109 protein-coding genes and 1 pseudogene (1 of these 110 running past the window's edge) are annotated in these 115,343 nt (G+C 50.9%); 62 read left to right on the top strand and 48 right to left on the bottom strand.

Annotated elements, in window-relative coordinates; translation table 11 throughout:
* The 12 genes from ABD949_RS22390 to ABD949_RS22445 all read right to left on the bottom strand — a co-directional run.
* The coding region (locus tag ABD949_RS22390; RefSeq protein ID WP_345247217.1) for a hypothetical protein at positions 1 to 279 on the bottom strand (279 nt) is incomplete at its 3' end.
* 215 nt (positions 280 to 494) lie between these two features.
* The gene (locus ABD949_RS22395) at positions 495 to 1,151 is read right to left on the bottom strand and encodes a hypothetical protein (protein ID WP_345247219.1); all 657 of its coding nucleotides are present in this window, start codon (positions 1,149 to 1,151) and stop codon (positions 495 to 497) included.
* 72 nt (positions 1,152 to 1,223) lie between these two features.
* Entirely contained in the window at positions 1,224 to 1,424 is a 201-nt protein-coding gene (locus tag ABD949_RS22400; RefSeq protein ID WP_345247221.1) for a hypothetical protein, read from the bottom strand.
* 466 nt (positions 1,425 to 1,890) lie between these two features.
* Positions 1,891 to 2,142 (bottom strand): hypothetical protein, encoded by a 252-nt coding sequence (locus ABD949_RS22405; protein WP_345247223.1) that lies wholly within the window; start codon positions 2,140 to 2,142, stop codon positions 1,891 to 1,893.
* Between the two features lie 78 nt (positions 2,143 to 2,220).
* The gene (locus ABD949_RS22410) at positions 2,221 to 2,499 is read right to left on the bottom strand and encodes a hypothetical protein (RefSeq protein ID WP_345247225.1); all 279 of its coding nucleotides are present in this window, start codon (positions 2,497 to 2,499) and stop codon (positions 2,221 to 2,223) included.
* A 17-nt stretch (positions 2,500 to 2,516) separates the two neighbouring features.
* Entirely contained in the window at positions 2,517 to 3,122 is a 606-nt protein-coding gene (locus ABD949_RS22415) for a hypothetical protein (RefSeq protein ID WP_345247227.1), read from the bottom strand.
* Positions 3,122 to 4,885 carry a toprim domain-containing protein gene (locus ABD949_RS22420; RefSeq protein WP_345247229.1) on the bottom strand — a complete coding sequence of 588 codons (1,764 nt, stop codon included), beginning with the start codon at positions 4,883 to 4,885 and terminating at the stop codon, positions 3,122 to 3,124. Before ABD949_RS22420 ends, ABD949_RS22415 begins: the two co-directional genes overlap by 1 nt.
* 3 nt (positions 4,886 to 4,888) lie before the next feature.
* Positions 4,889 to 5,812 carry a DUF3945 domain-containing protein gene (locus tag ABD949_RS22425; protein WP_345247231.1) on the bottom strand — a complete coding sequence of 308 codons (924 nt, stop codon included), beginning with the start codon at positions 5,810 to 5,812 and terminating at the stop codon, positions 4,889 to 4,891.
* Between the two features lie 182 nt (positions 5,813 to 5,994).
* On the bottom strand, positions 5,995 to 6,444 hold the full coding sequence (locus tag ABD949_RS22430; RefSeq protein WP_345247232.1) for a hypothetical protein: 450 nt from the start codon (positions 6,442 to 6,444) through the stop codon (positions 5,995 to 5,997).
* A 20-nt stretch (positions 6,445 to 6,464) separates the two neighbouring features.
* A complete protein-coding gene (locus tag ABD949_RS22435; protein WP_345247234.1) occupies positions 6,465 to 8,456 on the bottom strand; it encodes a YWFCY domain-containing protein in 1,992 nt (663 codons plus the stop codon).
* The gene (locus ABD949_RS22440) at positions 8,453 to 9,733 is read right to left on the bottom strand and encodes a relaxase/mobilization nuclease domain-containing protein (RefSeq protein WP_345247235.1); all 1,281 of its coding nucleotides are present in this window, start codon (positions 9,731 to 9,733) and stop codon (positions 8,453 to 8,455) included. Before ABD949_RS22440 ends, ABD949_RS22435 begins: the two co-directional genes overlap by 4 nt.
* Complete coding sequence (locus ABD949_RS22445; RefSeq protein ID WP_345247236.1) at positions 9,705 to 10,163, bottom strand: plasmid mobilization protein; 459 nt, start codon at positions 10,161 to 10,163, stop codon at positions 9,705 to 9,707. Before ABD949_RS22445 ends, ABD949_RS22440 begins: the two co-directional genes overlap by 29 nt.
* A 605-nt stretch (positions 10,164 to 10,768) precedes the next feature.
* Between ABD949_RS22445 and ABD949_RS22450 the strand changes: the two genes are divergently transcribed.
* The 22 genes from ABD949_RS22450 (at position 10,769) to ABD949_RS22555 (ending at position 32,505) form a co-directional block, all read left to right on the top strand.
* Positions 10,769 to 11,524, top strand: a complete 756-nt coding sequence (locus tag ABD949_RS22450) for a ParA family protein (protein ID WP_345247237.1) — start codon at positions 10,769 to 10,771, stop codon at positions 11,522 to 11,524.
* A complete protein-coding gene (locus ABD949_RS22455) occupies positions 11,505 to 11,966 on the top strand; it encodes a hypothetical protein (protein WP_345247238.1) in 462 nt (153 codons plus the stop codon). Before ABD949_RS22450 ends, ABD949_RS22455 begins: the two co-directional genes overlap by 20 nt.
* 1 nt (position 11,967) lies before the next feature.
* Positions 11,968 to 12,591 carry a hypothetical protein gene (locus ABD949_RS22460; RefSeq protein ID WP_345247239.1) on the top strand — a complete coding sequence of 208 codons (624 nt, stop codon included), beginning with the start codon at positions 11,968 to 11,970 and terminating at the stop codon, positions 12,589 to 12,591.
* 11 nt (positions 12,592 to 12,602) lie between these two features.
* On the top strand, positions 12,603 to 13,136 hold the full coding sequence (locus tag ABD949_RS22465; RefSeq protein WP_345247240.1) for a hypothetical protein: 534 nt from the start codon (positions 12,603 to 12,605) through the stop codon (positions 13,134 to 13,136).
* A 226-nt stretch (positions 13,137 to 13,362) separates the two neighbouring features.
* On the top strand, positions 13,363 to 13,698 hold the full coding sequence (locus ABD949_RS22470) for a DUF4134 family protein (protein WP_345247241.1): 336 nt from the start codon (positions 13,363 to 13,365) through the stop codon (positions 13,696 to 13,698).
* Positions 13,699 to 13,701: 3 nt separating this feature from the next.
* Positions 13,702 to 14,064: a DUF4133 domain-containing protein gene (locus ABD949_RS22475; RefSeq protein WP_345247242.1), complete on the top strand. Its 363-nt coding sequence runs from the start codon at positions 13,702 to 13,704 to the stop codon at positions 14,062 to 14,064.
* The gene (locus ABD949_RS22480; RefSeq protein ID WP_345247243.1) at positions 14,006 to 16,510 is read left to right on the top strand and encodes a TraG family conjugative transposon ATPase; all 2,505 of its coding nucleotides are present in this window, start codon (positions 14,006 to 14,008) and stop codon (positions 16,508 to 16,510) included. The genes ABD949_RS22475 and ABD949_RS22480 overlap by 59 nt, the downstream gene beginning before the upstream one ends.
* A gap of 25 nt (positions 16,511 to 16,535) precedes the next feature.
* The gene (locus tag ABD949_RS22485; RefSeq protein ID WP_345247244.1) at positions 16,536 to 17,666 is read left to right on the top strand and encodes a TraJ family protein; all 1,131 of its coding nucleotides are present in this window, start codon (positions 16,536 to 16,538) and stop codon (positions 17,664 to 17,666) included.
* A complete protein-coding gene (traK, locus tag ABD949_RS22490) occupies positions 17,663 to 18,310 on the top strand; it encodes a conjugative transposon protein TraK (protein WP_345247245.1) in 648 nt (215 codons plus the stop codon). The genes ABD949_RS22485 and traK overlap by 4 nt, the downstream gene beginning before the upstream one ends.
* Positions 18,307 to 18,612, top strand: coding sequence for a hypothetical protein (locus ABD949_RS22495; RefSeq protein WP_345247246.1), 306 nt, complete (start codon positions 18,307 to 18,309; stop codon positions 18,610 to 18,612). Before traK ends, ABD949_RS22495 begins: the two co-directional genes overlap by 4 nt.
* A gap of 1 nt (position 18,613) precedes the next feature.
* Positions 18,614 to 19,858 carry a conjugative transposon protein TraM gene (gene traM, locus ABD949_RS22500; RefSeq protein ID WP_345247247.1) on the top strand — a complete coding sequence of 415 codons (1,245 nt, stop codon included), beginning with the start codon at positions 18,614 to 18,616 and terminating at the stop codon, positions 19,856 to 19,858.
* Complete coding sequence (traN, locus tag ABD949_RS22505; protein WP_345247248.1) at positions 19,855 to 20,718, top strand: conjugative transposon protein TraN; 864 nt, start codon at positions 19,855 to 19,857, stop codon at positions 20,716 to 20,718. The genes traM and traN overlap by 4 nt, the downstream gene beginning before the upstream one ends.
* A complete protein-coding gene (locus ABD949_RS22510; RefSeq protein WP_345247249.1) occupies positions 20,715 to 21,311 on the top strand; it encodes a conjugal transfer protein TraO in 597 nt (198 codons plus the stop codon). The genes traN and ABD949_RS22510 overlap by 4 nt, the downstream gene beginning before the upstream one ends.
* Positions 21,308 to 21,715, top strand: a complete 408-nt coding sequence (locus ABD949_RS22515) for a hypothetical protein (protein ID WP_345247250.1) — start codon at positions 21,308 to 21,310, stop codon at positions 21,713 to 21,715. Before ABD949_RS22510 ends, ABD949_RS22515 begins: the two co-directional genes overlap by 4 nt.
* A 16-nt stretch (positions 21,716 to 21,731) precedes the next feature.
* A complete protein-coding gene (locus tag ABD949_RS22520) occupies positions 21,732 to 22,727 on the top strand; it encodes a hypothetical protein (protein ID WP_345247251.1) in 996 nt (331 codons plus the stop codon).
* A gap of 55 nt (positions 22,728 to 22,782) precedes the next feature.
* Positions 22,783 to 23,415 carry a hypothetical protein gene (locus ABD949_RS22525; protein ID WP_345247252.1) on the top strand — a complete coding sequence of 211 codons (633 nt, stop codon included), beginning with the start codon at positions 22,783 to 22,785 and terminating at the stop codon, positions 23,413 to 23,415.
* A 212-nt stretch (positions 23,416 to 23,627) separates the two neighbouring features.
* Positions 23,628 to 24,785 (top strand): replication initiation protein, encoded by a 1,158-nt coding sequence (locus ABD949_RS22530; RefSeq protein WP_345247253.1) that lies wholly within the window; start codon positions 23,628 to 23,630, stop codon positions 24,783 to 24,785.
* Between the two features lie 818 nt (positions 24,786 to 25,603).
* On the top strand, positions 25,604 to 26,368 hold the full coding sequence (locus ABD949_RS22535) for a hypothetical protein (RefSeq protein WP_345247254.1): 765 nt from the start codon (positions 25,604 to 25,606) through the stop codon (positions 26,366 to 26,368).
* 181 nt (positions 26,369 to 26,549) lie between these two features.
* Complete coding sequence (locus ABD949_RS22540; RefSeq protein WP_345247255.1) at positions 26,550 to 27,212, top strand: hypothetical protein; 663 nt, start codon at positions 26,550 to 26,552, stop codon at positions 27,210 to 27,212.
* A gap of 142 nt (positions 27,213 to 27,354) precedes the next feature.
* A complete protein-coding gene (locus ABD949_RS22545; RefSeq protein ID WP_345247257.1) occupies positions 27,355 to 28,122 on the top strand; it encodes a hypothetical protein in 768 nt (255 codons plus the stop codon).
* Between the two features lie 848 nt (positions 28,123 to 28,970).
* Positions 28,971 to 30,959 carry an FG-GAP-like repeat-containing protein gene (locus tag ABD949_RS22550; RefSeq protein ID WP_345247259.1) on the top strand — a complete coding sequence of 663 codons (1,989 nt, stop codon included), beginning with the start codon at positions 28,971 to 28,973 and terminating at the stop codon, positions 30,957 to 30,959.
* Between the two features lie 1,315 nt (positions 30,960 to 32,274).
* Positions 32,275 to 32,505 (top strand): hypothetical protein, encoded by a 231-nt coding sequence (locus ABD949_RS22555; protein ID WP_345247261.1) that lies wholly within the window; start codon positions 32,275 to 32,277, stop codon positions 32,503 to 32,505.
* 55 nt (positions 32,506 to 32,560) lie between these two features.
* Here ABD949_RS22555 and ABD949_RS22560 read toward each other — a convergent pair whose 3' ends face one another.
* The 12 genes from ABD949_RS22560 to ABD949_RS22610 form a co-directional block, all read right to left on the bottom strand.
* Positions 32,561 to 32,797 (bottom strand): hypothetical protein, encoded by a 237-nt coding sequence (locus tag ABD949_RS22560; protein ID WP_345247263.1) that lies wholly within the window; start codon positions 32,795 to 32,797, stop codon positions 32,561 to 32,563.
* A 97-nt stretch (positions 32,798 to 32,894) separates the two neighbouring features.
* The gene (locus ABD949_RS30855; protein WP_425576795.1) at positions 32,895 to 33,224 is read right to left on the bottom strand and encodes a ubiquitination-like system serine protease family protein; all 330 of its coding nucleotides are present in this window, start codon (positions 33,222 to 33,224) and stop codon (positions 32,895 to 32,897) included.
* Entirely contained in the window at positions 33,221 to 34,627 is a 1,407-nt protein-coding gene (locus ABD949_RS22565) for a HesA/MoeB/ThiF family protein (protein WP_345247264.1), read from the bottom strand. Before ABD949_RS22565 ends, ABD949_RS30855 begins: the two co-directional genes overlap by 4 nt.
* On the bottom strand, positions 34,611 to 35,378 hold the full coding sequence (locus ABD949_RS22570; RefSeq protein WP_345247265.1) for a multiubiquitin domain-containing protein: 768 nt from the start codon (positions 35,376 to 35,378) through the stop codon (positions 34,611 to 34,613). The genes ABD949_RS22565 and ABD949_RS22570 overlap by 17 nt, the downstream gene beginning before the upstream one ends.
* Before the next feature lie 365 nt (positions 35,379 to 35,743).
* Positions 35,744 to 36,958, bottom strand: a complete 1,215-nt coding sequence (locus ABD949_RS22575) for a hypothetical protein (RefSeq protein ID WP_345247266.1) — start codon at positions 36,956 to 36,958, stop codon at positions 35,744 to 35,746.
* Between the two features lie 3 nt (positions 36,959 to 36,961).
* A complete protein-coding gene (locus ABD949_RS22580) occupies positions 36,962 to 37,384 on the bottom strand; it encodes a hypothetical protein (RefSeq protein ID WP_345247268.1) in 423 nt (140 codons plus the stop codon).
* A gap of 11 nt (positions 37,385 to 37,395) precedes the next feature.
* On the bottom strand, positions 37,396 to 39,771 hold the full coding sequence (locus ABD949_RS22585; protein ID WP_345247269.1) for an argonaute/piwi family protein: 2,376 nt from the start codon (positions 39,769 to 39,771) through the stop codon (positions 37,396 to 37,398).
* Positions 39,716 to 40,717, bottom strand: coding sequence for a PD-(D/E)XK nuclease family protein (locus ABD949_RS22590; protein WP_345247270.1), 1,002 nt, complete (start codon positions 40,715 to 40,717; stop codon positions 39,716 to 39,718). The genes ABD949_RS22585 and ABD949_RS22590 overlap by 56 nt, the downstream gene beginning before the upstream one ends.
* Positions 40,718 to 40,727: 10 nt before the next feature.
* Complete coding sequence (locus tag ABD949_RS22595; protein WP_345247272.1) at positions 40,728 to 41,309, bottom strand: hypothetical protein; 582 nt, start codon at positions 41,307 to 41,309, stop codon at positions 40,728 to 40,730.
* Positions 41,306 to 41,971: an RNA polymerase sigma factor gene (locus ABD949_RS22600; RefSeq protein ID WP_345247273.1), complete on the bottom strand. Its 666-nt coding sequence runs from the start codon at positions 41,969 to 41,971 to the stop codon at positions 41,306 to 41,308. Before ABD949_RS22600 ends, ABD949_RS22595 begins: the two co-directional genes overlap by 4 nt.
* 300 nt (positions 41,972 to 42,271) lie before the next feature.
* Positions 42,272 to 43,201: an RloB family protein gene (locus tag ABD949_RS22605; protein ID WP_345247368.1), complete on the bottom strand. Its 930-nt coding sequence runs from the start codon at positions 43,199 to 43,201 to the stop codon at positions 42,272 to 42,274.
* Positions 43,194 to 44,498, bottom strand: coding sequence for an AAA family ATPase (locus ABD949_RS22610; RefSeq protein ID WP_345247275.1), 1,305 nt, complete (start codon positions 44,496 to 44,498; stop codon positions 43,194 to 43,196). Before ABD949_RS22610 ends, ABD949_RS22605 begins: the two co-directional genes overlap by 8 nt.
* 846 nt (positions 44,499 to 45,344) lie before the next feature.
* Here ABD949_RS22610 and ABD949_RS22615 point away from each other — a divergent pair.
* From ABD949_RS22615 to ABD949_RS22635, 5 genes are all read left to right on the top strand, one after another.
* Positions 45,345 to 46,010: a recombinase family protein gene (locus tag ABD949_RS22615; RefSeq protein WP_345247276.1), complete on the top strand. Its 666-nt coding sequence runs from the start codon at positions 45,345 to 45,347 to the stop codon at positions 46,008 to 46,010.
* A gap of 361 nt (positions 46,011 to 46,371) precedes the next feature.
* Positions 46,372 to 46,731, top strand: coding sequence for a metal-sensitive transcriptional regulator (locus ABD949_RS22620; protein ID WP_345247278.1), 360 nt, complete (start codon positions 46,372 to 46,374; stop codon positions 46,729 to 46,731).
* A 118-nt stretch (positions 46,732 to 46,849) separates the two neighbouring features.
* Complete coding sequence (locus ABD949_RS22625) at positions 46,850 to 49,225, top strand: heavy metal translocating P-type ATPase (protein ID WP_345247280.1); 2,376 nt, start codon at positions 46,850 to 46,852, stop codon at positions 49,223 to 49,225.
* Positions 49,226 to 49,468: 243 nt separating this feature from the next.
* Positions 49,469 to 49,666: a heavy-metal-associated domain-containing protein gene (locus ABD949_RS22630; RefSeq protein ID WP_486348248.1), complete on the top strand. Its 198-nt coding sequence runs from the start codon at positions 49,469 to 49,471 to the stop codon at positions 49,664 to 49,666.
* The gene (locus ABD949_RS22635; protein WP_345247282.1) at positions 49,666 to 50,364 is read left to right on the top strand and encodes a cytochrome c biogenesis CcdA family protein; all 699 of its coding nucleotides are present in this window, start codon (positions 49,666 to 49,668) and stop codon (positions 50,362 to 50,364) included. Before ABD949_RS22630 ends, ABD949_RS22635 begins: the two co-directional genes overlap by 1 nt.
* A 40-nt stretch (positions 50,365 to 50,404) precedes the next feature.
* On the opposite strand, the gene ABD949_RS22640 is transcribed toward ABD949_RS22635, so the two are convergent.
* The 6 genes and pseudogenes from ABD949_RS22640 to ABD949_RS22665 form a co-directional block, all read right to left on the bottom strand.
* Positions 50,405 to 50,956 (bottom strand): hypothetical protein, encoded by a 552-nt coding sequence (locus ABD949_RS22640; protein WP_345247284.1) that lies wholly within the window; start codon positions 50,954 to 50,956, stop codon positions 50,405 to 50,407.
* Positions 50,957 to 50,974: 18 nt separating this feature from the next.
* Positions 50,975 to 51,778: a metallophosphoesterase family protein gene (locus tag ABD949_RS22645; RefSeq protein ID WP_345247286.1), complete on the bottom strand. Its 804-nt coding sequence runs from the start codon at positions 51,776 to 51,778 to the stop codon at positions 50,975 to 50,977.
* Positions 51,775 to 52,833: pseudogene (arsB, locus tag ABD949_RS22650) on the bottom strand (ACR3 family arsenite efflux transporter). Before arsB ends, ABD949_RS22645 begins: the two are co-directional and overlap by 4 nt.
* On the bottom strand, positions 52,826 to 53,347 hold the full coding sequence (locus tag ABD949_RS22655) for an arsenate reductase ArsC (RefSeq protein WP_345247287.1): 522 nt from the start codon (positions 53,345 to 53,347) through the stop codon (positions 52,826 to 52,828). Before ABD949_RS22655 ends, arsB begins: the two are co-directional and overlap by 8 nt.
* Before the next feature lie 13 nt (positions 53,348 to 53,360).
* On the bottom strand, positions 53,361 to 54,236 hold the full coding sequence (locus ABD949_RS22660) for an arsenite methyltransferase (RefSeq protein WP_345247288.1): 876 nt from the start codon (positions 54,234 to 54,236) through the stop codon (positions 53,361 to 53,363).
* Between the two features lie 61 nt (positions 54,237 to 54,297).
* The gene (locus tag ABD949_RS22665) at positions 54,298 to 54,627 is read right to left on the bottom strand and encodes an ArsR/SmtB family transcription factor (protein WP_345247289.1); all 330 of its coding nucleotides are present in this window, start codon (positions 54,625 to 54,627) and stop codon (positions 54,298 to 54,300) included.
* A 135-nt stretch (positions 54,628 to 54,762) separates the two neighbouring features.
* Between ABD949_RS22665 and ABD949_RS30860 the strand changes: the two genes are divergently transcribed.
* From ABD949_RS30860 to ABD949_RS22675, 3 genes are all read left to right on the top strand, one after another.
* Positions 54,763 to 55,080 carry a DUF6660 family protein gene (locus ABD949_RS30860; protein ID WP_425576796.1) on the top strand — a complete coding sequence of 106 codons (318 nt, stop codon included), beginning with the start codon at positions 54,763 to 54,765 and terminating at the stop codon, positions 55,078 to 55,080.
* A 72-nt stretch (positions 55,081 to 55,152) separates the two neighbouring features.
* Positions 55,153 to 57,375: a TonB-dependent receptor gene (locus tag ABD949_RS22670; RefSeq protein ID WP_345247290.1), complete on the top strand. Its 2,223-nt coding sequence runs from the start codon at positions 55,153 to 55,155 to the stop codon at positions 57,373 to 57,375.
* Positions 57,376 to 57,393: 18 nt separating this feature from the next.
* Complete coding sequence (locus ABD949_RS22675) at positions 57,394 to 57,540, top strand: hypothetical protein (RefSeq protein ID WP_345247291.1); 147 nt, start codon at positions 57,394 to 57,396, stop codon at positions 57,538 to 57,540.
* Positions 57,541 to 57,862: 322 nt separating this feature from the next.
* Here ABD949_RS22675 and ABD949_RS22680 read toward each other — a convergent pair whose 3' ends face one another.
* Together ABD949_RS22680 and ABD949_RS22685 are read right to left on the bottom strand one after the other, a co-directional pair.
* The gene (locus tag ABD949_RS22680) at positions 57,863 to 58,510 is read right to left on the bottom strand and encodes a hypothetical protein (RefSeq protein ID WP_345247292.1); all 648 of its coding nucleotides are present in this window, start codon (positions 58,508 to 58,510) and stop codon (positions 57,863 to 57,865) included.
* 315 nt (positions 58,511 to 58,825) lie between these two features.
* Entirely contained in the window at positions 58,826 to 59,053 is a 228-nt protein-coding gene (locus ABD949_RS22685) for a hypothetical protein (RefSeq protein ID WP_345247293.1), read from the bottom strand.
* A gap of 198 nt (positions 59,054 to 59,251) precedes the next feature.
* Between ABD949_RS22685 and ABD949_RS22690 the strand changes: the two genes are divergently transcribed.
* The 5 genes from ABD949_RS22690 (at position 59,252) to ABD949_RS22710 (ending at position 66,068) form a co-directional block, all read left to right on the top strand.
* A complete protein-coding gene (locus ABD949_RS22690) occupies positions 59,252 to 60,487 on the top strand; it encodes a di-heme oxidoredictase family protein (RefSeq protein WP_345247295.1) in 1,236 nt (411 codons plus the stop codon).
* Between the two features lie 24 nt (positions 60,488 to 60,511).
* Positions 60,512 to 60,976 carry a QcrA and Rieske domain-containing protein gene (locus tag ABD949_RS22695; protein ID WP_345247297.1) on the top strand — a complete coding sequence of 155 codons (465 nt, stop codon included), beginning with the start codon at positions 60,512 to 60,514 and terminating at the stop codon, positions 60,974 to 60,976.
* Between the two features lie 2 nt (positions 60,977 to 60,978).
* Positions 60,979 to 62,202, top strand: coding sequence for a hypothetical protein (locus tag ABD949_RS22700; protein WP_345247298.1), 1,224 nt, complete (start codon positions 60,979 to 60,981; stop codon positions 62,200 to 62,202).
* A gap of 49 nt (positions 62,203 to 62,251) precedes the next feature.
* On the top strand, positions 62,252 to 62,914 hold the full coding sequence (locus ABD949_RS22705; protein WP_345247299.1) for a hypothetical protein: 663 nt from the start codon (positions 62,252 to 62,254) through the stop codon (positions 62,912 to 62,914).
* A 685-nt stretch (positions 62,915 to 63,599) separates the two neighbouring features.
* Positions 63,600 to 66,068, top strand: a complete 2,469-nt coding sequence (locus tag ABD949_RS22710) for a TonB-dependent receptor domain-containing protein (protein WP_345247300.1) — start codon at positions 63,600 to 63,602, stop codon at positions 66,066 to 66,068.
* Positions 66,069 to 66,185: 117 nt separating this feature from the next.
* Here the strand turns inward: ABD949_RS22710 and ABD949_RS22715 are convergent, their stop codons facing one another.
* The 9 genes from ABD949_RS22715 to ABD949_RS30900 all read right to left on the bottom strand — a co-directional run bounded on the left by ABD949_RS22715 (position 66,186) and on the right by ABD949_RS30900 (position 79,510).
* The gene (locus ABD949_RS22715; protein WP_345247302.1) at positions 66,186 to 66,653 is read right to left on the bottom strand and encodes a hypothetical protein; all 468 of its coding nucleotides are present in this window, start codon (positions 66,651 to 66,653) and stop codon (positions 66,186 to 66,188) included.
* Positions 66,654 to 66,686: 33 nt separating this feature from the next.
* Positions 66,687 to 67,268, bottom strand: coding sequence for a methyltransferase family protein (locus tag ABD949_RS22720; protein ID WP_345247303.1), 582 nt, complete (start codon positions 67,266 to 67,268; stop codon positions 66,687 to 66,689).
* 55 nt (positions 67,269 to 67,323) lie between these two features.
* A complete protein-coding gene (locus ABD949_RS22725; RefSeq protein ID WP_345247304.1) occupies positions 67,324 to 69,330 on the bottom strand; it encodes a heavy metal translocating P-type ATPase in 2,007 nt (668 codons plus the stop codon).
* A gap of 6 nt (positions 69,331 to 69,336) precedes the next feature.
* A complete protein-coding gene (locus tag ABD949_RS22730; protein WP_345247305.1) occupies positions 69,337 to 69,972 on the bottom strand; it encodes a hypothetical protein in 636 nt (211 codons plus the stop codon).
* Between the two features lie 80 nt (positions 69,973 to 70,052).
* Positions 70,053 to 71,417 (bottom strand): efflux RND transporter periplasmic adaptor subunit, encoded by a 1,365-nt coding sequence (locus tag ABD949_RS22735; RefSeq protein ID WP_345247306.1) that lies wholly within the window; start codon positions 71,415 to 71,417, stop codon positions 70,053 to 70,055.
* A 20-nt stretch (positions 71,418 to 71,437) separates the two neighbouring features.
* On the bottom strand, positions 71,438 to 75,865 hold the full coding sequence (locus ABD949_RS22740; RefSeq protein WP_345247307.1) for a CusA/CzcA family heavy metal efflux RND transporter: 4,428 nt from the start codon (positions 75,863 to 75,865) through the stop codon (positions 71,438 to 71,440).
* 92 nt (positions 75,866 to 75,957) lie between these two features.
* Entirely contained in the window at positions 75,958 to 76,284 is a 327-nt protein-coding gene (locus ABD949_RS22745; protein WP_345247308.1) for a DUF6660 family protein, read from the bottom strand.
* A 143-nt stretch (positions 76,285 to 76,427) separates the two neighbouring features.
* Positions 76,428 to 78,578: a heavy metal translocating P-type ATPase gene (locus ABD949_RS22750; RefSeq protein WP_425576798.1), complete on the bottom strand. Its 2,151-nt coding sequence runs from the start codon at positions 78,576 to 78,578 to the stop codon at positions 76,428 to 76,430.
* Between the two features lie 587 nt (positions 78,579 to 79,165).
* Positions 79,166 to 79,510, bottom strand: a complete 345-nt coding sequence (locus ABD949_RS30900) for a four-helix bundle copper-binding protein (RefSeq protein ID WP_486348249.1) — start codon at positions 79,508 to 79,510, stop codon at positions 79,166 to 79,168.
* Between the two features lie 163 nt (positions 79,511 to 79,673).
* On the opposite strand from ABD949_RS30900, the gene ABD949_RS22760 reads away from it, so the two are divergent.
* From ABD949_RS22760 to ABD949_RS22850, 19 genes are all read left to right on the top strand, one after another.
* Positions 79,674 to 80,129 (top strand): HYC_CC_PP family protein, encoded by a 456-nt coding sequence (locus ABD949_RS22760; RefSeq protein WP_345247310.1) that lies wholly within the window; start codon positions 79,674 to 79,676, stop codon positions 80,127 to 80,129.
* Between the two features lie 161 nt (positions 80,130 to 80,290).
* The gene (locus tag ABD949_RS22765) at positions 80,291 to 81,361 is read left to right on the top strand and encodes a YncE family protein (protein ID WP_345247311.1); all 1,071 of its coding nucleotides are present in this window, start codon (positions 80,291 to 80,293) and stop codon (positions 81,359 to 81,361) included.
* Positions 81,362 to 81,372: 11 nt separating this feature from the next.
* On the top strand, positions 81,373 to 82,239 hold the full coding sequence (locus tag ABD949_RS22770) for a DUF2911 domain-containing protein (protein WP_345247312.1): 867 nt from the start codon (positions 81,373 to 81,375) through the stop codon (positions 82,237 to 82,239).
* Between the two features lie 3 nt (positions 82,240 to 82,242).
* Positions 82,243 to 82,896 carry a class I SAM-dependent methyltransferase gene (locus ABD949_RS22775; RefSeq protein WP_345247313.1) on the top strand — a complete coding sequence of 218 codons (654 nt, stop codon included), beginning with the start codon at positions 82,243 to 82,245 and terminating at the stop codon, positions 82,894 to 82,896.
* Complete coding sequence (locus ABD949_RS22780; RefSeq protein ID WP_345247314.1) at positions 82,893 to 83,600, top strand: DUF2231 domain-containing protein; 708 nt, start codon at positions 82,893 to 82,895, stop codon at positions 83,598 to 83,600. The genes ABD949_RS22775 and ABD949_RS22780 overlap by 4 nt, the downstream gene beginning before the upstream one ends.
* Positions 83,601 to 83,606: 6 nt before the next feature.
* Positions 83,607 to 84,389: a hypothetical protein gene (locus ABD949_RS22785; RefSeq protein ID WP_345247315.1), complete on the top strand. Its 783-nt coding sequence runs from the start codon at positions 83,607 to 83,609 to the stop codon at positions 84,387 to 84,389.
* Positions 84,386 to 85,873, top strand: a complete 1,488-nt coding sequence (locus tag ABD949_RS22790; RefSeq protein ID WP_345247316.1) for a multicopper oxidase family protein — start codon at positions 84,386 to 84,388, stop codon at positions 85,871 to 85,873. Before ABD949_RS22785 ends, ABD949_RS22790 begins: the two co-directional genes overlap by 4 nt.
* A gap of 55 nt (positions 85,874 to 85,928) precedes the next feature.
* Positions 85,929 to 86,405 carry a DUF3347 domain-containing protein gene (locus ABD949_RS22795; RefSeq protein WP_345247317.1) on the top strand — a complete coding sequence of 159 codons (477 nt, stop codon included), beginning with the start codon at positions 85,929 to 85,931 and terminating at the stop codon, positions 86,403 to 86,405.
* Between the two features lie 43 nt (positions 86,406 to 86,448).
* Complete coding sequence (locus ABD949_RS22800; RefSeq protein ID WP_345247319.1) at positions 86,449 to 87,015, top strand: AraC family transcriptional regulator; 567 nt, start codon at positions 86,449 to 86,451, stop codon at positions 87,013 to 87,015.
* A gap of 369 nt (positions 87,016 to 87,384) precedes the next feature.
* Positions 87,385 to 87,582, top strand: coding sequence for a hypothetical protein (locus tag ABD949_RS22805; RefSeq protein WP_345247320.1), 198 nt, complete (start codon positions 87,385 to 87,387; stop codon positions 87,580 to 87,582).
* 84 nt (positions 87,583 to 87,666) lie between these two features.
* Positions 87,667 to 88,020, top strand: a complete 354-nt coding sequence (locus ABD949_RS22810) for a helix-turn-helix domain-containing protein (RefSeq protein WP_345247321.1) — start codon at positions 87,667 to 87,669, stop codon at positions 88,018 to 88,020.
* Positions 88,021 to 88,262: 242 nt separating this feature from the next.
* Positions 88,263 to 88,946 (top strand): phosphatidylserine decarboxylase family protein, encoded by a 684-nt coding sequence (locus ABD949_RS22815; RefSeq protein ID WP_345247374.1) that lies wholly within the window; start codon positions 88,263 to 88,265, stop codon positions 88,944 to 88,946.
* 140 nt (positions 88,947 to 89,086) lie between these two features.
* The gene (locus tag ABD949_RS22820) at positions 89,087 to 89,314 is read left to right on the top strand and encodes a heavy-metal-associated domain-containing protein (protein WP_345247322.1); all 228 of its coding nucleotides are present in this window, start codon (positions 89,087 to 89,089) and stop codon (positions 89,312 to 89,314) included.
* 369 nt (positions 89,315 to 89,683) lie between these two features.
* Entirely contained in the window at positions 89,684 to 89,923 is a 240-nt protein-coding gene (locus ABD949_RS22825; RefSeq protein ID WP_345247324.1) for a hypothetical protein, read from the top strand.
* Positions 89,924 to 90,049: 126 nt separating this feature from the next.
* Entirely contained in the window at positions 90,050 to 91,435 is a 1,386-nt protein-coding gene (locus ABD949_RS22830) for an efflux RND transporter permease subunit (RefSeq protein WP_345247325.1), read from the top strand.
* Positions 91,436 to 91,468: 33 nt separating this feature from the next.
* Complete coding sequence (locus ABD949_RS22835) at positions 91,469 to 93,412, top strand: efflux RND transporter permease subunit (protein ID WP_345247326.1); 1,944 nt, start codon at positions 91,469 to 91,471, stop codon at positions 93,410 to 93,412.
* Entirely contained in the window at positions 93,363 to 94,781 is a 1,419-nt protein-coding gene (locus tag ABD949_RS22840; RefSeq protein WP_345247327.1) for a TolC family protein, read from the top strand. Before ABD949_RS22835 ends, ABD949_RS22840 begins: the two co-directional genes overlap by 50 nt.
* Positions 94,759 to 96,186 carry a heavy metal-binding domain-containing protein gene (locus ABD949_RS22845; RefSeq protein ID WP_345247328.1) on the top strand — a complete coding sequence of 476 codons (1,428 nt, stop codon included), beginning with the start codon at positions 94,759 to 94,761 and terminating at the stop codon, positions 96,184 to 96,186. The genes ABD949_RS22840 and ABD949_RS22845 overlap by 23 nt, the downstream gene beginning before the upstream one ends.
* The gene (locus ABD949_RS22850) at positions 96,183 to 97,976 is read left to right on the top strand and encodes an efflux RND transporter periplasmic adaptor subunit (protein ID WP_345247330.1); all 1,794 of its coding nucleotides are present in this window, start codon (positions 96,183 to 96,185) and stop codon (positions 97,974 to 97,976) included. Before ABD949_RS22845 ends, ABD949_RS22850 begins: the two co-directional genes overlap by 4 nt.
* Before the next feature lie 167 nt (positions 97,977 to 98,143).
* Here the strand turns inward: ABD949_RS22850 and ABD949_RS22855 are convergent, their stop codons facing one another.
* The gene (locus ABD949_RS22855) at positions 98,144 to 98,878 is read right to left on the bottom strand and encodes a DUF6503 family protein (protein ID WP_345247331.1); all 735 of its coding nucleotides are present in this window, start codon (positions 98,876 to 98,878) and stop codon (positions 98,144 to 98,146) included.
* 428 nt (positions 98,879 to 99,306) lie between these two features.
* Between ABD949_RS22855 and ABD949_RS22860 the strand changes: the two genes are divergently transcribed.
* The 4 genes from ABD949_RS22860 (at position 99,307) to ABD949_RS22875 (ending at position 105,430) form a co-directional block, all read left to right on the top strand.
* Entirely contained in the window at positions 99,307 to 99,909 is a 603-nt protein-coding gene (locus ABD949_RS22860; protein ID WP_345247333.1) for an AraC family transcriptional regulator, read from the top strand.
* Positions 99,910 to 100,081: 172 nt separating this feature from the next.
* On the top strand, positions 100,082 to 102,277 hold the full coding sequence (locus tag ABD949_RS22865) for a heavy metal translocating P-type ATPase (protein WP_486348250.1): 2,196 nt from the start codon (positions 100,082 to 100,084) through the stop codon (positions 102,275 to 102,277).
* 95 nt (positions 102,278 to 102,372) lie between these two features.
* Complete coding sequence (locus tag ABD949_RS22870; protein WP_345247335.1) at positions 102,373 to 105,081, top strand: multicopper oxidase domain-containing protein; 2,709 nt, start codon at positions 102,373 to 102,375, stop codon at positions 105,079 to 105,081.
* 58 nt (positions 105,082 to 105,139) lie between these two features.
* Positions 105,140 to 105,430, top strand: coding sequence for a heavy metal-binding domain-containing protein (locus tag ABD949_RS22875; protein WP_345247336.1), 291 nt, complete (start codon positions 105,140 to 105,142; stop codon positions 105,428 to 105,430).
* A gap of 67 nt (positions 105,431 to 105,497) precedes the next feature.
* On the opposite strand, the gene ABD949_RS22880 is transcribed toward ABD949_RS22875, so the two are convergent.
* A complete protein-coding gene (locus tag ABD949_RS22880) occupies positions 105,498 to 106,109 on the bottom strand; it encodes a DUF305 domain-containing protein (RefSeq protein ID WP_345247337.1) in 612 nt (203 codons plus the stop codon).
* A gap of 449 nt (positions 106,110 to 106,558) precedes the next feature.
* On the opposite strand from ABD949_RS22880, the gene ABD949_RS22885 reads away from it, so the two are divergent.
* Entirely contained in the window at positions 106,559 to 106,852 is a 294-nt protein-coding gene (locus ABD949_RS22885) for a DUF6122 family protein (protein WP_345247338.1), read from the top strand.
* Between the two features lie 61 nt (positions 106,853 to 106,913).
* Here the strand turns inward: ABD949_RS22885 and ABD949_RS22890 are convergent, their stop codons facing one another.
* Positions 106,914 to 107,963 carry a sialidase family protein gene (locus ABD949_RS22890; RefSeq protein WP_345247339.1) on the bottom strand — a complete coding sequence of 350 codons (1,050 nt, stop codon included), beginning with the start codon at positions 107,961 to 107,963 and terminating at the stop codon, positions 106,914 to 106,916.
* Between the two features lie 520 nt (positions 107,964 to 108,483).
* Here ABD949_RS22890 and ABD949_RS22895 point away from each other — a divergent pair.
* From ABD949_RS22895 to ABD949_RS22905, 3 genes are read left to right on the top strand one after another with little or no spacing between them, the layout of a single operon-like run.
* Positions 108,484 to 108,927 carry a 5-fold beta-flower protein gene (locus ABD949_RS22895; RefSeq protein WP_345247340.1) on the top strand — a complete coding sequence of 148 codons (444 nt, stop codon included), beginning with the start codon at positions 108,484 to 108,486 and terminating at the stop codon, positions 108,925 to 108,927.
* Positions 108,924 to 109,313 carry a hypothetical protein gene (locus ABD949_RS22900; protein ID WP_345247341.1) on the top strand — a complete coding sequence of 130 codons (390 nt, stop codon included), beginning with the start codon at positions 108,924 to 108,926 and terminating at the stop codon, positions 109,311 to 109,313. Before ABD949_RS22895 ends, ABD949_RS22900 begins: the two co-directional genes overlap by 4 nt.
* 22 nt (positions 109,314 to 109,335) lie before the next feature.
* A complete protein-coding gene (locus tag ABD949_RS22905; RefSeq protein WP_345247342.1) occupies positions 109,336 to 109,950 on the top strand; it encodes a hypothetical protein in 615 nt (204 codons plus the stop codon).
* A 208-nt stretch (positions 109,951 to 110,158) separates the two neighbouring features.
* On the opposite strand, the gene ABD949_RS22910 is transcribed toward ABD949_RS22905, so the two are convergent.
* The 4 genes in view from ABD949_RS22910 to ABD949_RS22925 are tightly spaced (at most 2 nt apart) and all read right to left on the bottom strand, a layout consistent with a single transcriptional unit that may run on beyond the window.
* Positions 110,159 to 111,286 carry an efflux RND transporter periplasmic adaptor subunit gene (locus tag ABD949_RS22910; RefSeq protein WP_345247343.1) on the bottom strand — a complete coding sequence of 376 codons (1,128 nt, stop codon included), beginning with the start codon at positions 111,284 to 111,286 and terminating at the stop codon, positions 110,159 to 110,161.
* A gap of 2 nt (positions 111,287 to 111,288) precedes the next feature.
* A complete protein-coding gene (locus tag ABD949_RS22915) occupies positions 111,289 to 112,572 on the bottom strand; it encodes a permuted SH3 domain-containing protein (protein WP_345247344.1) in 1,284 nt (427 codons plus the stop codon).
* Positions 112,553 to 113,836, bottom strand: coding sequence for a TolC family protein (locus tag ABD949_RS22920; RefSeq protein WP_345247345.1), 1,284 nt, complete (start codon positions 113,834 to 113,836; stop codon positions 112,553 to 112,555). Before ABD949_RS22920 ends, ABD949_RS22915 begins: the two co-directional genes overlap by 20 nt.
* On the bottom strand, positions 113,833 to 115,343 hold the 3' portion of the coding sequence (locus tag ABD949_RS22925) for an efflux RND transporter permease subunit (protein WP_345247347.1). It continues 418 nt past the right edge of the window; only the last 1,511 of its 1,929 coding nucleotides appear in the window; the start codon falls outside the window, past its right edge — the gene reads right to left on this strand; its stop codon occupies positions 113,833 to 113,835. The genes ABD949_RS22920 and ABD949_RS22925 overlap by 4 nt, the downstream gene beginning before the upstream one ends.

The following is a 115,343-nucleotide window of genomic DNA, read 5'->3' on the forward strand; positions in this document are numbered from 1 at the left end:
TTTCCGGCAGACCGGACAGAGTAGACGGGCCTTCTTGCGATTCTTCAGCTTGCGTTCAAGGTCTTTGCCTCCTGCCCATTCGCGCACAATGTCAAAGGCAATCCCCAGTGATACAGCATGAGCCAGCAACTTGGCTCCGCGCTGCTTGCGGTGGTAGTACAGACGGGCTTCCACATTAGCCGCCCAACCGATGTAGTGCTGAGCGTGACCCGCTACGGGTGTTTCGAGGTGAATCAGATAAACCGTGCCTTCCATGTCTTCCACCGCCTTGATTAACAATAGAAAGATACGGCTATTTTACAATAAAAGCAAGATTTATGGAAATAAATGTAAATAGATGGAAAATAATGTAAGATAAGGGCAGGTTCTTTATCCCCTTTTCCACCCAATCATTTACCTTTGGGCTGTTGGGCTTTGGAAACGCCAATCAGCCTACATGCTTATTAACAAAGCAGAAGGCAGCCCAAATCGGGCTGCCTTCTCTCATTTGGTGCTTACTCATCCGCTACCGGCCCTTCCGGTAAAGCGGCTGGTGGTTCGGGCAATCCTTCCCCGTTCGCATAGGGATGGTAGTAATTATGGGCGGTGGTGATGTTGGCTATGTCGCTTAAGGTTTCCTGCCGAAAAATAGGCGTTTCCTGCGCGAACTGCTTTAGCTCACCAGTCGTCTCCACGTCCGCCATTTTGTAGCTGAAGGTGGCAATGTAATACACGCCCTTCGGCTGGACTTTGGTGTTCTCCTTCTTCTCCGCCACGGCGGTAATGACCACATCAGCCAGCGTCAGATCGTCATAGAACAGGGGTTCAATCAGCCGGAAAATGTTGTCCACCGAGAAGCCATGAAACAGCACTGCTGATACGGCTCCCTTCTCGTCAATGAAGAACAACTCGGCCCAGTTCTTCACGCCCATGTTCAGAATGTTGTCCGTGAAGATGCGCCAGGCAATAGGCTGGAAGGTGAGCGAGCGGCCCAGCTTCTCGGTGCCGTTGATGTTGAATACGCCTTCCTTGGCATCGAAGCGGTACTGCCGGGGATGCCCTTCGAGGTATTTGTACTTGTTCACAATCTGGCCGGTTACCTCATGAATTTTCTGGTACGGCTTCAGGGTGTTTGCGGTTGTTTCCGCTGCGGACGTGTTGGGCTTTGCCATAAAGAATAAAAATTTGGAAGGGGGATTAAGAAAACGGCCCGGTCTATGCCCGCCGGGCCATCGGGCAACTGGTTACCGGTAGGACTCTAAGACCTGTTCAATCATCTCGTCGTACATCTCCTGTGAGATAGCGTTAGCGGGAAGCTCCACGCCGTTCAGTCGCACCGTCGTAATCTCAACCTCCGGCCCGTAACCGGGGTAATCGTAGTCGGCTGGTTCGCCGGGAGTGTAGTTGTACTCAAAGTCAAAGGGTACTTCTTTTTCCAGTGTCATCGCTCTAACATGCTTGATTAACACTATTAATTTACCCCTTTTTTACAGAAAAAGCAATAAAAAAAGAACTAAAAACGTAAAGTATCGGAGAGTTTTTTGGTAAAACAGCCCCTCCTTTATCCCCTTTCCAACTAAATTTTCTCTGTCTGAATGGATAGGCCGAATCCGCAAAGGTGACGGATTCGTTACCGTTAGCCGGCCCGCGTTAAAACACAAAACCCCGCCTGGCTACGAGCGGGGTTGTTCAGTCAGAAAGGATGCTGTTTTGTTCAGCGGCCCGCCGAAGCGGACGATCCCGGATGCCTCATCGCGTTACGCACCAGGTACCCACATGTTAGTACCACCCGCGCTGGTGGCCAGCATCATTACCGTATTAGCCGAAGGCCTTTCTGGCTGCGTGTGGGCAAATGTATAGATTCACGTCAAAACCTTTACATATCCAGCCGACGTGTAAAGAATCTTGACATCATAAGCCTGACCTTCTGGCCACTTCTACGGACTCCATAAACCGGGATAACTTTACGATGTAGCGCTGAATAACTACCTGCTCTTTGGCCTCAAATCCGGTCTGGGTTTCGATCTGAAACCGAATCTTGTATTCATAATCGGGCAAGACTTCGAGAACTTCCGCTAAGAAGAAGTCCTTCCGTTTGACATCATTGAATACGCAGTACTGGCCCTTCACCAGCCGCAGCCGGTCGCTTGTGTTGCTTTCCATTTGGTTTATTATTGTTTCAGCTTGGCTTTTAGTCTCAGCAGCGGCTGCCGCAGCAGGACTCCCGCGCAGCGTCATTGGTTAGTCTTCCAATTTAAAGGGGGCGGGATCGGGCTTAGGGCGAGGTGTTTGCAGAATTTGCCGGCGGTTGTTAAACTCTTTCCGGTCTACCACGTAGAGCTGGCACACGGCCGGATACTTCTGCCGGTATTCATTCACCTTTTTCCATGCCAATTTAAAAGTCCTGAATTCCTGGGGCTCTTCAGGGCTCTGGTCCGCCATCTTAATCAACTTGCCACTTCCCTTAGCAAAAAAGAACTCTATGCCTCCACCGTCTTCGAGGTTGATTACGTAAATCATAGCCTTGCGGGATTGGGTTACTGTTTCTTTTTGGTCTTTGGCTGCGGAGGATTCTGGAGTAATTGCCGGCGCTTTTCGAACTCTTTACGCTCGACGGCAAACAACTTACAGCTGGCTGGATAGGTAGCCGACAGTTCGTCTATGATTTTATCGACACGCTTGTTGGTCTTCAAAACTTTTGGCTCCTCCTCACTGGGCTGGTCAAAGGGAACCATGTTGCCCAATTCGCTGAGGTAATAATCGCGGCCGATGCCATCTTCCAGGGTAATCACATATGCCATAGGTGTTGCTTCGCCGTTGGCGGAGAGTCCGTTGCTAGATGAATGAACTTCTATCTCCTCGTAACCGATCCCCGACACAGGGTAAACCATGAAATTGGTGAACATCGGCTCGGTCTCAATATATTCAAACTCTCTCACCTGGGTAACTACTCCACCAAACTCGATCATCGTTTGCCAGTCGAAATCAGCCGGAAACAACGACACGGGTATCAGAAAAACGGAGCGGTAAGGGAGTTTGCCTTGTTCGTACACGAGTGCCTCGGCCTGCTGGTCAAAGCCCTGCGCACGCATGGTTTCTAAGAAAGCATCAAGGTCCGTGAATTTTACCGCTTCCGTTTCCATTAGTGTCTCATTTTTTTCTGTGGATGCTTCTCCGGCTGCTCAGGGAGCAAGCTTTTTTGAGGCTTGTCCTCTGGATTGACCGCCTTTACTTCCGACCTCGGATCCGGCTGGTGCTTACTACCCCGGCTGGCCTTTTCCTCCAGGAGTTGGCGTTTGAACTCAGGCTCCTGCGTAAACCGGACTACCTTCCCCTTTTCCAGAAATAATTCAGCCTGCGGACGAATAGAGCCGTCGGGCATCCGCAGGACAACCTGATAAGCCCGGGGGTGGTCATGCCCTTCTGTGGGTACCTGTTGCTCCAGCAGCTTCAGCGTCCGGTTTATGTTCAGGGCTGAATTGCTGTTGTACTTGTTGGCCCCATCCTGATCGATGATCCCGTACGCGTATTTGGCCCCCAACTCCACTTCGCGTTTTAAATCATCGGTAAAGTCCTTCGTGCTGGACTTCTCCAGGCTGACGCGTTGCGACAAACCGGCTAGCTCCAGCAGGACATTATTCATCGTCCGGAGCGCTACGCAGGTTTCGGGAATACTGATGGCCGTTTGTTCTCCTTTCTGGCCAACGATGATAAGCTGGCCGCTGAGCTCCTTTCCTTCGTTTTCACCAACCTGCGCTTTCATCTCCTGATTGAATAGATCGATTCGCTCCAGGAGCTGATTGACGAGCGGGCGGTAGACATCTCCTTCCGGAAGCTGATAACCGACGCGGCCCAGGCCGGCAACGGTGGCGCTCATGGGAAACTGAGCCGCCGAGAGCTGCTGAATGAATTGCAGGTCGTAGCGGTGCCCTTTGGCATCGTTATCAAACGCCAGGCTGATTCTCCAGTCAGCAGCCTTCTGAAAGCCGGCTGTATACCGGGAGATGGTATTAACCTGCTCGGGGGTAAGCTGGCCACCGGTCGAGAAGTACAGCGTATCGAACGCATTGTCGCCTTGAATCATCCTGAGTTGTTTGTGCGCCATCGCATCCAGTACGCTTTCCATCACCATGAATCGTTTAGTCTCCGGCGGAGCATTCGACACGAACACGCTGCTGTGGCGATCACTACCCGGCGCGTGCTGCTTGATCTGCTCATTACGTATTTCAAAACCCATGACTTCTTCCGACAATCCGTTGTAATACGGAAAAGCTACGTTGGAGAAGGTGATGTACTTCCGATCCGGATTGGCCTTCACCGTCAGAAAGTCTTCCGTGTGGCCGGTCTCCGGATTCAGGTAAGCTACCTGGGTGACCGCCTTGCCGGTAAACTCGGGACCTTCAGCTATAGACTGAGCGATGTAACGTTTTTGCAGGTAATTATTAACTTCTAGTGGCCGTATATCAAAGAGTTCTTTAGCAAACGGTTGTTTTACCACCGGTCCGCCGGGATCCGCTACCCGCTGGCGATTCCTGGCTACCTGATCCGGATCAATTCGGAGGTAGTCATAGAGCACACCGGTGATATTGCGGAACTCATGATTGCCCGGGTGATTAAATGCCGAAAAAACCGACGTGAGCCGGTTTCGGATAAAATCAATGATGGTGCCGGAGTCCGCAAAATCTCCGCTACGCTGGTAGATCTGCTGGCCAGGATGCTCCGGATTTTTAATGATGATGGTGTCGCGATAGATGGGGTGCATGAGCACCGGGCGGCCTTTGCCTTTATGGGGCAAAGGCTCATACCCGTAGTGAGCCGCCAGTTCCAGAATGGATACGTTATCCCTCAGCTCCTGCACCGGGATGAGGTTGGGATACCGCTGCTTTAGTTCGTCAAATTTTGTCATCTCTTATCGCTTCTGACGGGTTCCCGGTGAAGCCTGCTGTGTATTGGTATCAGTGTTCATGAGACGCTGAATCGTCTCCTTTTGTGCATTACTTACAGTGGTGTGTCCGGCTTCTGATTCCAGGTGCCGGGTCTGGTCGGTTTTGGCTCCGTGATTATTCTGGGCCAGTTGTTCTTTGTGTTTCTGGTCAGGGTTGATTTGGGGCGTAACCTCCGACAGATGCAGGGCTTTCTGAGCGACCGACAGACTAACGGTTGCCGTGTAGGATTCACCCTGACCATCCTTTAAACCTTCCAGCTTCACCGGAAATCCACCCGCCAGCGAAAGCTGCTGATCCCGCGTCAGGTCCACGCCCATCAGCTTCCTGGGCATCTGGTCTTCTCTTACCCGCCACAGGTCAACGGTATTGGTCAGCGGATCGACCCGCAGGTATGCCGGCACATACGAGCCGTTTGGCTCTAGTAGCATCATTGGGCGCTGAGTGGCTCCGTATTGAGTCAGCTCCTCTTTCTCCAGAGGAGTGACCTGGTAGCCTTCTACCTTCTCAGGGATGGTCAGGTTCGGGTAGTATGGTGTAATGCGCAGATCCGGACCACTGGGTGTAATCACCAGCCGCAGCCGTCCGGTCAGTTCCAGATCATCCGACAGCCGGATCGTCACCAGCTCCGTACGCTGGCCACTGAAAAGCACCTTTTCCAAATCAGGATTAGCCGTAAGCACCTCTTTAGTAATGCCGACGTTAGCCAGTTGCTTTTCAATGACGGAGCGGTCGGCTTCGAGCTGCCGTCGCAGCACGGCTGAGGCTTCTTCGGCGCTCACAAAACCATCGGTTACGGCATACTGCCAGGCCTGTCCTGCCTGCAACGGAGTTGGAGCAATGTTGTCGAGCCCGTCAGCCTGCGTGCGGGCGTAAGCGTTCTCATTCATAGCGGATTGGTTTTAGGGTGAAACACAGGGGCTTGTTTTGAGTAAATGTAAAAACTCTTTCAAAGAAAATTTCAAATAATAGGAAATTGTTTTTTGTATTTCTTATATAATGTGAAAATAAACACAAAAAAAAATCATAATGCCCGTCAGGCATTCAGTGAAGTGGTATACGCAAGAAGATGCTATAAGTTAGCCGGTTCGGTAAGTTGCGTTTTTTTCGCAATAAGCTCGTTCTCCATTGGCTGGTAACCCAGTTCCAGAAGTTTTGTGGACAGGTCTTCGTAGTTGTCCTGGAGGACTTTGCTCAGACCGCCAATCTGCTGAACGATGGCGAGCAGGTCTTTACCGGCGGTAATCACCATGGGCAGTTTTTTGCCCTGGGTTGGATTTAAAATCCAATCGAGGTTATACCCGTGAGATCTATAAAAGGTCAGTAGCGTGGCCAGCGAATCGGATGTGCCGGACATGTCCCGCTCCATATAGAACACCTGGTTTTTTGTCAATCCCGTTTTTTGAGCAAGATCTTCCAGGGTTAAGTTTTCCCCCAGCCGTTCACCGAGGTGCCTGCGCAACATCAGGAACCGGGGGCCAATGAGTGCGCCTAAATCATTCTTTGCAGTAGACTTTCCCACGTAATGAAATTGGTTTAGTTCTAGGGTTGAAGTATCGCCTTCAACCGGTTGATTTCAGATTTGATAAGCTCCTCAATATCAGCTTTCACCTGTAGGTAGTTATCATTTATCTGCGTTTCAAAATTTGAACCGGTATTGGCAAAAATAGAAAAATCCGGTAGTTGTTCATATTTCTGCTCCTTTTTGAAGTCAGCCTCATCGACCAGGATTTTAGCATTAAAGGCTTTATGCTCACTGGGCTGCTCTACCGTGTCGGCCGTCACACCGACAAACCATCCCTGGCTAAGCCGGGCTATCTTAGCGGCCGGCACCATAAAGTTCAGTTCAGTCTGTATGCCGTGGGTGGTATCCTCACTCTGGATGTTCAGACTCTGTTTGCGCTGCACGTTGCGGCCTAACCGGTTCTGCATGGCATCGGCCGACGTGCCCGTAACCTGGCCAGCGATAACAGTTCCAACCGTGTTCTTAATTACCTCCGCTTCCTGCTTGCCATAGTCCCGCTCCAGTTGCGAAAAATCCTGCATGGCAATGGTTACCGCTACCTTGTTGCTGCGAGCCGTCGCAATCAGATTATCCAGACCCCGGAAGTAGATAGTTGGGAGCTCATCGATAACAACCGACGACTTGGTTTTACCTGGCTGATTAATCAGGCGCATGAGCCGGGAGTTATACAGGCCTAGTGCAGCACCGTAGATTTCCTGCCGTCGCGGGTTGTTTCCCACGCACAGAATCTTGGGCGCGTCCTGATTGTTGATATCGAGGGTAAAATCGTCCCCAGTCATCACCCAGTACAGCGTGGGACTGGCCAGCCGCGACAGGGGAATACGGGCTGAGGCTATCTGCCCTTCGAGCTGTTCCATGGCCTTACCTTCGTAAGCCGAAACGAAGGGTCGCATGTAGTTCTCCAGATCCGGCCGGCTCATCAGAATGGGGAACACTTCTTTGTAATCCCTTCCAATGAGTTCAATGACGTGGGGGAACGAGCAGTACTTGCCTTTATCGTACTGACGCAAAAACCAGATGATAGCCGTTACGTAGTTGATCGGCGACTCGACAAAGAAATCACCCTGCTTATTGATCCACGTTTTGTTGAGGTTCAGCATGATCGTTTTGGCCGACTCATAAGCATCGGTAATGTCGGTCAGGTACTGAGCGGCTAAGGGATTGCACCGGTGGCTTTTCGCCGGGTTATCCAGGTTGATAACGTAGAAACGAATCCCCTTCGGCAGATTCTTCTTGTGCCGGGCCATTGCGTTGAAAGCAATCAGGGATAGATCCGGAAACTTGTAGTCATACACGTACATAGCAAACCCCTTCTCGATATGCTGCCGGATAATGGGGCTTACCACGCTGTAGGACTTACCTGATCCGGGTGTACCCAGGACCATCGTAGCCCGGAATGGGTTGATAATGTTGATCCACCCCTTACGAATCTTTCCCTTGAAGGTGTATTCCGTCGGCAGGTTTACCGAATAATTGTTCTCCAGCTTTTTCTCCTGCTGGGGGAAGGTTTCGTTAGCATCGTTGAAGATATCCTTCTCCGGGGCAAAGCTTAGCAGGCGGTTAATGCCCTGGCTTCCCTTGATGAGATACAGCAGTCCCACGGCCGTCAGTGCCAGATAGAGAATACTGGTTCCGGTGATGCCAATGCGGGCAATGATCACGCCGGCGTTATCTCTCAGCATAACAGTCGAGCCGCCAAACAGGAGTACTCCGACCAGCAGCGCCGTCAGCACCTTGCCGGGTGTCAGCGTCAGCGACTTTACCCCTCGGCTGCCCAGGCCATAGAGCACGATACAACCGCCGGCTATCAGCTTCAGCGTCCAGGGTGAAGCCATCAGGCCTGAGTTACTCACCATTTTACCGATGAGCCCATCCGCGAAGGGATGAAACCAGCCCAGCCCCACAAAAAATGTGTGCAGTTCTACGTACAGGTGCAGTGCCAGCAGGCCCAGCGCGATCCACAGCATCAATTCGAGTTGTTTATTTAACTCTCGGCGGTCGTCTTTCATGACAATCGGGGTTTTTGACGGGATTTTTTAACCATTTTCTTTAGCTCCTGTTCACTCTCCTGCCCTTCCGGCTGGCCACTAATTGCCCGCAGCAGGTCACGCAGTAGGCTGGCGTTAGACAGGGCAGATACTTCCGGCTCTAAGTCGACTTGTTGAGGCCTCAAATTTGATGATGACGGCGTTATTTCCTGTTTTGCCGTGTCGTTAATCGGCGCGGGGCTGGCGTGCCCCGGCTCGTAATTCGCCCCTAAAACGGATTTTAGATGGTTTGCGCTGTACTCTTTACCAATCTCGCTTCCACTATAAATGGCTTTTCGCTTTACATCCAGAAAGCTCACCCCAAATAGGTTGCCTCCCACGCCGTGATGAGGCAGAATGAGGATATCCAGGCCATGTAATTTCCGGTGAAAGTCGCTCCAGCTGGTGCTCTCGACGAGCCGGGGTTCGAGCAGTCGGCGGAGGTTGGAGACATTGTCTTCCTTGATCTTTTTTCCGGCCTTCATTCTCCGCTCGACGGTAGCCAGGGTAGGTTGTTGGGTGAGGCTGCTGGCCTTAAGGCCGGGGCCCTGCGCATTCCCCTGCGCATCGATGATCCGGTACCGGAGTCCAGGCTGCTTTGCCCCTGCCAGTTCGACCTCTTCGGCCCGGACATTGTACAGCCTGAGCAGTTGATTATATTGAGCAAAGGTGCTAAACCGGAAGTCCTTCAGCACGGTCAATACTACATTGGTCATATCGCGTTTTAAGTCTCCCTCGCCGTACACCAATGGCCGGAGCTGAGCCAGCTTGGGCCGACGGGCAACCTGCTCGGCGGGCATCAAGCCGAACTCTTTTTCAATCTCCTGGCGCAGTTTGTTGGAGCGGACCTGTTCAAATTTATCCGGCACTTTATTGCCGTCATAGTCCACGCGGACCGAGACTATATGAACATGGGTATGGTCTGTATCGAAGTGCTGATAGACGGCGTAGGGTTGCTGGCCATAGCCCAAGCCCAGCATGTACCGATCGGCGATGTCCAGCAGATCGCCGGCATCCGGTTTTTCGCCGGGAGCCAGTGACAGACTCACGTGAAAGGTGGGCTTACTGATGCGCGCGTTTAGTGCGGCCTGCTCCTCCAGCACGTAGGCGACCTGCTGCCGCTGGGCTATTTCCGGGGGCACCAACAGGGCTTCGTAGTTACGGAGTGCCAGTCGAACCGCTTCCCCCTTTCCAACCTTTTCTTCGTTGTAATACACGGCACCTGTGGGGTTACTCCCGCTGCTGATCCTCGCTACCACTGGTTACCTCCTCTCTTGTTTGGCGGGTTAAAAGCTGACCCATTGCCTGACGACAGGCTACTTCCAACTGCGCAACACTGTCGGCTAGCTGCGCCGTTTTTTGCCGCAAATCCTCATAGTCTGTCGTACTGTTGATGTGCTTAACGGCTTGGTTAATGTTTACGCCGATGCGCAGAATTTGTGAACGAGTATCCCGAATGGAGGCCAGTAGCCGGGTGTCAGCTGTAGCTTGCTGAGGCTTAACCAGTAGCGGCTGTTCAAGGCAAAGCGACCGGATAAAAGCAGACAAGTCCTTGGCGGTAGTCAGTGCTTTTCGCTGGTTCAGCTGATCATACTCCTGCTGATTAAAGCGAACCTCCACCCGTTTATAACTGCGGCTTTCGGCTTCGTCTTTTCGCCTGCGTCCACTTTTCTTTTTGGTTGATTCCATGGGTTTGGTGTTGATACCGCCCGACTTCGGAGGGCGGTAAATTACAAGTCGATTGGGAACAATCCAAGAGTTTTTGTCCGGACAAAAACACATCTTGCTTCTGCTGCGAGCAAACTTTTATTTAACGGCAGACTCTTTGGAAAAATACAATTTCTGGTACGGTGGAAAAGGGATAAAGAAGAGAAGAGTTCAGCCAGGAATCGTACTCCCCGCTCCCGTCAAAGTTTTCGTAGCATGGCCTGCAGGACGACCGTAGGTCTATAGTTCTGTACTTCTAGTCTTCTGCGTTTCTATACCTCTGCGGCTCTGTAAATGTGATTTTCTGTAATTATGCGATTCTATAAAAATGTAGGTATACAAATATATTGTTCCGGTTTTCTATAAATCTATAAAAACCTAGCCCTGAGGTTTTATAGATCTATAAATATGGTCTTATAATTTTATAAAAATATAATTTCAACTATCTATAAAGCCTTGCATTTATAAATCTATAGTTTTATTCATTTAGAAATAAATCCGGAAATTTCCTTTCACAAATTTTGAAAATTAAAGTTCTTTATTTCACATTTGATGCAACAAAACCAAAGCCCATCATTATACGTGTTATGAACACATCTTCCCCTACAGAATCTTCGATTGCTCAGGGTGCTCGGGTTGTGCTGGCCTTCGCCACTCAGAAAGGTGGTATGGGAAAAACAACGCTTTCAGTCCTGGTCGCTTCGTGGCTCCATTATAAACGAGGCATCCCCTCGGCTATCCTGGATCTGGACGGCTCCCAGCTGTCGGTCTATAACCAGCGGCTTCGGGAGATAGAAAACCTCGACGACAACACCACCGATCGGCTGGATACACAGAACATGGATCCGTACCCGATTCTCAGCGGATCTCCTGGCGACGTTAACCGCCTGCTGGCCGAGTTGCCTGAAACCGTAAAGCTGGTCCTGTTGGATTTGCCCGGAAACATCGACGTGCCGGGCTATGATGCAGCCCTGCGCCGGGTAAACATGCTGATCGTGCCCATGGAAACCTCGGAGTACTCCGTTACGACCGGCTTCGGGTACTTAAATGCCATCCGGGAAGTCAATCTGCTGCCGGCGGACAGTTGCCGGGTGGTCTGGAATAAGTTTAAGCAGTCCAGGGATGGTGAATTAGCCGACCAATTGGAGGAGCGCTTTGCTGAATACGGGTTCCAGTGTCTCAAAAGCCGGATCCCGCAGCGGGACTCTTATCAGGATTCGGGCAACCGCTCGACGCTGTTCCCGATGCCTACTCAGTACCTACGTAATTCAGGACTGAAAGATTTATTTTTTGAAATCGAAGACCTTATCGAAGCCCTGCAGCATGAGCGAATCCAGCAATAACAAGAGCCTGGCGGACGTCACCCGCAAAAACAACGCTGACAAAATCAATCGCTTTGCCGGATCACTGATCCCCCAGGCGCCGAAGGTTACTCAGTCAGTACCGACGACACCCGAGCAGCCTGATCGGGACAATAACGTGAAGAGTCATGAGCCGGCCGCGGTCGAAGCGGCTCCGGGAACCGCCGTTCCAGCGCAGGCCCGGGTAGTAGAGCCGGCTGCCCAGGCGCGTAAACGGACCCTGAGTCTGTCTTTTGACGATATCGTTTCGCAGGGCCCAACCGGCCCAATGCTGTACCCGAAAACCACGACCATTTCAGAAGCGCACCACGAGCTGCTGAGGGAGCTGAGTTTCCGGTACCGAAAACCAATAACAGTAATTATGTATAACCTGCTGGACCTGCTCGATCAGGCCTACCAGCGCGAAAAACAGAAAGGAGGGTAAGATGCTGTTCAGTCAGTACACATGGGGCGATTTCTTTAAGGTCGCGTTTGGCCTGGCAGTGCCGTATTACAGCTACGTCGCCTGGGCCTACTTCCGGGAAGATATCCGGGAGTTTATTAGGGAGAAGGGCAGGGGAGGCGCGAAGCTGGCCACCGCAGGGTCCGGATCTACGGCCGCAGCCGGGGAGGAAGAGGATCCGGATGATGACAGCTTTTACGTAGTCCGCCGGTATACCGATGCTGCCGCGACATCCGGATCCGCAGCAGTTGCCGCTCCGGCGGAAACTATGGCTGTTGTTGACGAATCGGCCCGGTCGGTAGAGGTTGACAGTCAGGTGCAGGCCGTGGAAGAGGAGGAAGCGCCGGTGCTGGCGGCTACGCCGATCGTGGCGGGTGATGCACTGCCCGAATCGATGATGTTTGGACTGGTGGGGGCAGAAGAAGCAATCGAGGAACAATCCGTTACGGAACTGGTCGACAGCGCCAAACACCTCCAGCGCGAAGAGGATGGTATGATTGTCGCCGGTGAGGCTTCTTCCCCTCAGGCTCGGTCATTGGCCGAGGTGATCAATAGCCAGGGCGGGCAAAAGCCCAAAGGTTTGACTGGTATTCATTTTGGACGTTAATCAATAAGGGTATGGCCACCAGCAGTATCGACTTTCTTGCAATCGCCTTACTGGCTTCGTTTGCGCTGGTGGGCTACCGGCTTGCCCTGACGTTGGGCAGGGTGTCTGAGCGACTGATTGCTATGCTGGTGCGTACCGGTATGCATTCGGCGGCCCGGTCTCTGCTGAAGCTGCTGGTGTTTTACGACGAACAGACCTACACCCGCTCCCGGTACATCATCTGGAACCGGGTTGGTGTCCGGTTCTCCCTGCTCTGGGGTGGCTGGATGATAGCCGGCGTGCTGCTGTTCATCCTTCGGGCTCCCTCGTTTTACCTGTGGTTTGTTGTCTTGGCTGCATACATCGGTTTCCGGTGGATCACCGTGGCTACCAGCGAGCCGGCTGAAGTAGAGGATCCGGATCAGGAGGAGATGCGGGATATGTGGGTACGCCAGTTGGAGGTAAACGGAGGTCAGGCTGTGCGGACTCAGGTTAGGCGTCGTACCAGTCCGATACAATACCGTCAATGGGATTACTTAGATGAACTGTTTAGGCCGTTTAGTTAATTTTTTTGTGCCTGAGTAGTTGCATTATTTGAAATGCTTTTATTTTAGTGTCCTGCTAAGCGGGTTTTCTATGACGCTTTGCCTCAGATAGCCTGTTCTATAGCCAATCCAGTCTATAGGGGCTTCTTTTTTTGGGAAACATTTCATATTTAGTAAAAAATTACCATTGATTTTTTTCATTTAACGTATTAGCATAAATAGAAAACCATAGCAAACCTTTATTAATATGTTCAATCGAGTAAAAATTTCCGCAAAAGCGTCAATTCTGGCGACTGTTCTTCTTCTGGCTAATGTTACCATATCGCTGGCGCAGGTAGTCTCCGGTGGAACCGGCCAGCAGGCCCTAGCCACTACAGCTACGACCATCCGCGGGTATGGCACGGCTACGCAGCAAATCGTGATGGCGCTGGGCCTGATCATCGGCTTTGTCGGAGCGATCCGGGTGTACGGCAAATGGCACAACGGCGACCCCGATACGCAAAAGGCGGCCATCGGCTGGTTTGGAGCTGCCCTGTTTCTGGTCGCGGTGGGTGCTGTCTTAGCCGCCTTCTTCGGGGCATAAGGTATGCTGGAAATTAACAAAGGGATTGGAAAGCCTGTGGAGCTGAGGGGCCTGAAAGGCACCTACCTCTACCTGGCGGTCGGGGTGGTTTTCTCCACCCTGATCATCGCCCTGATACTTTACGGGCTTTTCAACCTGAATGCCTACCTGGTCACCGCCATTACCCTGGGCTGCACCTTCGCCGGGCTCTGGTATTGCCTTCGTTTATCGGCTAAATACGGCGTCTATGGCCTTTTGAAGGTCGAAGCCACCCGCAATCAGCCGAACGCTATTCTGATGTCATCTGCCAAACCATTTGCCATGCTCCGTGAAACTAAACGCCCGAACCCTCGAAAAGGCGCTGCCGCTGCTGGCCGTCGAGAATAACTGTATCGTCTCTAAAATGGCTGACATTGCTGTCGGCTTTAGACTGCAACTGCCGGAAATCTTTACCCAGGCACCCGAAGATTACCGGACCCTGCATAGTGCGCTGGTGAAAGCCATTCGCATGCTGCCGGTGGGGACTGTGCTACACAAGCAGGATTGGTTTATTGAACAGAAGTATCAGGCCGATACCGACCACGATGACGATAGCTTTTTAACCCTGGCTTTTCAGCGTCACTTTGTCGAGCGGCCGTTTCTGAACCATTACTGCTACCTCTACATTCACAAGCTACCCCGGTCCCGTCAGAAGCAAAAGAGTAACCGGCATAGCCTAACGCGCCGGCGGCTGGTTCCCCGTGAGCAGATTGAACCCAGGGAGCTGCAACCTTTTTTTGATGCAGTCAGCCAGTTTGAACGCATCCTTTTGGACGGTGGCATCCGGCTCCAGCGTCTGACCGATGAGGAACTGGTGAGTGGGAAAGGGGATAGGGGGATTATTCCCAACTATTTCCGGCTTCAGCCTGACGGCCGTAAGAAGGTCATTCTCGAAGACTGGGACATTGACGGCCGGCTACGTATCGGATCCAAGGATGTAATGTGCTTTACGCTATCGGATGTGGACACCCTGCCGCCGGTGGTAGACGTAATGGCCAATTACGGGCCGCTGTCTTCCGATAGCACGATGTTCTCAGTAGGGAATGTGTTGCCGGTCGGATTGATGCTGCCCTGCAATCATGTCTACAATCAGTACCTCTGCCTAGATGATGCGCAGCTAACGTTGAGGGAGTTTGAACAGAAGGCACGACACCTGAACTCGCTGTCGATGTACTCGAGCGAGAACGCCATCAACCGGGATTGGACTGAAAAGTACATCCGGGAAGCCATTCAGGAGCAACGCACCGTTTGCCGGGCGCATTTTAACCTGATGGTCTGGACCGAAAAGCCGGAGCAGCTGGACTTCCTGCGGAGCCGGGCGTCGGCCGCTATCGCGCAGCTCGACTGTTTACCCAAACAAAACACGCTGGATGCCGCCCGCCTGCTTTGGGCAGGGATACCGGGCAATGCCGGTGATCTGCCGCTGGATGAAACCTTCTACACCTTTGCCGAGCAGGCGGTATGTCTGTTTAATCTGGAAACAGCGTATCAGTCGTCGATGTCACCTTTCGGTATCCGGCTCTGCGACCGCTTTGGCAGGCCGGTCTGGGTGGACCTCTCCGACGAGCCGATGGAGCGGGGCTGGATTACCAACCGGAACAAATTCATTATTGGCCCTTCCGGATCCGGCAAATCCTTCTTTACGAACCATTTAGTACGCCAGTATTATGAGCAGGGGTCTCATATCTTGCTGGTCGATGTGGGGCATAGCTACCGGGGCCTTTGTGACCTGGTACACCGCAAAACGCACGGCCGGGATGGGGTGTATCTGACCTATGAAGAGAACCGCCCGATCTGCTTCAACCCGTTTTTTGCCGAAGATGGCCTGTACACCATCGAGAAGCGGGAATCGATCAAGACGCTGCTGCTGACGCTGTGGAAGAAAGAAGATGAACCCTTCACCCGGACGGAGCAGGTTGCGCTTTCTGATGCGGTGGAGAATTACCTGAAGCTGCTACGAAAAGGCAAAGCTGAGGCATCCTTCAATGGGTTCTACGAGTACTGCGATAGTGCGGATGGACTCAGAGCGTACCTGGCAGAGAAGGGATTCGAGAAGGACTACTTCGATTTGCAGAAGTTCCTGCTGACCATGCAGCCATTCTACCGGGGCGGGGAGTACGATTACCTGCTGAACTCTGATCTGAAGATAGATTTGCTCAACAAGCAATTCATTGTCTTTGAGCTGGACAACATCAAGGATCACCCGATCCTGTTCCCGGTGGTGACGCTGATCATCATGGAAACCTTTATCGGCAAAATGCGCCGACTGAAGGGAATCCGCAAAATGATGCTCATTGAGGAGGCCTGGAAAGCCATCGCCAAAGAAGGCATGGCCGAGTATATCAAATACCTCTTCAAAACAGTCCGCAAGTATCAGGGTGAAGCGGTCGTGGTGACGCAGGAGATTGACGATATCATCGGCAACACCATCGTCAAAGACGCTATCATCAACAACTCCGATTGTAAGATACTACTCGACCAGTCGAAGTATCAGAACCGCTTTGACGAGGTGCGCAGCCTGCTCGGTCTTACCGAAAAGCAAAAGCAGCTCGTCTTATCGGTTAACCGGGATCTGGACCCAACCCGCAAGTACAAGGAGGTATTCATTGCGCTGGGTGCCCGCTCAAAAGTGTACGCTACCGAAGTGAGTGTGGAAGAGTATGCCGCCTATACCACCGAGGAGAAAGAGAAGGTAGAGGTGCAGCAACGCACAGCCGCCAACGGTGGAGACATTCAGGTCGCTATTATCGACTTTGCCGACGCTCGCCGGGCGAAGGCTCCGCAAACGGTCTAAGACGTACTATAAACCTTTCCATGACATGATCTTACTGCAACAGCCGGGTGCCGGCACCTACGTTGATTATGACTTTTACCGCAAGTTTGAATCCTTTGAGCAGACCATCAAAACCGCCTACGCGGAAGTGCTCCAGGGTATGGGGCATCTGGGGGATACTGCCTCGGCCATCGCCGGACTGGCTGCCAGTCTGTATATCGGGTTTCGGGTATTACGCCATTTAGCCTATGCTGAGGGGGTGGATGTCTGGCCCTTGCTGCGGCCGTTCGCCCTAGGCTTTTTGATTCTGAATTTTACCATCGTTACGGATTTTCTAGGGGCACTAATCAAGCCGCTGGAAGTGACTACGCAGAGCATGGTCGATATTCAGACTACCCGCATTCAGCAACTGGAGAACCTTCGGGTTCAAAAGATGGAAGAGCGCATGAAGGAACTCGACCAGAAGATTGATGATTTGTCGTATTGGCAGATTGGCCAATACCTGCAGCTCCTCATTGAACAGCAGAAAGTGTATTTCAATGAGGGGTTAGACACGTTCCTGAAGAACTTCTTTTATGCTTTGTTTCTGGCGGCTCGCCTGGTGATCATGACCGTGAGGGCGTTCTTTCTGCTGATTCTGTCGGTCGTCGGACCGCTGGCGTTTGCCATTGCCATCTTCAGCGGCTTCCAGGATAGTCACCTGCTGTGGATTGCCCGGTACGTGCAGATCATGCTGTGGCTGCCGCTGGCCAACGTACTCGGCACCATCGTCGGGTATTTGCAGGGAAAGGTCATTAGCCTGCAATACCTGGAGCTGGTCAACAACGTACCGAGCGAGGCTCAGAGCGGGTCGTTTATCTACATCGTTTTTATGGTGATAGCTACGCTTAGCTACTTCACCATTCCTACGCTTTCGTCCTACATCATCTCCTCCTCGGGTATGGCCGGTGCGCTGCAGCGGATCACCAATCTGGGGTCAACCATCGCCATGGCGACCATGCATCCAACAACGGGTCAGATGGCAGCCGGTGCGGTGAGGGGCATGGGGGCAGCCGGAAACGTAGTTCTTGATGGTGGGAAAATGGTCGTAGGTGCCGGCATGATGGCCGGCCAGGCTGCGGCCAGTAAAGTGCAGCAGATCCGCAACATCTCTAGACAAACCTCTAATCAACCATGAGTCAGTCTACCAACCAGACGTTCTTTAAGTCGCTGCGGAATCTGGAGACCTCCTACCGCAACATCCGGATTCTGTCCTTTACGATTGTCGCGGCCTGTTTGCTGATTGCCTTGGCCAGTCTCTTGTTTGCCTACCGGGTCAAAGCCGATGCCGAATCCCGGGTGTATGTAGTCGAGCAGGGCAAAAGCCTGATTGCCGCGCTACGCAATGATGTTCGTGAGAACCGCCCGGTAGAAGCCAGAGATCACGTTCGCCGTTTTCATGAGCTTTTCTTTACGCTGGATCCGGATGCAAACACCATCGAGGAGCACATACGGGAAGCCTTGCCCTACGCCGATGAGAGTGTGAGCCGGCTGTACCTGGACACCAAAGAGAAAGGGTATTACAACAACCTGATTCAGGCCTCAGCCTCGCAGGAAGTACAGGTCGATAGTGTGCAGGTTGATCTCTCTCAGTACCCGTACCGCTTCCGCACGCATGCCCGTCAGCAGATCATCCGCCTATCGAAGATCACCGTACGGCGGCTGGTGACCGAAGGGTATTTGCGCAATGTCAGCCGCTCGGCCGAGAATCCGCACGGTTTTTTGATTGAAAAGTTTGCCGTCATCAATAATGCCGATCTGGAGGAGCGGATCAGACAATGAGAACGCCGGCCGACCTGCTAACCTCTATGGGAGAGAAGCTGACCGCACTCCCGGATAGAACCCGGCTATGGCTGTCTGTACTGGCTCTGCTCCTGCTGATCGGCTGTAGTGTCTATAAACTGATAGGGTCCATCAAGGAAGCCCGGAAGCCGCCCGTACCGGCCTCCACACGGGACATGCTGGAGCCAACTCAGAAGCTGTTTCAACGAACCAGTTACGGTGATTACCAGCGGCACAAACAGCACACCATGAGCCGGCTGGATAGCCTGGCTAAGGTCTACTTCAACAAAAAACAGCACTGACATGGGTACCGAGACTACTGCTACACATAGTGACGAAGCGTTTTTTCGCAAGCGTCAGGCCATGCTGGTTTATCCGCTGATTACGCTGGTGTTTGGCGCTGCCTTCTTCTGGCTATTCGGCGGAGGCAAAGGGCAGGCCGAAGGCGTAGCCCAAAACCAGACCGGTGGCTTCAACGCGCAGCTGCCCAATGCCGAGAATGTAGCCTATGAGGGCCGCAAAGTAGAACGTCCCGCCTACGGCTCAGCTGACGGTCAGCGCCTTTCGGATTTCTCTGATGCCCGTAAGGATACCACTGCTCACGGCTTTCGCGTGATGCCCGTCGACAACCCGGGAACCGCCATTCCGGGGCACGCCAACCCTGCTGCGGCTGTTCATCAGACTCCGGTTATCGCCGACCCGATGGCTACAGCTTCACTGGGAACAACGCCGACGGTAAATCCGGCCAGAAAGGCCCGGAATTTGGCCGCTGCGGAGACTTCTGCTCCAAAACGCACGAAGGGTCCGGCTTACGTTTACCACGCTCCTGGCTCAAATTCGACCCAAACAGAATCGGTTGAGCCAACGCCCCGCAGCTATCAGGTAGTTCGACCCGAGGCACCTCAGCGTGAGTCGTTAGCGAGTACAGCAGCGGTTAGCACTCCTGTAGAGGCAAAATCATCACAGCCGGCGAATCAGGAAGTGGCGGTGAACGAGAGTCCATTCAACAGCGCTCCGATCGGTAATGCCGTAGCCTTGGATTCGCGCACGTCCGTGATGGAGATGCCCCCGGCTGGATTGCCCGCTCGTCGAAGCGGCAGTAGGCAAACCGTCCGGATGATTCCTGCGGTCGTTCACGAAGACCAAAGCGTCCGCGCTGGCCAACCCGTAAAACTGAGATTAACAAAGGATTTACTTGTGGATGGTATTACGGTGCCGGCCTCGACCATCCTGCACGCCATCTGTCAACCTGACGGTGACAGGATTCGCCTGGTGGTCGGTAATCTGCAACTCAGTGGCCAGCTTATCCCGCTGGATCTGGAAGCCTACGACATCGACGGAGCCGCCGGCGTGAATGCACCCGGTCTGTCACAGCAGGCAAGTGGTCAACTTAAATCCTCGGCCATGAGCGGCCTGCAGGTGCCTACCCGTAGCGGCATTGTCAATTCTGTGCTTAATACGGCCCGCTATCAGGCAGCCAGTTCCATGCGTCAACCGGCCATTCACCTAAAGGGCGGCTATAATCTCTACCTCAAAGCGCAACAATGAAAAACCGACTTCTCCTTACTATTCTGCTCAGTGTATGCCTGGGAGGGGCGTACGCGCAGGTTAACTTCATTCAGCCGATCAGTTCGTCAACCTACCGGGCCTCGTTTGTCATCCAGGTTTGCAGCACCCGAACTACGCACCTGATATTCCCCCACGAAATCAAATACGCCGATCTGGGAAGTAAGACACTCGTGGGTGAAGTGGTGGCCACAGCTACCAATGTCTTCCGGATTAAATCAGCCATGAGCCTTTTCCCCGAAACCAGCCTAACGGTGATTACGTCCGACGGCTGTTTGTACACGTTCCGGGTGCTGTACGATGCGGAGCCGGTGGTCATCACCTATGACCTGACCAAACTGACCCGGGAAGCTGAGGTGCCAAAAACTGCTAAAGTCGGCACTGGCTCGGCCGCCCGGTTATCGGATAAACTTAATTCACTGGGCGTTCAAGCGATGGACTCTCGCCGGCGTATCAAGCATGTGGGTCACCAGCTGCTCGGGATGAACCTGTACCTGAAAAACGTCCTCTACAAAGACGATGTGATGTTTCTGGTCTTAGGGATGGAAAACGAATCCAAGCTGGATTACGGGCTGGATTTCGTCAAGCTCTTTGTGGCCCAGACCAAACAGGCAGGGGAAAGTTCAGCCGCGCAGGAAGTGCCCTTAGAACCGATCAAAATATTTGATGAGAAGCAGCGCACGGTTCCGAACCGGCAGGAGCTCACCAAGGTGATTGCCATAAGCCGCATGACGCTGGAGAAGGACCGCCGGCTGATGGTGCAGGTGAACGAGCAGGGGGGAGGCCGGCTCCTGACGCTAGCCATTGGACCTGAAGAACTAGCCTACGCCAAACCCTTATGAGAAACCTATCTGCCTACCTATCCGGATTATTGATTTTGCTGTCGGTTTCGCGACCTGTGAGTGCACAACTCCACCAGGCGGGGCAATCTGCCTTCGAAGTTTCAGTCGGTGCACTGGACGGCTTTAGATTACCCGGCCAGGATAACTTCGGCTACTTCGCCGGGGTGTCCTATAGCCGCTATCGTTCTCGCTACACGTACTGGAAGGCAGGAGCGCATCTAAACGCCAAACGGTACGCTTACGACGTGAGCCGCGTTCCGCTTAACCAGTACTTGGGCGAACTGGAAATGTATACTCGAGTATTCGGACGGGTTAGCCGCGGCTTTGTCCTCAATGCAGGCCTCGGCGCGGCTGGTGGTTATGAACAAATTAATGAGGACCGTCCGCAGATTCAGGATGCCATTATCCATAACCGGTCGAACTGGGTAGCCGGTCCGACCTTAGCGCTCGAAGGGGAATACCTGGTGAGCGGCCGGCTGATCCTGCTGGCCAGGGCAAAGGAGTACTATCTGTTTCGCTCCAATGTGGTGCGTACGCGCTTCAATCTGGGTATCGGTATCAAGTTTATTCTTCCAACCTCATCTGACGAATGAAAGCACTTCTCTCTATTCTCTGCCTGACTATGCTGGCCACGGCCTGTCAGCAGGAAACCCTGAATATCGAAGCGCCCTACCGGGTAAAGCTTCAGGTGTATACGCCCGACGTTGCCTTACGTGCCCGTCAGGCTCAACCCCTGATGCTAGACCTGCGTACCGACTCCTACTACAAACAGTATGGTTATCGACTGATGTACTACCAGCAATCCGGCTTAGGTCGATTGTTCCGCGATACGACGGCAATTCGTCAGCGCATGCCAGTGGAGATACCGTTAGGGCAATCGCGCTGGAGCTTCATTCCGGAAACAACTGGGATAAATGAAGTCATTCTGATTGCCCAACAGGAGCGGGGCTACACCCGGCCTGATACACTGCATATACGTTTTCAGGTTAACCCTTAATTCTCATTACAACAAAATGAAAAAGCTAGTTATACTGTTGTTTGCCGCTCAGCTGAGCTTTGCCCAAAACGATATAAAGATTTCCCTCAAAGGGGACAGTAACACCGAACAGGCTGCCAAGCTGGAAATCATTCGGATTATTCAGGAGCGGATGCAGAAATTGACAGTAGCCGAGATGAACTCTAGGCTGATTGTCTCCAAGGGTGTGCTGAATTACTACAAAGTCGAGGAAATCCTAAAGATGCACAAGGAAATGTACGCTTACCGCTCGAAGTTTGTCACCATTGCGGGTAATTTGGAAAAAGCTAATCCTGGATTTAGTGCATCAGCGGGAGGGGGTATGTCCTGGAAATACATTCAGCAGTTGAGCGGGGCGCTGAGTAAAGCCGATGGCATCAAACAACAACTCGACTTGGTGACTACCTCCGGCAAAATGATTGAGCTGCCGGCACTTCCGACATTTGAGATAAGCCCATCGGGTGGCGATCCGGCTGGCGACGTAAAAGCCAAGATTGAAGCTGCCTTGGCGGAGGCAGGCATTTCCTCACAGGAAGACTGGAATAAGCTGACTAAAGATCAGCAGGACGCGCTCAGCCAGAAGATCAGCGCCTACAATCAGGAGTTCTTTGACGGGCTGAAGAAAGCCACCCAGGACGGCAACAAACAGGTCGTGTCGATTGTGGGCAACGTAGTCGGTTCGATGTTCGGTGTGCCCAATGCCGGATCGATGCTGGTGGGACTCGCTAGTGGTGGTGGGGCTAAAGCCTTATCAGGCCTGGTGGGTTATTTCGTCGACAACTTTCAGGTTCCCACCGAATACTACAGCGCTCCTACGTTGAAGCTGACAGATTCCGAACGCATTAGAATTATTGACGAACTACACCTTCGTATTTCCGAGCTCTATCAGCAGACGACGGCGCTAGGGGCTAGTATGAGTTTGGAGGTAAAGAAGCGTTATGATGAGATAAGCCAGCCGCGCAATGAAGTGATTCTCTACGGTCCAAAGAAGTAGGTTGTGTAACTAAGCCGCTTTTCTCGTTTATTTTAACGAAAAACGTCCGAACACCATGAAAAGCTTTAGACAACAATTCGTGCTGATTGGATTACTGGTGGGGCTCTGGGCTTGTAACAAAGAAAAAGATCCGTCACCGGCATTACCCTCGTATTTAAGGGTACCGACGACTTTATCGGGGTATAAAGGCTCTGGTAAACTAACCATTTCCGGCAAGTCGGTTAACCTGGCGGCCGAAGGCCCGGAACAGCAGCAGGCAAATAGCCGATACTCGGGCGTTGTGGCCGAAGCTATTGGTATTGACCTGATCCGGATCCGCTCCACCTTCAATCAGCCACTCGACTTTGCTAACACATCAACTGTGCCGGCGGAACATCGCTCCAACGCCACCCTTCGAATAATGAATATCACCAAAACAGGCTCGTACCCAATGGGGTTGATGAGTCCAACGCCACGTGGGGAAATTGCTGATCTGGAAATCAACCAACCTGGCCCGGCTCTATACATCACCAGCGCCGGCTCCCTAACAATCAACGAAATTACGACGGTGAAGCAGGAAGGTTCGTTGGTTTTGCGTCGGTTGAAAGGCACGTTTGATGCAACGCTGTTTGGCACTGGCACCAACATTCCCGATAAAGAGCCGCATGTCGCCGGCACAGTTGATGTGTTGCTGCTGTTTAATATTTAACTATGGAACACGCTGCCAGAGTTGTCCTTATCGACTTCGCCATGTATAAAATTTTGTGAATTGAAAAACGCAAATAATATACCAGCCAAGTAAGTCCACCCTAACCATAGAAAATGGATCTAAACATTTCCTAAGTCTAAAAAGGAGTTTGTTTCCGAACGTTCCTTTTATACCTTTACCCAAATTCTTTTTTACCCGAATTTCCTCAGCACATGAGCCAATCTCCTAACGCCACTGAGGCCTTAACGACCTCCACTTTTACGAAGTATCCAACCAATTACCAGCCCAATCTATTCACGGAGTCTCGCCACGAGTTCACTGAACTCGAAAAAAAGATTGTCGTGTTAGTGGTTAATCAGATTGGACACATGGCCTTAAAAGGTGAAATTAAGCCAGGTTGGAACGTCAAATTCACAATACCCTTTACAGAACTAACCAGGCAGCGCTATGATCAAATCAGCGCAGCGGCTGACTCTTTGCAGTCAAAGCGTCTAGCGTATCGGAATGATAAGACGGAGAAGTTTGACTTTATCACCCCTTTTCCTCGGGTAAAGTCAGAGATTGTAGATGGTAAAAAAGTAATTGAATTGACGATGTTCGCCGATGTTGTTCCGCACTTTGCTGAATTGGGACAGCGGTACACCAAGTATGATATTGATATTATGCTATCTCTCTCGTCCGTTTACGCGCAACGTTTTTATGAGATTGTGTCGATGTTTCATAATCGTGGTCAACACCAGTTCCGGTACATGGTTGATCGCTTACGGGAAATGTTAAACTATCCGGAAAGTCACTCCTACAATGATTTTAAAAAGAATGCCTTGGTAGTGGCTCAGCGAGAACTCTATGATAAAGCAGGAATTATAATTGACTGGCTTCCAACAAAAAAAGAAGGAAAGCGAATTCTAGAATTGCAGTTCTCTATTAAAACACAGCGGCAAATTGCCATGGAGAGTGTTGAACAGGACCGACAATTTATTAATGCCATGCCTATCAATGAAGCTATTCAGGCCGTTTGGAAGCTCATGGCTAACTACAAACTGATGGACTGGCAAAAAGATTTGATCGTGTCGGATTTTACTATACTAGAGACGTTCTTTCGAGTGGATTCAGAACTAACTAATGGCCTGAGACCAAAAGTTAAAAATCGCACAGCTTATCTGGTGAAGTCCCTCGGTATCGAAAAACAACCTACTCCTGTACCGGCACCTCCGATTAAGCAGGTACCAATCTTCCCCTTCCAGCCAACAGACGGCGTTTCTGCGCCATTACCTAAATCACCCTTAAGCTCAAAACCCTCTGCTGGTAGGTCAGCTAAGCCGCAGTCAATAGGAGAAATTTTTGGCGAAATGAAACCAGGTAAAAAATGATGATCTTAGATTCTAGGGTAGGTTAAACATGGATTGAGGAAACGATAACAATTGCTTGGCTTACAGAGATTTAAGTAGAGTAAAAATTGCCCTAATAAAAGGTATTACACATTACAAAAGGGGAGTTCCCTACGTTCAGCATCTCGCGACTCCATTTCTTAATAGGGAAAAGTGTATACCTACTAAACCTCCTTTTTCTACTATGGCAAACTCCTTTTTCTTGAACAATTAAAATAAAGAACCTAGTTTTCTAAGCCATTGATACCTACTAAACCTCCTTTTTCTCACGATTAGACACCAGGCTTCGCCTTTTGCGTCTCTAAACCAAGCATTATTTTTGGTAGGGAGTAACACCTACTAGACCTCCTTTTTTGCATTCTACTAAACCTCCTTTTTATCCCGACCCCTCACGTTGATACTATTAAACGACTAAATTAGTAGGCAAGTAGCTGGCTTTCTGTTTTCCACATCCGTCCAAATTATGTTGAAAGATAGGGGACCTACTAAACCTCCTTTTTATTGGAAGGGACCTACCAAACCTCTTTTTTGTGCCTACTAAACCTCCTTTTGTGACCTACTAAACCTCCTTATTTCTTATAGGCAACACCTACTAAACCTCCTTTTGTGACCTACCAAACCTCCTTTTTACGTTTATAAGAGACTAGTAATGTGGCACTTAGGCCCTTCTAAATCAATCAAAGTAAAAATTGATAAAAGATAAAGATCGAAGCGGATTTTTGTTGGAAAGGGGGAGGAGGGAAAACATTATTTATTTACCGTTATAGTAAATATTGATGGCTTTTTTCTACCTTTCCGGCATGGAAAAGCAACGAAAGAAACCGGAGAAGCGCCCGGACTCGGCCCCCCTTGATGCCTTGCGGCTGGTGCTGCGCAGTCACGCCATTGAACTCAAACCATTTGTCCACCAAGTTAAAGACTTACCACAGGATCCGGATTTGGAGTATTACTTCGTACCAGCCGAGTTGAAAGAGACCTACCGGCCATATTACCGGCCCGGGCGTCCTTACAAAAACCTAAAGCTGGTCAACTTTGACCAGCCGGCTATCTCGTTGTCCTTCTACTTCAAGCATAAATACTCCATCAAGCAGGATGTTCCCGCTGATCAAGCCATTGAGTATCTCAGGAACTACCGCGACGAGCTGTTCAATAAAGGCTTGTTGATTCAACCAAGCCAGGCAGAGCAACTTGAATTAAAGCAGGTTGACGACTTGTTGCGGCAGATTCGAACGGCACCTGGTCATTTCCAGTACTGCTTTTCTAACTTCCATCACTTCTACCGCTACTGGTATTGTTCCTACCGGTATTTCGAAGAGGAGAAGCCGGAGAAACTGGGAAGCGCGACCGAACACCTACTGAAGCATTCAGAGCGGGTTAAAGGCCAGGTCAGTCAACGGTTAAACATCATCTTCGTCGATACCGAATACATTGCCAGAGCTATTCCCCTTTCTCAGGACAATAAGACCATCGAAAAAATACTCGCTACGTATAATCATCGGCATGCATTTGGCACGGTAGCTCTATACGTCAAACCGTCGGCTAACAATGCGGATGGTAATAAGTAAGGTCTTCTGCTAGCATAATAGGGAATCCATTACGCCGGGCGCGGTCCGCCGTCGCGGGCGCTACTCTGGTCACAATCAGTCGTCGCCACGAGCCGGAGCGAGACCGGCAACCTTTTAATCTTCTTCGAAATTTATCATAAGGATATGTGCTGGAGACGCATACCTTTGTGAAACCACTGGCTTGGGAAACTATCTGCGGCCGGTCAGGGGCCAGAACGTCATGCTTACCATCCAATCAACACCCCTCGGGATGGGCGTCCGCCTATCGGGTAAGGCGGGGCAACTGAATCTGCTGGGGGATCAGTTTATCCAACTTGGACTGACTCACCCCAACGAGGCTATTGGGCAACTCATCGCTACCTTTGGCCATGAACTTAAACCGGCACGCCATCCTCGCTCGACAACGGGTACGCATAGTTGCCGAATAAGCTGGCCACGCTGGCTGTATCTGGTGCATATCCTGCAACAACTTAGCCCTTCGCTGCCGGATTTGTCGTTGGAGAAACAAGCCCTGGCTGTCCTCATCCAGCGGTCAAAAGAGGAACTTCGGCACTGGCAAACGAAGTGCCGAATGCCCATCAGCCATTTTGTCGATTCCAGCCTGCCGCTTTATCAGGGGGAATTCAGCGAAGGCTTATTGTTAATGGCCGAAACGGCCTTCGTCCGACACCGACCGGTTGGCGATCGGGTAAATTTTCTGGGAACCTGTCTGGATATGCTGAGCCCATCCGCCTGGATTCATCATGATACGTTAGCCTTTGTGAAGTCGATAGCTGATAACTCCTGGCACATGCATATCCTTCGCTCGGACTTAGCGGCCGACTTTTCCGCCAAACGCTGGTGAGCAGATAAGGCTTCTTCGACAGGAGGTTACTTCTCAAAGCAGGTATTCAGCTTCGAAGTGGGCATGCTGCCACTCCGATCAGGGGGTACTATAATCCTGCCGAAATTGTCTACATTCGTCAACCAAGAACCATCTCTGGCTCATGAAATACACGCCGGCTAAACTGACCCGCCAGCAGAAGAAGCAGCAACAGGCGCAGGAACTAGTTCATCAAGCGGACCAGGCAATCAATCTGGAAGAGACCTTCGCGTTCATGATGAAGGCCCGCGAGCTGGACCCGGACAACGTAGAGGTGCTTACCTTTATGGGGACCTACAGTCCTGATCTGCCTGCCAGGCTAGCATTTTTTGAAAGGGCCATCGTCGTTGGGAAAGAGCGGCTGGGGGAGGAGTTTGACCAGTTGCGGGGCCATTTCTGGAGCTTTCACCAAACCCGTCCTTACATGCGTGCAAAAGCCGGTTTAATCCAGACGCTGATCAGCCATGGGCAGTATAATCAGGCGATACCACATCTGTGGGATATGCTGGAGCTAAATAAACTGGACAATCAGGGCATGCGCTATTTTCTATCCACGGCGTTGCTGGAGCAACGGGATGTGTCCGGTTACCAGCAACTATTGAATCGGTTCCCGGAGGATAGGCCGGCAGCCTGGAAGTACAATCATGCTTTGTTTTTGTTCCAGACAGAAGGCTCTAGCCAAGCCAGTCAAACCAAATTGAAGGAGGCCATTAGGCGGAATGGACATGTAGCGGCTTACCTGCTGGGCACCCAAAAGTTACCCCTCCAAGCGCCGGAAGTAGTACTGTTAGGTCATACCAGTGAAGCGGTTGCCTATGCGCAGCAGAATCGTCAGCTGTGGCATACTACGCCTGGTGCTTTGGCGTGGCTAAAACGCACCGCTCAGCCATGAACAATGAGAATCTGTGTCGCGCGGATTAAATCAAAACTGTTACTGACGACATCATCTTTATCGTTGGTTCCAAAATAGAAAATCCGTTAGTTACCGATGATAGCGAAAACGTCCATTACTGAGGTAACTCAAAGCCTGTTTTTATTACCGATAAATAAATATAGTTTGACATTTATTATTAAGTAGGTTTATTTAACCAATAAAAAAAGCTTCTTAACTCTTTAAAGGGCTAAGAAGCAGAGATGTGATTATTTATATTTTTCGAAAATAATGTCTTGGGTCTATTTTAACTAAAGCAATGTTAAAGCCCTAACTAAGAGTTAAATTTTATTTTATTAATCTATAATTTAATAATACTTAAAACTGCTTTATTCTCCTGTATAGCCGTTCTGATTAGGCCTTTTATGCAAAACGGGACATTGTACCACGGCCTTAACAATAACATATAGGCGTGGTTTTGCGGGGCGGTAAGAAAAGCGCTGCCTTCTTTTTCTGTTTTATTGCTCACTCATAGCCGGTCCGATTTAACTCATCTTATTCTAAGGACAATAACCAGATAAAAATATCAAACGTTTCGGTGAGCTGCCTTAAATATCTACCCTTTTAAAACCTTATTTTGATTTTGGCCTAAGCCCTACAGCTGAAATTTTTCGGCATAAATACCCAGTAGAATACATTCATCCTATAGTATGACTATAGCCGGTTTAGGCAGTTGAGTATCGAATTAGAACTAATTTATAAACAAATCAAAACGGAGTTACAAAATGGCCCTTGGAGACGGAATCCGCAGAAACATCGCACACGTTGACCCTGCTGAGAGAGCACTCTTACGAGACGCTTTAATTGAGATGAACAGAAGGGTTTTTCCGGGTATACGAACTGATAGCCCACCAGGTGGAGTAACATGGTGGTTTAAACAAGACGAAATTCACGCGGCAACGCATGTTCACGGCGGGCCCGAATTTATTCCATGGCACCGAGAGCTTGTCAACCGTTTAGAAGAGCTGTTGCGGCAAATTAATCCACGCCTTTCCCTTCACTACTGGGATTGGACACAAGATCCAAGGGCCGTTCCTAACGCAAACCTTGGGGGAGGAGCGGTCGGGGCGTTAAATTTGTTTACACCGGATTTCATGGGGTACGGTGGCCCAACTTCGGCACCGATTGGTGAACCTTGGCTGAGTGCCGGCTACTACGTTCCGGGTGCCAATCCACATCGGGATGGTTCAGGCAATCCGGCCGATTCACCCAGAACCGTTGTTCGTTTTGTTGCCGGCTCCCCAGCATCCGCCGCTAATGACAATGCAATCCTTGCCGCAATTGATTTTCCTAACATGCGTCGTAGCTTGGAAATCGTTCATAATGCCATGCACGGTTTCGTTAACATGGGAAGTGCGCATGTGTCATTCCGCGATCCTTTTGTGTTTCTGTTGCATTCCAATGTTGATCGCCTGTACGCACGTTGGCAGACGGACCCTGCACATCCTGAAAGACTCGACCCCAATGTTGTCTATGGGTCGGAAAGTACCGATGCCCGGATCAACAGTAATATCCGGCCCTGGTCCGGCGCGCCACCCACGACCCGGCCCTGGGCTCCACCGGAAAATCAACAGGTTGTAAAGACGTATAAGCACCCGACAGTTGTTGCTCCTCCGCGTTATGATACCAATCACCCTGCCATACAATTGGTGGTGGCCAACTTCGGTTACAATGCTGGGGGCTGGCGCGTGGAACGGCATCCCCGCTTGGTGGTTGACCTTACCGGAGATAGGCGAGCCGACATTATCGGCTTCGGCAATGCCGGTGTGTGGGTGGCCCGTAACAACGGGAATGGCACCTTCCAATCACCGCAGCTAGCCGTTGGCAACTTCGGTTATGATGCCGGCGGCTGGCGCGTAGAACGGCACCCGCGCTTCCTGGCCGACACTACCGGGGATGGACGACCAGACATTGTCGGCTTCGGCAATGCCGGTGTGTGGGTTTCACGCAACAACGGGAATGGCACTTTCCAACTGCCCCAGCTTTTGGTGGGCAATTTTGGTTATGATGCGGGGGGCTGGCGCGTGGAAATGCATCCCCGCTTGGTGGTTGACCTTACCGGAGATAGGCGAGCCGACATTGTCGGCTTCGGCAATGCTGGCGTGTGGGTAGCACGCAATAATGGGGACGGTACTTTTCAAGATCCTCAGCTTGTAGTAGATAACTTCGGCTACAACGCTGGTGGCTGGCGCGTAGAACGGCACCCGCGCTTCCTGGCCGACACTACCGGGGATGGACGACCAGACATTGTCGGCTTTGGCAATGCCGGCGTGTGGGTAGCCCGTAACAATGGGGACGGCACCTTTCAGGCACCCCAACTTATGGTAAACAACTTCGGCTACGATGCGGGGGGCTGGCGCGTGGAACGGCATCCCCGCTTGGTGGTTGACCTTACCGGGGACGGGCGAGCCGACATTGTCGGCTTCGGCAATGCTGGCGTGTGGGTAGCACGCAATAATGGGGACGGTACTTTTCAAGACCCTCAGCTTGTTGTGGGTAACTTCGGCTATGAAGCTGGGGGCTGGCGTGTTGACATGCATCCCCGCTTCCTGGCGGACACCACCGGTGATGGACGACCAGACGTCGTAGGCTTTGGTGACTTTGGTGTCTGGGTGGCCCGAAACAACGGTGACGGCACCTTCCAACCGCCACAGCTCATTGTAGGCAACTTCGCCTACATTGCGGGCGGCTGGCGTGTTGACATGCACCCACGTTTCCTGGCCGATATTAGCGGCGATGGACGAGCCGATATTGTCGGCTTTGGCAATGCCGGAGTTTGGGTTTCAATAAGTATATAGCTTAGCATTGAAAATGACCACCTGTAGCTAGATAGTTGAAAAGAGGTTACAGGTGGTCATTTGAGAAATAGGTCTTTTCTTAAAATTGCCGGGGGATCATCTCTGCAGATCTGCAGATTCCTCGGTACGCCACAGCGCCCCGGGTGTGGCCAAAATAAAAATGGAACGTAAACGTGCTGATTTTTAATAAGGTTAGAGAATGCATCGTTTAACCTATTCCCATATCTGAGGATTATACATTACCTCAAGATCAACCGTCGTTCAGGATTTCTTATAAACCTCCGTTTTTGTTAACTAATTCGTAATAGATTGCAACTACCAAAGCGGGCCAGATATCAAATAGCTATGGGTAGATTTGCAGTTTGGTTCAAAATCCGTCACATAACGGTAATTGCCAGATTCCTGAATAGTTTGGCTAATCTAACTAAATAACGTAACGTCTTGGCTTATAAACGGTTAACCTCTTTCCTGTATACAAGCGGACTGGTCAACTTGAACTCTTGATTGACAATGAATTTGCCTTAAGTAAACCTTGGGTAAAAATATAATTACCTGATATTCAGCAGCTCATTACTTAAGTGACGGATTTTGTCCGAAACGGTAAAGCGACCCTCTATTCCATTGTAAAGACTTGTTTATAAAAAGGCCCCTTCAAATAACATAACGCCCAACTATACTTGCTGCCTTGCCGGACGTTGTACTTTTTTCAATTACGGACCCTCTTGCATACGCATTACACTAATTTCTAAGATATATAATTCATTTGCAGTTAACTGGCATTACCTATACCTTTACGCCCCTTTTCAAATATCCCTCCTCATGTCAACCACTAATCCATTGGGCCAAGCCCCAATTCGGGGGTAGCTGACACATTCTGGGTATATCCACCACGCACAGAGGGTAAGTAATTTTAAAACAGCATCTTACGCCGAAATGTATGCTTTTAACGACCGTTTTGGAGAATAAGTAATTTTGCCGTTTAGGTACATGTAAAAGCGAATAATTACTATGCTTTTAGGGCAAAAAATACCCTTAAAGGTGAATCTATTACAAAAAGAGGCTTTTAGAAGTGAAATTGAGCCATTTTCTAAGCCATTTAGCCAAAACGGTGAAATAGCCCCAAAGTACAGGTAGTTAAATTTGTATAACTATCTAACTGTTAGTTAATTATAGCCTTCACGTGGCGGATATACCCAGAATGTGTTAGATACCCCGGAAAAGAGTCTTTTAGTTGGATATAGCTTCATGTTTTTGGCCGTAAGGTGTACTGATTTGAACCTTAGCTTAGGTCAGTACAGTTGAGTAGCTCGTCGGCATGAGAACAGCCCGTGTTAACGCCAACATTGATATCCCTGTGCAGGCCGTCAGCTTCACGCTCGTCTTCAAGCGTATTCAGGACTATGGCCGTCAGATTGCTGAAGGTTACGCCTGGAAGATGGGCTGGCAGATCCAGCAGGTCATTGCCGAAAAAATTACGGGAGTGGGTCAGCATCTCCGAAATACACATTTAAGCACTACAAGTGGTTATATTGATCATATTAAATAGAAGGTACTCCACAACAGACGGAGTACTTTCTATTTATATTTTGTGCTTAATTGACTTATTCTGTCTGCTGGGAGTTAGCTAAATCCTTTTGCCTGGATTTATCTGGCTTACTTTGCTCCGTCAGTGCTTTTAAAGCCGAACTAACCAAAATTAAATAAAACACTACAATTAAAAAGCGATCACCATCTTTCCACATTGTGATGTCAAAAGTTGCAATCAGAAAGGACCCGATTAAGTATACGAATATCGCTGTCCCAATTAAAACCCCGAAGAAAAACTTACGGTTATCCATATTAATTAGCTGGTTTTAAATTTAAGTGAGTTTTTTGAACGTAATCCTGTATACGTAGGCAAATCAACCTACTACTGACTAAAAGATCGACTTCCGTTTAGACCCAGGTAACTTTACTTGACTTAATCCAAAAGTGACTTCTACAGCCAACTTGACGCCAAACAGAAGGCATAATGGTAACTCGTTGCTGTTTTTCAACCGAAAACGTCCAATGTGGTCGATAGTCTGTCAGTAGACTTAGTTGTATGATTTCCTGGCAACCACATGGGCAAATGAAGGCTAACAGCCATGGATTTTTAGGATCACCAATGACGTAAAATCCATCTTTACTCAACTTTTCTGGTAAGTCATCAACGTATACTAGCTTGGCTGACTGTTTAAACCAACGTTCCCAGATTTTTTGTGTAAACCGCCACAAGAATTTCATAAAGTCAGTACAGAAAGTTCAGGCATCTCTAAAAACAATGCTCCTGAATCGCCTTTACCAATTCGTTTCGCTAAGTATATATCGCGCTCAAAATCAGATTCTGATTCTGTGATGATGCACATCTCTGTCAAATCAATCATCGAGCGGGCATATTGCTTTGGTGACTCCGTTCGGAAAGGATGTAAACGATTTAACAACTCATTTACGGCAAAGCTGGCATATGTCATATTGACGCTTATAACGGCCGGTCGATCAACGTTAATGTTCCGTATATAAGCATTCTTGGCCAACTCAGGGAACATTTCAGGGTTTTGCCGGTAAGTTCCAGCGGCCCGCAGGTCTTCAGGGTCATACACTTTTCTACTTAGCAATGACGATCTTCCAGGTTGCAAATAGTGAACCGTTCCAACAATTTTATCAACACTTCCATGCCCATCTGCTTCTAACTTTACACCAACGTCAATATATGGAATAAGAAAAAAGGTAGCCAGCTGATTCAATAGATGTCTACCATCCACGCTATCCATACAACCGATGAGTATATCACAACCAGCAAGATCGAGAAGTGCTTCATGATTGTCATACAAATTGACAGCATACCTCCTGACTTTGGTTCCTAAGCCAATCCGCTCTACGGCGTCAGCTAGAACATCAACTTTTAAACGATGTTGTGCTGCATCGGTAGCTGACGAGTTTAGAATACGGTTCAAGTTTTTATGCTCAACCCGGTCTGGATCAATTATCACTAATTCTCCTACGTTGTATCGAGCTAGTTGTTCAATGACTGGACTACCTGTGCCAGAGCAACCAACGACCCCAATCCGTAATTCTTTCAGTTGGCGGTAAGTCCCTTCTCCAAACGCCTGCGCTGTTCTTCGGCCAGATTCCTCAACTTGTGAGAAGTTTTGCTGGGAGTTCCAGATTTGGATTTGGTCACTCACTAGCACAACTTTGTCGAGATATAGGTGCGAGTTATCCGGAAAAAATACGCGGCCAATTATTTTTCCATCGGGTAACATAATTGCACTGGCGTGTGGTTCGTCATCGTTCATCCAACCGAACACCGAGGGGAATAGCCGAAGGTCTGACTCATCATCAACCTCAGAAAACCGATCATAATACCCGCCCGGATGACTATGAATTTTAAGTAAGCTTAAATTAAGCTCACTCGCTTTTTCTAAAAGCGGTAGAATTCTCTCAGTTCGCCAGTGAACATAATCTCCACCCCGATCGCATTCTTCATAGGGAATGACTTCTACCTGATGAACGAGTAATTTCGTTACTTGATCATTTTTATAACGTCCACAGAGGGCTACTGCCACAGCCTCCTTCCCGTCGCCGGGAAGGAGATGCTGTTTTAGAAGTTCGTAGTGGGGACCGGCGATATTAAGCTGGTACTGCATATGGAGCGGGGCGTTTTTGAAATTCCTGTTCAAACCAGAAGCTTACTAAAAGAAGATGCGTTGACAGATTGTCTTCACCATCCCGCCAGGGATTCTCTCCGGTACGATGGCGAGACCAACGCTGGAACATTTTCCCGTCGATCATCTGGCCACAAAGAGCGTTAATGGGCTGATTGTCTGCCCGCTGTAATGGCGGATAAACGTAAACCATATCCAACTGCGTGCGCGGATAGCCAGGTTCAATTTTTATAGCAATAGTTGCTGTTTGAACCCCATAGCCGTTAGGCAGAGGAAATTCATCGATTAACACCCATTGGCCATTTCCTTCAGAAACTGTTTCCCAAATAGCACAGTTTGTATTAAGCGCTTCCAGATCTTCCTCAGGAAGGGTAAACTGCCGGCGGGGCAGTTTACCTTCAGTCTGATCCAATGGTACTGTCATGAACTTTTCCACGCCGGGATCGGTAAAACAGACCACTTGATCCAGTCCAATCTTTTCTACTTTGCCTTTATGCAGTTTCTGATTGAGTTGGAATCGTTCAACCGGTAGTTTACCAGCAAGTGTCAACAGCTCACGACCTGTCATATGCTCCTTATCGACCAGATATTCAATACGGTCAATTTGTATTTCGTATTTCTCTGCCTTAGGTGGTTTTTGTCCAGCGCGGGCATAAACATGAATGTTAACTACTTTTAATATGATTATTTCTTCAATAATCACGACATCAGTATGCTCAATATGCTTGTCCATGAGACGTGCTTGTTTTTTTGTTGATTGCTCCCTACTATTTTGGTCGGGGAGTCTCGTAACCAGGCACAACTCGGTATGGTGGCTTGATTCAGGTTTGATTTGTACCCAGTTGACTGACGGCATCGGTTGCCAACCGTACGCCCATTATTCGCGGAATAAGTCAATTGGCTCCTTACTGTAGTGCCACCTAGAGTAGGGAGCATTTTTACTACGGATCGCTACAGAAGTGTTTATCGAGATCGAAGTGCATCGAGTCAGCATTTGAACGGTTTCAATTATAATATGCGTATCCGCTCGTTTTGTGACAGTGTTTTGAGTGATTTTTTGAAAAAATTTAGTTAGCCAACCGTTACTTACTTTTCCTTCTACAACTGGGTTAAATCACCAAAGTCTTCTTCTTCCTCCTCGGTTGAATTTTCATAATCTATAATTAGTCCTAATTCACGCTTTAATTTTAAAAGAAAATCTCTTTCATAAATATCGAACAAACTTTGGTGTGCGCGGGCATAACTCCAGGTTTCGTTGAGCTGAACGGCGAACGTTGTAGTCGGCTCTTTTAGTAAGGTAGATATCGGCACAAGACGGGCATCTTTACAAAATGAGAATACCTCCTCCACTAACAATTCAAGAATTTGGTCAGGAAAGTAACTTTTGTAATGAGTTGGTCTGGGGTTTTTTGTTAGTGCCAGAAACTTAGTCCAAACCTGGTTGATTTGCTCGCGTTCAAACTGTAAATCGAGTTTATCTAACATCAACAATATTATCCGAATACGAGTAGCATCCGGTGGATGATTCGGCTTCCATCGGTACAATAGGTCTTCTCCCTGCGCCTTTGTATTTAAAATTAAAGCTGTCCAGACATAGGCGGGTCCTACTAAAAAAGTTGCTATTAAATCGCAAGCTAATTCCCAGACCCATTTTGTTTCCCAAAGTGTACGAACCTCTTCCAGTTCAGCATGTCGAGTCTCTACTTTTACTTTTTCATTTTTGATACGAACCCACTCGGCATGAAAATAACGTTTAAGTTCAGCGATGAATTTGCTCAACATATTGCCATCCTGGTACTTGAAGCAAAACAAGTGAGCTATTTCATGATATAAATTAGGTAAATGCAATAGGCATTCTTCCTCTCCACGGGGTAATGCTAGTATTTCTACTCCGGCAATCTGCTCAACCCAGTAGTATTTTTTCGAATTACTAGTAAGAGTAACGATTGGTTTGGCAATAGCTAGAATATTTGATTCTTTATAAATCTTATTGATTAGCCGATTGAAGAACCGCTCGGCTGCATCATATTGCAAAATAATTTCGGCTAAATTACTATCGATGAATTCGTACCGTAAAATGTATTTATTATATAGATATAAGTTATTGGGCATCAACAATTCGAAATCAAGAAAGCCACTTTCAATGATTCGAAACGTTTCAAGTTCTAGTGTTTCCAGTAAATCCAATGTATCCTGAACAAAAAGTGCAGAAACATCAATATCAAATTCAGTTGAGCGAGCGTCAATTTTTGACTTTAGTTTCCGGATTCGATTATATAAATCAACATAGGCCGTCTTTAAGAAGTCTACCATGCACTAAGCGTTGAGTAATTTCTGAAACAATAGGCTCCGTTGATTTCCCATAATGGTAATTATCCGGTCCCAAAATTGAAACTCCTTAGGAGAAAGAAGTTGGTTGGTGTTAAGCATTATCTGGATTTGACGAGCCTCATCATGAATTTGATCTTTCAAGGGGATCGTTTCAAACACGTTATCTACTTCGTCAATGGATGTCCCCTTTGCGTCATAAAACGCAATCAACTTTTCAACAAAGTTCAATAGAATCTGCTTAGAGTCCTCGTATGTAGCCTCGTCAATTTCTAATTGTGGATATCGTTTTGTAGCAGGCAAACTAGTGATCAAACTTTTTTGCTTAACTCGGGTAATGGCCTCATTGAGGCTATCCGCATGGTGGGTTAGTTTCCAGAAACGCTCAGCGACTTCGTCTAATTCTGACATTAGTTTAGATATTAAGCTTCAGAGGTTGCGAGTTTTTCCAGTTTAGATTCATCTGTACGATGTGCAAACGACCGAATTAAAGTATCAATCAATTTAATGGGCACGGGTAGAGAACTAGGTTGTTCAGGAGCCGAAAAAGCCAAAAGCGACTGATAATAAATATCTTGGCACACTTTTTCAATCTCAATATTTTCTCCCGCCGTTAGTACAATGGACAGTGGTTTTGATGAACCAGGCGTTTTAAACGGGTATCCAGTATTGAATAGATAACCTTCTGATTCATTGAGGAAATAGGTTCCTGCTACCGGGTTTTCTAGTTTAGCCCCACTATGCACGGCCGTCCGGAGGGTGAGACTAGATTGCTTTTTTACGTCTACTACACCCCAACTGAATTGTTCGGGTATAAACTGTTTTACAGAATAACGGGCGAGAACTTCCCGTAATGCAATTTCTTCTTCACCAAACGAAATACCGTCTCGTAATAAAATAATTCCATTGGGCTTTGGAGCATAGAGTGGAATATGTTCTTTTAAATTTTCTTCCAAAACGTCAGCTATTAATTCAGCGTTAATCTTTTCGTTTCGAAACGTTCCGGTACCTTTAGAAATTCGTTTGTAATCGAAAACAATCTGTTCACCATTTCGGTAGAAAAAACAGAAGCCCGCGTAATAATCATGGGCATCGATACCTACATATATATCATAATTTAGTGGATGTTGTAGAGCATATAACCACTTGTAATTTATAATCAATAGTTCAAATAGTAGGTTTGATAAATACGATTTATATTCCTGAAATAAAGTTTTGTTAACATCGTAGACCCAGCCAAACTTGGGATGGTTCACCTTCTGGAAAAATCTAATAAATCGATTTGCGCTAGCAAATTGAAACCTGAGGTTTGGATAATACTCCTTTTTTAAGCAGTCATGTAAATCTTTTAAAAATCGGTCTGAATTGTGTTTATGATCCGGCAAAATAAACAAACCAGCGCCTTCATCAATTTGGCGTCGGTTTAGTAAATTTTTAAACGATTTAAATTGTTTATAAGCACTAGCAACGTCACTTTCATCATACATCACAATGATAAGCCCTTCAAAATTTTTGGCGATAGCCCGAATATTTTTATCAAGATTATATTTTACACTCTTTGCAAACTGATAACCTAAGCTTTCAGGCATAAATAAATAGTTAGGCCCAAAGTAGTTTTGCGTTAAAATGCCGTTCTGATATATCCCTTGTTTTCTTACTTTACCAAAATCACGTAGGTTATTTGTAAGCATAGAGTCGTGATTCAGCGGATCGAAGATGGTATCATTTTTATATTTAAACGTGGGTAACTTAAATACAGGCAAGACTAGTTCTAATGGCTGCTGGTTAACAGACAAGGTGACTCCATTGAATGTGATTGTCTGAAAATAATCCCGAACGTACGATTGAATTCGTTCAAATCGCTGCTGTGGACCATAAATCGTTTCCCGCTGAAGTGGCCGGGCGTCTTCATCCTTAAGTGTTTTAACTAGTTTAGCAAAACAAGTTGCGCCAGATTTTATGTCACTTCGGTTGGTATAGGTATGCAGTAATGTAGGACAATTCTCAATTAAAGAAATCGAGGACTGAGAACTAGCGTACAATCCCTCTGTTCGAATGTAGTCGTATACGGTTACTTCCTGCTCTGGGTTCTTTCGAAATCTCTGGACGTTAATTGCTTTTCCAATTCCCTTAAACTCTACTGGATAAACCGAATTACCATTAAAATAAAGCAATCTTTTTCCTCGGAGTTCGTTATTAATTTTTTGTATATCCTGGCCAAAAATTCGTTCGTGAAGAAACTGGCGGTCTGTGTATCGGTGTGCTAAATCTAGACCAATATAGAACTCCTTGTTAATGTATTTAAGCTTAAAATTAAAACCCTCGTAAACTTCAATATTTCTATTTCGAGGACGGTAAGTAGGTTGCTGTACGAAGAATTCACTGTTATTATACTTCCATAAAGATTTCGCACTCAACTGCTCCCGAATATAGAAGTATAGGAATTGCTGAGCTAAATCAACTTCTTCTGGAGCTAAAGCGGCATAGTTGATCTGTCGAACGCCTCCGCTTACCAAAGAAACAGTAGCTAGCTGGGGCGCTAATAAAATTCGATTGGTAATTAAGGGAGTATACGCTTTAATTGCTGCGTATTTAACGCCTGCTTCATAAACAGTACCTACGGGTCCCTTTGTCTGAGATGCTAGTTCAAAAAGAACTGCATTCCAATGAGTTTGTTTGAGCGAAGGAGCTTTAAGCGACCTAGGCAATTCGACTTTAACTAGTTGATAGACAAAAGAGAGTTCACGTAAATTCTGTAGTTTGAACAAATTCAGAATATTGCTGTTCGTTGTACTCATAATTGTTTTCCAGTAAATAACTACACATATACCGAAACTTACAAAATTGGCAGGTCGAGGGTTTATCCGTTATGGGAAAGTCATCGACAAAAGGTTTTTGACTTTCCTGCTTTTGCATCAAAGTTGATTCATCTGCATTTAAGTAGATGTAGTCAATTGTCTGATTAATTTCGTCGGTTGTAAAAGGGTGCTTTTTCAGTTCCTGCGTTAACAAATTAACTTCCCATAACTCAATATCTGTTGAACGCATATATGCTTTTCCAAACCGTTGCTGGTTAGTATAAAGGACGGCAATTCCGGCAATGATCAATTGCAACGAGTAGTCAGAAACATCACTATCAGAAACTTTCCAATCAATAATAACAGCTTTATTTCCCTTCCCCAAAAGTAAATCAATTTGGGGCGTTACCCGTATATTTTCAAATTCAAACTTTATAAATCTTACATTAGGAATTATTAGTGAGTGGTCTTCAATGAAGTTGCTCATTAGCCGTCCATCTATTGGACTTTTTAGGGTAGAGAATTTAGAAAGTACATCATGAATTTGCGTATAAACGTTCTGTATCTCCTCCTCAGTATAGGGTTTTTGAGATTCATGAATATCTAGAATGCAATAATCGGCTCCCACACCGGCTTTTGATAAGCCTTTTTCTCTATATTTCAGACTTTCAGAAAAAGCAAATTGTCTTTGGGCAAGTTCAACTCCTTTTTGAGCAATTTGATTGAAATTTAACTTTTTTCGTTTGCGAAGACCATCTACTACTTCCGTTTCCACGATATAATCGATAACAGAACCTTGCCACATGTGTAAACTTTTTGAATTTTTTAACTCAAAAAGTTTACGACGATACGGATCGGTGAAATAGTGCGAAGGTGCAACATAGCCAAAATAGTATTGCCTGTTGCACCTTCTAAATGTAGTCAGAGCTGAATAAGACCAGTCCATAAATAAAGACTTAGTAAATTTCTTTCAATTCAGCCATGTACTGGTCTAGCATACTCCGTTGGTTTTGCTTAGTAGATCGTGAGACAGGTATATTTCGATGCTGAGCGCTAGTTTCATTTATTCCAGGCGAGCTCTGGCGATAAAAGCGACGGCCCTCAAGCGATACCCTTTGGCTAGCTACTACGTCTCCAATTAGTTGATACGTTACCCACACCGCTTTCTCAAGTCGTTCAAAGGGTATAGCTAGTTGATTCATTAGCCGCTTAAACATCATAATAGCTATACGATCAATTAGGATGCGATCTTCTGTAAGATCAGCAAACGTTTCTTCAGCTAGCCCTGTTTGAAGTAATAATGTTGAGACGTCTGTTTGCTCCAGATTGATTACTGATTTTATTAGTTGGCCTACCGTCTCATTCGCAACGGAATACTCTAATCGGTTTAGAATTGCAGCCTCTTTTATGGGATCAATCTGTGTAGCGTATTGGCCGTTGAAGGTGGCTTCAACTTCGGCTTGAAATTCGTTTGTGAATTCTCCTTCTGATAATGCAAGTTTTAAAAGCGTCTCGAAGGGGTCTAATTTATAAGTCATTTGGTTGGGGTTGGTCTTGTAGGTTGCGAGTAAACCTTCTGCAATTTTTCTATCGCTCGTCCGTAGAGTTGGCGTAGCGTACTGACATTTGTCACGTTTAGCCGTTGGGCTATCTGCTTATAGGATAAATTTTCTTTTATCCTGAGTAACACTATGTCTTTTTCATGGTCGGAAAGGGTATCAAGTAAGGCCCAAACATTGTCCCCAATTAAAAGTTCTCGTTCTCGGTCCTCATCATTAAAGCTACTTATTTCGTCAACTATAGTATCAAGCATCGCTTCACTTCTAATTACCCGGCTTTCATTTTCGTCGTCATTCTCAGGTGGATGGTCAATATATTCCTCATGATACAGTTCATCCGGGAGGGCCCGTATATGCCCAAGAACGTCATTCTTGAAAACGGCGAACAGCCAGTTCTTCAGATGCGTTTCAGAAGTAATCTGTCCCGTCTTTAAACGTTGAGTCGCTTTATCCAATGTATTATACATTAGCTTAATGGCAATATCCTCAGCCATAGCACCTTCCCTTGTAAATAGTAGGTATTTTCCAAAACCTATTAAGGAATTGCCATATTTGACATAAAGCTCTTTTGTACAAGTTTTAATTTCTGCGGTCGTTTTGTCGGGTTTTGACAGCAGCCCAATGAGTGTTGTAAAATCCACGGTCGTATACGTTTGCGGAATGGGTTACTATGGTGCTTCTAATAATTATATGCAGACTTGTCTGCTTTGTGACAGATAAAAGTGAAAAAAAAGTGAATTTTTTTATTATTATGATTTTAATTATATTTTCAATAGGCTAATTATATGAAAATCAAGTGTTTAGGTTATGGTTCAAGTAGATTCATCTTAATGCTTGACACTGAGTGACCGTTTAAAGCTAAGTCTATGAAGTACATGACATAATTTAGGTAACATATCCGTTTTGACTGTCCAGGATTTAGGTCAAGGTCACTAATATATTTATTGAAGTATAACCTTTAGGGTAATTCTATTATGATTGAAATGGCAATAGCTTGCTACGGCATCAGCGGGAAGTTGTATTTTACTTAATAGAGTTTGCCCAGGTTCGATTAAAGTAGTTTGTTCAATCGTGATTGGAATGATAATATCTTGGCTATTAAATACTTGAATATTGTCTTGTAAATTATTTTGGTTTAATAAGTAGGACACATTTACGTCATTAGTAATTTCAAAAGTTAAGTTATTATCCATCAATCGCGGAGTAATAATTAAACCATCAAGGTTATATTGATTATTTAATGATGCCCAAGTAATTAAATTATCAATACCAAATAATTTCTTTACTAAGAAATCTATGTCTGTGTAAGATGAAAGTTCGAAAATTGGTGTATTTACAAGTTGGCTTTTTATAGTATACCTAAGCCAAGCTGCATTTTCAATTGCAATCTTTGTTTTATCCCTTAAAGTAGGATAAATGTCAAAATTTGCCTTTTTGCTATAATCAGGATAGTATTTTTCTTCTTGAAGTTTTTTTATTACATTTTCTGACTTTGGGAAAGGAGTCGAACACTTTTCAAAATGAAGTAATACCCATTGCTCAAATGCAATGCTTGAAAATGCAACTTTAATTTTTTTATTATTAATAAGTTGATCAGCTAGTTCAAAAGCCTCTTTATGCTTTGTGTACCCATCCTTATCAAAAACGACCCACACTTCATCATAATCGTCAATTCTACTTTGTGCCTCTTTAATCAACCCTAACGCATCTGATTTAGGATTATCTTCATTGCGGTCGGGGTATATAGTTACAACTAACTGACCCATCTCTTCTATCTCCTCACTTATTCTCTCAAAATAAATAGGTTCAGTATTTTTACCCTCACAGGCAATAAATATAGAGGTTGCTGGAGTTCTCTTTTTTTTAGTCATTTCCAAAAATAAACTCTACTTCTTTAATCTTTGGATCTCCTCCAAATTTGCCACTATTATACCATTTATCAAAAGGCGTATCATCCCTAACTCCTTCAAAATCCTTAGCAGAAAAAAGTTCAGTTTCTCCAAATTTATCTTTTGAAGTAAACCATATTTGATCTTTTCGAAGATTATCTTTATCTAGAAGCGTAACTTCATGTGACGCAAAAATTAGTTGTGCATTCCATTTGTTAGTAATTGGACTGTTGAACAAACGAACTAAAAATTTTGACAATTTGGGATGTAAACTATTATCCAATTCATCAACAATAATCACTCCACCCTTATCTAGAGTTTGTAAAATTAAGCCACCTAAAGCAAATAGTACATTCGTGCCTTGTGATTCTTCATCAAATGGTAGTTCTCGTATTCCGATTTCATTTTTTTCTTTATACAAAGTGTGAGTAGCAAATGCTTTTATACTATTATCTTCAATAAACTGTTTTTTCAAATCTTCAGGTAAGAAGTCAGGAAATTCAAATTCATTTTCTAAAGCGACTTTTACTGAAACATTTTCAATCTTCGTGTCTGCAACTTTGATTAATTTACTCAATTTCTTTGCAAAAATTTGATTATTTGGTTCAAGAATTAGCTTTGAGATATCTTTTCTTAGCGAATCAAGCCTAATTTTGTTTGACGCATTCCATATATTTAACTCATTTAAATAGCGGTATATAGGAGTTAATTGATCATGTGGTTCGCTAAAGCCAAAACGAGAAAGATATAGTTGGTTTTTAAATACTTTTCGGGAAATATTTTTATCTTTTAAACTTTTCCCCAAGGATAACGTATCATAATCTTCTGATTCAGAAGATCTTTTAAAAAGATTAGTTATTTTTCCATTCGGATAAAAATCAAGTTGTTCATACAATACGTAATTTCGGTTAAATTTAATGCCATACCTATACTTAATTTTTTCTTTATTTATAAAAGTAATTTCAAATTCTACAGGCGCATTTTCAAAATCTACGTCTAATAGAAACGGTTCATAACAGTTAATTGGTTTGTCAACTTTGAATTTAGAAGATTCACTTACAAAATAGCGAAAAACAAGGAATGCAAGTATAAAGGTAGACTTGCCGGAAGCGTTGGCTCCGTAAATGACTGCAGAACGTAGAAGTCGTTCCTCACTACCATCAGCTAAAGTCAAAGAAAAAGTATTGTCTGACTTATTACGACCGCTTTCTGCAGCCATGGTAAATACCTGCTCAGACCTTATAGACCGAAAGTTCGCTACTTTAAATTCGACTAACATAGATTTTATACGCGTTTTTTGTGTAAATCTTACAATAAACTCTAATTAAAGCAAATTTTTGTGTCTTTAAGTTCAATATCTCCTATATTATTAGGACATCTACAAAGATTTTATTGACTTTCCTCATTGTTTATATACGTCTTGGTAGTAGTTTGACACTTATAGCCAACAATTCCTGCCCTCCTCAAGTACGATAGCTTATTTGGTTTACCCGAATGGCAATGGCCCGGTACATTAGTCCCTCTCTGCGACACAACTAAATCAACTCCGCTGCTTGCCGATTGGACAAATTTGTCTGAGCGTATTCTTGTCGGATATGTAAACTGTCTATTTCCTCCATTTGATGGACATTTCTTCCAAAATAGCAGCTGGTGTTTTTCACCATCTAGTAAAGAGTGCTTACTGACTGCAGTGGATTGTTGTCTCTAAGTAGTTCGGCATACTATACAACAATGGTGCTTATACAACTGCCTTATTGAACCCTCGTTTAGCCACTCTTATACGAGTAAATGCCGGAGCAATACTTACGGCAACGGGTAATATATAAAATTTACAAGGCTTAGACGCACATTCAAGCCCTGTCTCCTGTCCTGACTAGAATTTCCTCTTGCTTCTTCTGAAACAAGCATGTAACTAATCGTGCTTGTTTAGTAGCCATAACATTTTAACAACGCCCGTTGCCAGAACGTTATAAAGCCCCATTTTTCCTTATCTTTACCCGTGGAACACGCCTCCGCTAAAAATTCAGGCAAAATCAGCGGCTGCTCTTACCCTTATTGGAAAGGGGATAGAAGTGGAAAAGAGTAGGTGTCTTCCGTTACTTTACTAGGACCCTTTCATTTTGGGATGAACTACGTACCGTACTACCGCGTCTCTACAGCTAGTCAGGGCAAGAGCGGACTAGGCCTCTCCGCGCAGCGGGAAATTGTGCAGCGGTTTCTCAAGAACGGGGACCAGCTGCTGGCCGAGTTTATTGAAGTAGAGTCGGGTAAAAAAGCTAACCGCCCTCAACTTCAAGCCGCCATCGCCTTTGCCAAGCAGCACGGGGCCCGGCTACTGATCGCCAAGCTTGACCGTTTGAGCCGCAACGTTTCCTTTATTTTTTCGCTGCGCAATTCCGAAGTAGACTTTGTGGCCTGCGACATTCCCGATGCCAATACTTTAACGGTGGGCATTATGGCTGTACTGGCTCAGCACGAGCGGGAGCTGATCGCTGATCGCACCCGGCAGGCGCTGGCGGCTAAAAAAGCCCAGGGACATCAGCTTGGTATGCCTAATATGACACCGGCTATTAACCTATTAGGCAGGCAGGTACAGCAGCACAACGCCCGTACCCACCCCAGCAATGTGCAGGCAGCCGAACTGGTACGGCTGTATCGGAAGGAGGGACTAACCTATGCCGCCATTGCCGAGCGGCTGAATACCCTTGGGTATCGGACCCGGCGGGGAAAACGCTTTTTTGCCATGAGTGCTCAACGACTTGATCCAGCACGATCAGCACTTATACAATAGCATTTCTTCTGTACTACAAGAATAACCGGGTCATACCGGCTAATGAAACTACTGTATACTAGGGGTACCGGTAAAAACCGGTGTCTGCCACGGTAAAATATTGGCTATTGTTAACGTTTTTCCGTAGCATACGCAACCAGCGTCCGCCCCTTCTAAATAACTAAATAGGAGAACATCTAAAAGTGTGAACGGTCCCGCTCCGGAATGCCGGACCACGGCCGTTCCGGAATCGCTCCCACGAACCGGCCCCGATCAACCTACCCGAGTGCTCAGGATATTAAGGAGTCAGATCAATAAAAAAACAGAGGTATAGTTGCCAAACACCCCCCCCTAATGTTTACCCTTGTAAAAAAGCAGAAAAATGGACACAAGAGACTTAAAAAAGCGCTTGCATTACATTAAAGGGCAGATTGAGGGCATTGAACGCATGCTCGATGAGCAACGAGATCCCAATGAAATTTTTGTGCAGTTCAAGGCAGTAGAAGGGGCCCTGCAAAAAGCCATTTATGTGGTCCTGGATGAGACCCTAAGGAAGGATTTAGCTCAAAAGATTGTCAATGTTGTCAATGCCTGTCCAGGAAACTGCGGAGACGCCGATAAAATAGAATTTATCCGCCAGGAATTTCCCAAACTCGGCTTGAAAGAAGTTAGCCAGGTGATCGCCCAGTTACAAACCATTGATGAGAACTTAAACAAGCTCAAGGACAAACCGGAAGAATAATTTTTTACCACCGGCTTGGCAAACACCCCCCCTGTGGCTCTCCTTTGCCAAGAAGCATGAAATGTAAGTTAGAAAAGGATTTTACCCAAAAAATAGCATGGCAACGGAAACCGTTCAAATGAAGGTATCAGGGCTCATGTGCTCCTTCTGCACCATGAGTGTGGAAACGGCACTCAAGCGGTATCCCGGCGTGAAAAGCGTGATGGTGAATCTGGTGCACGGGATTGTGCTGGTCGAAGCCGATACGGCCCAAATCAAGCGGGACGAGCTGGCCGACGCGGTCGAGAAACTGGGCTACAGTGTGTCGGCCACGGAAGTTCAGCAATATCAAAATGATGAGGATTTGTTTCAAGTGATTAAGCAGCGCGGTACCATAGGCATGGTGCTCTCGGTACTGGATCTGCTGATTGATCCCATCAATTTGTTTGCCTTGCCAGCGCCCTACCGGGCTTGGTTTAGCTTTGCTGTGGCCCTGGTAGTACTATTCTGGGTCGGGTATCCGGTTTTGCGCAAGACCCTGATGGCCATTAACCAACGGGTCATTAATGCCAATGTCCTTTTATCGGCGGGTGCATGGGGATCTTTTATGGTAGGGGTTCTCGCCTTGTTTGATCCTGCCTGGCCTAATTTTTTGCCTCTCGCCGCCTGGCTGATGTCGCTGCACCTGTTCTTTGCCTATTTTAAATTAGATACCCGCAAGAAAGCCTCGGAAGCTGTGCGTAAGTTGCTTTCCTTGCAGCCTTCCAAAGCCCGGGTGCTTCGGGGAAATCAACTCGTTGAGGTGTTAACGAAAGAGGTTACCATTGGCGAAGTGGTGGAAGTGCGGCCGGGTGAGCGATTGCCCCTGGATGGTGAAGTGATCTCGGGCACAGCCAGTGTCGATGAATCCAGCTTCACCGGGGAATCCGTACCCGTCACCAAGGAAGTGGGTGCCAAAGTCATTGGGGGAACATTGAATCTGGATGGTGCCCTTCAGGTTCAGGTGACCAAGACGGGAGAGGATAGCTTTTTAAATCAGATTGTCCGGCTCATGAGTACGATTGCGGAACGCAAACCACCCATTGAGTTGCTAGCAGATCGCTTGATGAATTATTACGGACCGGTGGTTTTCATTGTCGCGGGGCTGGCCTTCGCCGCCTGGGCTCTGCTCACGGGTAACTTTACGCAAGCCACGATCGTGCTGATTACCACAATCATTATGGGGTATCCTTGTGCGCTGGGCATCACGACCCCGATGCTGGCCGCTATTGCCGGTGGCAAGGGGATCTCTATTGGTCTATTGGTCAAAGCCAGTGAGGTATTTCATGGACTCTCCATTGTGGATACGGTCGTGCTGGATAAGACCGGCACGTTGACCTACGGGAAACCCACAGTGACCGAGATAGAAGCCTTTGGAAAGGATTCCCAAGAAATGTTAGCCCTGTTGGCCGCTCTGGAAAGCCGCTCTGAGCATCCGATTGGACAGGCGATTACCTTTTATGCAAAGAAGGAAGGTGCGCCGCCGTGGAACGTAGAAAACTTTCGGGCAATTCCCGGAAAAGGGGTCTTGGCAACCTATCAGGGGCAGGAAGTAATAGCCGGGAAACCTTCTTTTCTGCAAGAGAAAGGAGTTCAACTCCCCTCTACGGTAAAGGGGCAGATTATCCGTTTGGGGGCGGAAGGTAAAACTGTCATCGGTTTAGCCAAAGGGAATAACGTGATCGGCCTGGTCGCGCTTCAGGATACCCCAAGACAAGGGGCGGCTCAGGTGATTCACAAGTTAAATCAAAGAGGTATCCTTACGGTCATGCTGACGGGAGATGCCAAGCCGGTTGCCCAGGCCATTGGCCAAACGTTAGGGTTGCAACAGGTTCAGGCGGAGCTTTTGCCAACCGATAAGGTGGCCGCCGTGGAATCCCTGCAGGCCCAAGGCCGAAAAGTGGCGATGGTGGGAGATGGCATCAACGATGCACCCGCCCTGGCCCAGGCGGATGTAGGGATTGCCATCGGTGCCGGAACGGACGTAGCTATTGAGTCAGCCGGAGTAATCTTAATCGGTGATAAGCTCATGGATGTGGTCAATGCCTTGATATTAGGCAAAGCCAGTTACCGGACAATGACTGGCAATGTGATCGTGGCGGTACTCTTTAATATCGTCGGCATGGTGCTGGCCGCCCTGGGTTTGATTACTCCGCTACTCGCTATTGCGGTCATGATTATTAGTATTTTTGCTATTTTGGTAAACACACTTCGTATTCGCTCCATTAAGCTGGAAAAGCCCTATGAGGCTAAGCCTGAATCGCTAGCCCAAGTGGCGTTCCGGGTGCCCGATATGGTATGTGAGGGCTGCGCCGGAACCATTAAGGCTACCTTGACCGAGTTACCGGGCGTTCAGGAGGTAACCTCCAAAATAGCTCAAAAACACGTCTTTGTACGGTATGAGCCCACGAAAGTAGGCCAACAGCAATTGAAAGAAGCGCTTCGGGAATCCGGATTTACCGCTATTGAAGCGTAAGCATCCAGCAACGATGGTCAACAACAAACCAATTTATTTACCCGTAAACAGTACAATTCGATCATGAAAACTATATCGCTGCCTCAGGGTACTCTAACGAAAAGACTTCTGTGCCTGGGTCTCCTAGGATGGATGGGCTTAATGACTCTTTCGTATAGACAGGCCTTAAAAGGGGAAGAAAAGACCACTTCGCAACAAAGCCTGCAAGGGACCGCAAAAACGGTTATTATACCCGTGAAAGGTATGTCTTGTAGTGCCTGCCAAGCGAATGTTAAACAGAATGTGGCTTCCCTGCAAGGGGTGCAGGATGTAACGGTGAGCCTGGAAAAGCGGGAAGCAAAAGTGACTTACACCCAGGGCAAAGTTTCACCGGAGCAGTTGGTAAAGACTATCAATGAGTTAGGGTACCAGGCTGGTAAGCCGGTGGAAGCCAAAAAATAATGACGTTAGAGGATTTCATTGAACGTTTTGGGGATAGTCTTTCTCAAGGTTCTTTCCTCAGTTTTGCCGTTACCTTATTGGCTGGCATTGTAGCCAGTGGGGTATGCCCCTGTACGCTTCCGGTGGGTTTGGGCATGGCCGGTTTAGTGAGCAGTAGCGCCCAAACTAATAATTCCCGTCAGCAAGGGTTTCTCGTGGCTACGGCCTTCTTTGCCGGGATCGTTGTGAATTTAACCCTACTGGGTGCATTAGCGGGTAGACTGGGGGCTATTCTGACAGAATCTTTTGGCCGCTATTGGGCCTTAGGCATGGCGATCATTTCCTTGTTAGCGGCCATAATATCGTTTTACGGTCCTCGCCTGAAGGAAAAACAACTGGCTGTCCTTCGTAAGCCGGGCATCAGCGGAGCCTTTGGGTATAGTTTTATCTTTAGCCTGGGGACATCGGCCGCCCCGCTGTTGCTGTTACTCTCGGTAGCGGCGGCAACCGCCAGCCCTGTGTATGGATTACTACTGTCCCTGACGTTTGGAATTGGTAGGGGGCTTCCTTTTTTATTCGTGGGGCTTTTCGCCGGGGCCGTGTCTCGCTTCGCTCAGCTTACCTGGTTTAGGCGCAGCATTCAGATCATGAGTGGAGGAGCGCTTTTATTTGTCAGCTACTATTATCTTCAAACCTATTTAGCTTTAATGCAAGATTAACATATAAGGTTTTATCACTTCAGTCGTTTGTAAGCATGGGTTACTTATTGGGCCTATGAATTATCTGGCTTCTGCGGAAAAACTCGACCAGACTGGTATGGCCTTCTCGTACCATGTAATCGGTTAATTTGACCGAAGGGGGCATAGAATCCAATAGGCGGAGAAAGTGGATGTGATGCCCAAAGGTTAGGTGAAGTTGCTTTCGGCTCAGCCGCATGACCGGGGCATCAGAGGATGCACTGAAATAATAGAAAATGCGCCTGCCTTCCATACCAAAACTTTCCACCGAATAAAGAACCAATCTGTCATGGTCGATCACTTCGTAAGTCAGGTTTCGGCCTGCCCGGCGAAATCCCCAATAGGTTGATTCATCGGCCTGGATAATCGTATCAGGCAGGACTAGCATCATGCTTCTACGGCCGTGGCGACCTGGCCGCCAGTGGCATCCCTTCCGGTTGGCGCGGAAGGGATAGACCAACTGCCCACCTTCAAAGTCGGATGCGGTCAGATACAGGCCATTTTCAGCAGGACCCGTTGGCTTGTCTAATTGCTGAAGGCAAACAACAAAAAGCAGAAACAATGTCCAAGTCATTTTCTGCTGATGTTAAAGTTACTGAGCCAGACGCAACGCCTGGGCGTACACATCTGGCAATTCGCTTTGCTCAACGGCAAAGGCCGCGCGTTCCACATCGTACGGAACGCGGATAAACTCAACACTGATCCCATCAGCCAAACCAGGGCGGGCGGTCTCATCAATGGTAAGCAGCACATAACAGGCCCGTGGATCGCCGTCTTTGGGTTTACCAACTGAACCAATATTGATCGCATGTCGGTAATACGGTGCCTCGCCTTCGCCCTCGGCGCTCACCACCTTGTGAAAAGGCTTGTGCGTGTGGCCAAAGCACAAAATATCCGCGCTGGCTCCTTCCAGCACACGGGCAAGGCTTCGATCTCCCCGATCCTCAAACAGATATTCATTGACGCGTCGGGGACTGCCATGCACCAGCAGCAGCGAGAAGGGCGTTTGTTGCTGCCACAGATGGGCCGGATCATTGCCTAGCTCAAACTCCACCCGAATATGAGTGGGTAGCGCCCGCAAATAGGCCCGCTCCGGATCGCCTATGGCTTCATTGGTGTAGGCAATGGACACCTTGCCATTGGTTTTCTCATCGTCGGTTTTGTAGGCGCACCCACAATCATCCGAGGCCCGGCCAATGCCGAAATCATAATTTCCGGCGATGGTCGGAATGTTGCGTTGGCGAATTTGGGCGATTACTTCGTTTGGCCACACATTGTAGCCGACCAAATCCCCCAGGCAGTACACCGCATCCGGCCTGCGGCTGTCGATGTCAGCAAGTACCGCTTCCAGCGCGGGCAGATTGGCATGAATGTCGGAAAACAGGGCAATTCTCATGCGTGTTTTTGAAAGGTTTTTTTATAGTAAGGGGCAAATTTCTTTTCCTGCTTGAGGGCAAAATTGACCATCAGGATCAACACGGGCACCTCAATCAACGGTCCAACCACCGCGGCAAAAGCGGCACCGGAATGGATACCGAATACGGAGATAGCCACCGCAATACCAAGCTCGAAATTGTTCCCGGCTGCGGTAAAAGCCAGGGAAGTGGATTTGCAGTAATCCGCTCCGGCTCGCTTCGAAAGGTAAAAGGCCGAGAAAAACATAAGGGCGAAATAGATGGTTAGCGGTAGGGCAATGCGTAGCACATCCAGCGGAATGGAGACGATCAGGTTGCCTTTGAGGCTGAACATCACCACGATGGTAAACAGCAGGGCAATCAGCGTAATGGGGCTGATCGCGGGCAAAAAGGTCTGCTCGTACCATTGGCGGCTAAAGATTCGAGTGATAATCAAGCGTGAGAATAGGCCCGCTAGGAAGGGAATGCCCAGATAAATAAAGACGCTCTGCGCAACTTCCCCGATGGTGATATTGACCTCAAAGCCTTTCAGGCCAAACAGGGGTGGCAAAACGGTGATAAACACATAGGCATAGACCGAATAGAACAGCACTTGAAAGATGCTGTTAAAAGCCACCAAGCCGGCAGCATACAATCAGTCCCCGCCCGCCAGGTCGTTCCAGACAATGACCATCGCAATGCAGCGGGCAATGCCGATCATGATGAGACCGGTCATATATTCGGGTTTATCCGGCAGAAAAATTACCGCCAGGCCGAACATCAACAGTGGTCCGATGATCCAGTTTTGCAGCAGCGACAATCCCAGAATTTTGGTGTTGCTAAACACCTTGGGCAATTCCTCGTAACGCACTTTTGCCAGTGGCGGGTACATCATCAACACCAGACCAATGGCTAACGGAATGTTGGTACTGCCGGAATTGAGCCGATTTATGAAGGCTTCCGTTTGCGGGAAGAAATACCCAATGCCAACTCCCACCAGCATGGACAGGAAGATCCACAGCGTGAGAAAACGATCTAGAAACGAAAGTCTAGGCATGTGCGGGGCTGTTGGTAGTGAGATGGTTTTCAATGAATTGGCGGCTGTAGGCTTTGATCTCGTCACCCACCTGGCGGAAGGAGGTCAATGCATCTATCGCACCGGCGAACCGGCCGGGCACATGGCCAGGATCGGTAAAGCTGTGATGAAACCGCCGGGCCACGCCAGGCTGGGTGCTCGATGGGAAGGATGGGCACTGCTCGCGGGCGTCGCCACGACGGGCAGTGTCGCAAACCGTGATGACGTAATCGAACGGAATGGCAGTGTATTCGTCCGCATGGTTCGAGCCGTATCGCCGGGCGGTGTAGTGCGAAATGTCGATGCCATCTTCGGCCATGACTTGCATGGCCAAAGGGTTGACCGCCCGGCGGCCCGGCCCTTTCGGATCAACCCCGGCACTTAACACCTCGGCCCGATCACCGCGATCCGACGTATCGGCAAAATGCTGTAAATAGCCCTGGGCCAATTGGGAGCGGGCAGAATTGCCGGTGCAAAGCACTAGGATACGTTTCATAATTAAGCTTGGATTAATTGCAGCAGCCTGGCGCGCAACAGGCGTCGGCGGCTTTGTTGTTTTCGGTGTTGGTAGCTGGCTTCTGCGCAAAAACGGTCACGCTATAGATGCCTCGGTCTTGCTGGCGATATTCGGCAATCTCATCCGCAGACAGGTAGTTTTTCAGCACATCGTCGGGTAGGGATATTTCCCGCTCCTTCTGCACCTGAATGTTAGTAAATCCGGCCTCCTGCACGAGTTGCAAATAGGCGTCCTTTTGGATGGCCCCCGAGACGCAGCCCACATACATTTCCGCGTCTTGCTGCAAGCCTTCGGGCAGCTCGCCTCTCAAGACAATATCGGAAATGCTGAAATGACCGCCCGGCTTCAAAATGCGATGGGTTTCTGAAAAAGCTTTGCGCTTATCCGGCACGAGATTCATCACGCAATTGCTCACCACCACATCAGCCAGATTCTCCGGCAGTGGCATGTCCTCAATGTCACCGTAAACAAACTCAACATTGGTGTAACCCAATGCCTTTGCATTCTTGTGGGCTCGGTCGATCATGGCCGGGGTCATATCCAGACCAATCACACGGCCGGTTTGGCCCGTTTCGGCGCGTGCTACAAAGCAATCATTGCCTGCGCCTGAACCCAGATCCACCACCGTATTGCCCGGCTTTATCTGGGCGAATTGCGTGGGCAGACCACAACCGAGCCCCAAATCAGCATCGGCTACGTAGCCGTTCAGCTCCTGGTAGTCCTGAGCCATGACGATGGGCACATTCGCGTCGATCTCTGGGCCGCAACAGGAGGTTGGCCCACAGCCACAGCCATTGGCGTCCGGTTGTTCAGCAATCGCGCCGTATTTCTGGCGCACGACTTCTTTTATTTGCTCTGCGGTTTTCATATAAATCCTATCGGTTTATTGTATTTTTACGATTATCTTGGACAAAAAAATACCTGCCATTTTAAGCACAGCAGGATACGGAATTGAACGATTCTATCAGGGAACCAAAGGCCTGTCTGGCTTCTTCCCAGACAGGTGGGTTGATGCAGTAACACACGCGTGGTGGGTTGATTTCTCCATGAATGATGCCGATGCGTTTCAGCTCCTTTAAATGCTGGGAAACGGTCGCTTGGGCCAAGTTCAATTCACCGACTAGGTCACCGCAAACGCAGGATTTTTTAGCAATAAGCATTTGCAGGATGGCCACCCTTGCCGGATGCGCAAAAGCTTTCGCTAGATCCGCAATGCGGTTCTGCTCTTCGGTGAATATTTCCGTCTTGGTCACTCCCATACTGCGAAGGTAGTAAATAAAGTTATATCGCAATATTACGATGATTTTTTTAATTTCGTTATTTGGGCTAGTTTCTTCCAGGTAGGTATGGGAACAAAGTAAGTACGGGAGGCCATTATTTCATACCTTTACGGCATGAAACTGTTGCAGATCATTTTGGCGCTTTACGTGTTGGTGCTCTCCGCACTGCCCTGTGAAGCTTTATGCCTGGATGAATCTACTCCAGTGGCTGCTCAAGCTTCGCAACCTGGCTCCGATCACTCGCATGACGAAACCTGCTCGCCATTCTGCCTGTGCGCCACTTGCCCCGGTTTCACCGTTCCCCAAACACCTCAATTGGAGGCGGCTATCACTCAGCGTTCACGTATACCCGTAGCGGTGCTGCCTTTCTACCAGGCTCTGCACACGCTTGATGTGTCAGACAGTATCTGGCAACCCCCACGATTGAGTTAGCACTCTCCTTGTTCGCTCCTGGTCATAATCAGACTGGCTGGGCGGTTATTGCTAACCCAATCACACGATTTTATGAAATTTATTATTGTGTCGCTCTGGCTGACACTCTCCACATTATCTATAGCCTGGGGGCAAGGCAGCCTGCGGGTGACAATTCAAGATGCCCAAACCGGTAAGCCGTTGCCGGGGGCCTCAGCGGTCTTAATGCCTGGCCAAATCGGAACCACAGCAGACACGTCCGGGCGACTGGTGCTGACGGTGCCAACGGCGGGCCGCTATGGGCTGACCTGCTCCTTTGTCGGATACCAAACCCAAACCGACAGCCTGACGCTATCCGGCACGGTGGATTCGCCCCGCGTGGATTCGCTGATGGTGCGGCTGGTGCCCTCCGAAGGCGAAGAACTCGAAGAAGTAGTAGTAACCTCTACCCGCAGCAATCGCAGCATTGATGACATACCCACCCGCATCGAAGCCATTACCGGCGAAGAACTGGAAGAGAAGGCCAATATGCGGCCTGGTGATATTCGCATGCAGCTCAACGAAAGCACCGGGATTCAGGTGCAGCAAACTTCGCCCGTGTCGGCCAATGCCACCATACGCATTCAGGGTTTGGATGGGCGCTACACCCAAATTTTGCAAGACGGTCTGCCGCTCTATTCGGGCTTTGCGGCTGGCTTAAGCATTTTGCAGATTCCTCCGCTAAATCTGCGGCAAGTCGAAGTCATCAAAGGCTCGGCATCCACCCTTTATGGAGGTGGGGCTATTGCAGGCCTGGTCAACCTGATTACCAAGCGGCCTACTGCCGAACGCGAGCTTAGTTTCATGGCCAACGGCACCACGGCCCAAGGCCTCGATCTTAGCGGTTTTTGGGGCCAGAAGTGGAAAAAGATCGGCATCACCCTGTTTGCTGCCCGGAATACACAACGGGAATACGACCCCGGCAAAACCGGCTTTTCGGCCCTGCCGAATTATGAGCGATACACCGTCAATCCTCGGCTTTACTTTTATCTCAACCCCACAGTTACGCTGACGGTGGGAGCAATGGGCAATTGGGAAAACCGCATCGGCGGGGATATGCAAGTGCTGGCCGGTCGCCAGGATGAGCAGCACCGCTATTTCGAGCGCAACCGCTCGGATCGGCTGGCCTCCCAGCTCCAGTTTGACAAACGCTTTGAACGCTCGGTGCTGACCATCAAAAACAGCGTCAGTTTCTTCAAGCGGATTCTCACCCAGCCCGATTATCGTTTTACGGGTCATCAGGTAGCGAGCTTCACCGAAGCCAGTTACACGCACACGGGCGAGCGGTCGGAATGGATTGGCGGGGGTAATCTGTGGACAGAGCAATTTACCGAAGAGGGCACCAGTCAAGGTCGCAACTACCAGTACGTGACGGTGGGCGGCTTTGTGCAAAACAACTACAAGGCCGCGCCCTGGCTGACGTTGGAAGCGGGTCTTCGTGGGGACTACCACAACCGTTTTGGTTTCTTCGCCCTGCCGCGTGTCTCGGTCCTGTTTCGGTTATCAGAAAAGCTCACCTCTCGCTTGGGCGGGGGGCTTGGCTATAAGGCTCCAACGATCTTCACGGAGGAAGCCGAAAGCGTTGCTTTTCGAAATGTGCGGCCGATTGATCCGGCAACCGCGCAACCGGAAACCTCCATTGGCGGCAATTTCGATGTGAATTACCGAACGACGTTGTTTGATGTGCTGGATGTGTCGATCAATCAGCTTTTCTTTTATACCCGGCTTGATCATGCGCTGGTGCTGGATATTCCCGCTATCATTACGCCGGGTGTCGGCACGCCTGGAACATCGCCAGCCGTGTATCAGTTCACCAACGCCAACGGCCCTATTGACAGCCGGGGCCTGGAAACGAACGTGCGCATTGGCTATGAAGCCTTTAAGCTCTATGCGGGGTACAGCCTCGTAGACACACGCCGGAAATACACCGGGGCCGAGTATAATAGCCCGGTTCCGCTTACGGCAAAGCATCGGGTGAACCTGGTCGCAGTGTATGAGCTGGAAGGAAAGTTTCGCCTAGGACTGGAAGCCTACTACAACAGCCGCAAGCCGCTTTCGACCGGAGAATATTCAAGGCCCTACTGGTTGATGGGGGTAATGGGTGAACGGCGATGGGAACGCCTGAGCATTTTCCTTAACTTTGAGAATATACTCAACATCCGCCAGGATCGGTATCAACCGTGGGTGCTGGCTCCGTTGGATCGGCCCTCCTTCCGGGAAGTCTGGGCACCGCTGGAAGGCTTCGTGACCAATGGTGGCATTAAATTATTTCTGTAACCTTGGTGTTAGTAGAATATGGAAACGACCGTGGCCTGGATTGTGGTTTCGGTGCTTTCGATAGTCATTATGCGGGTGCTGGCCGGATGGAAAATTCGCACCGGCACACAGCTCAACTCAGCATCCATTATAGCTGATGGCAAATGCACGATGGTGTGCGTCTAAATTTCGCTGGTGCTGCTGGCTTAATGCGTGCTCTATGAGCTGTTACATCTGCCATATTCTGCCATATATTGATGCGGCCGGTATGCTGGGCCTGGTTTTCCTTTAAAGAAGGGCAGGAGAGTTTTGAGAAATCGAAAGATGCTGCCACCTGCTGCGGTCACTGCTAATTTTATACAGGCAAAAGCGGCGGTTAGTATAGATCAACTAACAGCCGCTTTTCTTTTAAACACCTTTGATTGCAGGAGAACAAACTGCTTTACACCAATGAAAGTTCGGTAACCTAGAAGCTTTCAGAATGGCATTCCAATCATGCGCCCATCGCTCATTTGGGAATAATTTCCACTACCATTCCTTTAGAGATATATCCTTGCTGCGTCCCCCATTGAACTAAATAGTAATCATGATCCGCTTTTAGGATGGTTATGCTCTCGTCAGATCCTAGTAAATGTACAAGGGCTGACCGGTAATCGGCCTGTCGGAATACCGGAGCGAACGGGTACGTGACTACTTGCCGGTTTAGCCAAAAGCTGGTATCTGACCTGGTATCTAAAGAAGCTTGCGAAAAAGCCATCCGGTGAGCGTCTGTTAAAGAAGCTTTGACATCTTCATCCAGTTGGTTGAGCCTCATCATGACAGCCTGGTAAATTTCCGTACGCCTATAATCTTTCGGCTGGCTCTCCAATTGGCGGAGGAACCGATAAAGCTGTTCCTGGAGGGTAGCGTAATCCGGCGCACGGACGACGGATAGGTGAATTAATCGTTTACTCAAAAGCCTAAGTTTTTGCTGAAGGGCCTGAGTATGGTAGTAATGGGAAACAGTACTGCCTGATTCCGTCTGCGACATTCGATTATCGACCAATGATTGGGTCTGTTGTACAGAAGGCCCGTTGAGAAACGGTTGTGCCCAGCCAAATTTACTGTACAGGAGCAACAGGGTCATCACGACAAGCCTGCCAGTCAAGGTTTCCATTGGGATATCCGGTTTATAAGCTTACGGGCTGAAATATACAAAGCTGTTTATCAATTTATTATATTATCTTTCAAATAAATTCTGACAATCCTGTTCTGGTCAGGAGCTCGTTTTTTTCGACTATAGCCAGTTTCCGGGAAATTTTATCCAAGCCTTTATGGAAGGTACTTTGTTAGCCCTCGTAACTAATTTAGACTAGCCTTAAAAAAAATTTAGGTTGTTAATAATAAAGTTATTATTTTTACCAAAATGCTCCCTTAACACGTGAACGCCCTTGGATCCCACCGGCAATCGTTAGCGAGTACACTCCTGGTACTATTTGCCTTGATTGTACTCAATAACATCGTGTTTCGGCACGCCCACCGGCTGCCGGGGGGTACTGTTATTGTTCACGCGCATCCCTATTGTCCCAATCCCAATTGCCCATACCAGCCCAATAATCACTCCCAGCACGAGTTGTGGCTGCTCCATGCCCTCTGCCATACACCCTTTGTAGGGGAAGTCGCGTTCTTCTTTTCGTTTCTTCTCGCAGTCGAAACCCAAACGGGTTTGCCCATCCTGGTAAACCCGGCAGAGGATCTGGCCTGGTACGGGGTAATCAGCCTGCGAGGTCCCCCAATTTCCTGATTTTCAATAGTCTCTCCACCACTATGCGCTTCCTGCCGAAGCGAGCGCTACCTCATTAATCCATTGGGGCATGCCGTTTCCTATTTCTTACCCAAGACAAAAACAACGCTGTTTATGAGCAAACGAACTATACTCTATTGGTTGAGCTTGCTGCTGATCGGAATCATTAGCGCCTGTGATGCCTTTTTGCCGGATGCCCCAGCTGAACACGATGTGCTGGATGGCCCTATCGGGGAGTTGCTTCCGGAACAAAATGCCCGGTTTTTAGCCGGCGATGTCGCCTTCTCCCGCACCTTTACAGCCGCCACCGGTTTAGGACCCATCTTTGTCGCTACCTCCTGCATCAGCTGTCACGCTGGTGATGGCAAAGGCCACCCATTTACCACCCTCACCCGGTTTGGACAAAGCGACGAGCTGGGTAACCAATTCATGAACCAGGGAGGACCTCAATTACAAAACCGGGCCATCCATGGTCATTCACCCGAACAGATCCCGCAGGGGGCTACCTTTTCCAAGTTTATGCCGCCGGCTAACACGGGATTGGGCCTGTTGGCCGCCTTAACGGATGAACAGATACTCGCCAATGCAGATCTGGATGATCGGGATAAGGATGGCATTTCAGGGGTCGCCAACTGGATTGACGCCCCGGTCTTCTTTAAGGCACAAGCCTTGCATAAACCCCAAAAAGGTCTGGGGGCCCAACTCCGCTACGTGGGTCGCTTTGGCAAAAAGGCCGCAGCCATTGATCTGTTGCACCAAACGGTAAATGCCTACAAGCAGGATATGGGCATTACCAGTTTTTTTGATCAGGAAGATCCGATTAACTATGCCCTGGGAGACCAGGGGGGGGATAACGTGGCCGATCCCGAAGTGTCAGCCGCCGAAGTTGCTAATGTGGTATTCTACCTGCGCACGCTTAAAATTCCCGTTCAGCGTACGCCCCATGATGAGGAGGTTGTCGCCGGACAGCAGTTATTTACCACCCTTCAGTGCGCCAAGTGCCATACGCCGGAGTGGAAAACCCAACAGTCGGATTTAAGCGTACTGGCCAACAAAACGTTCCGGCCGTATACCGATTTGCTTCTGCATGACATGGGACCGGGCTTAGATGACGGCTATACTGAAGGGACAGCGAAAACCTCAGAATGGCGTACCCCGCCCTTGTGGGGGTTGGGCCTGTCAAAAGCTTCCCAGGGTGGGCACTATTTCCTGCTACATGACGGACGGGCCCGCTCCATCGAAGAGGCTATCCGCTTACACGGGGGCGAGGCCAGCCGGAGCCGTGAACTATATCAGCAACTAGACGCTGGCCAGCAAGCCAAGCTTCTTAAATTTCTGGAGTCACTGTAACGTTTCTTTAAATCCTACCTGTTTATGTCATCTACCAAAACCATCAATCGGAAAACTTTTTTAGTAACGTGCCGTGCTTCCTGTTTAGGCTTCGTAGGGCTGTCAACGGCTCTTTCCGGCTGTAAGAGCGTGTATTATGCCCAGCAGCCCGTTTTGCAGAATAAAGCCATTCAAATAGCCAGAAAGGAATTTGAAGCGGTATCCAAAAAAGGGGAGGTGACCATTCGCCCCTTTATCCTGGTGGAAATGAAAGGACAGTCGCATCCGATCTATGTATACCGTTTCAACGATACAGAGTATAGCGCCGTGTTGATGAAATGTTCGCACCAGGGTAATGAGCTAAATGCCCATGATGGGTATCTGACCTGTCCGGGCCATGGCAGCGAATTCGATAACCGGGGTAAAGTAACGGAAGGCCCCGCGGAAAAGCCATTGACTACCTTCCGGGTATCGTCCGATCCACAACACATCTATATTCATATCGGCTAACCATGAAACATGTTCTAGTACTCGTGTTGTGGTGGAGCGCATCCGTTGCCCTGGCGCAGACGGATTCCACGGTATTTAACCGGGTGATTAATCCCGATACAAACCGGATTAAACTGAATATGGATGCGACCTATGACCGCCCATTTCTATCCGTGGGCAAACTGCCGGTGTCGGTTGGTGGCTACCTGGAAGCGAATACGCAGTACATGGCCACCGATGGCATTACGGAAGGGCTGTCGTTTCAAATGCGTCGGATGACGTTATTCCTGGCCTCGACGATTAATCGACGCATTAAATTCTTATCCGAACTGGAGTTTGAAGACGGTACCAAGGAGATCAATATCGAGTTTGCGGCCATGGATATTGAACTGCATCCGCTGCTTAATCTGCGGGGGGGGATTGTGATGAACCCAATCGGTTCGTTTAACCAAAACCATGATGGTCCCAAATGGGAGTTTATCGACCGGCCCCTTTCGTCTGTAACTATTATTCCCTCGACGTGGAGTAACGTGGGATTTGGGTTGTACGGAAAATTGTATAAACGTGGCTGGGTATGGGCTTATGAAGCCTATTTGACCAATGGTTTTGACGAACAAATCATCGTCAATGAACAGGGGCGTACCTGGCTGCCGGCCACCAAAGCGAACCGGGATCGGTTTGAAGAAAGCTTTAATGGTGTCCCCCTGGTTACCTTAAAAACAGCGCTGAAACGGCGACGAGTCGGCGAGATTGGCTTATCCTGGATGGGTGGCGTTTATAATAAATTTCAGGACGATGGTTTAATCCTGGACCAGCGTCGGCGGGTCGATGTCTGGGCCGTGGATTTTAATACCACCTTACCGACGGGCACGTTCCTGAACGGCGAATGGGTATGGGCCCGGGTCAATGTACCCGCCACCTTTACCCAGCAATTTGGACGCAGGCAGCAGGGTGGTTGGCTGGATATTGTGCATCCCTTCGTCCGCCGGCCCATACTAGGTTGGAACAATGCGGTCATCAATGCGGCCCTCCGCCTGGAGCGCGTTGATTACAACGTGGGTACCTTCAACGAAACGGGAGGTGCAATCGGCGATGACCTATGGGTCATAGTCCCTGGTATTAGCTTTCGCCCTTCCCCGGTGACGGTTATCCGGGCGAATTACCGGTATCACTGGACAACGGACCTGCTGGGTAATCCTCCGGCCCGCACCGCTGGCTTTCAGTTTGGCTTTTCGACTTATTTCTGAACCAAACCTATCAGGCTCACCGGCCAAAACCGGTGAGCCACTTTCTGGTATGAAGGTATTGCTTTGGGGGGCCTTCTGCCTCCTGCTGACCGGGCCACTCTACGCGCAGGATACGACGCGGAGGGTAGCCCCTACGGCCGCCGATAGCTTGCTGACCGCATTAGTCGACAGTTCAGCCACCACGCAGCCCCTGCTGCCCCAGCGGATGGTATTCACCCAACGGGCTTTTTGGGGTGAAAAGGGCTTGCTCAGGCGGACCGGCCTTGCCCCGTTGACTACTGAAAGTCGGCGGAGAGAATTGACCCTGCGACGCACGATGCTGGTTGGCCATCAGGCACTGGGCTTTGTGACGCTAGCCGGATTTATTGCGCAGGGTATTTTGGGAGCCAACCTCTACCAGGCGGAGGGTGCTCGCTATACACGATTACGGAATGCGCACGAAGCGCTTGGCACGGCGGTCAACATCAGCTACGCTACCACAGCCCTGCTCTCGCTAACGGCTCCGCCCCCGCTGATCGGCGGACGACGGCGCGGGTTTAGCTCCATCAAACTACACAAATACCTGGCCATCGTTCACCTGACGGGCATGATTGCCACCAATATGCTGGCCAGGCAGATCCGGCATAACTACGAGTTGAAGCCCTACCACCGGGCCGCTGCCTACACGACCTTCGGGGCGTTCGCAGCTGCCATGATCGTCATCAAGTTCTAACCTGAGTACTCCCATGACCATTCCTAAACTGGACCTGCATGAAACTCGTGCTTATTCTCAGCCTGGGCCTGCTGGCGACTCAGCCTCGTTGGGGCAGCCTTCCGTCGGCTAACCAGCACTGGTAAGAACAGCCCGTTCTAAGCTACGGTGGCTGAATCAACTCATTCAAAACGCTCAATCGTGGCCCACCTATCACTTCGGTTGGGAAGTACATCAAGCTCGTTTCCGGGGGCAGGAAGTGTTTGTCCTGCATTTATGTCGATGTCGCTACTGTCGGCAACAGCGAGGTTTTCTGCTTTACAACCACCAGGGTGCTTAAAACGATGCCTAAAAGCCGACACCTAAATTGCCTTTCAGCAAATGGCTCCCTGGCATCCGAATGCTTGGCTTGCCGGAGTGACTACGATATGATATAAAGTGAGAGGACAGGAAAAAAATCAGAGTGATCTCAAATAAACTGATAACTTCTCGGACCGTTCCTTTTCAAAACCGCCATTGGTAACTGACCCCTTACGATGTCATTTGTTTATACTTGTTACTTTGGAGAAAGAGGGCATTTCCCCCACCCGATTTTTCTGAAAGCTTGATTCTATTTTTCGGGGTAGGTTGATAACTTGCCCCAGATGATGGCGATACATAGGTGAAATAAAGTCAAATCAGTCCACCTTAATAGGTATCATCAATCATGCGGGTCTTTCTACTTGTCCTTTTTCTTCTGCTAAAGCCGGTAGCATCAATCCGGGCGGAGAGTTCAGCGCCCGAGGGGGGCATTAATTCAATCCAGGGTCGGGTGCTTGACCGCGACGGACTACCCGTCGAAGGCGTAACGGTAACCCTCAGCAGCACCATTCATAAGCGTTCCACCGACGCAAAAGGGTACTTTCAGTTTCAGCATCTGCCCGTCGGCCGTTACACGGTTGCAGTCACGGGAATTGGTCTGCAACCCGTAGTGCAGCCCGCCGACGTGGTAAATAAGCAGATTACGAGTCTAACCCTGACCATTCTGGCCAGTGTGCAGGAATTACATGAAGTAAAGGTTATCGCTGCCAGGGGGCTACCAGCCCGCGACTCGTTGCCCGACGTGGGGCCAACGGCCATTTATGCTGGCAAAAAAACGGAGGTCGTCAACCTTAACGTGGTGGATGCCAACCTGATTACCAACAACAGCCGCCAGGTGTTCAGCAAAACGCCGGGGGTGATGGTCTGGGAAAGCGAAGGCTCCGGGATGCAGGTAGGCGTAGCGGTGCGCGGCTTAAGCCCCAACCGCTCGTGGGAATTCAACGTTCGTCAGAATGGGGTGGACATTAGTTCGGACCCCTTCAGCTACCCCGAAGCGTATTATAATCCACCGATGCTGGCCGTTGAGCGGATCGAGCTGGTACGGGGGGGAGCATCGCTCCAATATGGTCCCCAGTTCGGTGGTTTGCTCAATTACGTGCTTAAAAAACCAGCTACCGACAAAGCGTTCAGTCTGGAATCGCAGCAATCGGTGGGGAGCTACGGTCTGTTTTCCACCTACAATTCGTTGGGTGGCACCGTTGGGCGGCTCCAGTACATGGGGTATATTGATTACCGGCGGGCCGACGGCTGGCGGCAAAACAGCCGGTACAGCATTTTTAACGGCTATGCATCCGTGAGTTACGCCGTAACAAACCGCCTGCGACTGTCGGCCGAGTTGACCCGAAACAGCAATCAGACCCAGCAGGCGGGTGGTCTGACCGACGCGCAGTTTGCTCAGAATGCCCGGCAAAGCCAACGCGGGCGCAACTGGTTCAGTACGCCCTGGACAGTGCCGGTGCTGACCGCCGAGTATGTGGTCGGTGATAGAACCCGGATGACTCTCAACGTGCATGGGCTGCTGGCCGAGCGCAGCAGCATCGGCTTTACGGCGGCCATCACCACGCCCGATGTCCCGAATGCAGCCGGGCAGTTGCCCAATCGCCAGCTTGACCGCGATACCTACCGGAACTGGGGCAGCGAACTCCGGTTCATCACGCAATACACTGCCCAGGGGCGGCAACACGCGCTGTCGACGGGCATAAAGTATTTCAGGGGGAACACCCACCGGCAGCAGCAGGGCCGGGGCGATACGAGATCAGACTATAACCTGACCCTACAAACGGCGGATTTTCCGCGCGACCTGACCCTCCAGACGACCAACATGGCGGCTTTTGCTGAAAATCTGTTCCGGCTTGGTGCACGGTGGACCCTTACACCGGGCGTGCGCATTGAACGGCTCGATAATGCCATTGCCGGGCGCTACAGCGTTGCCGCCAACGGGATTGAAAACGGCGTTAGTCGCAGCCAGCAACGCCTGTTCGCGCTACTCGGCGTGGGTACGGAATACAAGCTGGCTCCCTTCGCTACCTTCTACGGCAATTATTCGCAGGCGTACCGCCCTGTGTTGTTCAGTGATCTGACACCGGCTGCGCTGACCGATTTCGTGATTGATCCCAACCTGTCCGACTCGCGGGGCTTCACCGTGGATGCGGGCCTGCGCGGGAGTTATCGCCGGTTTCTCAATTACGATATTGGCTACTATTACCTCAACTACGCCAACCGCATTGGCACCCTGACGCGCTTAGATGCCTCCAGCCGACCCTTTCAGTACCGGACCAACCTGGGCCAGAGCGTGAGCAAGGGCGTGGAAGCGTATCTGGAAATTGACCTGATGGCGGCCTTATCGAGCCGCTCGAAGGTGGGACACCTGAATTTGTTTACGTCGCTGGGCATTACGGATGCCCGCTACCTGAACCTGCCCACGGCGAGCGTTTCCAACGGTCAATTAGTAGAAGGAAATTTACGGGATAAGCGGGTTGAGCATGCACCCCGGTTTATCGGCCGGTTCGGGGTCACGTATACCTACAAAACCTTTACGTTGACAGCCCTGCTCAACCGCGTGGGCGACGCCTACAGCGATGCCAACAACACCGTAACGCCAACGGCCAACGGCCAAAACGGACTGATTCCCGCCTATCGGGTCGTTGACGTATCCACCTCGCTACGGCTGGCCCGCCGGTATTCCCTGCGGGCGGGGATCAACAACCTGACCGATGCCCGGTATTTTACGCGCCGGGCCGGGGGCTATCCGGGGCCGGGTATTTTGCCCGCCGATGGGCGAAACGCCTATCTGTCGGTGGGGATAAAGTTGTAGGGTGCTGACCGCCAGTTTGTATTGGTGGGAGGGCGTACTACCTTTTGCATAGATTCGCACGATAGATGGACAGCAGGGGCGAAGATGAAGCAATAGAGTACACAGCCAGTCTTCTTTTTAAGAATAGGTAATGGGTTGAAAGTTAAGCCGGACCAGCCGTTTCCAGCGGTACTGCCGCCAGCTATAGAAGCCCAGCGCGAACAGCCAGACCAGCGGAGTCAGCAGGCCCGCCTGGACGCTAACCTGGTCGGTGTAGCGGCAACGGTTGGTATCGACCGGGTTGATGGTAATCCAATGATCCCAGGTACGGGCCAACTGGCCCTGCCCGTTATCCCGTACCCGAAACGAGCCGTCGGTAGCGGGGGTGGGCAGTTCAATCCGAATTAGTTGGCGGCCAAGTGGAATCAGTCCCAGTAAGTTCATCTGGGTTTCATACTCACCTTCCTGCCAGACAGATGGAAAAGGCGTTGAAGGAACAAAGTGAATCAGCGGATAGCCGATGTAGTGGAGTAACGCCGGGCGTTTCACCCGGTCAAAGGCGACCTCGGCTGAAATGGCTAAGTAGGAGGATAGGGTAATGGTCATGGCCTCATTCGTCGGTTATAGCCAGCGTCTGGTTTAGTGTTGATACGCCTGGTAGGCCTGTCCGTGCTGGCCTTCCAGAAACGCCTCTTCCAGACGGACTTGCAGCTGCATCACCACATAGCTGACCCCGAACAAACAAAACGTAACGGCATTGGGCAGCAAAAGAAATAGGCCCCCAATCCCGACCAGCATACCCAGAAAGACGGGGTTACGGGAATAAGCGAAAATGCCGGAGGTGATTAACGGGGTATGGTGCTCGTCGTCAATGCCGATGCGCCACGACTGCTTCATGTGGTACTGGGCGACCATAATCCATACTAGCGACAGCCCCATCAGCCAGATACCTGCTGCGGCTATAAGGGGCCTTTCCAGCCAGGCAATCGGAGATAGCCACCCGTACCAATCCGTAAAGCAGTACACAAGAACCGTTCCCAACAAAAGGCCCAGCAGGACCTTGAAAACCCGTCCCGCGTAATCGTGCGCCGAATCCGTAGCGCCAAATGTCAACGGATTAACGCCGGTCTGCTTCCATACCCGGTAGGTGGGTAGCACCAGGACAATGCCCAGGTAGATGAGAAAAATAAGCCATAAATACGGTTTGATAAACGTTTCCATCGTGTGTAGTGGTGGTGAGCCCGGTGTGTACCGGGCTGGTAGTTAACGATCAATTTTATTGGTCAAACTTCAAATTCTGCACCCGTACGGCGTTTAGGATGGCCAGCAACGCCACGCCTACGTCAGCGAAGACGGCTTCCCACATCGTAGCCAGGCCACCGGCCCCCAACACGAGAACGATAGCTTTGACCACCATCGACAAGGTGATATTCTGCCAGACGATCCGGCGCGTAGCTCGGCCAATCTCGATGGCCATGGCAATCTTGGCTGGTTCGTCGTTTTGAATAATTACATCGGCCGTCTCGATAGTCGCATCGGAACCAAGACCGCCCATCGCCATGCCTACATCGGCCAGGGCGACCACCGGCGCGTCGTTCACCCCGTCACCGACGAAGGCTAGTTTTGCTTTGGGATTGCCTGCCAGTTCGGCTTTGAGCCGCTCGACCTGAGCTACTTTATCTTCAGGCAACTGATCGCCGTACCACTCATCAACGCCCACCTGTCTAGCAACGACGTTCACCACTGCCGCTTTATCACCCGAGAGCATCACCGTGCGAATGCCCTCGGCTTTCAACCGGGCAACGGCCTTTTGGGCATCGGGCTTGGCTTCGTCGGCAATGGTGAAATAGCCCGCAAATTGGCCGTCGATGGCCGTCATTACAATGGTGTAGGGAATCTTGGTCAGGGCTTCGTCGAAGCCTACGTTATACTTGCGAAGCAGCTTGGCATTACCCGCCAGCATGTCTTTTCCGTCGACCCGTCCTTTTAGGCCATGACCGGCTATTTCCTCGATGTTCTCTACGGAGACAGTCTCGTAGCCCTGGCCGTTCACACGGGCATACTCGATCACCGCCGTGGCCACCGGATGGGTCGATTTGCTTTCCAGGGCGGCCGTCAGCCGGGCCAGTTCTTTGGCATCGATGCCGATGGGCTTTACCTCCTGGACCTTGAAGACGCCTTTGGTGAGCGTACCGGTCTTATCCATGACGACCGTCTTTACCTGAGTCATCAGGTCCAGGAAGACCGACCCTTTAAACAGAATACCCTGCCGTGATCCGGCTCCAATCCCCCCAAAATAACCCAGCGGAATCGAGATAACCAGCGCGCAGGGGCAACCGATGACCAGGAATACCAGCCCCCGGTAGAGCCAGTCGGCAAAGCGGTAGTCGGCCACCAGGAAATAGGGCACGACCGTAATCAGCACGGCCAGCAGGCAAATGATGGGCGTGTAGATTCGGGCAAAGCGGGCAATGAACTCCTGGGTCTGGGCTTTGCGGCCCGTGGCCTGCTGCACCAGCTTTAGAATGCGCGACAGCTTGGAATCCTGATAGGGCGTGGTCACATCCATCTCCACCAGCGACTGTCGGTTGATCATACCCGCCAGTACCGCCTCACCTTTCTCAATGGTGCGTGGGATGCTTTCGCCTGTCAGCGCCGCCGTATCGAACGTACCTGTGGCTGATCGCATGGTACCATCCAGGCCCACCTTCTCGCCCGGCTTGATCTGGACCACGTCGCCCACCGCGACCGTGGCGGCCTGAACAGTTCGGGCTTGCCCATTACTGATCACCGTTACTTCATCGGGTCGAACGTCCAACAAGGCTTTGATCGACCGACGTGCCCGCAGCACGGCGGCATCCTGAAACAACTCACCGATGGTGTAAAACAGCATTACGGCCACCCCTTCGGGATATTCCCGAATGGCGAAGGCACCGAGGGTGGCCGCGCCCATCAGGAAAAATTCGGTGAACACGTCTCCCTTCAGAATGTTGCTCCCCGCCCGGCGCAGTACCGGCCATCCCACAGGCAGATAAGCGACTACATACCAGATCGCGCGAAAGGGGTCTGTGAACCAACTCAACTTAAAATAGTCCAGCGCGATACCGGCCAACAACAGAACCAGGCTGATTGCAGCGGGCGCATAGGTACGCCAGGTTTGGAACGGGCCTTCTTTGGGAGCCACCGCAGCGGCCGGGGTGGTGCCCTCTTCAATTAATTCGACATCGTCACCGTGGTTGTGACCGTCGTGGCCACCCTGGATTGAGTTGTGTTCGTCTGCCATAGGAAATTAGAGTTCGATAAAAAAAGTGAAAATGCCCAGGGCAATCAGAATGCCCCCGGTAATGCGTTTCTCATGATGGTCGAGCCAGTGCCAGTTGAGGCGGGCCAACCCCCGGTAGGAAAGAGCCGTCAACCCGACCATGCAGGCGATGGTGACGACGGTATAGGCTACGGCCAGCATGGTGATAGCGGGCCAGCCCAGTGTGCCAGCGGTGAAGAAGAACGTTTCAATCTCCAGGCAGGGCGAGAACAGCATAGTTACTGACAGAGTGGTAATGATGGTTGCCTTTGAACGGCCTGCCAGTCCCCTGGGTACATGTTCGTGGGGGCGGTCCGGCGATCCGGCGTTGGCATCGTGCATGGCGAAGTAAATCAGCCCCATAAATACCAGCAGCAATGACGCCACCAGCCGGGTCTGCGCTTCCAGCCGCACGGATACCTCCATGCCGATGGCGCCGATGGCAACACCCAGCACCACGGTACTCAGTGTGTGAAAAAAGCCGCTCAGGGCCACTACGCCTACCGTCTCGCGCTGCGACCAGCCTTCACTACGCCCCAGTAACGCCACAGGTAACCAATGATTAGGAATGGCGGCATGCACCGCTCCCAGTAATATGCTACCGACAATCAGGTTCCAAAGCATACTAAACGTCGTTTCATAACTATCCCTTACTTACCACCATTATTGGAAGATTGTTACCCTGGAACCATGCCCCAAGCACCTTAATGTCCATGTCCTTCCTCCTCCCCACTGGATACATTCAGTTGCGATAATACCGCGTAGGCACCCTTCACCACCACCCGCGTGTTCTCCGGGTTGAAGCCGGTAGGAAGCACGACCTGGGAGAACCCCTCTTCAGTTACCCCCCGGCGCACTTCCACCCGCCGAAACGTGATGGCTGCCTGCCCAGCCTGGTGAGGCCCAGCCTGGTGAGGCCCAGCCTGGTGAGGCCCAGCCTGGTGAGGCCCAGCCTGAGCGCGCTCCCCCCCGCCTGACGGGTGATCTAAGTCCGTTGAAGGCGTTTCGGCTTCTCCTTCGGCATGTTCAGGGCCACCGGGTATTTTCTCCTCCGTTTGGATAAAGATGTAGTCCTTGCCTTCCGCCGAAACGATGGCACCTTCCGGCAGAGCCGTTAGCCGGCTATCGCCCAGATCTAAGCTGGCCTTCAAAAAGGTATTGGGGACCAGTCGGCCGTCAGGCTGGTCAAGCCGGGCTACCACCCGCACCGACCGATCGGCGTCAATCGCCCGATTAATGTAGGTAATCCGGCCAGTGCGTTCTTTTCCGGCTTCGTTGGTGAGCCGGATGGTGACGCGCTGCCCTTCCTCAATTTTGGGAAGATCTTTCTCGAATACCGTCAGTTCGGCGTATAACCCCTGGTTACTGGTGACCTGGGCAATCACGTCGGCGGGCTGCACGTATTGCCCGGCAGTAGCCGGCACGTTGGTTACCACCCCGGAGACCGGAGCGGTAACGGCATAATTCGCGCTGAACCGGCCATTCAGGGCTGCCTGGGGCGAGAGGCCCACCAGTTGTATGCGCTTAGCCAACCCCGCTACGCGGGCCCGGGTGCCGTTCAGATCGGCGGTCGTTTGCTGTAAAACCTTCAGCGCACTGACATTCTCGCGGCTAAGTTCCTGCTGCCGGGCGAACTCCGTTTCCAGATAGGTAAGTCGACTGCGGTTTTCAGCATAGTCCTGTTGCAACTGAATCAGGTCCGGGTTCTCAATGCGGGCCAGCAGTTGCCCTTTACGCACCGGCTGGCCCGGTAGTAAGGGCAGACTGCGCACAAAACCGCCCTGCAAGGCCGTTATATTGACCTGACTTTGGGCGGGTACGGCCAGCCGCCCATTCACCTGAAGCCTGGGGGATAGGTTCCGGTATTCGACCTGCCCCAGTTCGACCCCACCGATGCGGAGTTGATCGGGAGTTAGTTCAACCAGGTCTACTGGTGCTTCTTCATGTGCCTCGGCGGTCTGGGTTGTTTTGGCCGCTGCCGGACCGGTACCCTCGGTGGTCGTATCTGCCTGCGGCTGGCAGGCGGCCAGACTGAGCAGTAATACACTGAATAATAGGTTCGTTCTCATAAAAGATGCGGATATAACACTTAGGGTATGCCTACGATTTGTTCCAGGTCAATAACGGCCTGATTGTATTGGTGGATGGCATCCAGGTAGGCCATACGGGTCTGGTACGCCCGGGTTAGGGCCTGTGAGTATTCCAGGTAGTTCACCTCCCCGGCGCGAAAGGCTTTTCGGGCTCCTTCTGCCAGGCGCTGAGCCACCGGCAGACCCGTCTGCTCAAAGTACAGCAGGCTGGCCTGCTGCTGACGAATCACCTGAACAGCAGTCGATAACTCCCCCTGCACATTGCGTTGACTCAACGCCAGCTGCGCTTCGCCCAGCTGCTGTCCCAGGTGAGCCGATTCAATCCGGGCTCGCTGAGCCTTTTGAAATACGGGAATAGACACGCCAAGCTGCACACCCTGAAATCGCTTCCCTCCGCCGAAAAAAACATCCTGACCGTCTACCCGCTGTGTACCAATAAGCGACTGGTTAAAGTAACCCACGGAGAAATCAGGCCGCAGCCGGGCCCGCTCAACGGCAATCTGCCGGGCAGCCACGTCGATCTGCCCCCGCAGCAGGGCCAGGGCAGGAGTCTGAGCCAGGACTGAATCGGCCAGCGGGGGAATGGGCCGGCGCGTCAGCACACTATCTGTCAGGGTGAGCGCCTGACTGGTATTGAGCAGGGTTTGCAACTGCGCCAAGGCAATCTGCCGGTCTGCCTGGGTAATGGCCAACTGATTGCGGATCTCGCCTACTAAGTTTTCCGCCGTAGCCACTTCGAGCGCCGTGCCTTCACCCGTGCGCTGGCGCACTTCGGTAGCCCGCCGAAACTCGACCAGGAGGCTGTCCTGCCGGCGCAGGAGACGGAGCCGCTCGCCCACGTACGTGAGGGTATAATACACCCGCTTCACCTGCGTTCGCAGCTCATGACGAGTCATGGTGGCCTGCAACTCGCTGCTGCGGATGGACGCATCGGCCAGGTTTTCGAGCCGCTTGATCAACCGGAAGTTGGGAATACCCTGGGTGAGCGTAACATTGTTGTCCCAGTTCACGGAATTATATTGCCCCGAGATAAGCGACAGGTCGGTCCGGCCAATTTCGCGGGCGGTGCGCCGGTTCGTGCGCTGAATGGCAATGTTCAGACTGCTCACCTGGCTGGAGCCATGGTTCGTCACGGCCTGATTGATGGCGGCCTCCAGCGTCAGCGGAGCTGGGCTGGGAAGCCCTGCCTGCCCGTTGGCTCCATTACTGCTTAGTAGACCGGCCACCAGCAGCCACCCGGCCACCTTTCCTGCCCGATCCGGTTTGGCACCCGAATCGGACCCATCGGCAGGTTGACGGCCGAAGTTCGTTTGTTCCCACCAGTACAGGCAGGGGAGCACCAGCAGGGTCAGCAGCGTGGCCGATATCAGTCCCCCGATAACGACCGTCGCTAGGGGTCGCTGCACCTCGGCACCGGCCGAGGTGGCCAGCGCCATGGGCAAAAAACCCAACGAAGCCACCAGGGCCGTCATCATCACGGGACGGAGCCGGGTCGCGGTGCCCTGTAGAATCCGCTCCCGTAAATCCAGACCGGATTCCACTTTAAGGTGGTTAAACTCACCGATCAGCACGATACCATTCAATACTGCTACGCCAAATAGTGCGATGAAGCCCACGCCCGCCGAAATGCTAAAGGGCATATCCCGCAGCCACAGGGCGAAAACACCCCCAATCGCCGACAGGGGAATAGCCGAAAAAATCAGCAGGCTCTGGCGCACCGAGCGGAAGGTAAAAAACAAGAGCAGAAAGATGAGGCCTAATGCCACCGGGACGGCAATGCTCAGCCGGTCTTTGGCTTCTTTCAAGTTCTGGAACTGGCCACCATAGGTGACGTAGTAGCCCGCCGGCAGGTTGATCTGGGCATCGATTTTCTCCTGCAACTCCCGCACGACGCTTTCCACATCCCGGCCCCGCACGTTAAAGGCTACAATGATGCGCCGTTGCGCGTCCTCGCGCTGCACCTGATTGATGCTGTTCTGAAACGATACATCGGCGATTTGACTCAGGGGTACCATCTGTCCGTGCTCGGCTGGATTGTCCACGGTGGTGATCAGCAGGTTCTGCACATCCTCCAGCCGCTGTCGGCTCTGGGCCTGCAGGCGCACCACCAGTTCATACCGCCGTTCGCCTTCGTACACCAGACCGGCCGAAGCACCGGCAAAAGCCGCCTGTAAATAGCGGTTGGCGTCTTCAATGGATAAACCAAAGCGGGCCAGGGCATCCCGGTTGAACTGAACCACAATCTGGGGTAGTCCCGACACCTGCTCGACGTAGAGGTCTTCCGCCCCCGGCACGGTGGCAACTACCCGTCCAATGCGGGCGGCATAATCGCCCAGCACACCGAGGTCTTCGCCGTAGAGCTTGACAGCGACATCCTGCTTAACGCCCGAGATCAACTCGCTGAACCGCATCTGAATGGGTTGAAGAAAGCCGAAGCTGACCCCGGGAATCTGCTGAAGCTTGGCCTGCATCTTTTCGGCCAGATCCTCGCGGCTCTTCGCCGACGTCCACTCGTGGCGATCCTTGAGAATCACCATCAGGTCAGTGGCCTCCAGGGGCATGGGGTCGGTGGGTATCTCACTGGCACCCGTTTTACCGATGGTTTCAATGACTTCGGGAAAGTTTGCCTTGAGTATGCGGCCCGCCTGCAGTGAGGCATCGGTGGATTGGGATAAGGACGAGCCGGTCATCACCCGGGTCTCGACGGCGAAGTCGCCTTCGTCCAGTTGCGGGATGAACTCGCCACCCAGGCGGCTGAAAAGCAATAGGGCCAGGGCAAACAGACCCACGGAAAAGCCCACTACGAAGCCCTTACGCTGTAGGGTCCAGCGAATGGCCGGGTCGTAAAGCCGGTGGAAGAAGGCCATGATGCGGTCCGAGATAGTTCGGGTGCCCTCCCGCACCGGCTTCTTACTCAACAGCAGTGCGGAAGCCATCGGTACATAGGTAAGTGAAAGAATAAAGGCCCCCAGAATAGCGAAAGCAACGGTCTGGGCCATGGGTCGGAACATCTTGCCTTCAATGCCCACTAAGGCCAGAATCGGCAGGTACACAATCAGGATAATGATTTCGCCGAAGGCGGCCGAAGAACGGATCCGGCTGGCGGATTCATAGACCTCCTCATCCATTTGGGCCTGGGTAAGCCGGTGGCGGAAGTTTTTCAGGGCGATATGGTGGAGGGTAGCTTCCACAATGATGACCGCCCCGTCCACAATGAGGCCGAAATCAATGGCCCCCAGGCTCATCAGGTTGCCTGACACGCCGAAGAGGTTCATCATGGATACCGCAAACAGCATGGACAAGGGGATCACCGAGGCCACGACCAGGCCCGCCCGCCAGTTTCCCAGCAGCAGCACCAAAACGAAAATAACAATCAGAGCCCCTTCAACCAGGTTCCTTTCTACGGTACCGATGGCCCGGTTGACCAGCTTGGTCCGGTCCAGGAAGGCATGAATTTCTACGCCCTGGGGCAGGGACTTTTTAATCTGCGCAATGCGTTGCTTGACATGACCGATCACCTCGGAGGAGTTTTCCCCCTTCAGCATCATAACGATGCCGCCGACAACTTCGCCTTCACCGTTACGGGTCATGGCTCCGTAGCGCACGGCACTACCAAACTGCACGGTGGCCACGTCCCGGACCAGTACGGGAATCCCCTCCTCGGTCCGGTGCACGACGATCTTGCCGATGTCACCGAGGGAACTGACCAGTCCTTCGGAGCGGATAAAATAAGCGTTGGGTCGGCGGTCGATGTAGGCTCCGCCGGTATTCTGGTTATTCTTTTCCAGCGCGGTGAACAGCTCGTCCATGGTGACGCCAGCGGCTTGCAGGCGCTGGGGATCCACGGCTACTTCGTATTGTTTCAGGTAGCCGCCAAAGCTGCTGACATCGGCCACTCCGGGGGTTCCCAGGAGTTGTCGGCGAACGATCCAGTCCTGAATGGAGCGCAGCTCCATGGCCGGGTAGCGTTGCTGATAGCTAGCTTTAGGCTGGATGATGTATTGGTAGATCTCACCCAAACCCGTGGTGACCGGGGCCAATTCGGGGTCACCCGCCTGGGCTGGAATCTGGGAACGGGCCTGCTGCAACCGCTCAAACACCTGCTGGCGGGCTAAGTAAATATCTACCCTATCTTCCAGGACAATGGTAACTACCGATAAGCCAAAGCGGGAAATGGAACGTACTTCAACCAGGTCCGGAATGGTGGCCATGGCCTGCTCGATGGGAAAACTGATAAGCCGTTCCACATCCAGCGCCGACAGGGCCGGACTTTGGGTAATGACCTGCACCTGGTTATTGGTGATGTCGGGCAAGGCATCAATGGGTAATCGACTTAACGAGTAACCTCCCCAGATGATGAGCCCCAGGGTTAAAATACCAATGATAAGTTTGTTTTGTATGGAATAACGAATGAGGGAATCCAACATAGGATAGTGAGACTAAGACTAACAAAAGGAATACGTGTGCTGCGCATCTGCAACAAGGTTGCAGGGTATGGTTGGGGCACACTACACCCGTCTTAGGCTAACTGAGGTGGCTGCCAGGTAGACAGCGCAGGGGAAGGAAACTGGAGCAGCGGTCCGGCAAAGCGAGTTCCGTCAGCAGGGAGCTGATGAACCGGCTGGAAGCTGAATACTGGAGGCGTATCAAGGACAGTCCCGCAACAGACACACCCGCAAAAAGGAGAACATAAATCACTGGTGGCCTGACCCTCATGCTGGTGATGATCGGCCGCTACAGTAGATACCTTACCCACTGAACGCAGCTGCAGGCAACCGTCGGTGCAGGGCAGCACCGAGAGCAGCAGCATGTACACGCTTAGAAACAGGTAGGTCCACGATTTCATACGGCAAAGATACGGGTTTACTTAATGCAACAGGTAGTCAAAAGCAAGTGGGTCTGCCAGGGGCCTAAAAATTCCCTTGCTGCCAGTGTCTTGACCTAAAATAAGTGTTCCCTCTACAAAAACAGATGGAACAGGTGTTTACCTCATTCATGAGCTTTAAGATTTGTTTTTAGAAGCTGGGCATTCAGCGCCACAATGACGGTGCTGGCGCTCATGAGCACCGCGCCCAAAGCCGGGCTCAAGACAAAATTGGGATACAGTACGCCGGCCGCCAGCGGAATGGCCACCACATTGTAACCGGTAGCCCAGAGTAAGTTCTGAATCATTTTGCGGTAAGTGGCCCTACCGAACTCTACCAGGTTGGTAATGTCGGTCGGTTTGCTGTTAACCAGAATAATATCCGCCGTTTCGGCGGCAACATCCGTGCCCGAACCGACGGCAATGCCCACATTAGCCTGGGCCAGGGCAGGTGCGTCATTCACCCCGTCACCCGTCATGGCCACAAACGCCCCCTGGCGTTGCAACTCCTTTACCACGCTTACTTTCTGATCGGGTAGCACTTCGGCGTAGACGCCGTCCAGACCTAGTTCCCTGGCTACGGCATCGGCAACCTTCTGGTTATCGCCGGTAGCCATGAATACCTTAATGCCGGATTGCTGCAAGCGCTGCACCGCTTCTTTCGAATCTTCGCGGATTTTATCGGCCAGCGCTATAAACCCTGCCAGTTGGTCGTTCATTAAGACAAACACCACTGTTTCGGCACCGCTGCTGAACGCATCCGGCGGGGTGGGAATACCTTTCTCTTTTAGATACCCTGGACTAACAACGAGTACCCGCTGGCCATCAACCGTAGCCGATACGCCTTTGCCGGTAATCGATTGGAAGTCGCTGATAGCCGGTAAATCCAAGTCGCGTTTTTTGGCTTCACGGACGATACCCTGCGCAATGGGGTGCTGCGATTGCTGCTCTAAGGCAGCCACAATACGGAGAAAGGTATTCTCGTCAGATTGTTTTGATAATACACGGATGCGGGTAACGCCAAATTCCCCTTCGGTCAGTGTACCCGTTTTATCAAAGACCATCGCTGTTATTTTTCGGGCCTCCTCAAACGCAGTACGGTTACGGATTAAAAGCCCTTTCTGGGCTGCAATGGCGGTGGATATGGCGACGACGAGCGGAATGGCTACGCCTAAGGCATGGGGGCAGGAGGTAACCATCACCGTTACCATGCGTTCAACAGCGAAGGAAACCTCCTGGCCACTCCAAAGCCACGCTACCAAAGTGATAAGGCCCACCGACAGCGAGAGAAGGGTCAGCCAACCGGCCGCCCGGTCCGCGAGTGTTTGCGTCTGCGATTTGGCATTCTGAGCCTCCTGCACCATTTTTACTACTTTGTTCAGGTAGCTGTCCTGTCCTTTGTGCGTGACCCGAATCGTCAGCGATCCCTCCCCATTTACCGCACCGGCAATGACGGGATCTTTTGCACCTTTCTGCACGGGCACGCTCTCACCCGTCAGCATGCTTTCATTCACGGCACTATCACCCTCTACTACTTCCCCATCGGTAGGAATCCGCTCGCCGGGTCGGACCAGCACCAGGTCGCCTGGATTCAGGCTTTCAACTTTTACATCGACAAGTTTACTGCCTTCTACTTTATGGGCGTCTGCCGGCAGCATCTGCACGATGAGTTCGAGCGAGCGCGACGCGCCGGCGACCGATTTCATTTCCAGATAGTGGCCTAACAGCATAATATCGATTAGGGTGGCCTGTTCCCAGAAAAAGTCCATACCCTGTAGCCAGCCAACGGATACGGCAACACTATAGACATACGCAGCGGTGATGGCTACCGCGACCAGCGTCATCATACCCGGTTGACGCGTACGCAGTTCACCGGCCATTCCGGTCAAAAATGGCCATCCGCCATATACATAAATAATGCTGGCTAATACGACAACGATAGGTTCACGGTAAGGGAAATCCAGGTGATATCCCATAAGATCCTGGAACATCATGGATAGAGCAATGACCGGCACCGATAAAACCAGACATACCCAGAAACGACGCAAAAAATCTTTAATCATGGCTTCGTGGTCGTGACCACTGTGCCCGTCGTGTCCACCTGAACCGTGTTTCATGTTGCCGTGATCCATCTGGCTATGGTCCATTCCGGTACCACCCCGGTGCTGGGTATGATCCATAATGCCGCTGTGTCCATCGTGGCCAATGTGTTGCTGGGCCTGTTGTTCGGCAGGTGGTTCTTTGGTTTGTTGCGCCGTGGCATGGGGTTTGCTCATGGGAGTCCCCCTGTTTTCAATAGGATGATGGCTATGGTGGGAGTCACCAGGCTGCTGGATGGGACCGGATGTACCCATCGTACTCTGGTGGGAATGATCGCTATGGGAATAACCACCTTGTGTTGGATGGGCATCCGGTCCAGTTTCCATAATATGGAAGTTGCCAACAGTAGAAACCAACTGCTGTAGCTGGTCTACCGAGGGATGCTCCTCAACGGTAATTGTGGCCTGGGGCGGTTGTAGGGTCACCTGAGCATCCTGCACAGCGGGAAGCGTTAATAAAGCCCGTTTGATTTGTTCGGCTTGTTCCACAGTGGTTAGGCCGTGAAGCATATACTGGTGTTGATGTCTCATATATCCGGGTGGCAGAACGTTTTTCTTTTCGCTAAATAACTCGTTATCAGTCACACCGGCTTTACAAGATTTCCTAGTAGAGTTGCAAAATTTCTATAATTCTCTGGTTAGGCCCCGGATCAAAGGATTTATCAATTACATGCATTAAGGAGTAAAGGGGAAACTGCTGCAAGGGAAAGCCCAAACATCACCTAGTCCCAGGTGATGTTTGGGCTTTAGAAACTGTTCTTACCTCAGGCGGCCATGCTCATCATCCGACGACATTCCTCGGCGCACCGGCGGCATGCTTCGGCGCACATCCGGCAGTGATCATGGTGGTCGGCATGCTGCTCACACTCCTGGGCACAAGCCTCACAAAGGTCAGCGCACAGCTGACATACCTGCGCGGCAAACGCACTGTTACTAGCCATAAAAGTCACGGCCGTATAGCAGATTTTCGCGCAGTCCTTGTCGAGCTTGATACAGCGGGCCATCATCTGCACATCTGACTCCTGAAGGCAGGCATCCGCGCAATGATCACAGGCAACTGCACAGGCAATGCAGGCCTCAATACAAGATTGAAATTTTTCGTGTGCCATAAGACTGAATCAGTTTGGTTTACCTCCTTACTAACCCCCAGAGGACCCGATGGTTAGGCACTCCGGTCCTCTCCCTCATATTTCGGCGCTTTTCTAAAAATTTTGTAAATCCTGCACCGAATCCTGTAATTTAATTGTGCGGGAAACCTACTATGTTTGTCCCGTGAAGGATTCTCCCATGAAACTGGCCTTTTATCAGCGATTTGTCTGTTTGCTCCTGGCGGCGCTGGTGCTGCTGGGTAGCGCCGGTCATGTCGTGGTGGAGCATTGGTGCCAGATGAAAGGCAAATCCTTCGAGTTGCTTTTGAATAGTAAGGATTGCCAGAAACATTGCTCCGACAGCCCTAAGGCCCACTTACCCGGTCCTCAGGTTTACAAGACCCCCTGTTGTAAAGATGTTCAGCATTTCGAACGCCTGGATACTCAAAGTCAGGCGTGGGCCAATGGCTATCAAGTGACACCAGCGGTGACTGACTTGTGGCCAGTTGAGCCTTTACAATGGTTATTGGCCTCTCTCTTTTCTCCTGCCCGTACCCCGACACGCTGGCTGTCGGCTGACGATCCGCTGGTCCGTACTGGTCGTTTCCGATTAACCCAACACTGCACCTGGCTCATTTGAGTCAGGAAGGCTTCCTATTGGCTTCTCCCGGCAGTCACTGGCCGGATTTCCTGCCTGTGTAAAGCACATTTGTTCCTTGTCGGTCGGCGTTTCACCCGGCCTGGATTCGTGTTCCGTTACAACTAACAGCTTTCTTCCAATTATTTCTTATTCAAACTGCCATGAAAAAAATTTGGTGTATCGCCTTGGCGTTACCGTTGGCCGGCTGCATGAACCACAATATGGACAGCACGCAGCCCAAATTAGCCATTACCTATCCGGCCGCTTATGTGGTCAATGGTGAAAGCAACTCCTTATCGGTTATAGACCTGTCCAGCCAGCAAGTCCGGGAAACCATCGTCTTGGGAAATCCTTCTATGAGTCACTCAGGCAGTGCTATGAGTGGCATGATCATGTGGCCCCATCATATTTCGCTTTCCCCCAACGGAAGCCGGCTAAGTATCGGGGTACCGGGCATGGATTTAAGCGGTGGTCACGCGGGAGGCATGGCCGGCATGAAAGGTCGCCTGGTCGTGCTGGACAGCCAGAACGGCGAAACGCTGAAGAACCAGGAGCTACCGGCGATGAATCACAATGCCGCTTTTTCTCCGGACGGCACGGAACTATGGACCACCAGCATGCAGGATGCGGGTAAAGTGCTGGTTTATGATGCCAACACCTATCAGCTAAAGAAAGAAATTCCTGTTGGCAAACAGCCGGCTGAAGTAACGTTTACCGCTGATGGCCAGTTCGCGTTTGTGGCCAATGGGGAAGAAAGCAGCGTAAGTGTGGTTCGGGTCACCGACAAAATAGTGGTCAAAACGATTCCGGTGGGAGAAGACCCCGTCGGAGCCTGGCCCGGCGCGGATGGTAAGATGTATGTCGATAACGAGAAAGGACAAAGCATTTCGGTTATCGACCCGGCCTCGCTTCGGGTGGTAGAAACCCTACCCCTTGGCTTCACACCCGGTTATGCCGCGTATAATTCCGTCACCAACGAGCTATGGGTGAGTCAGGCCGGCTCGGGTAATAAAGTAGTCATTTTTGGGCGGAGTGGAGGAGCTTGGCGCCAATCGGCCGAGATCGTGACCGGCCTGGATGCCCATGCTATCGCCTTTTCCAAAGATGGTCTAACGGCCTATGTGACCAACCAGGGAGCCGCTACCGTGTCCATCCTGGACACCAAGAACCGGACCAAGATTAAAGATGTGGCCGTGGGTAAAAAGCCTAACGGTATCGTATTGAAATTTTAAGTAGACACCTTATGAAGAAGAAAAATCATCAGTGGACTCTCGGCTTAGTTACCAGTTTGGTGTTCACTGGCTTTTCCGGGTTTGCTCAACTAAACCTACCGGAACCCAGTCCATCGGCTACCGTACAGCAGAAGATTGGCTTTACAGACGTAAAAATAAGCTACTCCCGCCCGGCCGTGAAAGGGAGAACGACCTTTGGGGGATTAGTACCCTGGGGAAAACTGTGGCGTACGGGAGCCTCGGAGGCGACCATTGTGACCTTCTCGGACCCTGTCACTATTGCCGGTAAACCGCTGCCGGCGGGCAGCTACTCGCTGTTTACCATTCCTGCTCCTCAGCAGTGGACGATCATCTTCAACAAGCATGTGGGTGGCCACGGCACCGATGGCTACGAAGAGAAAAACGATGTGCTGCGGTTCACTGTAAAGCAAGATTCGTCTTTGCGATTTTACGAAACCTTTACTATTGAGGTGCAGGATTTAGTACACAACCAGGCTAACCTCTACCTGAACTGGGCAAATACATCCGTACGTTTTCCGGTGGTGAGCAACGCCGATGAACGGATCACCGCGGAGATCGCGGACTGGATTAATGTCAAGAAGGAAAACAGCCCTAGTCTGTATTACCAGGCGGCCCTGTACTACTTTGATCAGCAGAAAGACACCCGGCAGGCCCTGGAGTGGGCCACCAAGGCGGTACAGCTAAAGCCCGCCTTCAACTACCTTCATCTGCAAGCCAAGTTGCTGGCCCAGTCGGGCCATTTTAAAGGAGCGATTGAGGCGGCTCGCCAATCCGCCCAGGCGGCTCAACAGGAGAAGTTTCTGGACTATGTAACGTTGAACAACCGGCTGATCGCCGAATGGGAGAAAAAGCTATAGGCCATGAAACCCGAAACTTCCGTCTATAAACCAGCCCTGCGGTGGAACGGCCTTACGCCGTTTTATGATCGCATAATGGCCCTCACCATGCGGGAATCTCGGTTTCGGACGATGTTGTTGGAGCCGCTCCGGCAACGGCAGCCCCGCCAGGTACTGGATGTAGGCTGCGGCACCGGTACGCAGGCATTACAACTTCGGGTGCTTTTTCCTGAGGCCTGTATTTTCGGTATGGATGGAGATGCCCGGGTGCTGGCGTTGGCCCGTCAGAAGCAGCTAGAGGCTCACCGCCCGGTGCTATTTGAGTATGGGCTGGCAACGGACTTACCGTACCCCAGCCAAAGCATGGATATCGTTACCTGTAGCCTGCTGCTCCACCACCTGTCGGACTCCGACAAACAGCAAACTATCCGGGAGATGCATCGGGTATTGAGGCCGGGCGGTGAGCTGGCGTTGGCGGATTGGGGAAAGCCGGCCAATGAGCTGATGCGGCTCTTATTTCTGGGTTTGCAGCTGTTCGATGGATTTGACACCACCCAGGCCCATGTGCAAGGGCGGCTGCCCAACCTGCTGTACGATAATGGTTTTAAAAAGATCTTTCCAACCGGCCAGGTGAATACCCTTTTCGGTACCCTGGCGATTTTTCATGCCATCCGATGAAACAGATACGCCTACGCTGGCTTCTGATACTTTTTCTGGTAACTATCCAAGTTGGTTTTGCGCATGATGACCATAAGAAAAAGAAAGCTCGCGCCAAGTCGGATTCCGCCCGGCTGGACTCCTTGCGGAGGGCAGCGTCAATAGGCACGGTAGCCGACAGCCTAAACATGGAACGGGTGCAGGAAATGGCTCCCATGCCGGCCCCGCTGGCGGATTATCCGACCTATCACCCGCTGGTGGTACACGCCCCGATTGCCTTGTTGATCCTGACGGCGTTGTTACAAGTAGTCGTGCTCATCAAACCCTCGGACCCACTCAACTGGCTCACCGTCGTGTTGGCCGCCGGGGGAACCGTGGGGGCTTACGTGGCCAGTACCCTCGTCCATCCGCATACCGATGGCCTGAGCGATGCCGCTCAACTTGCTCTGGAGTCCCACGAAGCGTACGCCTTCTATACCCAGTGGCTCGGCCTGGCCGGTACGCTGCTTAAAGCAGGGACGTTGTGGCGACCGGTGAAATGGCTGGAAGGGTTAGCAGCGGTAGCGCTGGTAGGTGCCGGGATTACCGTCGCCCTGGCGGGCCACCAGGGAGCAGCCTTAACGTACCAGTTTGGTATCGGTCCACGGGGTGCCTACCTGGAGCAGCACGAAGAAGGCCATGCCGACGGTAAATTACGCGAGCACAAACATCCGGAAACACCCTAGATGAGCATGAAGCGAAGCTGGCATTGGCGCATCCGGAAAACGCACCGCTATCTCGGTGTACTGATTGGCGTTCAGTTTCTGTTTTGGACGGTAGGCGGGCTTTACTTCAGCTGGTCGAATCTCGACGATATCCATGGCGATCCGATGAAACGTCCTCCTGGGGCATTACCGCTTCAGGGGGCGCTGGTATCGCCGTCGGTTCCGCTGGAGATCCTGCGTCGTCGGGCCGGTATTGATTCCATTATGGGCCTTCAGCTTATTGACGTGCTGGGACAGCCCATCTACCAATTGACTTACCGGACGCAGGATGGTCATGGCCATGCCAGAACGTACACGCAGTTAGCCGATGCCCGCACGGGGCAGTTACGCAACGAGTTGACTAAAGGGGAGGCGACTCGCCTGGCCCAACGGCGCTTTGCCGGATCATCCGCGGTGGAGCGGGTCGAGTATCTGATGGCGACAGACCCTCATCACGAGTACCGAGCCAAACCGCTGCCCGCCTATGCCGTTACCTTTCGGCAGCCCGCTCACGCCACGATTTATGTCGCGGCCCAGCTTGGCACCGTGCAGAGCATACGCACCGATCCGTGGCGAATGTTCGATTGGCTGTGGATGCTGCATACGATGGATTACCAGGGCCGTGACAACATCAACAACGGACTGCTCCGCGCTTTTTCGGGGTTGGGGCTGCTAACGATCCTGTCGGGCTTTGCCTTGTATTTTGTTTCCTCACCCCGGTTTAGGCGCCAACGGCCTAATTCCAGAAAACCTATTCCGAATCGACAATGAATCGACAGCACTTTTTAAAAACAGTGGGCTGGGGCGCGGTTGCTTCGCTGACGGGTACCGCCCTGCTGACGGGTTGCAATAACCATGATATGTCGGATATCGACATGATGCCGGATATGGAGGGTATGGGACCCGCCGTAAAGGAAACCCCATTCACAACGCCGCTTCGGTTTCCCGAAACAGTAACGGGAAGTGCCCAGTTGACCGCTAAATCAGGGACCGAAGCCATTTTGCCGGGCAAAAATGCCCGTGTACTGGGATACCGGAATGGTATTTTGGGACCCACCCTTCGGGTGCAAAGCGGTTCAGAGGTTACCTTCCGGTTTAGCAACAACCTCAGTGAAGACTCGAACATTCACTGGCATGGACTTTTAGTACCCGCCGAGATGGACGGACATCCCGCTCAGGTAGTGCGGGCGGGGGAGTCCTTTCCGTATACATTCCGAATCAATCAGGCCGCCAGCACGGCCTGGTACCATCCCCATCCGCACGAAAAAACCGCCCGGCAGGCCTACCTGGGTCTAGCCGGGATGATCATTGTGGAGACGCCTACCGAACGGGCGCTTAATCTACCGTCGGGAAGTTATGAACTTCCCCTGATCATTCAGGATAAACGGTTAGACGGTACAGGATCGCCCCAATACACACCCACCATGCAGGATGTAATGATGGGCTTTATGGGTGAAACCATTACCGTCAATGGCGTGGGGGGCGCTTTTCATCCCGTGGCAACGCGCATGTACCGGATGCGGGTCGTGAACGGCTCCAATGGACGTATCTATAATTTGGCGCTGAGCAACGAGGCTCCTTTCTGGGTTATCGGCACCGATGGTGGGCTTTTGCCCACCCCGGAAGCGGTTACTGCCCTGCTGCTATCACCCGGTGAGCGGGCCGACCTGCTGGTGGATTTCAGCAAACTACCGGTGGGTACGGAACTCTATCTGAAAAGTAATACGTTCCCCGGAGCTTCCGCCCAGGGAAAACAAGCGTTTAACATCCTCAAATTTAGGGTCGATAAAGCAGAGACGGATTCGTTTCAGATGCCCGCTTCGCTGGCAACGATAACCACCTTATCAACAGCAGCGGTCGCAAAGTCCCGTTCCTTCAGCATTGGCATGAACATGGGTAACATGAACATGGGTAACATGAAAGGCATGCATACCATCAACGGTAAGGTGTACAGCATGGACCGAATTGACGAAACTGTCAAACTGGGTGACACCGAGATTTGGGATTTCGATAACAAAGGTGATGAGCCGCACCCGATGCACCTGCACAGTACCTTTTTTCAGGTTTTGAGTCGCGTGGGAGGCCGTAATACCCTATTTGCCAATGAGAAGGGCTGGAAGGACACCGTCCTGGTCATGCCCGGTGAGCGGGTACGGGTCATCTGCCGGTTTGACAAGCCAGGACTATTTGTCGCTCATTGCCATAACCTCGAGCACGAGGACGATGGTATGATGCTCAACTTCCGAGTCAGCTAACGGCTGATTACCTGTGAATTCACTTAATTTTTTAATTAAACTAATCAATACAACCATGAAAATCACTCGTTTCGCGGCAGCGCTGGGTCTCTCGCTGGCTACGGTAGCTAGTACCTGGGCCCAAAACACCGCTCCTGCATTAACCACGTATTATGCCGTAAAAGATGCCCTGATCGCTACGGATGCCACCAAAGCAAAGACTCAGGCGGCCACGTTAACGGCTGCGCTAAACAAAGTTGATGCCGCTAAGCTGTCAGCGGCTGCCAAAAAAGCCTTGGCTACGGCTAAAGCCAAAGCGTCGGCCATCAGCAAAACCACCGATGTCGACCTACAGCGCGAGCAGTTTGAGGCGCTTTCCACCAACATGATTGCGCTGGCTAAGGCTACCAAACCCGCGAAGGCGTATGTGCAGTACTGCCCGATGGCTGCCGGCGGTAAAGGTGCCTCCTGGCTAAGTGACAAAAAGGAAGTCCGTAACCCCTATTATGGCGACAAAATGCTCAAGTGTGGGTCGGTGAAAGAAGAAATCTAAAGAAGGCCCCATTCGAAGGGTGGGGACGAAACACGCATAGCTTATGGCCATTCAGGAGCTTCACATTAAAAATATGGTTTGTGACCGCTGTGTGCGGGCAGTACGTCAGGAACTCGAACGACAGGGATACATCGTCCGTCAGGTTGAGTTGGGCCGGGCTACCGTGGAACGCAACCAGATTGAGCTGGCAGCTATTGAAGAAGGCCTGGAGGCACAGGGGTTTGAGCTGCTGACTGACCGGACGGCTCGTCTGGTTAATCAGATTAAAACGCTGATTATTGAACTCATTCAGAGTGGACAGGTGGCTAAATTGAACATTACCTTGTCCGAGTACTTATCCCAGCAGTTGAACATGGACTATGCCCATCTGAGCCACCTCTTCTCGACGACGGAACACCTGACCATTGAGCGGTTCTGGATTTTGCAGCGCATTGAACGGGCTAAGGAATTGCTAAGCTATCGCGAACTACCCATTCGGGAGATTGCCACTCAGTTAGGCTACAGTAGCTTATCTTACCTTTCCAATCAATTTAAACAGGTGACGGGTATGACGCCGGCCACATACCGCGACCTGAATGCGCCTGATCGGAACCCGCTGGACTGGATTTAACGCATTTATTGACTTGGAAAAGCAAGCGGCTGGTTAAGGGATCTGACCCAGCCGCTTTGTGTTTAGAAAGGTCGATTATCCTCAGACGGAGCATTCGTTTTCAGGCGGTTGTATTCCCTTTTTATGCCACTTAATATAGGTAGGTTTCATCATATTTATTTGCTACGGTGCCCGGACAGCACTACCCCTGGAGAGCCACAGCAACGGGAGCCTTTTTACGATTTTTTGGAAAACACCGGAACCACCCGGTGGAAAGGAGGAGTTACCGTTACCAACTTAGGCAATCTCTGGCATGACGACACAAAAATCTGTAAACTAGACCAAAAATTTTGTAAGTAAAATCCCGCTCTAATCAGGCATATTTGTTCCATGGACACGCATATAGTACGTGGGAATGTGGGCATGGTTACGGTAGCGGTGAGAGGACTGACCAACGCCGGGTTAATTCATCATGTCCGGCGGGAACTTGGGGACGCCGGGATTGAGGTGATAGGGATTTGCCCTGGCCACATTACCGTGAGCCAGCGAACGTTAGTAGCTGATTTGGAGGAGGTACTGGACGCCTAGGGAGTTGATGTGCTAGATGATTTTGACCAGCAGTTGAGTAGCCAGATTAAGCATTTAGTACAGGACACCTTGGAGCGACAATCTATGTCGTTACGAAGCTGTATCCAGCTCCTCTGCCAGCAAACAGGGTGTTCTGCCCAGCGGCTTAATCGATTATTTTTAGGCGTTGAAGGTATTACGTTGCGTCGCTATGTGCTCCAGCAACGGATAGATAAAGCCATTGAGCGGTTAGTCTACACCACCGATTCCGTTGGGGAGATTGCCCGGCAGACGGGTTATCACGATGAACATCACCTGGGAACACATTTAGTGGCGGAACGAGGTCTGCCACCCGATCATTTTCTGGCGTTACGGGCCGTTCGACATCAACCAAGTCCGTACCTGGTTACTATGTCGCAGGATACGGTACCCCTGATTGTCCATTCCAAATGTCAATAAAGGTTCTCAGGAAGGGATTCAGTACAGCCGGGTGAATTCCACCGTTGTGGCCCTCAGCCAAGTGGCCAGTGCCCAAGAGTCCCCAATCGGCTATTCATAAGGACACATCGACAAAAGCACGGAGGGTTAATCGTCGGTAGCGGAGTAAACCCACTAGGTGGGCTACCGGTTAATCAGGCTTGTTATCCAGACCACCTACCCAACCGATTCAATTAGTTACCATCTCTACCGCGCTTAGGCACATTCATCGTGAAGGGTATAAACTTATCCTGATTACCGCTGTAGTATTGCTGATATTCAATGTGATCGGTTATTTGTACTGGTTTCCGAATACGTCAACGACCATTCTTTCCCTGGTCATCAGCCTACTTCTTTTTGGCTTGATTGTGCAGTTTTTCCGTGTGCCGCACCGGACCCTGTCCCGGCATAACAAGCAGGTGATTGCCCCGGCTGACGGCACCGGGGTGGTTATTGAAGAAACTACCGAAAGCGAGTATTTCAACAGCCGGCGGCGGCAGGTTTCTATCTTCATGTCGCCGCTGAATGTGCATGTTAATTTCCATCCTATAACGGGCACGGTTCGGTACTTCCGGTATTTTCCGGGCAAGTACCTGGTGGCCTGGCATCCCAAATCCAGCACCGAAAATGAGCGAACCACCATTGTGCTGCAATTGGCTAATGGTATAGAGGTGCTGCTGCGCCAGATTGCCGGGGCTGTGGCCCGCCGGATTGTCTGGTACGTCAAAGAAGGGCAAGCCGTAGAGCAGGGAGCCGAACTGGGTTTTATCAAGTTCGGTTCCCGCATCGATGTGTTCCTGCCGTTGGATGCAGTCATTAAGGTTCAAATCGGGGAGAAAACCCAGGGAGGGGTAACCGTACTGGCGGAATTGCCGGAGGCCTCTTGGACAAACAACCCGAATCGATAGGGGCCACCGCAACGAGGGGTAAGTGGATCGCTGTACGTAGTAGGCTATAGATTTTACAAGCCTTCTCCGAAATTGTGTAACAGACGAATCCCACCTGGCGGTGATCTTTGTCCTAAATTATCCCGTAAAAAATGAACATCATGGAAACGACAACACAATCTCCGATTCGGCTTAAAACCAATATTAAGTGTGGTGGCTGCATTGCTACCGTTACCCCCTTTTTAAACGAAGCAGTGGGCCCGGACAACTGGCGGGTGGACACGGCCAGTCCGGATAAGGTCCTCACCGTAGAGGCAACTGATGTTTCACCGGAACAAGTGCAGCAGGCGGTTCAGCGGGCGGGGTATAAAGCCGAGCGATTAAGCTAATTACCTCCATAAACCAGCCTTCAGCAACCAAGTTTGGCTCTGTGCTGGAGGCTGGTTTATGTTTGTTTTGCCCTTTGACGAGAAGGATCCACTATTATTTTACAATAAATCCACCTGAATTTTATAACTGCTTCCTAGTATTATAATCTTAATTTTGTACTTCTTCAATTCTGCTTTAAACAGCCATTGGTGCGGATAATCAAGAACATAGCACTGGTAAGTTGGGTACTCTGGCTAACGGTGGTACTCTCAGGCTTTCGGTTGCCTGACAGTGAGCACTGTCAGGAGCATACTGCAAAAACCTCTACCTGTTGCTGCCCGAGGCCTTCCCATTCTGGGGCCGCCCACGAAAAACCGGCTTCAGATGCTATGTGCCCGTTGGCCGCCTGTTCGTCCAATACAATTCTAGTCAACACCGCCCCGGTCAAAACAATAGTGGCCCCCTCGGAAGACCTGGGTACCTCCTCCCTTCCTGTAGGGCTGTACCATCGGTGGCTTTGGTCTTATCTGGTGGCTGTTCATCAAGTAGGTAATAGACTCGTTCATACCTACGCTTCTTTTCCCTTCGAGCGCGATCTCTTCCTGCGTCTGCGCGTGCTGCTTATCTGATGTTTATGCTGGCTGGTTAATAAGGTAGGCTTCTCGACAGAGGATGGCCTTTTTACGCCATTTTATTCGCCGGAGAGTTACTCCCGTATAAGCAATATCTAAAACAGTTCATAAAATCTTTTTCTAATGATTGAGAGCCTAATCAAATTCTCAATTCGTAACCGCTTTCTGGTCCTACTGATCGCCGCCGGCTTGTTCGGCTGGGGTGTTTATTCGGTGAGGACCGGCAAGATTGACGCGATACCCGATCTCTCGGAGAATCAGGTCATCGTCTTTACCGAATGGATGGGACGTAGTCCACAACTCATTGAAGACCAGATCACCTACCCGTTGGTGACCAACCTTCAGGGGTTGCCCCAGGTAAAATACGTCCGGGGTACGTCGATGTTCGGTATGAGCTTTGTCTATGTTATCTTCAACGACGACACAGAGGTCTATTGGGCCAGAGAGCGGGTGCTGGAGCGACTCAACTACGCGGCCCGGCTGCTGCCGGATGGGGTTTCGCCGACGCTGGGTCCCGACGGCACCGGCGTGGGACACATCCTTTGGTACACCCTCGATGCACCCGGCTTAGACCTCGGTGAGCAGCGGGCCATTCAGGATTGGTACGTCAAATTTGGGTTGCAGAACGTTGCAGGTGTAGCGGAGATTGCCTCTTTTGGCGGCTTTCAGAAACAGTACCAAGTTACGCTGGACCCCAATAAATTGACCTACTACGGACTGTCCGTGCCCCAGGTAATTGGAGCCATTCGCGCCAACAACAACGAAGCCGGCGGACGAAAGTTCGAACTGAGTGGCATCGGTTACATCATTAAAACGACAGGCTATCTGCAATCCGTCGAGCAGATTGGGAATATTCCCCTTCAAACGATTAACAGTGTACCTATACGGGTGACCGACGTAGCCACCGTGCAGATGACAGGTGAAACCCGGCTGGGCATATTTGACCTTAATGGGCAGGGTGAAGCGGTTGGTGGCATTGTCGTGATGCGCTACGGCGAAAATGCCGATGAGGTCATCGGTAATGTAAAGAAGAAGATGGAAGAGGTAGCCAGGGGCCTACCCGAAGGAGTCAAATTCAATATTGTTTACGACCGCAGTGGCCTGATTCAGGAATCAGTAGCGTCCATTCAGCATACGTTACTCGAGGAGATGATTGTCGTTTCACTGGTCGTGCTTGTATTTCTGCTGCACTGGCGGAGTGCTATCAGTATCATTATTCAAATTCCGATTACCATCGCCACCAGCTTTATATTGCTCAATGCCTTTGGAATTTCTTCTAACATTATGTCGCTGACAGGGATTGCGCTAGCCATTGGCGTCATTGTCGACAACGGGATTATCATGGCCGAAAATGCCTATAAGAACTTAGCGACCCGTCAAGCTGAATTAACCGCCACACGTCCGGCGAACGACGGGCTTGGGCAAACCGGAGACCCGGTCGGTGCCAATGGCAAGTTGGGGCCTAACCACGGCAACAAACAACCAAAACACACCAGCGAACAAACATAAATCGCCTGCTAACTACGCCAATAAGCCAAACGTATGTGGAAAAAAATCAAAAGGTTCTTCGGGTATGGACCCAAAAATTATGTGGAGATTCCCGATGAAGAACGGATCGCCATTATAGAGCGGTCGAGTATTCAGGTCTCACGGGGGGTGTTTTATTCAACGGTAATCATTATCACCTCTTTCCTTCCGGTGTTTTTGCTGACCGGACAAGAGGGCAAGCTGTTTCACCCGCTGGCCTGGACCAAAACGTTCATCCTGCTGGTTGACGCGCTGCTGGTGGTGACCTTGGCTCCGGTGATGCTATCCTTATTTATGAAAGGCCGCTTCAAGGACGAACAGGCTAACCCCATTAACCGGGTACTGGAGCGGCTTTATGAACCCATAATCCGGTGGGTCATGCGCTGGCGTAAAACCACCTTTGGCATCAACCTGCTGGCACTGGCTATTAGTGTGCCTATGTTGTTGAGTCTGGGCTCGGAGTTCATGCCGCCCCTGGACGAGCAGTCCATTCTGTTCATGCCGGTCACGCTACCCGACGTTTCCAACGCCGAAGCCAAGCGTATCCTGCAGGTGCAGGATAAGCTTATCAAGTCGGTACCGGAAGTTGAGAAAGTATTAGGTAAAGCGGGCCGGGCCAGCACCGCCACCGATAACTCCCCCATCAGCATGATTGAGACCATTATTATGCTAAAGCCAAAGTCGGAGTGGCGGGAAGGACTAACCAAAAAAGATATCATCAACGAATTGGATGCCAAACTACAGATTCCCGGCGTCGTTAACGGCTGGACGCAGCCCATCATCAACCGCATTAACATGCTGGCCACGGGCATCCGTACCGATGTCGGCATCAAGGTGCATGGTCAGTCGCTCGACAGCATCTACGCCGTCTCTGAAAAGGTGAAGGCAGCCCTGGAAGGTGTACCCGGCGTCAAAGACCTCTATGTGGAGCCGGTAACGGGTGGTAAGTACCTGACGGTGGATGTGAACCGGGACGCCCTGGGCCGGTATGGGTTAAGCGTAGAGGATGTTAATGGTGTAGTGGAGTCGGCCATCGGAGGCTCGCCCATTGGACAGACCATTGAAGGACGTCGACGGTTTTCCATCAACGTCCGGCTGGCGCAGGATTACCGCAACAGTGTGGAACGCATCCGGCGTATTCCCCTTCAAACCGGCAGTTTCGGTACGGTCCCGCTGTCGGCGGTAGCCACCATTAAATTTGAAGACGGTCCTCCGATGATCTCCTCGGACAATGCCCTGCTGCGCGGGGCGGTCATGTTCAACGTGCGCGACCGCGATCTGGGGAGCACCGTTGAGGAGGCAATCGATAAGGTAGGTCGGGAGCTAAAGCTACCGAATGGCTATTTTTTGGAATGGAGCGGCCAGTATGAGAATCTCATTCGGGGCAAACGAACGCTGCTGTTAATCGCCCCAATTGTGCTGGTGATCATTTTTCTTTCGTTGTATTTAGCCTTTCACTCCGCCCGCGAAGCGTTTCTAAGCCTGATCACCATACCCTTTGCCCTTATTGGCGGAGCATACATGGTGTATTTCTACGGGGTGAACTTATCGGTAGCCGTCGCGGTAGGTTTCATCGCGCTCTTCGGCATTGCCGTCGAAACAGGTGTGGTCATGGTTATTTACCTCAACGACGCCATGAAGCAATTGGTGGAAAAGCGGGGTAACTCACGAGAGACCATCAGCCGGGAAGAGTTACAAGAATACGTCGTTAACGGGGCAACCAAGCGGTTGCGGCCCAAAATCATGACCGTGTCGGTGGCCTTATTCGGGCTGGTGCCTGTGTTATGGGCATCGGGCGTAGGTAGTGATGTGATGTTGCCCATTGTCCTGCCGATGATTGGTGGCGTACTCACGTCTTCCACCCATATTTTGCTGGTGACACCTTTAATTTTCTTAATGACAAAAGAATATGAACTCAAGCGATTTGGGAAACTGGATGTGCTGGAAGCGTCGCATTAATTGGCTGCTGATGGCATTGCTGTTGACTCACCTTGGTTATGGTCAGGCGCGACCCGGTCAGGCGCGACCCGGCCAACCCAGACCGGGTCAGCTTAGCGTGGATTCCTCCTCCGCAACCGCCAAGTCACCTACCAGCCTCACTGGCTCCGTTCGAGCGACCCCCACCGCTCCTTTGGGGCGGGTGCTGACCTTAGACAGTGTACTGGCCCAGATTAATCAAAATAACCCCCTACTGAAACCCTTCGGCAGCCGGGCGGCAGCCGCCCGGGCCTATGCAGAAGGGGCACGGAGTTGGATGGCTCCCATGGTAGGCCTGGGAACGTTTATGGCCCCTTACCCCCTGCAGATGGTGATGGACGAGCGGGACCGGGGCTATGGCATGGTGTCGGTTGAGCAGGACATTCCCAATCCATTTAAACAGCGGGCAACGCAGGTTTATCAACAATCCAAAGCGGCCGTGGAGGAAGCCGGACGGGGTGTGACGCTTAACCGGTTGCGCTCCGACGCCAAGCAACTCTACTTCGATTGGCTGGTGCTGGAAAAACGACGCCGGGTACTGGCTGAAAACCGGCGTATCCTGCAGCTGATGAAGAAGTTAGCTGATATCCGCTACCCCTACCAGCAAGGTAGCTTAGGCAACGTCTACAAGGCCGAAGGACGGCTTTATGAGCTGGACAATATGGTGATCATGACGGACGCTGAGATCGACAGAAAACGCATTGGCTTGAACACGCTGATGAACCGGCCGACGACCGAAGTGTTTGGGATTGACACAACCTATCGTCCGGTGGAAGCAGTACAGCCCGTACCGACGACCGACGAGTTGGCTCGTCACCGATCCGATATTTTACGGATGGACCGGCAGATTCTCAGTATGCAGGCCGGTATTGAAGCCCAGAAAGCCCAGACCAGGCCCGACTTCCGCGTCCGCTTCGACCATATGCAGCCCTTCGCCGGTACGAAAAGCATGATGCCGACCCAGTTTACATTGATGGGCATGATCTCGATTCCCATTGTGCCCTGGGCTTCACGCATGTACAAAGCCGAAATTAAAGGCATGCAGCAGGACATCGAGGCTATGCGATATGAACGAGAAGGTATGCTCAACGAAACCCAGGGTATGGTGGCTCAGATGCTAACCGATCTTCGGGCGGTACAGGCTCAGTTAGACAATTACGAACGCCGGGTGATCCCTACCCTACGTAAAAGTTACGATACCCAGCTTATTGCCTACGAACAGAACAAAAGCGAACTGCCCGTGGTCATCGATGCCTGGGAAACGCTGAATATGACCCAGATGGATTACCTAACCCGCCTGCAGGATTACTACCGCATGCTTGTGACCTATGAAAAAGAACTGGAAAAGTAAAGAGGGGGGCTGCCTACTAGCAGGAGTCTGGCTGCTCCTGCTGCTGGCAGGACTTGGTGCGTGTAGGCAGGGAAAGGAAGAAACTCATCAGCACGCACAAGGCGACGTTTGGACTTGTCCCATGCACCCGCAGATAATTCAGGACCAACCCGGTGCCTGTCCTATCTGCGGCATGGACTTAGTTAAAAAAAATCATGCCGCCGGGGATAGTCTGGCGGCCACTGCCGAGTTGAAGGCCCTGCTAGAACCTACTAACACTGTGGTGGTAGCGAACATTGCCACGGTACAACCACAGCGCCGCAGTGAATCCATTCAGTTGCAGGCCTCGGGGATCGTTACCTACGACACCCGCCGGTTGTACACCATTCCCGCCCGGTTTGGCGGTCGCATCGAGAAAATGTACGTTCGTTACGCATATCAGCCAATTCGCAAAGGGCAGAAGCTGCTTGAACTTTACAGTCCTGACCTTGTCACGGCCCAGCGGGAATTCCTGTATCTGCTCAGCGCCGATGCGGGTAATGCCGCCCTCATTACCGCTGCCAAACAGAAACTTCGGTTGCTGGGGGTCACCGACAGCCAGCTTGCAGACCTCGCCCGCAGCGGCAAGCCCAGCTACTCCCTGGCGGTGTTTAGCCCCTATAATGGCTACATCGCTAATGAGTCGGCTGGCGCGCCGACCGCTGTCACGCCGGCTGGTACCGGAATGGGGGGAGGTGGCATGAACCTGGGAGGCGAATCAGCCGGCATGGGAAGCAGCATGAGCAGTGGAGGAACGGCTTCCGGCGTAGATGAGATTACGTTTTCTCCGCCGGCCCCTTCTCCTGGAGGTGAGCCAGCCGCTGGGTCGTTGCTGCTCCGGGAGGGTCAGTACGTACAGACCGGACAAACCCTGTTCCGGGTTGTAAACCCCAGCCGTTTATGGGCCGAGTTCCGCCTCTACGCCCGTGACGCGGCCCACATCCGGCCAGGCGACGGGCTCACCATCCGGTTCGATCAGACGAACCAGCCCCCGCTACCGGCTAAGGTGAGTTTCGTCGTTCCGTTCCTTGAAAACGGGAGCCAGTTTGTAACCATCCGGGCTTATTTACCGGGAAATCGCGCTGTGCGGGTTGGTCAACTAGCGCGCGCCGTCATTCGCCGGTCTCGTGTAGAAGGGCTTTGGATACCTGCTACCGCCGTTCTGGATCTAGGTAACGAGCAGGTAGCCTTTGTGCAACAGCAACCATCCGGCGTAGGAACATCGGGCATATTCCGGCCCGTACGGGTCCAGACAGGTGCGCAAGCTGATGGGTACGTGTCGGTTACGGGAGGGTTGACTTCGGAGCAGGTTATTGCCCGCAATGCCCAGTTTTTAATAGACAGTGAAAGTTTTGTTAACCCAGGAGCCCCCAAGCAAGAACCATGATTAAACAATGGATATACGGCTCTGCTGCTCTGCTGGTCATGCTCAATGCAGCTTGCCAGTCGGGAGACAGGGCCTCGACTACTTCCAAGGGTACCGATACTAGTCAGGTTGCCCTCGATGATCACCAGCATAATCAGGACCCGGACCAATCCGGAGGTACCACGTACACCTGCCCCATGCATCCTCAGATTGTACAAAGTGCGCCGGGTACTTGCCCTATTTGCAGCATGGACTTGGTGCCCGTAGCCAAAACCGGAGCAAAAGCGACGGAAATCATGCTGAGTGAAAGCCAGATGCAACTCGCCAATGTGAGGGTACAACCCGTAGCTAGGGGCAGCATTGGCAACAGTACCGTCTTAAACGCCCGTTTGGCGGCTAATCAGGAGCAGACCGAGGTGATCAGCAGCCGCGTAGCCGGACGTATCGAGCGGTTGTACGTTAAAGAAACCGGCCAGCGCATTCGCCGGGGGCAGGTGCTTTACGAAATCTACAGCGAACCGCTGCTAACTCAGCAACAGGAATACTTACTAACACTGCGGCAAGCCGAAGAACTGAAGGAGCCGCGCTATGAGGAGATTCGACGGGCGGCCGAGCAGAAGCTTCGCCTTTACGGCATGACGGGTGATCAGATTGCTCAATTGGCCCGCAGTCGTACGGTGCAAACCCGGATTCCATTTGTGGCTCCGGCCGGGGGGACGGTTATGGAAATTGCCGTCAGTGAAGGCCAATATGTAGGTGAGGGCGCGTTGCTCTACCGGCTGATCAATCTTGGTCAACTTTGGGTGGAGGCCGAATTGTACGCCGGAGAAGCGCGTTACGTGAAGGTCGGCGACAAAGTACCCGTGCAAGTCGTAGGCCACGAAGGTGAACCACCTCTCAGCGCTCAGGTAACGTTCATTAATCCGGAGTACCGGGCAGGCAGTCAGGTGCTGGTGATGCGCGCGGTAGTGGCTAATCCGGGGGGGCGGTTCCAGCCAGGTCAGCAGGCGCGGGTGAGGCTCCGGCACGGTGTACAGCGTGAATTAACTTTGCCGGTCGATGCGGTGGTGCGGGGGGGAGAAGGGGCCGTGGTATTTGTGCAGACGGGACAAGGGACGTTCCAACCGCGTCGGGTGCAAACCGGCACCGAAACGGATCAGCAGGTCGCTATTACGAAAGGCCTCAATGGCGACGAAACCATTGCTATGTCAGGAGCGTACCTGCTGTATAGCGAGTTGATCCTAAAGAAGGGCGTTAATCCCATTACGGCAAATTTGGAAGAAGAGGGTCAACCTCCAGCATTGCCAGCGAGCAACCCCACACCAGTAGCAGAGGCGACCCCACCTGCCCAAACCCATAACGTACCTGATCCATTCAAAAAACAGCTGACGAGCGTGTACGAAGCTTCCCTGGTCTTAACCGAGGCTTTCGTGGCTTCGAATGCGACACAGACTAAAACGGCTGCAAAAGAAGTTGAAAAGGCCCTGACAGCGGTGGACATGAAGCAGTTGGCTGGTCAGGCGCACACCGTATGGATGTCCCACCTAAAGGCTATGCATTCGGCCCTGGTGGCGATTCGGAACGAGGGTGAGCTGGAAAAGCAACGAGCCGCCTTTGCCCGGTTCCAGGAAGGGTTATATCAAAGCGTCAAGACGTTTGGCCTGACCGACAAACCGGTATACCGGCAGTTCTGTCCTATGGCCCAGAATAATAAAGGAGGGTATTGGCTCAGCGATAAAAAGCCCATTCGCAACCCTTATTTCGGTGAACAGATGCTGACATGTGGGGAAACAAAGGAGACCATAAATTAAGTAAAGTAGTGGGTGATTCACCGGTAGAGTCACCCACTGCTGTTTTACAGGAAATGGACCTATGACGGATTTTACGCAGGGTCGGCTGGGTCCCGGCCATACAGGGGGAACCGTGCGCTCGGCAAATCCACTAAAATCTGACGCAAATTAAAGCAGCCGACCATTGTTCAAGGCAGGGGTATCACCCGTATGTTTTTCTGCTCAATACGGGACAGTTCGGGTAATTGATGGCTTTCAAATAAGCGGTCGTACTGACCGACAGACAGGGTGTCATTCGGGTTGCCCCGATAGTTAATATAGTCCTGAAAGCGAATGCCCCCCACGATTTGGGGATTGATGGCCTTCCGAAAACGGGGTCCTCCTTCGCTATAAGCCAGGTAATCCATCGTATGCGTTTGCTGGTTGAACCAGTAGAAAAATGTATCCTGATAATGAGATCCGCCGCCTTCCGCCTGAAATCGGACTCTTACTTTATGATATTGCTGCCCCTCAATACGGCTTTCGCCCGCGTAATCCGCCAATACTGCCGGATCACTGAGCTTTTTGGGCAGCAGCACAAAATAAGCAATTGAATTCACGGCTTGGCTGTATCGACTCGTCTGCGCGGAATCCAATACCTGGCGCTGTCCGTTTTGAGTCCGGGCCAGGCCGTCGTTGGTCAGCACTTCTTCGATCAGTACTCCGGTCGAATCCCGGTAGGTTCGCTGGTAGCGGAAACGCCCGTTCTGTTGATCCAGCACCAAATGAAACTTCCGGAAATCAAACTCAATTCGTTTGTTGTCATAAGCGGCGCCACCATGCGCCTGAATGGCTTTGGCTATAATTATCCGCGCCTGATCTTTAGGCTGGCAACCGGCTACAATACTCAGGGTAAGGCACAGGATTCGGACCAAATGCTTCATTTGACGATACTAAAAAAGTCATAAATTACAGAAACCCTCCCTTTTATCTTCATCAATGAATACTACCGGTTTACAATAGATCATGAATAGTCATAATCAACCAGACAGGTAAGCAGAAGGCCCAGCCTGTTTTGGCAACAAGTCATTTTCTGCCCAGTTGCAAGCGGCTAATCCACGCATTCAAGTCGCCTGTTTCTTTCGCTACGGTTTTATTGTATGCTTGCTCCCTATGACTTCCTGGAAAGTGACTGGGCCAAACTAACGCTAAAAATTTATTTGCGGAATACCCGTTGGCTTACCCAAGGCTCTTCCCAAAAATTCTGTAATAATTTGTGGGCAATCTTGCAAGTAAATAGCAGCCGACCCGAATAGCTTTGTGGTAGTTAAAATTGTTTAAGCGTCAGGAGCCAGTAGGTTAAGCGCAAAGCATGAAAACACCGAACCTAACAACAGCAACTAGGGAAACAGCAATCGCTGTTCGGGGTATGGTATGTGCTCGTTGCATTGAAGTGGTACGCCGGGAACTCGAAAGGTTAGGGTTGGATGTAACGGAGGTGCGGCTGGGGCAGGTGCAGGTGCGCGGCCATGTTTCCACAGACCAGATGGCGCAGGTTAAAGCCGCCCTCGAAAAACAAGGTTTTTCGTTAGTGGCGGATGCGAAGGCGACGCTCGTGCAGCGTATCAAGGCTTTTATCGAGCAAACCTTAAACCGCAATGATCTGGGTGAACAAAAAATAAAATTCTCGGAGCTTCTCCCTGCAGAGTTACATACGAATTATGATGCCCTGAGTGCTTTATTTTCTGCCAGCGAAAATCAAACGCTGGAGCGCTACATTATCGATCGACGCTTGGAAAAAGTAAAAGAATTGCTGGTTTATACCGATCTGCCCTTGCATGAGATTGCTTACCAGACGGGGTTCAGCAGCGTCGCCCATCTGTCCAACCAATTTAAACGGTTGACGGGCTTATCCCCGACTTACTTTCGCCACATTCGCCACCAAAAACAAACGCTCCAGAAGGCCACGACCTAATCAATTTTACAAGCAAAGTAGGTAATTATGTAATGTTTTCGGCACCGGAGAGGGCGATCTTTGCTTTTAGAAATTCAGCCAAACGATTATGAGGAATACAGAGAATTCCACGCTGGAAAAGCCAAGTCGGTCCGGTGCAACGACAATTCGTCAGACATTTCCGGTGCTGGAGATGACCTGCGCAGCCTGCGCCGTTAGTGTCGAGTCTATGCTTTCTAATACGCCGGGAGTGGCAAGCGCGGCCGTTAACTACGCCAACCAATCGGCAACGGTCGAATATGATTCGAAGGCCATTACCCCGCAACAGATGCAGCAGGTGCTGCAATCCATCGGCTATGATCTGGTGGTTGAGGCAGAAGACCCTCAACAAGTGCAGCAGGAAGCCCAGCAACGCCATTACGAACAGGTTAAAAAACGCACCATCTGGGCGGGGATCCTGTCCTTACCGGTAGTCCTGATCGGTATGTTTTTTATGGAAGGTTCCGAGCGGGCGGTGCCGTACGGCAATTACCTCATGATGGGGTTGTCCGCTCCGGTCGTATTTTGGTTAGGCCGGTCGTATTTTACCAATGCCTGGAAGCAGGCACGACACGGTAAGGCCAATATGGATACGCTGGTGGCCCTGTCAACGGGTATTGCCTTTCTGTTCAGTGCCTTCAATACGCTCTATCCTGATTTTTGGCACCGGCGAGGCCTGCATCCCCATGTGTACTTTGAAGCGGCGGCGGTGGTCATTGCGTTTATTTCGCTGGGCAAGCTCCTGGAGGAGCGCGCCAAGTCGAACACCTCCTCGGCACTGAAGAAATTAATGGGCCTGCAGCCCAAAACGGTTCGGATCGTTGAGGATGACACCGAGCGCGAAGTGCCCATTGCCTCCGTCAAAGTTGGTCAGCTACTTATTGTGCGACCGGGCGAGAAAATTCCGGTGGACGGCGTAGTCGAGTCCGGCCAATCCTACGTCGACGAGAGCATGATTTCGGGTGAGCCGATACCAGTCGAAAAGCAGGCTGGTGAGCGGGTGTTCGCCGGTACCATCAATCAAAAAGGGGCATTCCGCTTCAGCGCTGAAAAAGTAGGGGGCGACACCATTCTGGCTCAGATTATCCGCATGGTGCAGGAGGCCCAGGGCAGTAAAGCTCCGGTGCAGAGGCTGGTGGACAAAATTGCCGGCATTTTCGTGCCTATTGTCATCAGTATTGCTATCCTGACGTTTGCCGCCTGGATGTTGTTTGGAGGAGATGATGCCTTTACCCATGCCCTGCTCACGTCGGTGACGGTATTGGTGATTGCCTGCCCCTGTGCGTTGGGCCTGGCTACGCCCACAGCCATTATGGTCGGGGTAGGCAAAGGAGCCGACAACAATATTCTCATCAAAGACGCAGAAAGTCTGGAATTAGGTCATCAGGTCAACGCCGTAATATTGGATAAGACAGGGACCATTACGGAGGGTAAACCAACCGTAACCGATCTCCAATGGCAGGTAAATCAGGCGGAAACGCCTGAATTGGCCGCTGTGCTGTACGCTCTGGAAGCCCAGTCCGAGCACCCCCTGGCTGAAGCGGTCGTCAATTGGCTAAAACAAGCTGGCGTTAAGGGCGCAGCGCTTACCAATTTTGAGAGCCTGACAGGCCGGGGTGTAGCGGGACGCTATCAGGACACGGATTACCTGGTAGGTAATGCCCGGCTGCTGAATGAGCGTGGTCTGCGGTTAGGCCCAGCCCTTGAAAAACAGGTAACTCGCTGGCAAGCCGAAGCCAAAACGGTCGTCTTTTTTGCCGGAGAAAATCGCCTTCTGGCCAGTATGGCCATTGCCGATCCGGTCAAACAAACCTCCAGGGAAGCCATTCATACGCTGAAAAAGCGGGGTATTGCCGTGTACATGATGACGGGCGATAATGAACAGACGGCCCAGGCCGTGGCTAAAGCGGTAGGGGTGAACGACTACCGGGCGGAGGCTCTACCGGCGGACAAAGCGGCTTTTGTGCAGGAACTGCAGGCTCAGGGTAAAGTAGTAGCTATGATTGGGGATGGAATCAATGACTCCCAGGCGCTGGCCCAGGCGGACGTCAGTATTGCGATGGGGCGCGGCTCAGACATTGCCATGGACGTGGCTAAAATGACGCTTATTACCTCAGACCTCAACAGCGTTCCCAAAGCGCTGCAACTGTCCCGGAAGACCGTGCAGGCGATTCGGCAGAATCTATTTTGGGCTTTCATTTATAACCTGATCGGCATACCAATCGCGGCTGGCCTGCTGTATCCCATCAACGGGTTCCTGTTGAATCCCATGATTGCCGGGGCAGCCATGGCATTGAGTTCGGTCTCGGTGGTCAGTAATAGTCTTCGATTAAAGGCGATTAAGCTTTAAGGTCCTCGCCAAAAGTTTTGTAAGCCTGCCATGAAATCTTACAAGCCGTTCGGTTAGCTAACCGAACGGCTTTTTAGTTTCTAGTAAAAAAGGTTATGAAACAGATCTGCTTTATCCTATTCATGTGTTGGTGGCCGCTTACCCCAGCGTTAGCCCAACATGAACAGCATACCAGACAGCCTCAGAAGAATCCCTCCTCCACCCGAACGGCTGACAAATCGGTCTTCTCCCCCATTCATACAACCTTACCCGTATCTCGTCCGCAAGCTGCGGCCAAAGTAAAACTTACTGGTCGCCGGGTGGAGTATGATCTGGTAATTGACGAAAAACAGGTGAACATCACCGGTAAGCCTACGAAAGGGATGGTCATCAACGGGACTATCCCCGGACCAACGTTAACCTTTACAGAAGGCGACATCGCCGTGATTCGGGTTCACAACAAAATGAACGTCGAAACGTCTCTCCACTGGCATGGCATTTTACTACCTAATCAGATGGATGGCGTATCGTATCTGAATACCCCTCCCATTGAGGCCGGCAAGTCCCTGACGTTCGAGTTTCCCCTCGTCCAATCCGGCACCTACTGGTTTCACTCCCACACCCGTTATCAGGAACAAATTGGCGTGTATGGCTCCCTGGTTATTAAACCGCAGCAATCAACCGTCAAAGTGGATCATGAACTGGTGCTGGTACTGTCGGATTGGACGGACGAGAACCCTTCCTATATTCTCAAGAACCTGAAGCGCCGTCGCGATTGGTATGCCATTAAAAAAGGAAACATGCAAAGCCTGAACCGCATCATTGCCCACAAAGCCGTCGGGGCTTACCTGCGGCAGTCGATGATGCGAATGCCGCCCATGGATATTTCCGACGTCTATTACCCACGCTTTCTGATTAACGGAAAAGATACTAGTTACCACCAGAATTTTACAGCCGGGGAAACCATCCGGCTCCGGGTGATCAACGCCAGTGCTTCCACTTATTTTCATTTGAACTATGCCGGCGGCACGATGAAACTGATTGCCACCGATGGCGTTGATGTCCAGCCTATCGAGGTGGATCGTCGGCTCATTGCCATTGCGGAAACCTACGACTTCTTGATTACCATCCCCAAAGGTGGAGCGTTTGAGGTGCGGGCCAGCGCGCAGGATGGAACGGGTTATGCCTCCTCCTTTTTGGGAAAAGGACCCAAGCAGTATGCGCCGACCATTCCACGTCCAGACTTGTTTGCGCTAACTAAATCCATGAGTAGCATGACTCACCAGGGTATGGGTCACCAGATGGGGCAAATGGACATGAACCACTCCGATACGACATCAACAGGAGCCGGCCAGATGAATACGGAAATGGACCATTCGGGGCATACGATGGGGACTCAAAAAGCACGCCAAACGGGAACAAAGGCCCAAAAGGCCGATCCAAAAAAATCTGCCACCAGTAAGGACATGTCGACGATGGATCATGCCAGTATGGGCCATACCAGCCCTCAGCCGGAGCGTAAACAACCGAACCAACCGAGTAAGTCGGCCCAGGGAACCGCCACGCCAGCGGTGGACCACTCAGCGCATACGATGAGCCCAACGACCGGTCGTGCCAATGACAAAACTACACCGGCCGCAGGTCATCAAGGGCATACGATGGACAAGAATGCGCTGCCCAAGAACAACAAGAAAAACCCCAAAGAGAAGGCAGACCCTACTGGGATGGCCAAAACCCCCCATCAGATGGGCCAGAACAATCCAGGTGCTGACGGCACCAACGGAATGGGGAGTATGATGGACCCCCTGAATACAATCGATTATAGTGTGTTACGTTCTCCGGAACCCATTCGCTTTCCGGCCGACCGTCCCGTTCGGGAAATCCCGCTGACCTTAACCGGAAATATGTACCGGTATATTTGGGGTATTAATGGACAGCCCCTGTCGCGGGCCGATAAAATCATGATCCGGCGGGGGGAGATAACCCGCATCCGCATGATTAACAACACCATGATGCTGCATCCCTTTCACCTGCATGGTCATTACTTTAGGGTACTGAACGGGCAGGGGGAGTACTCCCCCCTAAAACATACGGTGAACGTGTCGCCGATGGAGTCGGTGACCATTGAGTTCCTGGCCGATGATGAGAAGGACTGGTTCTTCCACTGTCACCTGTTGTACCATATGATGACAGGCATGGCCCGGGTGGTGAGTTACGGAGATCCGCTGGACCCTTCCATCGCCAGTATTCAAAAGCTGCACATGCGGGATATGCGGGATAACCAGATTTTTGCGTGGGGCTTTGCTCAACCCGGCTATCCCAGTAATTACTGGAACCTGACGTTTACCAACAACAAGAATGCATTTATCATTGAGGGCGATGCGGACTGGAAGGGAAATTTTGAGTTGGATGCCGATTACGAACGCTACCTGGGCGACTGGTTTCGGGTTTTTGCCGGCGTCGATGCTGGTAATGAACTGTTTCTGCGGCGCTCCCGCACCAGCGACGAGGCAGGGTTGGACCCGGGAGGCCGCCGGATAATACGGGCGGTGGCGGGTATTCGGTATGTACTCCCTTTTATGATCGAATCAGAAGTAAAGGTGGACGCCCGGGGAAATGTACGCCTGCAACTGGAAGGGCAGCAGGCCTTATTTCCTCGTTTAGCGCTTGACTATACAGCACAGTGGCTTATTGGAGGGTACACCCGGCTGCATGCCGGTCTGCAGTATACGATAACAAAAAATCTCCATATCCATGCTGATTACGATAGCCGCTATATGGGGGCTACGGGCCGGTTTGGGGGAGGATTGGGTTATAGTTTCTAGGGATATTAGCCGCTTAAGAATCGGTCTAAAAAACATGGTTTAACTAAATAAAAACACAATGAGGAAAATCCATCTGATGATGCTTCTGTCGCTTGGCTTGATGGGAACCGGTTGCGATAGTAATCAGAAGTCTCAGGAAACAACTACCACGGTAGAGAGTAAGCAAGAACCCGGTTCTTTAGCGGCAGGTGAAACCTTCACCTGCCCTATGCATCCTGAAGTGATGAGTGATAACTTTGGCCATTGCCCTAAATGTGGCATGAATCTGGAAAAACAGAAAATGACGGCGGAGCAGGTGAAAATGAAGCAGGAAGGAACATTCGTCAAATCCAGGGAGGAACAACAATAAAGCGGAGGTACAAGAAAGAAGCCCCCCGGCTCATTGAGCGGGAGGGCTTCTTCGTTCATTATTCATTTCAACGAGCAGCGACACGATTCTGCAGGCTTTTCAGGTCTTCAATATCTTTAGTCTGGTCCTTTATAATCTTGTTAGCCAGTGCTTTCATTTTATCCGTTTTGCCTTCTTTCAGAAACGCTCGGGCCATATCAATACCCTGCTGATGGTGCTGAATCATCATAAGGGCATAATCTTTATCGATATTGCTCGTCATGCTATGCTTTTTGCCGTTATGCATCATCTGCATGGCAGACTGACCGAATTTTGAGGCGGATGCGGTGGGTTTGTGCGTGTTTAAAAATTGGGTGAGTTCGGTAATTTCCTTCTGGTTGGCCGCTTTTATCTTAGCCGCCTTGTCTTTCACGGCTTGACTTTTACCCTGTTTGATTTCAAGGTTGGACATTTCCACGGCAGATTGATGATGCATCTTCATCATGGAAGCAAAATCATGATCCGGGTCACCGGTCATCTTCATGTTCATCATTTGGTCCATACCCGCTTGCATGGAATGCATCATTGCATCACTACTCTTCATGGTACTATGGCCGGCGTGTTCGCTCTGGCTATAGGTTGTTAAAGAAAAGGCCATTCCTAAAGCTAGAAGGCTTATCTTAACTGGCATATTTTTCATACGTTGATAATAATTTATTGTGTAGTGAATTAACATCGGGATGGAAGGATAGTTTTTGTAAGATTACCCTGTGAGTTTTACAAAATTTTTAACGTATGAAAAAAGTATCAGCTTAATATTTGACATAAGGAATAGCTTAAGTAACCTTAAGACTAGGTTTACGCTATTTCTCCCACCCTACTTATTGCCTGAAAATAGCGACTGCGGTAGAACTACCCTGAGGTGTTCTGGCCACGGTGCTATATCAACCTATACTATTTGTCGGCGGTCATTAAAGGCAATTTAGAGTTTGCGCGCTGGTTGGAGGTATGCACCTACCTTAGCAAACAGGATACAATTGCCCTACGGCTCCACAGGAGATAAACGCTTTAGTAAGTTATTGGGTTAAGTATTGTCTTGGTCCTTCTCTGTAGGAACTATAGGTAGGGTTAAATACAGATATATTTGCTGTGGGGCACATTGTTCTTCATTTTCTTACTCCGGGTTTGGTCGCCCTGCTTTTTTTCAGAAAGCGGTGGTTGAAGGTTTGGATGATCATGGGAGCAACAATGCTGGTGGATCTGGACCATCTATTAGCTACCCCCATCTTTGATCCCAACCGATGTAGCATTGGTTTTCATCCACTACACTCCTATTTGGCTATTGGTGTTTATGTTCTGCTACTTTTTGCACCTAAACTACGGATAATAAGCCTGGGGTTGGTTATTCATATGGCTCTTGATTACCTGGATTGTTTGCTGTAAATCCGGACCATTTTTCAGAAGAAATCTGAAATTATTTTTGCTACAGAGTCGTTCCAAAAGGTCAATGCAAGATAGTAGCCAACACTCCGCTATCCGACTCCCAAACACAAATGGCCCCCTGAGGCAGCGCGGCAACGCGGGGGAAAGCACCCGTACCAATAGCGACCGGCATCCGCTGTTTGGGGGTTATACCCCATATTTTACCGTCAGCCTGCCAGATCACATAATCTCCCAGCGTATTGCTGGCCACCGTGATGTTTTTCCCTCCCTTCGCCAGTTCCTGTTCTGGTTTACCCGGCTCGGCTTTGTAGATTCGGTTCTCCCGTCGCCAGGCCGTTACCACATGACCTGGTTTTGCTACGGATACGCCCCCGCCATCCATGGGACAGCCATCGAGTTTCCAAGAACCTAGTCCCAGCTTTTGGGGCTGGTCAAAGCGTTGTCCTCCATCCGAAGAGGTGAGTAAATAGATATCTCTGTTACCCGCCAGCGCGTTGCGAAAGGTAATGTATACATGTTTTCCCGCGATGGCTATCGCAGGACTACAGCATGGACAAATAGATCCGTCGGGTGACTCATAGAGGACCTGATTCGCCGACCAGGTCTTACCACCGTCCAGAGACCTAGCACCAACAACTTTATTCTGGGCGTTGCCCCGCAGATCATTCCATACGGCGTAAAACAAGTTGCCGGGTCCTGGTGCAAGGCTGACAAAGCCTTCCTTGGCCACATCCGGTTGATCGGATACCCTAATCCGTTTGGTCCATTGGCCGGACTTTTTATCCTTTACATACGCGAAAATATTACCTGCCTGATTAAGGGCCAGAATCAGAGCCACCCGGTGGTTGGAAGCTACCTGAGGCCGGCGCCCGGCTACCAGAAATAGGTTTGGTAGTGTATCGACCACTTCCGCTGGCGCATACGTCTGACCATTATCATGGGACTGTGTATAGTAAATAAGGTTTCCAAGGCCATACACCACGTCTACGTCTCCGTTTGCGTTCGTACTGACGACGGGATGACGGCCCTTCGCCGATAAGATCGTAAGGGATGGTTCTTCCCGCTGAGTCGTCAGCCACAAGTACAGACTAGTTAGGAAATAAATCAGCATAGCCTATTTCGTTTGGTAGTTCTTTACCCCGAAAAGAATGCAGAATGGCAAGCATACTTATTCTGCTTTCCCTTCGGGGTTATGGCCCCTATTCATCCTACTCAGGAGGAAGGCAGCGATTACCAATGCACCGGGAAAACACATTGCCCATACCTGTTTGCCACGTGAAAAACAGCAGAAGGACCTTAACCGACTAGATCTGTCTATGAATCCAATCAGTAAACAGAAAACGTGGATTTGTATTACGCCCTGCGGCACTGTTGACAGGCACTGAATGGTAGACAAGCTTTCACGAACAGTACATTTGTCCCGTTTGTTTGTCCCTGACGGTTAAGGTAGGAGGGATGAGGAAAATCATCTTGTTTTCTGATGATAATCAGTCACCTACATAAAGCGATGGCTCACGGGCTACTTACCTTTGTGATGATAACTTTTTTAGAAAACCAGCACGTATGGGCCGCTTACGCAACTGATGTTTTCGGAAAAGTCTTGTTCTAATCACTAACAATCAATCCTCAGTATGAGAACTGTTCGTAACGTACTCGCCTTATTCCTTATTCTCGTCGCTTTGCCTACGCTGCTATCGGCCCAGTCTGCAAACTACAAGCAGCCCTTTCGTATCGACCAAAGCGGAGTAATTAAAGATGCCACTGGCTTAACCATGGGTTCTGTTTCCAAAGACCAGATTATCAAAAACCATGAAGGCGAGAAAATTGCTTTTATTGACAACCAGGGCAACTTAATTGATGCAAAAACCAACAAGAAGCTGGGCCGCATTGGTAAAGATGGAAAGACCTATTACAATGCCAATGGCCAGGTTGAATTAATGGTCAAAGAGAATAGTAACACCTGCGACATTCTGGACACTAATGGAAAGAAAATTGGGAATGTCCACGCCAGCCTGAAAGGTTCAGCCTGTGCCCTTGCGTGTTTCCAGGAAAAACACATTGCCGCGAAGAAATGAATCGTTCCTTAGCCTCCGTGCAGTATTTTGGGTATTACACTGTCCTAATGGGAAGCACACTCTTGTTTATACCGGGTGTGCTTCCCTTTTTTCTGGGGCCGGGGGTGGATACCAATATCTGGACCCGGCTACTGGGCTTTGTGCTCATCTGTTCCGGCTATTATTACATTCAATCTTCCCGGAAAGGTTTCCTTGACTTTGCCCGTTGGACGGTGCATACTCGCCTGGCTGCCAGTCTGGTAACCTTGGTGTTGGTCCTTTTCGAATTGGGATCCTGGCAATTTTTGCTGTTCGGCCTGGTGGATACCTCAGCTGGCTTGGTTACCGCCTATTTTCTGAGGCAGGAAACGTATTCAATGCGGGGAAAAGAAACGCATCGGATGTAATTTGCGCGTCATCGACTCTTAAATGGACGCCAACGTTCCTACCCTTATTCGGCCGGCCTTGCACAATTACCTTGACCAGGTACACCAGCAATTGCCAGGGTTACTGCATGGATTTCACTTAGAAGGCTCTGTTGCCTTAGGGGACTTTAACGAACGCTTCAGCGATATTGATTTTATGGCGCTGCTGACGCGTCAAGCTACTTCACCTGAAATTAGAACCCTCCGCCAAATTCACCGTCAGGTTGAGCAGACATATCCATTCCCCCTGTCCGGTAGGTATTTCCCTGTGACTGATTTAACCCAATGGAAAGAGCCATTGGTAGAGCCATTGGTATCCCAATTACATTTCCACGACGGGGTACTACAGCCCCTAATCCGACCCTTTGATCCGCATTCGGTCGAAGGATGGCTGCTCAAGTACCACGGCATCACCTTGCTGGGGCCTGAAATTCGGATATTCCCCTTTTCGGTAAATTGGGCTATCGTGGTTGAGCGGATGCGAGAGAACCTAAATACGTATTGGAAAGGTTGGACCAGACACCCATACCGGCTCATGGTCATGCTATCGGATTGGGGTATTCAATGGACCGTATTGGGGTGCTGCGGCAGTTTTATTCCTTGCGGGAACACTCCATAACAACGAAAGTGAAAGCCGGTGTGTATGGCCTTACCTGCCTTCCGCCACGCTGGCACCCGCTGATTGAAGAAGCCATCGCTATCCGGGAAAAGGGACGCCCATCCTTATTGCCTATCCGTCCAGGCCGAATGTATAAGGCCGTGGGTTTCTCCGCTTTATTATTCAAAAATGTAACGAAGAGTTCCCCGGCCTCCAGGGCAGCACGCAGTCAGTGTTGGTGTGAGGTGTTGGCCCCTCGGCGCAGGATGAATTCACTATTGAGCAGGTATGCGCCGGATTTGATTATTTGTTCACCCGCTTCTATTCCAGACCGGATTTCAACTTCGCCTGCATTCTCCAGGCCTGTTTCCACCCGGCGTCGCTCCAGCACACCCTTGCCGGTATCGACCCAGACCATTACCATACCGGCCGTGGTAATCAGGGCGGATTTAGGAATCACCAGCGCTGTTTTCTGTTTGCCGGCGATTTGGACATTCGCCATCATTCCTGGCTTTATCCGGCCGGAGGGATTAGTTATCTGAATGCGTACCAGGCTTACCTTTTGATTTGGCTCCAGTGAAGGATTGTGGTAAACAAATTTTCCAGTAAAAACCTCGCCAGAGAACTCCTCAAAGCTTACCTGTGCGGAAAAAACATTCCGGATGGCCGGAATGTCCTGCGCATAGACGATGGTTTCGACCCATACCGTGTTCAGATCGGCCAGTCGAAGCACTGGGCTTCCCGCCTGCACATACTCCCCTTCTTTCACGTATAGATCAGACACGTAACCGCCAAAAGGGCTGAAATACGGTACCCAGGCCGGGACCTTCCGTTCAAGACGTATTCGGTTAATTTCAGTGTCACTTAAGCCCAATACGATCAACTTTCGCCGGGCACTTTCAGTAAGTGATTTGGCCAGGTCAGTGTACCGGATGGTATCGGCAGCATTGAGCGCGGCTACGTAGCTGGCCATATCACTCATGAGCGATTCGCTATAGATGCCGTAGACTACCTGCCCTTTTTCAATGTAGGTACCGGGGCTGCGGAAAAACAATTTTTCGATGCGACCAGGGACGCGAGCGGTCAGCTCCTGCACCGTTCGTTCATTCAAGGCAACGGTACCGGTAAACTGGCGGTTGGTACTAATGGGTTTAACCTGGGCTACCTGCGTTCGAATGTTGGCGACAGTCCGTAGCTGATCCTCCAGATAGAGTGTATCTGGAATGGGCAGACCATGGCCGGCATGTTCATCGGCTGTCGGCGCTTGGTGTTGATGCTCCCCGGTTAACAAGCTATTCCGGCTGTCGCAGGCGGTTAACAGCGCAAAAAGAACGTATATCGAAATCAGCGGTTTCATAGCTATTGAGGTAGCGAGATTAAACTTTCACTATCGGTCAGGTAGCCGGCATCCAGCGCAATTTCATCACCGGCCGAGAGCCCTTTCTTCACTTCAATCTGGTCGCCGGATCGGTGGCCTGTCACCACCTGGCGGGCTTCAAACTGCTTCTTGCCGCCCGCTGCTTTGCCTTTCACCACCCACACTACTTGCCGGTTACCTAAATCATAAACGCTGGAGACGGGTATCCAATGCTGACCCGTAGCAACCGACCGGATTTGACCCGTGAGCAGCGAGTTTACCTTGAGCTTACCGTCTGCGTTGCGGAGATAGGTCCGGACACTAACCGATTTCTGACCCGCCTGGTAGACCGGCTCGACGTATCGAATCTGGGTGTGAATGAGCTTGTCCGGCGCAAGCTCACTGGTCAGTGTGACGGGCTGGTTAACCTGAATCTGGTGCTGTTTGGGTGCTGGCGACAGTATGCCCCAAACGGTTTGAAGGTCGTTGATGCTAAAAAGCGTTTCACCGGCATTGACATAACTACCTTCTCTGAGCCTACCTGCCGGCTTAGCGTAAACCGGGGTGCTTGAATTCTGATTGACGCTGCCCATGTCGCCAGACATGCTCTCCTGGCTATTGGCTGCCGCGGGCATGACCGGCCCAGCCTGCTTCTGAGTGTCGTCCCAGATTACGTAGCCGGTATAAGGACTGTAAACCGAAAGGGTTAGGACCGGACGATCAGCCTCCCCTATATGCCTGATCTGGTTGGCAGACAAACCTAACAGGCTTAGTTTTTTTCGGCTGATTTCCAGCAGCGTGGAGTCAGCACCGGCCCCAAGCAGGTACTTGTATTCATCCTGATAGGTACTTAGTTCCGGGCTGTAGAGATCCAGCAACTTCTCGCCTTTGCGCACAAACTGAAAGGCGTAGCGCACGTACAGTTTTTCAATGCGTCCGCCCACGCGAATGGCTACGTTACGGCTTCGACGCGGGTCGATAGCTATATAACCCGTCAGGTTCAGCGGTGTCGCTTCTCCAATGCCGGCTACGGTTATGGTTTTCTGGCTCGACAGCACCAGCCGGTTGGGCGAGTCTGTAACCTCCGCCAGCCCCAATGAATCAGGCGCCTTGGTATGGCCGGCAGGCTGTGAAGGCGCCTGATGCCCTAAATGTTCAGCAGGTTCGGAATGCAGCTTCGAGGTGTCGTCTCCGGCACGGCACTGCCAGCAGGCGACGGCGACGACTAGTACCAGTCCTAAACGCCAGCTGGCTACACTGATCCGGTTAGGGTTGCTCTGTTTCATAATCCATACCGGCTTGTACTAAAAGAACCGACAACTGCTTGTCGAGGTAGGTCAGCCGCTTCATCAGCAACATATCCCAGGCATCCAGCAGCACGAACAGGCTGCCTGTATTCTGCCGGTAAGCTATCAGACTGGCATCAAAGTTTTTCTGGTAAGCCGGCAGGATCTCCGACTGATAGGCCTGCAACTGAGCGTTTTCGTAGTGGAGCATGGCTATTTTTTCGGCCAGCATTTGTTGGGCCATCAGCACCATCGTTTCCTTTTCCCGCTGCATAGCACTGATATCGAATTGCATCGATTTAACATCAGCCTTAAACATTGGCGACGACCAGGGAGCCAGTGGCAGGGTAATCATCCCCATCACAGAGACTTGATTCGGCATACTCAGCATCTGCATGTGCTCGACCCGAACCCCGAAGTCTGGCTTGCGGGAGGAGGCCATTACCTGCCGGCTCAGTTCCATGCTTTGGATAGTATGGCTCATCGCCAGTACATCACTACGGCGGTCAATTAATAATGGCTGAGGGGTGAACGAGGAAGTTGGTAGTACCAACAAGGTATCAATTTGAAAGGCAGTCTGGGGTGGCCGGTTCATCAGCGTATTGAGGCCGATGGTAGCCTGGACAACCGCTGATTCCTGCATCAGTTGCATGGTTTTCAATTCGCTCAGCTTCGCTTCAACCTTGAAGACCTGGCTCAGGTCGGTCTGGTTGTAGCGGTAGTTCTGGCGGGCTGTACTGAGCAGTAGCCGCAGCGACTGCTCGCTCTCAGCCAGTATCCGCACTTTTCGTTCGGCTACATACCGCTGAAAGTAGTAAGTCTTTGTCTGCATCCGTAGCTCATTTTTCGTCCACGAAGCTTTAGCTCGTTCGATTTGTGTCAGCGAGAGCAGATAATCCCGCTTCAGGGTTCGCTTTACCGGATTGGTAATCATCTGCTCGGCGGTAACCATCACACCAGCCTGGTTCATGGGCAAATCCATTTCCTTCAGAACGGCGGTCCGGTACGGAAATCGGTTCAGCCCCACTGATATCTGCGGAGCCATGAGGCTACGGGCACCCTCCGCCTTGCCCTGCAATGCCTGGATATTGTCCTCATATTGCTGAATCCTAGGATACGACTCCTCAACCACTGCCAACACCTGCTGAAGGCTTAACGAAGATGAGGGTTGACCCACTACGATCCGGGACGTACTCACGACTAAGCCAAAGCAGAATAGCCATCGGCTTAGCTTCTTAATTGTGTATGTAGGTGATGTTTTCATTCGGCTTCAACGACTTGTAGATCAGCTTGGCGATACTTTCTAAATTCCCATTCCTTTACCAGCGCACAGATGACCGGCAGGACAATGAGCGCGTATAGGGTTGAGGAGACCAGTCCGAATACGTAGGGCAATGTCAGTGGAATCATCACATCGCTGCCGGGTCCGGTAGAGGCCAGCACCGGGTATAGCCCCAGCATATCGACGGTTACGGTCATCAATACCGGTCGAATCCGCAGGACGGCTCCGCCGAAGATGGCGTCTTCGATATCGGCCGGGCTGATAGGTTCTTTATTGTGCTTTTTGCGGCTGACCATCTCGTCTACCGAGCCATTCATGTAGGTCAGTATCAGTACCCCTGTTTCCATGGCTACCCCAAACAGGGCAATCAGCCCCACTATTACCGAGACAGAAATATTGACTCCATAGACATGCAGGGAGAGAATACCGCCAATTAGCGCTATGGGCATGCCACTGAGCACAATCAAAACGTCCCGCACGGATCGGAAGGTGAAGTACAAGACAAAGGCAATGATGAGTAGAACTAACGGAAGGATGATTTTCAGCTTGTTCTGGGCGCTGACCTGGTGTTCATACTGACCACTCCATTCGATAAAATACCCGGCAGGCAGCTTTTTGAAGTGCTGCTCCAGCCGCTGTTTAGCGTCGCTGACCACACTACCCATATCCCTTCCCCGGGCATTGAACAGAACGGTACCGCGCAACAAGGCGTTTTCGGAGGTAATCATCGGCGGCCCCTCCTTGATGGCAATATCCACGACCGCCGACAACGGAATGGTGCCGTACTGCTCGGTTTGCACCGGAATGCGTTTAAGATCCGACAAATCCCGGCGGAAGTCCTGCGCCAGACGCAGGTTTACGCTGAACCGCTCGCGACCCTCTACGGTGTTGGTCAGGGTCATACCCCCCAGTGCCGTTTCGATAATCATGGTCACATCCTCGACATCCAGCCCGTACCGACCCAGTTCGCTGCGTTTGATCTTCAGCTCGATGTACTTGCCACCGGTCAGTTCCTCCACGTACAAATCGGCCAAACCGTTGATGCCGCGCAGAGACGTTGCGATCTCGCGGGAGAGTGCATAGATGCTGTCGAGGTTATTGCCGTAAACCTTAATGCCGACATCGGTGCGGATACCCGTCGAGAGCATGTTGATGCGGTTGATGATAGGCATGGTCCAACCAACTGTCACGCCAGGGATGCGCACCTTCTCGTTCATCTCCGCAATAAGCTGCTGGGTGGTCATGCCCGCTCGCCACTCGGAGCGGGGTTTTAGCACGATAAACGTCTCAATCATACTGAGCGGGGCATTGTCGGTGGCGGTGCTGGCCCGACCCGCTTTGCCCAGTACATTTTCGACTTCGGGAAAGCTCTTCAGGATTTTGTCCTGCACCTGCAGGATACGCTTGGCTTCGGTGTAGGAAATATCCGGCAGCGTCACGGGCATCATCAGCAGCGAGCCCTCGTCGAGGGGAGGCATAAACTCCGTAC

It is taken from the genome of Nibrella saemangeumensis (assembly GCF_039541915.1).
GTDB classification, from domain to species: domain Bacteria; phylum Bacteroidota; class Bacteroidia; order Cytophagales; family Spirosomataceae; genus Nibrella; species Nibrella saemangeumensis.

Excerpts from the sequence above, each read along its gene's own strand:
- ABD949_RS22550 (WP_345247259.1), top strand. The coding sequence starts at position 28,971 with ATGAACAGAAGGGTTTTTCCGGGTATACGAACTGATAGCCCACCAGGT.
- ABD949_RS22900 (WP_345247341.1), top strand. The coding sequence starts at position 108,924 with ATGAATCGTTCCTTAGCCTCCGTGCAGTATTTTGGGTATTACACTGTC.
- ABD949_RS22730 (WP_345247305.1), bottom strand. The coding sequence starts at position 69,972 with ATGCTTTGGAACCTGATTGTCGGTAGCATATTACTGGGAGCGGTGCAT.
- ABD949_RS22450 (WP_345247237.1), top strand. The coding sequence starts at position 10,769 with ATGAACACATCTTCCCCTACAGAATCTTCGATTGCTCAGGGTGCTCGG.
- ABD949_RS22580 (WP_345247268.1), bottom strand. The coding sequence starts at position 37,384 with ATGTCAGAATTAGACGAAGTCGCTGAGCGTTTCTGGAAACTAACCCAC.
- ABD949_RS22705 (WP_345247299.1), top strand. The coding sequence starts at position 62,252 with ATGAAGGTATTGCTTTGGGGGGCCTTCTGCCTCCTGCTGACCGGGCCA.
- ABD949_RS22665 (WP_345247289.1), bottom strand. The coding sequence starts at position 54,627 with ATGGGAGTGACCAAGACGGAAATATTCACCGAAGAGCAGAACCGCATT.
- ABD949_RS22610 (WP_345247275.1), bottom strand. The coding sequence starts at position 44,498 with ATGTTAGTCGAATTTAAAGTAGCGAACTTTCGGTCTATAAGGTCTGAG.
- ABD949_RS22605 (WP_345247368.1), bottom strand. The coding sequence starts at position 43,201 with ATGACTAAAAAAAAGAGAACTCCAGCAACCTCTATATTTATTGCCTGT.
- ABD949_RS22405 (WP_345247223.1), bottom strand. The coding sequence starts at position 2,142 with ATGGAAAGCAACACAAGCGACCGGCTGCGGCTGGTGAAGGGCCAGTAC.
- ABD949_RS22800 (WP_345247319.1), top strand. The coding sequence starts at position 86,449 with ATGGCCATTCAGGAGCTTCACATTAAAAATATGGTTTGTGACCGCTGT.
- ABD949_RS22875 (WP_345247336.1), top strand. The coding sequence starts at position 105,140 with ATGAGGAAAATCCATCTGATGATGCTTCTGTCGCTTGGCTTGATGGGA.
- ABD949_RS22910 (WP_345247343.1), bottom strand. The coding sequence starts at position 111,286 with ATGAAACCGCTGATTTCGATATACGTTCTTTTTGCGCTGTTAACCGCC.
- ABD949_RS22595 (WP_345247272.1), bottom strand. The coding sequence starts at position 41,309 with ATGACTTATAAATTAGACCCCTTCGAGACGCTTTTAAAACTTGCATTA.
- ABD949_RS22520 (WP_345247251.1), top strand. The coding sequence starts at position 21,732 with ATGAAAAAGCTAGTTATACTGTTGTTTGCCGCTCAGCTGAGCTTTGCC.
- ABD949_RS22870 (WP_345247335.1), top strand. The coding sequence starts at position 102,373 with ATGAAACAGATCTGCTTTATCCTATTCATGTGTTGGTGGCCGCTTACC.
- ABD949_RS22715 (WP_345247302.1), bottom strand. The coding sequence starts at position 66,653 with ATGACCATTACCCTATCCTCCTACTTAGCCATTTCAGCCGAGGTCGCC.
- ABD949_RS22470 (WP_345247241.1), top strand. The coding sequence starts at position 13,363 with ATGTTCAATCGAGTAAAAATTTCCGCAAAAGCGTCAATTCTGGCGACT.
- traN (WP_345247248.1), top strand. The coding sequence starts at position 19,855 with ATGAAAAACCGACTTCTCCTTACTATTCTGCTCAGTGTATGCCTGGGA.
- ABD949_RS22695 (WP_345247297.1), top strand. The coding sequence starts at position 60,512 with ATGTCATCTACCAAAACCATCAATCGGAAAACTTTTTTAGTAACGTGC.
- ABD949_RS22825 (WP_345247324.1), top strand. The coding sequence starts at position 89,684 with ATGTGCCCGTTGGCCGCCTGTTCGTCCAATACAATTCTAGTCAACACC.
- ABD949_RS22425 (WP_345247231.1), bottom strand. The coding sequence starts at position 5,812 with ATGAATGAGAACGCTTACGCCCGCACGCAGGCTGACGGGCTCGACAAC.
- ABD949_RS22895 (WP_345247340.1), top strand. The coding sequence starts at position 108,484 with ATGAGAACTGTTCGTAACGTACTCGCCTTATTCCTTATTCTCGTCGCT.
- ABD949_RS22460 (WP_345247239.1), top strand. The coding sequence starts at position 11,968 with ATGCTGTTCAGTCAGTACACATGGGGCGATTTCTTTAAGGTCGCGTTT.
- ABD949_RS22410 (WP_345247225.1), bottom strand. The coding sequence starts at position 2,499 with ATGATTTACGTAATCAACCTCGAAGACGGTGGAGGCATAGAGTTCTTT.
- ABD949_RS22890 (WP_345247339.1), bottom strand. The coding sequence starts at position 107,963 with ATGCTGATTTATTTCCTAACTAGTCTGTACTTGTGGCTGACGACTCAG.
- ABD949_RS22455 (WP_345247238.1), top strand. The coding sequence starts at position 11,505 with ATGAGCGAATCCAGCAATAACAAGAGCCTGGCGGACGTCACCCGCAAA.
- ABD949_RS22615 (WP_345247276.1), top strand. The coding sequence starts at position 45,345 with ATGAACTACGTACCGTACTACCGCGTCTCTACAGCTAGTCAGGGCAAG.
- ABD949_RS22420 (WP_345247229.1), bottom strand. The coding sequence starts at position 4,885 with ATGACAAAATTTGACGAACTAAAGCAGCGGTATCCCAACCTCATCCCG.
- ABD949_RS30860 (WP_425576796.1), top strand. The coding sequence starts at position 54,763 with ATGAAACTGTTGCAGATCATTTTGGCGCTTTACGTGTTGGTGCTCTCC.
- ABD949_RS22625 (WP_345247280.1), top strand. The coding sequence starts at position 46,850 with ATGAAGGTATCAGGGCTCATGTGCTCCTTCTGCACCATGAGTGTGGAA.
- ABD949_RS22745 (WP_345247308.1), bottom strand. The coding sequence starts at position 76,284 with ATGAAATCGTGGACCTACCTGTTTCTAAGCGTGTACATGCTGCTGCTC.
- ABD949_RS22515 (WP_345247250.1), top strand. The coding sequence starts at position 21,308 with ATGAAAGCACTTCTCTCTATTCTCTGCCTGACTATGCTGGCCACGGCC.
- ABD949_RS22475 (WP_345247242.1), top strand. The coding sequence starts at position 13,702 with ATGCTGGAAATTAACAAAGGGATTGGAAAGCCTGTGGAGCTGAGGGGC.
- ABD949_RS30855 (WP_425576795.1), bottom strand. The coding sequence starts at position 33,224 with ATGAAATTCTTGTGGCGGTTTACACAAAAAATCTGGGAACGTTGGTTT.
- ABD949_RS22810 (WP_345247321.1), top strand. The coding sequence starts at position 87,667 with ATGTCGTTACGAAGCTGTATCCAGCTCCTCTGCCAGCAAACAGGGTGT.
- ABD949_RS22795 (WP_345247317.1), top strand. The coding sequence starts at position 85,929 with ATGAAAATCACTCGTTTCGCGGCAGCGCTGGGTCTCTCGCTGGCTACG.
- ABD949_RS22830 (WP_345247325.1), top strand. The coding sequence starts at position 90,050 with ATGATTGAGAGCCTAATCAAATTCTCAATTCGTAACCGCTTTCTGGTC.
- ABD949_RS30900 (WP_486348249.1), bottom strand. The coding sequence starts at position 79,510 with ATGGCACACGAAAAATTTCAATCTTGTATTGAGGCCTGCATTGCCTGT.
- ABD949_RS22860 (WP_345247333.1), top strand. The coding sequence starts at position 99,307 with ATGAAAACACCGAACCTAACAACAGCAACTAGGGAAACAGCAATCGCT.
- ABD949_RS22395 (WP_345247219.1), bottom strand. The coding sequence starts at position 1,151 with ATGGCAAAGCCCAACACGTCCGCAGCGGAAACAACCGCAAACACCCTG.
- ABD949_RS22790 (WP_345247316.1), top strand. The coding sequence starts at position 84,386 with ATGAATCGACAGCACTTTTTAAAAACAGTGGGCTGGGGCGCGGTTGCT.
- ABD949_RS22920 (WP_345247345.1), bottom strand. The coding sequence starts at position 113,836 with ATGAAAACATCACCTACATACACAATTAAGAAGCTAAGCCGATGGCTA.
- ABD949_RS22850 (WP_345247330.1), top strand. The coding sequence starts at position 96,183 with ATGATTAAACAATGGATATACGGCTCTGCTGCTCTGCTGGTCATGCTC.
- ABD949_RS22560 (WP_345247263.1), bottom strand. The coding sequence starts at position 32,797 with ATGGATAACCGTAAGTTTTTCTTCGGGGTTTTAATTGGGACAGCGATA.
- ABD949_RS22865 (WP_486348250.1), top strand. The coding sequence starts at position 100,082 with ATGACCTGCGCAGCCTGCGCCGTTAGTGTCGAGTCTATGCTTTCTAAT.
- ABD949_RS22700 (WP_345247298.1), top strand. The coding sequence starts at position 60,979 with ATGAAACATGTTCTAGTACTCGTGTTGTGGTGGAGCGCATCCGTTGCC.
- ABD949_RS22805 (WP_345247320.1), top strand. The coding sequence starts at position 87,385 with ATGGACACGCATATAGTACGTGGGAATGTGGGCATGGTTACGGTAGCG.
- ABD949_RS22750 (WP_425576798.1), bottom strand. The coding sequence starts at position 78,578 with ATGAGCAAACCCCATGCCACGGCGCAACAAACCAAAGAACCACCTGCC.
- ABD949_RS22525 (WP_345247252.1), top strand. The coding sequence starts at position 22,783 with ATGAAAAGCTTTAGACAACAATTCGTGCTGATTGGATTACTGGTGGGG.
- ABD949_RS22780 (WP_345247314.1), top strand. The coding sequence starts at position 82,893 with ATGAAACAGATACGCCTACGCTGGCTTCTGATACTTTTTCTGGTAACT.
- ABD949_RS22835 (WP_345247326.1), top strand. The coding sequence starts at position 91,469 with ATGTGGAAAAAAATCAAAAGGTTCTTCGGGTATGGACCCAAAAATTAT.
- ABD949_RS22565 (WP_345247264.1), bottom strand. The coding sequence starts at position 34,627 with ATGCAGTACCAGCTTAATATCGCCGGTCCCCACTACGAACTTCTAAAA.
- ABD949_RS22655 (WP_345247287.1), bottom strand. The coding sequence starts at position 53,347 with ATGAAACGTATCCTAGTGCTTTGCACCGGCAATTCTGCCCGCTCCCAA.
- ABD949_RS22765 (WP_345247311.1), top strand. The coding sequence starts at position 80,291 with ATGAAAAAAATTTGGTGTATCGCCTTGGCGTTACCGTTGGCCGGCTGC.
- ABD949_RS22720 (WP_345247303.1), bottom strand. The coding sequence starts at position 67,268 with ATGGAAACGTTTATCAAACCGTATTTATGGCTTATTTTTCTCATCTAC.
- ABD949_RS22530 (WP_345247253.1), top strand. The coding sequence starts at position 23,628 with ATGAGCCAATCTCCTAACGCCACTGAGGCCTTAACGACCTCCACTTTT.
- traM (WP_345247247.1), top strand. The coding sequence starts at position 18,614 with ATGGGTACCGAGACTACTGCTACACATAGTGACGAAGCGTTTTTTCGC.
- ABD949_RS22400 (WP_345247221.1), bottom strand. The coding sequence starts at position 1,424 with ATGACACTGGAAAAAGAAGTACCCTTTGACTTTGAGTACAACTACACT.
- ABD949_RS22555 (WP_345247261.1), top strand. The coding sequence starts at position 32,275 with ATGAGAACAGCCCGTGTTAACGCCAACATTGATATCCCTGTGCAGGCC.
- ABD949_RS22510 (WP_345247249.1), top strand. The coding sequence starts at position 20,715 with ATGAGAAACCTATCTGCCTACCTATCCGGATTATTGATTTTGCTGTCG.
- ABD949_RS22775 (WP_345247313.1), top strand. The coding sequence starts at position 82,243 with ATGAAACCCGAAACTTCCGTCTATAAACCAGCCCTGCGGTGGAACGGC.
- ABD949_RS22435 (WP_345247234.1), bottom strand. The coding sequence starts at position 8,456 with ATGAAAGACGACCGCCGAGAGTTAAATAAACAACTCGAATTGATGCTG.
- ABD949_RS22785 (WP_345247315.1), top strand. The coding sequence starts at position 83,607 with ATGAAGCGAAGCTGGCATTGGCGCATCCGGAAAACGCACCGCTATCTC.
- ABD949_RS22740 (WP_345247307.1), bottom strand. The coding sequence starts at position 75,865 with ATGTTGGATTCCCTCATTCGTTATTCCATACAAAACAAACTTATCATT.
- ABD949_RS22645 (WP_345247286.1), bottom strand. The coding sequence starts at position 51,778 with ATGAGAATTGCCCTGTTTTCCGACATTCATGCCAATCTGCCCGCGCTG.
- ABD949_RS22465 (WP_345247240.1), top strand. The coding sequence starts at position 12,603 with ATGGCCACCAGCAGTATCGACTTTCTTGCAATCGCCTTACTGGCTTCG.
- ABD949_RS22915 (WP_345247344.1), bottom strand. The coding sequence starts at position 112,572 with ATGAAACAGAGCAACCCTAACCGGATCAGTGTAGCCAGCTGGCGTTTA.
- ABD949_RS22495 (WP_345247246.1), top strand. The coding sequence starts at position 18,307 with ATGAGAACGCCGGCCGACCTGCTAACCTCTATGGGAGAGAAGCTGACC.
- ABD949_RS22770 (WP_345247312.1), top strand. The coding sequence starts at position 81,373 with ATGAAGAAGAAAAATCATCAGTGGACTCTCGGCTTAGTTACCAGTTTG.
- ABD949_RS22845 (WP_345247328.1), top strand. The coding sequence starts at position 94,759 with ATGAAAAAGAACTGGAAAAGTAAAGAGGGGGGCTGCCTACTAGCAGGA.
- ABD949_RS22905 (WP_345247342.1), top strand. The coding sequence starts at position 109,336 with ATGGACGCCAACGTTCCTACCCTTATTCGGCCGGCCTTGCACAATTAC.
- ABD949_RS22690 (WP_345247295.1), top strand. The coding sequence starts at position 59,252 with ATGAGCAAACGAACTATACTCTATTGGTTGAGCTTGCTGCTGATCGGA.
- ABD949_RS22710 (WP_345247300.1), top strand. The coding sequence starts at position 63,600 with ATGCGGGTCTTTCTACTTGTCCTTTTTCTTCTGCTAAAGCCGGTAGCA.
- ABD949_RS22590 (WP_345247270.1), bottom strand. The coding sequence starts at position 40,717 with ATGGACTGGTCTTATTCAGCTCTGACTACATTTAGAAGGTGCAACAGG.
- ABD949_RS22855 (WP_345247331.1), bottom strand. The coding sequence starts at position 98,878 with ATGAAGCATTTGGTCCGAATCCTGTGCCTTACCCTGAGTATTGTAGCC.
- ABD949_RS22680 (WP_345247292.1), bottom strand. The coding sequence starts at position 58,510 with ATGGAAACCTTGACTGGCAGGCTTGTCGTGATGACCCTGTTGCTCCTG.
- ABD949_RS22660 (WP_345247288.1), bottom strand. The coding sequence starts at position 54,236 with ATGAAAACCGCAGAGCAAATAAAAGAAGTCGTGCGCCAGAAATACGGC.
- ABD949_RS22570 (WP_345247265.1), bottom strand. The coding sequence starts at position 35,378 with ATGGACAAGCATATTGAGCATACTGATGTCGTGATTATTGAAGAAATA.
- ABD949_RS22675 (WP_345247291.1), top strand. The coding sequence starts at position 57,394 with ATGGAAACGACCGTGGCCTGGATTGTGGTTTCGGTGCTTTCGATAGTC.
- ABD949_RS22640 (WP_345247284.1), bottom strand. The coding sequence starts at position 50,956 with ATGACTTGGACATTGTTTCTGCTTTTTGTTGTTTGCCTTCAGCAATTA.
- ABD949_RS22880 (WP_345247337.1), bottom strand. The coding sequence starts at position 106,109 with ATGAAAAATATGCCAGTTAAGATAAGCCTTCTAGCTTTAGGAATGGCC.
- ABD949_RS22575 (WP_345247266.1), bottom strand. The coding sequence starts at position 36,958 with ATGGTAGACTTCTTAAAGACGGCCTATGTTGATTTATATAATCGAATC.
- ABD949_RS22445 (WP_345247236.1), bottom strand. The coding sequence starts at position 10,163 with ATGGAATCAACCAAAAAGAAAAGTGGACGCAGGCGAAAAGACGAAGCC.
- ABD949_RS22585 (WP_345247269.1), bottom strand. The coding sequence starts at position 39,771 with ATGAGTACAACGAACAGCAATATTCTGAATTTGTTCAAACTACAGAAT.
- traK (WP_345247245.1), top strand. The coding sequence starts at position 17,663 with ATGAGTCAGTCTACCAACCAGACGTTCTTTAAGTCGCTGCGGAATCTG.
- ABD949_RS22415 (WP_345247227.1), bottom strand. The coding sequence starts at position 3,122 with ATGGAAACGGAAGCGGTAAAATTCACGGACCTTGATGCTTTCTTAGAA.
- ABD949_RS22620 (WP_345247278.1), top strand. The coding sequence starts at position 46,372 with ATGGACACAAGAGACTTAAAAAAGCGCTTGCATTACATTAAAGGGCAG.
- ABD949_RS22535 (WP_345247254.1), top strand. The coding sequence starts at position 25,604 with ATGGAAAAGCAACGAAAGAAACCGGAGAAGCGCCCGGACTCGGCCCCC.
- ABD949_RS22725 (WP_345247304.1), bottom strand. The coding sequence starts at position 69,330 with ATGGCAGACGAACACAACTCAATCCAGGGTGGCCACGACGGTCACAAC.
- ABD949_RS22635 (WP_345247282.1), top strand. The coding sequence starts at position 49,666 with ATGACGTTAGAGGATTTCATTGAACGTTTTGGGGATAGTCTTTCTCAA.
- ABD949_RS22630 (WP_486348248.1), top strand. The coding sequence starts at position 49,469 with ATGTCTTGTAGTGCCTGCCAAGCGAATGTTAAACAGAATGTGGCTTCC.
- ABD949_RS22735 (WP_345247306.1), bottom strand. The coding sequence starts at position 71,417 with ATGAGAACGAACCTATTATTCAGTGTATTACTGCTCAGTCTGGCCGCC.
- ABD949_RS22840 (WP_345247327.1), top strand. The coding sequence starts at position 93,363 with ATGAACTCAAGCGATTTGGGAAACTGGATGTGCTGGAAGCGTCGCATT.
- ABD949_RS22485 (WP_345247244.1), top strand. The coding sequence starts at position 16,536 with ATGATCTTACTGCAACAGCCGGGTGCCGGCACCTACGTTGATTATGAC.
- ABD949_RS22820 (WP_345247322.1), top strand. The coding sequence starts at position 89,087 with ATGGAAACGACAACACAATCTCCGATTCGGCTTAAAACCAATATTAAG.
- ABD949_RS22545 (WP_345247257.1), top strand. The coding sequence starts at position 27,355 with ATGAAATACACGCCGGCTAAACTGACCCGCCAGCAGAAGAAGCAGCAA.
- ABD949_RS22670 (WP_345247290.1), top strand. The coding sequence starts at position 55,153 with ATGAAATTTATTATTGTGTCGCTCTGGCTGACACTCTCCACATTATCT.